Below are 112,762 nucleotides of genomic sequence, written 5' to 3' on the forward strand. Positions count from 1 at the left end.
TGTCAGCGGTGCGCACACGTCGCGCACGCCGACGTGAACGCGGCGACCAACATCCTGCGGGCAGGGCTTGCCCTTCGTCAGGCTGCGAAAGCGGCTTAGCGAGAAGCCGCTCCTTTCAGGGAGCGGAGGAGTCACGAGGTTGAGCATAGGGGGCGTGTCGACAGGCATACCGGCCGGTCGGTACCCTCACGGGAGACCGTGAGGAGGGTCCATGGATTTCGCGTTCGACGCCGAGACCGAGGAACTGCGGGGACGGCTGCTCGGCTTCATGGACGAGTGTGTGTATCCGGCGGAGGAGGCCTTCGAGGCCCAGGCCGCCGAGAGCGGGTGGGCCGTCCCGCCGCTGATGGAGGACCTCAAGGAGGAGGCGCGCAGGCGAGGCCTGTGGAACCTGTTCCTGCCGGGCGAGCACGGCGCGGGCCTGACCAACCTGCGGTACGCGCCGCTGGCCGAGATCATGGGCCGCTCGCCCAGGATCGCCCCGACCGCGACCAACTGCGCGGCCCCCGACACCGGCAACATGGAGGTCCTCTCCATGTTCGGCAGCGAGTGGCAGCGCAAGGAGTGGCTGGAGCCGCTGCTGCGCGGCGAGATCCGGTCCGCCTTCGCGATGACCGAGCCCGACACCGCGTCCTCCGACGCCACGAACATCGCGCTGTCGATCGTCAGGGACGGCTCCGAGTACGTCGTCAACGGCCGCAAGTGGTTCGCCTCCGGCGCGATGAACCCCAACTGCAGGATCTTCATCGTGATGGGCAAGACCGACCCCGAGGCGTCCTCGCACCGTCAGCAGTCGATGATCCTGATACCGCGCGACACGCCCGGCATGCACGTCAAGCGGGGCATGCACGTCTTCGGCTACTCCGACTCCGACCACGGCGGGCACGCCGAGATCGTGTTCGAGGACGTCAGGGTGCCGGTCGACAACCTGATCGGCGAGGAGGGCGGCGGCTTCGCGATCGCCCAGGCCCGCCTCGGGCCCGGCCGCATCCACCACTGCATGCGGCTGATCGGGATGGCCGAGCGGGCCGTCGAGATGATGTGCGTCCGGACCCTGTCGCGGAACGCCTTCGGCAAGCCGATCGCCCAGCAGGGCGTCGTCCAGGACTGGATCGCCGAGTCGCGGGTGAGGATCGAGCAACTCCGCCTGCTCGTGCTGAAGACCGCCTGGTTGATGGACACCGTGGGCAACCGGGGCGCCCACGCCGAGATCCAGGCCATCAAGATCGCCACACCGCGCGACGTGGAGTGGATCCTGGACAAGGCGATCCAGTCCCACGGCGCCGGAGGCGTCAGCCAGGACTTCCCGCTGGCCGGCCTCTGGGCGGGAGCGCGCTCGCTGCGGCTCGCCGACGGTCCCGACGAGGTCCACAAGCGCTCCCTGGCCTACCGGGAGCTCAAGAAGCATATGTGACCCGGCGTCGCTTCCGTCGTCCCGTACACCCGGGACGGCGAGCAGGGCGCGCGAACCGACGACGGCCGACGACGGCCGACGAGAACCGACGAGAGTTGACGGAAGTCGGCGAAGGCCGACACAGGTCGATGGAGATCGACGAAGGGAGCGTTCGTGGCGCTGGACGAGAAGGCGGTCAGGGAGCGCGCTGCCGCGTTCCTGGCCGGGCACGACCCCGCCGGGGACCGGCTGGAGTTCCTGCGGGCCAGGTTCGACGCCGGGCTGGCCTGGGTGCACTTCCCCGAGGGGCTGGGCGGGCTCGGAGCGGCGCGCGAGCTGCAGAACGTCGTGGAGCGCGAGCTGGAGGGGACGCCGCAGCTCAACATCGGGGTGCAGACGATCGGCCTGGGGATGGCGGCGCCCACGATCCTGACGTTCGGCACCGACGAGCAGCGCAAGCGGTTCCTGCGCCCGCTGTGGACGGGCGAGGAGATCTGGTGCCAGCTCTTCAGCGAGCCCGGTGCCGGTTCCGACCTGGCCACGCTCGGCACCCGCGCGGTCAGGGACGGCGACGAGTGGGTGGTGGACGGGCAGAAGGTGTGGACCTCCGGCGCCCACCACTCCCGGTGGGCGATCCTGGTCGCCAGGACCGACGTGGACGTGCCCAAGCACCGGGGGCTCACCTACTTCGTGTGCGACATGCACGCCCCCGGGGTCGAGGTCAGGCCGCTGCGGCAGATCACCGGCGAGGCCGAGTTCAACGAGGTCTTCCTCACCGGCGTACGGCTCGGCGACGACCTGCGGCTGGGAGAGGTGGGCGACGGCTGGCGGGTCGCGCAGACCACGCTCATGAACGAGCGGGTCGCCATCGGCGGCGCGCCGGTCCGGCGGGGCGGCGGCGTGGTCGGCCTGGTCGCCGACACCTGGCGCTCCCGGCCCGAGCTCCGCACCCACGACCTGCACCAGCGCCTGCTGCGCCTGTGGGTGGAGGCGGAGGTGACCCGCCTGGCCGGTACGCGCCTGCGCGAGCAGTTGTCCGCCGGGCAGCCCGGGCCCGAGGGCTCCGGCATGAAGCTCGCCTTCGCCGACCTCAACCAGGCCCTGTCGGGGCTGGACGTGGAACTGCGCGGGGAGGAGGGCCTGGTCTACGACGACTGGACCTTCCGCCGCTCCGACGGTGTCGACTTCTTCGGCCGGGGCCCCGGATACCGCTACCTCCGCGCCAAGGGCAACTCCATCGAGGGCGGCACCTCGGAGATCCTGCGCAACATCATCGCCGAGCGCGTGCTCGGCCTCCCCTCGGAACCCCGCGTCGACAAGGACGTGCCCTGGAAGGACCTTCCGCGATGACACGGAGCGAACCCGACGCAGTGAGCGGAGTGGGTCGCGAGGGACGAGCGGGCCGCGTAGCGAATGAGGAGTGGGTCGCGAGGGACGAGCGGGCCGCGTAGCGAATGAGGAGTGGTGAGCGACTGATGGCGGAGTGCGAACCCGACGCAGTGAGCGGAGTGGGTGGCGAGGGACGAGCGGGCCGCGTAGCGAATGAGGAGTGGTGAGCGACTGATGACACTGCTGTACACCGAGGTAGAAGAGGAACTGCGCGCCTCCGTGCGGGACCTTCTCGCGGACCGCTGCGGGGCCGACGCCGTTTTGAAGCGCGCCGAGTCCGACGCGCCGTACGACATGGACCTGTGGAAGACGTTGTCCCGGGACATCGGGGTGGCGGGCCTGCTGGTGCCGGAGGAGTACGGCGGGGCGGGGGCGTCGGCGCGGGAGGTCGCGGTGGTGCTGGAGGAGCTGGGGCGGGCGGTGGCGCCGGTGCCGTTCCTCACCAGCTCGGTGCTCGCCACCAAGGCCCTGCTGGGAGTCGGCGAGGAGGACCTGATCCAGGAGCTCGCCTCGGGGGAGACGACGGCGGCGCTCGCGGTGCCGCTGTCGGCCTCGCCGTACCGGCCGCTGCCGGAGACCGTCACCGTCACGGACGGGGTCCTGAACGGGGAGATCAGGGCGGTGGCGGGCGCGGACGTGGCGGACGTGCTGCTGGTGCCCGTCGGGACGGCGCTCTTCCAGGTGGAGGCGGCGAACGTCCGGATCGACGTGGTGCCGTCGCTCGACCTGACGCGGCCGGTCGCCACCGTCACGTTCTCCGACACCCCCGCCGGTGAGGCGATCGGCAGGCTCGACGTGCGGGAGGTGCTGAACTTCGGCGCCGGCCTGCTCGCCTCCGAGCAGCTCGGGGTCGCCGAGTGGTGCCTGACCACGACGCTCTCCTACATCAAGGAGCGCCACCAGTTCGCCCGGCCGGTCGGGTCCTTCCAGGCGATCAAGCACCGGATGGCCGACCTCTGGCTGGACGTGGTGCGGGCCCGTGCCGCCGCGAGGAACGCGGCCGACCTGCTGGCCGCGGACTCGGGCGTGTCCTCCGAGGAGGCGGTCCGGGACCGCGAGCTGGCGGCGGCGGTGGCCGCGTCCTGGTGCTCGGAGGTTGCGGTGCGCGTCGCCGAGGAGAGCGTCCAGCTCCACGGAGGGATCGGGATGACCTGGGAACACCCGGTGCACCTCTATCTCAAGCGCGCCAAGTCCACCGAGATCGCGCTCGGCACCCCCGGCGCCCACCGGGAGGCCGTGGCTGCCCTCGCGGACCTGCCCGCTCCCGCCTGACCGCACGCCGACGCGATGCCCCCCGGCTCCGTGCCGGGGGGCATCGCGTCGGCACATCAGGTGGCGGGGTGATCCGGTCGCAGCGAGGTGAGGAGCAGGTCGGCGAAGTGCGCCCCCAGCTCGGGGCCGGAGAGCGCGCCCTCCGCGCTGTACCAGGTGCCCAGGTGGTGGACGGAGCCGAAGAAGAAGTCGACGACGATGTCCGCGGGGACGTCGCTCCTGAAGGTGCCCTCGCGCTGCCCCTCGGTGACCAGGTCGCGGAAGCGCTCGTGATAGTTGCGCCGCTCGGCGCGGACGACCTTGCGGGTGTCGGGCGCGAGCAGGTGCATCGAGCGGAAGAAGATCTTGGAGTCGTCCAGGTTGTCCACCGTGGTCGTCACGACGTCCGCAGCGGCGGAGTGCAGGCGCGTGGCCACCGGCCCCGGGCCGTCGGCGAAGTGGGCCAGCCGCTCCATCTGCAGGCGCAGCACCCGCCCGTAGATCTCGTGGAGCAGGTCGTCCTTGGAGTCGAAGTAGTGGTACATGGCGCCCTTGGTGACGCCGGCCGCCGAGACGACCTCCTGCACTGACGTACTCTCGAAGCCCTGCTCGGCGAACAGGCGTGTGGCCTCGCTGAGCAGGCGTTGTCTCACCGGCTCCTGGTCGTGAGTCATGCGTCCCCCATGGTGTGGTGAGGGAAAGCATACCGACTGGTCGGTTGTTTCGCTGGCGGCTGGCGAATGCGTGTTACTTGCGTCACCTTCGCGATCCAGGGATAGCTGGAGCCCCCAATTGGGTATTTCATAGTCAGAGGATCTTCAGCGTGGCAGGTCCCCCCTCCCGATCCTTGCCGACCGTTCTAGCCATGGGGGTTCGCTATGCCGGGCGGATCTATCTACGTGACGCCAGTCGACCAGGTCCACGGCCTGTCGCCGCAGGTCATGTACGAGCAGTTCTGGATCAAGGAAGCCGCCCAGCGCAGGAAGATGCGCGCGGTCAAGGCGGTGGTCGGCCTGGCCGTGGGAGTCGCGCTCGCCTACCGGTTCAACCTGTCGCCGCCGATCCTCGGACTGCTGGGCGCCCTGCTCGTCGCCGCCGGGGACGCGTTCCTGACCTGGCGGGAGTACGACGCCACCGCCGTCTGGCGCGGCAGGCGCCGGGGCGAGACCATCACCGGCAAGCTGCTCCGCCGCAAGCTCCGCAGGGACGGCTACCACATCCTCGAAGGCCGGGCCATGCCGGGCAAGGCGTCGGTCGACCACCTCGTCATCGGCCCCGGCGGCGTCTGGGTGGTCGACAACGAGGCGTGGGACCCCGACACCGAGATCGCCCGGTACGGGGACCGGTTGTTCCTGGGCGAGAAGTACGGCACCAAGGTGGCCAAGGCGCTCGTCGAGGTCTCCGAGTCGCTGGCCGAGGTCCTCTCCCGCGAGTCGGGCATCCCCGTCACCATCGAGCCGCTGATCGCCGTGCACGGCGGCGAGATCAGGCGGTCGGTCACCGCGGAGGGGCTCACCCTCCTCAAGCCCCGCCTGGTCGCGCGCTGGATCAAGAAGGGGCCGCGGGCCGACTTCGACGACGCCCAGGTGGAGATCCTGGTCAGGACCGCCGCCCGGGTGCTGCGCCGCATGAGCTGAGCCCGTCCCCTACACGAGTTCCTCGATGAAGGCCGCCAGCTGCGCGGCGTTCCGGCACTCGTACATCGGCACGATCCCGCCGTACGCCGTCGCCAGCGAGTCGCCGCTGTCCCACTGGGCGGTCGGTTCCGGGTTGAGCCAGTAGGCGTGCCGGGCGCCCCCGGCCAGCCGCCTCAGCGTCTCCAGCGCCGGCGGCTGGTAGTTGGACCGGGCGTCGCCCAGGATCAGCAGGGACGTCTTCGGCCCGATGGCGTCGCCGTAGCGCTCGACGAACCTCTCCAGCGCGTGGCCGTAGTTGGTCCGGCCGAACCGCACCATGTCGGCCTCCTTCGTCAGCCGGGTCATCGCCTCCACCACGTCCGCACCCGGTACGAAGAACCTGGTGATCTCGTCCACGGTGTCCACGAACCCGAACGCGCGGACCTTGGTGAACTGCTCGCGCAGCGCGTACGTCAGCAGCAGGGTGAAGTGCGCGAAGGAGGCGACCGAGTCGCTGGTGTCGCAGAGGATGACCAGCTCGGGCTTGTGCGGGCGGCGCGGCCTGTTGAAGGTGGTGAGCGGCACCCCGCCGCTGGACAGCGAGGCCCGTACGGTCCTGCGGAAGTCGAGGCGGCCACGGTGGCCGAGCCGGTGCTTGACCGTCAGCCGGGCGGCGAGACGGCGGGCGAGCGGGTGGACCTCCCTGCGGAGCCTGGCCAGGTCGGCCTTGGTGATCCGCAGGAAGTCGAGCTGTTCGAGCGGCGGGCGTACGGCGGAGCGGGCGATCCGCTCGATCCCGGAGTCCTCGGCGATCCGGCGGCGCACGTCGCCGGACACGGCGTCCTCGAAGCGCCTGGTGTTCTCGTTGATCCGCTGCCGGGCGACCTTCTCCGCCAGCCCGCCGCGCTCCCGGCCCGCGAGGACCTCGGCGAGCAGCCGCGCCATGAGCGTCTCGGGGGAGAGCGCCCGCATCACCGGGTAGGAGAACCAGTTCTGCCTGCCGGGGCCCGCGGGCTGGCGGCCGAAGCGCTCCACCATCGCCCGCGCGAACTCGTTCATCCCCTCGGCGCCCAGCAGCAGCTCGGCCAGCCGGTCGCGCAGCTCGGAGACCTCGGCGGTCTCCAGGTCCGGCGGGCCGGGCAGGTCCGGATCGGCCGCGTCCGACGCCCGCAGGCCGGTCGTCGAGGCGGGGAACCACAGGTCGAACAGTATGTCGAAGCCCGGCCGGTGCGAGGGCCGCTTGACCAGCGTCGCGGCGTACGCGGCCCGCAGCGACTCCCGCTCGGCCAGGTCGATCACCGCCAGCGCCCTGGCCGCGTCCAGACCCTCGGCCGGCGACACGGGCAGCCCGGCCTCGCGCAGCGCGTGCACGAACCCCACGTGCCGGTCGAGCAGGCTCACCTCCGGCCTCCCGTCCCCCGGGCCGGGCCGCCCGGAACGCCGGTCGCGGCGCTCCCGGTTCCCGGGGCCGTGCGAGCGGTGCCTTCGGTGGGGCCGGTCACAGGGCCAGTTCCTTGCGGGCCCGGGTCTGGTCGGAGGCGTGCTTGAGGACGACGCCGAGGGTGGCCCCGATCGCCGCCTCGTCGAGCTCGGTCCTGCCCAGGGCCAGCAGGGTGTTGGCCCAGTCGATCGTCTCGGCGATCGAGGGCGACTTCTTCAGCTCCAGGGAGCGCAGGGTGGCGACCGTGCGGGCGAGCTGCTCGGCCAGGCTCGCCTCGATCGCGGGCACCTGCGCCAGCACGATGTCGCGCTCGCGCTCCGGCGTCGGGTACTCCAGGTGCAGGTAGAGGCAGCGCCGCTTCAACGCCTCGGAGAGCTCGCGGGTCGCGTTGGAGGTCAGCACCACGTACGGCTTCCGTACGGCGGCGATCGTGCCGAGCTCGGGGATCGTGACCTGGTAGTCGGACAGGATCTCCAGCAGCAGCCCCTCCACCTCGACGTCGGCCTTGTCGATCTCGTCGATCAGCAGGACCACCGGCGTCTCGGACCGGATCGCCGCGAGCAGCGGCCGCTCCAGCAGGAACTCCTCGGTGAAGATGTCGTCGTGCGTGGTGTCCCAGCCCTCGCCCTGTCCCGCCTGGATGCGCAGCAGCTGCTTCTTGTAGTTCCACTCGTACAGCGCCCTGGCCTCGTCCAGCCCCTCGTAGCACTGCAACCTGACCAGCCGGGCCCCGGTCGTCGCCGCCACGGCCTTGGCGAGCTGGGTCTTGCCCACCCCCGCGGGGCCCTCGGCGAGGAGTGGTTTGCCGAGCGCTCCGGCCAGGAAGACCGAGGTCGAGATGGAGTCGTCGGGGAGGTAGTCGGCGGCGTCGAGCCGCTCGCCGGCGTCGCTCGGTGAGGCGAACCACATATGCGTGCTCCCAGTACAGGACCGAATGTTGTTCTAGCTTAGCCGGTGATCGTCTCCGCCTCGCGGCCACCGTCGGCCGGCGGTCGTCGCCTGCCGTCGCCGATTTCGGGGCGCCGCCCGATGTGCGCTATTCTTCAAGGGCTTCAAGCGCCGCTAGCTCAGTTGGTTAGAGCAGCTGACTCTTAATCAGCGGGTCCGGGGTTCGAGTCCCTGGCGGCGCACCGAGTGAGACACCTCTGGGCACCCTCCATCACATGGAGGGTGCCCAGAGGTGTTTCGGGCCTTCGAATGACCGCCGTCAGGAGATCCCCGGCCCGGCTGCCGCATGACTAGGACTCGTAGAGGTCCCTCTCGTCGAGGACCGGGCTGCCGTCCTCGGAACGTCCCAGCCGGGCCGCGGAGCCGAACATGGGCCCGCGGGCGCGCCGGATCCCGGCGAACCGTCCGAAGCCGAGCGCCTTGGGCACGTCGTCGTAGACCGCCTCCATGCCCCCCTTGATCGAGTACGTCTCGTGCCAGAAACCGGTGCCGCCGGAGTCCCGCAGGAAGTCGAGCCACCACTGCCGGTGCGGCTCCGACCGGGCGAACGCGAGCAGCGAGGGCAGGTCGCGCCAGTACTGGCGCATGCCCATGTTCATCGGGAAGAGCGAGTAGTAGACGGGCTCGTGCAGCAGCAGCCCGTCCGGCTCGCCGGCGACCGACTCGCTGATCTTCCGTCCGAAGCCGAAGAAGGTCCGGACACCGTACAGCCGGTTCACCCGCATGCCGAGGTACAGGACCAGAAGGTCCGGGTAGGCGGAGAGGTCGACGGTCTGCCGGTTGACTCGGGTCGGCATCTGGGGCTCCTTCGGGCTCGGGTCACGCGTTGGTCGATGAGGGGGAAGGCCGGGTGACGGCCCGGCCGGGTCGAGGTGTGCTCCACCTCGCCGTACCCGGCGGGCCGGTGGAACCGCGCGCCGTGCGGGACCGGTCTGTCCCGCGCCGTACCGCCGTTCACGTGCTTCCTCCGCCGGGCCGGGCCGGGACGGCCGGTCGGGCGGAGCCCGGACGGGACCCGGGGCCGGGTGCCGGCCGTGCCCGGGCGACGGTCACGAGGTACAGGAGCAGGCCGGCGGAGGTGAGGACGAAGCCGGCCCAGACGGTGGACAGGGTCCCCCAGCCGGCTTCGAGGGTGACGGCGCCGCCGATCGCGCCGAGCGAGTTGGCCAGGTTGAGGGCGGCCAGGTTGAGGGCGCCCATCAGGGCCGGGGCGTCCGGCGCGAAGCCGGTCAGCCGGACCTGGATGGTGGGGATCGCGAGCATCATGGCCGCCCCGACGCCGAACAGGCAGGGCAGCAGGATCGGCAGATCGCCGCCGGCCACGCCGATCAACGCCAGGAGCGCCAGGGTGCCGCCGTACCCCCAGGTCAGGCCGCGGTGCTCGTACCGGTCGGCCACGCGTCCCCCGAGAAGGTTGCCGGCCGCCATGCCGAGGCCGAAGACGGCGAGGGCGATCGGGACGAGCGCCGCGTCCCGCAGCGCCGCGTCGGTGACGAAGGGGCCGATGAACGTGTAGACGGCGAAGATGCTGGAGATGCCGAGCGCCGCGACGGCGACCATCAGCCAGACGTTGAGCCGGCGGAGGCCGTTCAGCTCGTTCCCGACGGAACCGCCGCGTAGATCGTCGGTGCGGGGCAACCACGTCACCAGGGCGGCACCGGCGAGCAGGCCGACGGCGACCACGGTCCAGTACATGAAGCGCCAGCCGGCGTGCTGGCCGACGAAGGTGCCGAGCGGCGCTCCGGCGACGGTGGCGACGGTGAGCCCTCCCATGACCGTGGCGAACGCCTTGCCGCCCCTGTCCGGGCCGTACACGTAGGCGGCGACGACGGCCCCGGCGCCGAAGAACGCCCCCTGCACGCTGCCGGCGACGAACCGGAAGACGACGAGCAGCGCGATGTTCGGTGCCAGCGCGGAAAGCCCGTTGCCGACGAGGAAGAGCACGACCAGGCCGAGCAGCAGCGTGCGCCGGTTGACCCGGGCGGCGAGCAGAGTGATCGCCGGAGAGCCGATCACCACCCCGAAGGCGTAGGCGGTGATCGCGTACGTGGCGACCGGGATCGACACGCCCAGGTCGGAGGCGAAAAGCTGGATGATGCCGTTGCTGCCGAACTCACCGGTGCCGATCGCGAAGGTGCCCAGCGCCAGCGCGAACAGGATCGGCTTGGGATTCCCGATGGGCGACCTGGCGGAGGTGTGCCGCCTCTCCTCGGCGGCGCACTGGCTTTCGTACGCGCGAGTATGCATCGACGTCCTCTCCGGGGCGTCAGCGCGCGGCGCGTTTGATGAGGTCGGCCGTCACGGTGGGTTGCGAGATCATCGCGACGTGGGAGGCGCCGACCTCGCGGACCTGTGACCCGGCGCGCCGCGCCATGAAGCGCTGCGCCTCGGCCGGAAGCACCCTGTCGTTTTTGGCCACGAGGTAGTGGGAGGGAATGGTCTTCCAGGCCGGGGCGCCGGACGGCTCCCCCAGTGTGCGCGAGTCGGCGGGCCGCTGACCCGCCTGCATCAGGTCGGTGACCGGCTCGGGCACGTCGCCGGCGAAAACGTCGTGGAAGAATTCCTTCCTGATGTACCCGTCGACGAGGCCCCCGCCGTAGGGGCGAAATTCCAGCGCGGTCTCGTTGAGCCTGCTTCCCGGAAATCTGGTCTGCAGTTCCAGCAGCGACTCACCCTTGTCAGGGGCGAACGCGGCCACGTAGACGAGCGCCTTCACGTTCGGGTTGCCGGCCGCGGCGTTCGTGATGACGATTCCGCCGTAGGAATGCGCGGCAAGGACGATCGGGCCGTCGAGCGTGGCGAGGACGCTCGCCAGGTAGGCGGAGTCGGAGGCCACGCCGCGCAGCGGGTTCGCCGGGGCGATGACCGGATAGTCGTCGCGGACGAGCCGGGCGGCGACGTCGTTCCAGCCGGAGGCGTCGGCGAACGCTCCGTGCACGAGAACCACCGTGGGCCTGGGTTTGGCTTCTGGCCGGGGACGCGCCTGCGCCTCGGACGTCCCCAGCAGGGCACCGGTCGCGACCGCCGCGGATCCGGCCAGCACCACTCTACGAGTTGTCGTCATAATGTGAACCTTTCACCATTTGGTGTTCGCACCTCGAATGCGGATAAATGTAGGACTCCGGCAGTTGACGAACACTGAACGAGTGACTCAGTCTTCGTCAAGTGCGCCGGCGTAGTTTCCCGGGCATGAGATCGACAAAAAGCGAAAGCGGCCAAAAATGGGGCCTGCGAATTCACCTGTTCTTTTATGTCCTGGCCAATCTGGCTCAGGTCGTGGTGTGGATGCTCTACGACTCGGAACACTTCTTCTGGCCCATGTGGTCGATCGTCTTCTGGGGCCTCGGACTGGCCTTCCATGCCTGGAGCGTCTACTCGCCGCCCAGGTCGAACACCGGGCACTGAGCCGTGTCGTTCCTCCTCGGTGCGTGCGCGCTCGGACTCGGACGGGCATGACGGGGCACCGGTCCGCCACCCCGGCCGGGCTCGGATCGGACAGGCGGCACCGGTCCGCCACCCTGCACGCGCCGTGGCACGCGTAAGTGACGTCGTGCGCACCCATGGAATCGGCCTTGACCGGCTGACCCTTTTGTCATCAATCCCGGATCGGTAGAATTGGCGCACCCTGCGGTCCGACATGGGTCGTACGCGGACAAATCTGCGATGTTAAGCCGGGAGCCGACAGACGTGACTGGGCCCGCCCTTCCCGCTCGGCTCGACGGCGAAGGCCCGCCGGTCGCCGCCGGTTCGCCGCGCCTGCAGATCCTCGGCCCGTTGCGGCTGTGGCGCGACGGCGTCGAACTGGACGCCGGCCCCCGGCAGCAGGCGCAGCTGCTGGTCCTGCTCCTGGCGCGCGCGGGCCGTCCGGTCAGCACGAGAGAACTGATCGACCTGATCTGGGCCGACGACGCCCCCGCCAGCGCGCTCAACGTCATCCAGAAGTACGTCGGAGCGTTGCGGCGGGTGCTCGAACCCGCGATCCCCGCCCGGGCGGCCGGCACGTACCTGCACCTCCGCGGCAACGCGTACGTGTTCAGCGCCGGACCCGGCACGCTGGACCTCGTCATGTTCCGGGAACGCCTCGAAGCCGCCCGGGTCGCCCTCGCCCGCCAGGATCGCGAGGTGGCGCTCGACCACCACGTCGAGGCGCTTCGCCTGTGGCAGGGCCCGGCGGGGGACGGGTTCTCCCACGGGGCGGCCGCGACGGCGATCCTGGCCGCCCTCGACGACGAGTTCTACGCCGCCTGCGTGGCGGCGGCCGAACTGGCCGTGTCGTTACGCCGGCCGGAGCGGGTGATCCCGTCGTTGCAGCTGGCCGCGTCGATGGCGCCGTTCCACGAACCCGTGCACGCCGCTCTCGTCACCACCCTCGGCGCCGCCGGACGGCAGGCGGAGGCGCTGTCGGCGTTCCACACGGTCCGTGACCGCCTCGCCGAGGAACTCGGCATCGACCCCGGTACGGTGTTGCAGGCCGCGCACCTGCGAGTGCTGACGCAGAGCCCGATGTCGCCGGTGGCGACGAGCGCGAGGAGTGACCGTGCGCCGGCGAGGCGGGCGGCCGGTCTGGTCGGCCGGGACGAGGAACTCGGCGTGCTGCGGCACGCCGTCGAGGCGGCGCTCACCGGGCGGTCCGGGCTCGGTATCGTCGAGGGCGAGCCGGGCGCGGGCAAGACGCGCCTGCTGGAAGAGGTCGCCGCCGTCGCGGAGCGGCGTGGCGCGCTGGTCGTCTGGGCCTCCTGCCTGGAAGGCGACGGAACGCCGTCGATGTGGCCGTGGGAGCAGGCGCTCGCCGTCGTCCTCGGCGGCCTGCCCGCGCCGGCGCGCGAGAAGTGGCTGGCCGGCGAGCTCGGCCGCCTCCTCGAAGCCCGGGACGACGACGCCGCGCCGCCGCTTTCCGGCGGACGCGCCCAGTTCCGCCTGTTCGAGCAGGTCGTCGCCCTCATCGGCCGGGCTTCGGCGGAACGGCCGACGCTGCTCGTCATGGACGACCTCCAATGGATCGATGCCACCTCGCTCCAGCTGTTCGGCCACCTGGCGGGCCGGCTCCCCGCCGGCACCGCGATCATCGGCGCCCTTCGCGACCGCGCGCCCACACCCGGCCCCGACCTTTCTCGGGTGCTGGCCGCCGCCAGCCGGCTGCCCAGCCACCGCAGGATCCGGCTTGGCCCGCTTAGCCTGGCCGACGTGGCCGAACTCATCCGGCGCGAGACCGGCCGCGAACCCGGCGCGGACATCACCCGCAACATCCACGATCGCACCGCCGGCAACCCCTTCTTCGTCCGCGAGCTGTCGCGGCTCCTCAGCGACCGCGGCGCGCTCGGCGACGGTGACGCGTCGGCCCGGACCGGGGTGCCCTCCACCGTGCGGGACGTCGTCCGCGACCGGATGGCGGGCCTCGACGACGGCACTCGTGACCTGCTGCGGGTCGCCGCGCTGATCGGCCGCGACGTCGACCTCGGCCTGCTCGCCCGCGCCGCCGGTGCCGACGTCGCGGACTGCCTCGAACGCCTCGAACCGCTGCGCGCGCTCGGCCTGCTCGAAACGGGGCCGGGGGACCCGTTCTCGTGGCGCTTCGCGCACGACCTGGTTCGCGAGTCGGTCATGGAGACGACGGAGCAGCTGCGGGCCGTCCGGCTGCACCTGCGTGTCGCGGACGCGCTCGAAGAGAGCCGGGCGGACGACGAGTCCGTCACCGAACGCCTCGCCTTCCACCTGTGTGCCGCGGGCCCCCTCGCCGACCCGGTTCGCACCGTGGAGGCGCTGAAGCGCGCCGGTCGTCGCGCGACGGCCAAGCTCGCGTTCGCCGCCGCCGACCGGCACCTCGAAACGGCCGCCCAGATCGCGCGGACCGCAGGGCTCCCGGAGCTCGAACTCTCCTCCCTCTCGCTCCTCGCCATCGCCCCGCGCCGACAGGCCGGGTTCGGCGGCACGACGTTCGATCTGCTGGAGCGCGCGGAACACCTGGCCCGTCAGCTCGGCCGGGAGGTCGACGCCGCAGGACTCCTCTTCGCCCGCCTGTTCGGGGCCTACACCTTCCTGGAGTGGGACCGCCTGCGCCTGGTCCGCCGGCTGCACGAGCAGGGGGAGGCGTCCTCCGATCCGGTCGTCCGGGCGTACGGCAGGCAGGCCTGGGGGCTGCACCAGTGGGACATCGGCAACATCGGCGAGGCGTACCGATGCCTCATGGGGAACGACCCCGCCCTTCTCGACGGGGTCGTCTCCTCGCACAGCGAGACCCCGATCCGGCGCGACGTCTCGGGCGAGTGGCCCGGCTGGCAGGCCGTCGTGACGGCCCTGCACGGTGACGCCGCGACGGCGGGGACCATGATCGAGAAGTGGAACGGCCCCGAGGACCCGTACGGGGTCGCGACCTGGGCCTACTACACCACCATCATCGCTTCGATGGCCGGTGACGCGGGCTGGGTGATGCGCACGATCGAGCGGTGGATGACCGTGGGCACCGGCCGGGCCGCCGTCCAGCAGGAGCACTACGTACGGCTGAACTGGTACTGGGCCCGTGCCCTCACCGGCGACGACCCGGCCGGTGTCGCGGCGGAGGCCGAACAGCTCCTGGCCTCGACGCTGGTCGACCCGCCGCGGTGGGGCGTCGCGTACCACCACGCGCTGATCGCCGAGATGTGGCTGGCCGCCGGGATGCCGGAGGAGGCGGGCGTCTCCCTCGACCGGGCGGGCCAGGCCCTTGAGGCCTACGGCCAGCGCTACGCCGAAGGACTCGTCCTGCTGCTGCGGGCGCGCCTGCTTCACGCCCTCGGCGAACCCGTCGAGGTCGTGCGGGCCGCCGCCGGGGAAGCCCGCGACCGGTCCGGCGAACGCGAGTCCCACCTCTTCGCCCGCCGCGCCGAGAGATTCCTCGCCGAGCTTTGATCGCACTGCTCAGCGCCGGCTCGGCACCGCTCGACATCGGTGCACCGCTCAGGACCGCTCGGCACCGGGGACGCCGGACGCGGGCGGTCCGGCGACAGCGGCTCGGTTCCCGCGACGGGCACGAAGCGAGGAACCGCCGCGCGAGGCGACCGGATGGCCCGAACGCCGACCACGTCGCCGGGCACGCCCGCGGACGGTCACCGGGACAGGCTCGTCCGAGCTCGACGGGTTATCAACAGGCCGAATCCGGTCGCCGTGAAGAACATGATGATGCCGTAGACCGCGCCCGGGACGGCGATCTCGGCATTGTTCAGCAGCCCCGGGCTCAGCGCGATCGTGATGGCGAGCGCGGTGTTGTGGATGCCGATCTCGAACCCGGCCGCGACGGCCGCGCCGTGGTCGACACCGGCCAGGCGCGGCACGCTGTAGCCGACCAGCAGGCTCACGAGGTTGAAAGCCAGCGCGGCCAGCCCGACCGAGACGAAATAGCCGGCCAGGTTCTCCCGCTCCCCGTACAGTACGGCGAAGATGACCGCGAGCAGGACCACGATCGACAGCACCCGGACGGGGAGGTTGAGCCGCCGCGCCACCTCCGGCGCCAGCGCGCGCACGAGCATCCCGATCGCGACCGGCGCCAGCACCATCACGAACACCTGCACGATCTTGTCGAACTGCAGGCCGATGCCGGCCGCACCGGGCAGGAAGTACCCGGCCGAGAGGTTCACCACGATCGGCAGGGTGGCCGCGGACAGCACCGAGTTGACCGCGGTGAGCGTGACGTTCAGCGCGACGTTCCCGCCGAACAAGTGGCTGAACAGGTTGGCCGTGGGGCCGCCGGGTGACGCCGCGACCACCAGCATGCCGACCGCCGGCTCCGGTGGGAGCCGGAAGACGAGCATCAGGCCGAAGCAGATCGCCGGCAGCAGCACGAGCTGGCACAGCAGCGCGACCACCGCCGCCCTCGGATACCGGCCCACCCGCAGGAAGTCGTCCAAGGTCAGGCTGAGGCCCAGGCCGAGCATGACGATGCCGAGAGCGTAAGGCAGGCTCGCTAAGATCACGGGGGAGTCCATGGCGGACATTCTCGGGCACGTGCACAACGGCGTGAAACCACGGGTGGGGATCGACGAATCTCGCGGCGTTCCAGGTGAGGGCATCGTTCGAAGGCGTCGTTCACGGGACGGCCGGCGGGTGGCCGTCTCACGGTCGCGTCCTCGCGGGAACGGTCGCCGGGGGGCCGGGGCCGGGGGCCGGTGGGCTTCCGAAACGCCGACACCCCCGCGTGCCGCCGGGGCGGTGCGGGGGGTGAGCGGGCCGGTGGTGGTGCGGGGGTGAGCGGGCCGGTCACCTGTTACTCGCACAGGGCGGTGCGGGGGCGAGCGGGCCGGTCACCCGTTACTTGCACAGGGCCGTGTCGAGGGCCTTCTCCACGTTCCTGGCGCCCGCCAGGGTGACGGGCAGGGCGGTGACGGCGACGGCCGCGGCCTTGCCGTCCCTGGTCACGGCGTTGCGGGTGGTGTAGCCGGGGGCGTTCCCGCCGTGGGTCCAGGCGAAGCCGCCGCAGCTCAGCCTGAAGGTGGCCAGGCCCAGGCCGTAGCGGCCGCCGCCGACGGTGTCGGAGCCGGGAGCCGCGACGGTCTTCTTCATCTCCGCCAGCTGGGCCGGTTCGAGCAGCTCGCCGCCCAGCAGCGCGAGCAGGAAGCGGTTGAGGTCACCGGGACTGCCGATCAGCTGGCCGGCGGCCCAGCCGGACGAGGGGTCGAACCTGGTGACGTCGACCCACGGCCCGGAGGGCTTGGTCGCGAAGTAGCCGTGCGGGTGGGGGCCGCGGACGCTCCTGTCGCGGGCCTTGGGCCAGTAGGTGTCGCGCAGCCCGATGCGCTTGATGATCCGGTCGGTGATCTCGCGGCCGACCGGGCGGCCGGTGACCTTCTCCACGATCATGCCGGCCAGCACGTAGTTGGTGTTGCTGTAGCCCCAGCCCTTGCCGGGCTTGAACAGCGCCTTCCGCTTCAGGGCGAGGTCCACCATCTCCTGAGGCTTCCAGTACTTCCGCAGGAAGCGGTCGAAGTCGGTGAAGAGGGCGTCGTCGTAGTCGGGCAGGCCGCTGGTGTGCTGGAGGATCTGGCGGACCGTGATCTTACGGCCGTCGCCGGCCTTGCCGCGGACCAGCTTCGGCAGGTACCTCTCGATCGGCGCGTCCAGCTCGATCCTTCCCTCGCCGACGAGCTGCAGGACGACGGTGGCGGTGTACATCTTGGTGTTGCTGGCGATGCGGACCCGTCCGTCGGCGGGAACCCTGCTCCTGGTCTTCAGGTTGCCGACGCCCGCGGTGTAGTAGCGCGCCTCACCGTCGCTCTCGTGCACCGTCGCGAGCGCGCCGGGGAATTTGTCCTTCTTGACGAGGTCGTTCAGCGCCTTCTGCAGGGGCGGGACGTCGGCGGCGGCGGAGGCCTGGGCGGGTGTCGCGGCGCTCGCCGCCGGAGCGGTCAGGACGCCGGCGAGGGTCAGGCCGCTCAGGGCCGTCACGGCCGCCAGGGTCCTCAGGCTCTTCTGGCTCTTCTGGCTCTTCGTGCTTTTCAGGGGGGTCGGCGGGCGGCGGTGCTCGGTGAACGCGGGCATGGGAGTGCTCCTCGGTGAGAGACAGGAAAAAGGGGGAGGGGACGTTACTTGGCGCCGCAGACGGCGTCGTCGACGACCTTGATGACCTTCAGGGCCCCGGCCTCGCTGCCGGGCAGGGCGGTCACCGCGACCGCGGCCGCCCGGCCGTCGGTGGTGGCGGCGTCGCGGGTCTCGTAGCCGTCGATGTCGCCGCCGTGGCCCCACGCGGTGTCGCCGCAGCTCAGCTTCATCCTGACCAGGCCGAGCCCGTACCGCCATCCCTCGGGGAACCCGGGGGCCTTGACCGTCTTCTTCATCTCCGCCAGCTGCGCGGGCTTGAGCAGCCTGCCGTCCAGGAGGGCGAGGAAGAAGGTGTTGAGGTCGTCGGGGGTGCCGATGAGCTGGCCGGCCGCGCCGCCCCAGGACGGGTCCATCGTGGTGATGTCGACGAACTCGCCCCCGGGCTTCCTGACCGTGTAGCCGCGAGGGTGCGGGCCCTTGACGGTCTGGTCGCCGACGCCCGGCCAGTAGGTGTCGCGCAACCCGGCGCGGTCGATGACCCGCCTGGTGACCTCCTCGGCGATCGGCCGGCCGGTGACCTTCTGCACGATCAGGCCGAGCAGCAGGTAGCCGGTGTTGCTGTACTCCCAGCCCTTGCCCGGCCTGAACGACGCCCTGTGCCGCAGCGCCACGTCGATCATGTCCCTGGGCTCGACGTAGCGGTGCTGGATCTTGAAGAAGTCCTGGTGCATGTAGCGGGTGTAGTTGGGCAGGCCGCTGGTGTGCTGGAGAAGCTGGCGGACCGTGATCTCGCGCCCGTCACCGGCCTTGCCACGGACCAGGCCGGGCAGGTGCTTCTCGATCGGCTCGTCCAGCTCGACCTTTCCCTCGCCGACGAGCTGCAGCACGACGGTGGCGACGAACGTCTTGGTGTTGCTGCCGGTACGCACCCGGCCGTCGGCGGGCACCTCCTCCCGCGTCCTCAGGTCGCCGACGCCCGCGGTGTAGGCGGTGACGTGTCCGTCGATGTCGCGTACCGAGGCCAGTGCGCCGGGGAACTCCTTGCCCACCAGCCCGTCGAGCGACTTCTGCACGTCGTCGTCGAAACCGGCGGCCGTCGACGCTGAAGCCGATGACGCCGAGGCCGCGATCGGCACGGTGGCGGCACCGACGGCGATCAGCGCGGCGAGCCCGCAGGCGAGCAGGCGGGAGCGGGGAGAGGTGGGCTTGGACACCGGGACTCCTTGTTCGAGGGGCATTCGCTGACCCTTGAAGCATGTCGCGGGAGAGATCATCACTTCGATCCCACGAGCTGGAGACCCTTGGTACAGCCAGTACTACCTCGACCGGGTGCGCCGGTCAGCCGATGGGCAGGTGGTCGAGGTAGCCGCGGATGTTGCGGCGGGTCTCGGTCACCGAGTCGCCGGCGAACTTCTCCGCCACCGCGTCCGCCAGGACGAGCGCGACCATCGCCTCGGCCACGATCCCGGCCGCCGGGACCGCGCACACGTCCGACCGCTGGTGGTGGGCCCGCGCGGGGGCGCCGGTGCTGACGTCCACGGTGGCCAGGGCCCGGGGCACGGTCGCGATCGGCTTCATCGCCGCCCGCACCCGCAGCGGCTCGCCGGTGCTCAGGCCGCCCTCGGTCCCGCCGGAGCGTCCCGAGGTCCGCCTGACGCCCTCGCTCGTCGGCACGATCTCGTCGTGCGCCCTCGACCCCGGCGTACGGGCCAGCCCGAAGCCGTCCCCGACCTCGACACCCTTGATGGCCTGGATGCCCATCAGGGCGCAGGCCAGCCGCGCGTCGAGGCGCCTGTCCCAGTGCACGTGGGAGCCGAGCCCCACGGGGACACCGTAGGCGAGGACCTCGACCACGCCGCCGAGCGTGTCACCGTCGCGGTGGGCCCGGTCGATCTCGGCGACCATCGCCTTGCTCGCGTCGGCGTCCAGGCAGCGCACCGGGTCGGCGTCCAGTCTCGCGGTGTCGCCGGGCGCGGGGAGGATCCCGGCGGGGGCTCTGGCGGAGGCCAGTTCCACGACGTGCGAGACGAGCTCGATCCCGGCCGTCTCCCGCAGGTAGGAGCGGGCCACCGTGCCCAGGGCCACCCGGGCCGCGGTCTCCCGCGCGCTGGCCCGCTCAAGGATGGGCCGGGCCTCGTCGAAACCGTACTTCTGCATGCCCGCCAGGTCCGCGTGGCCGGGCCGGGGCCGGGTGAGGGGGGCGTTGCGCGCCAGCCCCTCCAGCGTCTCGGGCGCGACCGGGTCGGCCGCCATGACCTGCTCCCACCTGGCCCACTCGGTGTTGCCCACCACGATCGCGACCGGCGAGCCCAGGGTCAGCCCGTGCCGTACGCCGCCGAGGATGGTCACCTCGTCCCGCTCGAACCTCATCCGCGCGCCCCGGCCGTACCCCAGCCGCCGCCTGGCGAGCGCGTCCGCGAGCATCCCGGTGGTGACCGGCACGCCCGCGGGCAGCCCCTCCAGGGTCGCCACCAGGGCGGGTCCGTGCGACTCCCCGGCGGTCAGCCAGCGCAGCCTGCTCATCGGGCCGCTCCCGCGCTGAGGCTGAGACCGCGGCTGAAGTCGCGGTCGCCGTGCAGCCAGGCCACCCTGTCGTGCAGGTCGTCCACGCTGAAGGAGGACAGCATCTCGTTCCGCGCCCGCGCCTCGGCGCCCGCCGGGTGGTAGAGCCGCGTCCCCATCTCGCGGGACACCAGCTGGGCCCTGGCCGTGCGCTCGCCCCGCTCGGCGTTGTACTTCTCCAGGCGCTGGGGGATCGCGTCCGCGTCGCAGTCGAGCAGCCTGCCGATCACCACCGCGTCCTCGAGGGCCATGCACGCGCCCTGGGCGGCGTACTGCAGCATCGGGTGCGCGGCGTCGCCGAGCAGGGCGACCCGCCCGTCGGTCCAGCGGTCGACCGGGTCGCGGTCGCACAGCACCCAGGTCCTCCACTCCTCGCCCAGCTCCAGCAGGGCGCGGGCGGTGTCGCTCAGGCCGGGGAACTCGCCCAGCACGTGGGACCTGTCCGCGGGGTCTCCGGCCACCTCCTCGCGGGCGTCGTCGTCGCGGGTGGCGGCCAGGTTCAGGAACCTGCCGCCGCCGATCGGGTAGTGGACGAAGTGCCACTTCGGGCCCGCCCAGAGGGTGACGGTGTTCCAGCGCAGCTCCTCGGGGACGTTCTCCATGGGGATGACCGAGCGGTAGATGGTGTGCCCGGAGATCCGGGGGCCGCCGTCGCCGACGAGCTGCCGTCGGACGGCCGAGCGGATGCCGTCGGCCCCGACGAGGGCGGCGCCGGTGAACCGGTCTCCCGCGTCCGTGACGGCGGTGACACCGGCCGGGCCCTGCTCGTACCGGGTGACCGCCCGGCTGCCGAGCAGCTCGATGTCGCCGGACGCGCGGCAGGCGTCGAGCAGCGGCTGGTACAGGTCGCCCCGGTGGACGACCGCGTACGGGTTGCCGAACCGCCCCCGGTAGGCGCCGGTCAGCGGCATGCTGGCCACCCGCTCGCCCGTCGTGCCGTCCATGAGGCGCAGCTCGTCGATGAAGACCGCCAGGTCGCGCACGGCCTCGCCGACCCCGAGGCAGTCGAGCGCGTGGAAGGCGTTCGGCCCCAGCTGGATGCCGGCGCCCAGCTCGGCGAACGCGACCTGGCGTTCCAGCACGATCACCTGATGTCCCCGGCCGGCGATGCTCAGCGCGGCCGCGAGACCGCCGATGCCGCCACCGGCGATGAGAATCTTCGCCATGTCCTCGTCATCCCTCCAGGGCCAGGCCACGGCCCGCCAGTTCGGCGATGTCGAAGATGCCCTCGGTGGTGGCCTCCACCTCGAAGACGGAGCGCTGGACGGGCGGGAATCCGATCAGCTCGGCGGCCCTGGCCGGCAGCGGGACCGCCGCGGCCTCCGCCGACTCCCAGAGCAGCACGGCGCCCCAGCGCTCGCTCCTCCGATCGGATATCCAGAACTTCAGGCGCAGCCCGGGAATCGTGGAGAACCGGTCCACCGCCTCGTCGCGCAGGAACGCGCGGAGTGATTCGACGGTCTGGTCGGAATCGCGCAGATCCCACCAGACGACCGCGGCCTGCATATGCTTGACACCTCCGGCGTTCGATTGTTCGTGCCGTTGTCGCCGGTGATTTGTTTCCCGGGTTCACGGCCATTCTTCGGTTGCCGTTTATTACGTTAGGCCGCAGCTCAGGGCGGTACAACGGGCCGGTGATAAGACATTCTTCTCGTGATGTGAACGAAAAGGAGTGGTGGCCGGAAAAGGATTGTGAAAGTAAGAGGAAATGCCGAGGACCGGCTCCGGGTGTTCGCCGGGGCCGGTCCTCTTTCGGATTCGTCGCGGGGAGGCCGGGGGTCAGCCCTTTCTCGCCTCCGCGACGGTGTGGGCCATCCGCTCGATGCTGGCGTCGTCGAACAGGTCGTCGATGTCGACGTCGACGTCGAAGACCTCGCGGATCCGCTCGGTCAGCCGGGCCGCGCGCAGGGAGTCCCCGCCCAGCTCGAAGAAGTTGTCGAGGATGCCGATGCCCTCCAGTTCCAGCGTCTTCGCCCAGATCTGCTGGAGGGACCGCTCGACCTCGTCGCGCGGCTCCTGGTAGGGGCTGCCGACGTCCGGCCGGGACCGGGGCGGCTCGGGGAGCGCGGTCCGGTCGATCTTGCCGTTCGTCGTCGTGGGGAGGCCGCCGATGACGTACGCCGCCGGGACCATGAACGAGGGAAGGGTCTGCTGCAGCGCGTCCCGGACGTCCCGCACCTCGGGGACGGGCCCGGAGCCCGGCTCGATGTAGGCCACCAGCTGGACGTCTCCCTGCCCGTCCTTCCTGGCCAGGACCGCCGCCTGGCCGACACCCGGCTGGGCGGCCAGGACGGCCTCGATCTCGCCGAGGTGCACCCGGTTGCCGCGGACCTTGATCTGGTTGTCGGTACGGCCGACGATCTCGATGCTCCCGTCGGTCCAGTAGCGGGCCACGTCGCCCGTCCGGTACAGCACCGGGTGGCGGACCGGGTCGATCGGGTTGGCGAGCCACTTCTCCGCCGTGGCCTCCGGACGGCCCAGGTACCCCTCCGACAGGCTCTCCCCGGCCACGAAGATCTCGCCGACGACTCCGGGCGGGAGGACTTCGAGGTTCTCGCCGAGCACGTACGCCTTGACGTTGGGCGTGGGCCGGCCGATCGGGGGCAGGCGGTGGGCGCGCCCCTCCTCGCCGAGGTCCACGCCGAGCTGGGTGATGTCGCACGTGGCCACCACCGTCGCCTCCGCGGAGCCGTACAGGTTGAACACGTGGAAGGGAAGGTCGGCGGAGGGCCACGACTGCACGCGCTCGCCGCAGATCCTGATGTTGACCAGCTCGGTCTCGGCGGGCCAGTGCAGCGTCCACAGCCGTTCGGCCATGGCCTTCATGAGCAGGGTGTGGGTGATCCGCTCGGAGACGAGCCAGTCGCGCAGCCACTCGGGCGACGTCACGACCGACGGCTCGGGGATGTGGACCGTGGCACCGGCGGCCAGGACCGAGAAGCACTCGACCTCGACCATGCCGTAGCCGGGCGCGGCCAGCCACGTCCCCCGGGACCTCTCGGTGATGCCGCAGATCACGCGCATGCTGTAGATGAGGTTGCGGGCCGCGCCGTGCGGCACCATGACGGCCTTGGGCACGCCCGTGGAGCCCGAGGTGTAGCAGATGTGGATGAGGTCCTCGGCCTTGACCGGTTCGCTGACGGGGGTGGCGGGCTCGTCGCGCCAGTCCGTGCCGTCGAGCGAGAGCACCGGGCAGATCCCGGACACCTTGGGCTCGTGGGCCGTCATGGTCAGCACCACCACGGCCGAGGCGTCCTCGATCATGAAGCGGACACGGTCGTCGGGGAACTCGGGGTCCAGCAGGATCGCCGCCGCCGCCCTCTTGAAGCAGGCGAGCTGCGCGATCAGGCTCTCGGCGCCGCGCGGGAAGCAGACCCCGACACGGTCGCGGGGACGGACCCCCGCCGAGGCCAGCCGGTGGGCGAGCCGGTTGGCCTGGTCGTCGAGCTCGCGGAAGGTCAGCCGGCCACCGGGCCAGGCCACCGCGACCACGTCGGGCGTCCGGCGCGCGATGTCCGCGACGACCTCGTGGAAGAAGAGGTCGGGCACGGGCTCGTCGGTCCGGTTCCAGTCGACCAGGATGCGCCGCGACTCCTCCTCGGTGAGCAGGGGGACGTCCCGCAGCGCGACGGCCGGGTCGGCCGCCAGGGCGTCGAGGACGCGCCCCAGGTGCAGCGCGTACTGGGCGGCGGCCTCCGCGTCGAACTCCGCGGGGGACATCACGAGCTCGAAGCCGTCCCCGGCCCCTTCCCCGTCCCGGGTGAGGACGGTCAGCGCGGCGCGCTGACCCGGCTCCCCACCGTTCGCGGGGACGTTGCCTGCGGGAAGGTCGTCCGTCGAGACGACGGCGTGACAGGGCTCGCCGGTGGGCGGTTCCGCCCGCGCGGCGGCGATCGCGGCCACCAGGTCCGCCGAGGTCGTGTCACCCGACACCCGCAGCCGGACGGTCTCGGCCGCGCCCCCGCGCGCCCGCCGTCCGATCAGCAGGTCGCTCTCCCCCGTGTAGCGGTGCAGCAGACCGGCCAGGGCCGCCATGGCGAACGTCTCCCGCCGCGGGCGGGCCTGCTCGGGGACGGGGACGGAGTGCCGGTGCGGTTCCCCGATCCGGTCGTCACCGGCGGGACGGGCGAGGGGAAGCGACGAGTTGGTCGTTTCCATGGGAATCGTTCCTCTCGAAGTAGCGTGGGGACAGGGGCTCAGGCGAGGATCGGCAGGGCGGTCCCGGCCAGCAGGGGGGTGTCCTCGGCACCGGCCCGCCGGAGGGAACGCCCGGTCTCGGCGGCCTCGGCGAGCTCCTCGACCATGCGGGTGGTCTGCTCCCAGTCCACGCAGGCGTCGGTCACGCTCTGCCCGTACGCGAGGCGGTCCGTCCTTCCCAGGACCAGGTCCTGCCGGCCGGCGGCGAGGAAGCTCTCCAGCATGATCCCGGCGATGCCGGTCTCCCCTTCGGCGATCCGCCGCGCGATGTCCCCGGCGACGTGGGGCTGCCGCTTGTGGTCCTTGCCGCTGTTGCCGTGGCTGGCGTCGATGAAGAGGCGCTGGGGCAGCCCCGCCTTCCCCAGCAGTTCGAGGGCGTCCGCCACGTCGGAGGGTCCGTAGTTCGGGGCATCGCTGCCGCCGCGCAGGACGACGTGGCACTCGGGGTTCCCGCTGGTGGCCACGATCGAGGCGACGCCCTCGTCGTCGATGCCCGGGAAGACGTGCCCCTTGGAGGCCGCGACGATGGCGTCGACCGCGTCCTCCACGTGGCCGCTCGTGGCGTTCTTGATGCCGACGGGCATGCTGAGCCCGCTGGTGAGCTGCCGGTGCACCTGGCTCTGGACGGTGCGGGCACCGATCGATCCCCAGGACACGGCGTCGGAGAAGTAGAGGGGGGTCAGCGGGTCGAGGAACTCGCAGCCGATCGGCAGGCCGGTCTCCAGGATGTCCACCATCAGGCTTCTCGCGAGGCGCAGCCCGCTGTTGAGGTCGTGCGAGCCGTCGAGGTGGGGATCGCTGATGAGCCCCTTCCAGCCGAGGCGGGTCCGGGGCTTCTCCAGGTAGACCCGCATGACGACCACCAGCGAGTCGGACACCCGGCTCGCGAGGTCGGACAGCCTCTCGGCGTAGGCGAGGGCGGCGCCGGGGTCGTGGATGGAACACGGGCCGGCGACCACGACGAGCCGGTCGTCCTGGCCGCTCAGCACCTGGGCGACCTCGTACCGGCCGTTGAGGACGGTCTCCGCGGCGGTGCGCGACATCGGGATCTCCTCCCGCAGCGTCGCGGGCGGGAGGAGCGGCTCGACCGGGGTGACGCGGGAGTCGAGAGAGGGGGTGGGGGACACGTCCGGAATCTGGGTGGCGGTCATGACGAGGGTCCTTCCTGTGAGGTGGTCAGGCGCCGCGCGCCTCTGTGGTCAGGCGCCCGGCGCCTCGAGAACGGCCGCGGAGAAGGTGAATCCCATGCCGGTGCCGATGAGGAGCACCCGGGCCCCCGGCTCCAGAAGTTCCTCCTTCAACAGGTGGTCCAGGCCGTAGAGCTGGTCGGCGGGGCCGAGGTGGCCGATCGTCAGCCCGAGCTCGGCCAGGGTGTTGCCGGGAACGGCGTCCAGGGGCCGTACGAAGCTCTCCTTGAACAGGGCCCGCCCGACGAACGGCGTGACGAGCCAGTCGATCCCGTCCATGGACAGGCCGGCGTCGGACAGCGCCCGGGAGACGACACTCGCGGTCCCGGCCGCCGACCTGGCGCGGACGTCGCGCAGCGACAGCTCGCCGTGGGCCAGGAACTCCCGGGTCCTGCGCCTCATGTCGGGCCGCGGCTCGGGGGCCGTACGGAACGGCTCGTCGCCGCGGGAGAGCCCTTCGAGGGCCGCGTCGGTCTCCGACGCGCAGGACAGCAGCCTCAGCCGGCCGTCGCCCCGGGTGACCACGGCCGACGCGGCGCCGTCACCGAAGACCATGCCGGGGGAGAGGTACCAGCGGTCGGTGGGAGGGGCGAACCGGTCCGCGACCGTGATGAGGGCGGAGGGCAGCTCGGGGCGTCCCGACAGCATGCCCGCCGCGATCTCCAGGCAGGCCAGGGAGCCGTTCGACGCCGCCGAGACGGTCATCGGCATCCCGGCCATGTGGGTGCCCAGCAGCTCCCCGCCGATCCAGCAGGCCGCGGGCCACATGTCGATGCCCTGGAAGTGGCTGTGACTGTGCAGGTAGAGCGTGCCGGGGCCGATCTCCGTCCCGTGGGCGGCGGCCTCCTTGAGCGCCTGCCTTCCCGCGGTCACGGCCATCTCGGGGGGAGCCTCCGCCGACTGGGAGACGGAGACCATCCCGGTGCTCTCGGCGACCTCGGCCGAGTACGAGCCGTCCTCGACGGCCCGGCCTATCGGGACCAGGTCGCCGAGCGTGCCGCCCGTGCCGGAGATCCAGATGTCATCGAACCGCATGGCTGAGCGTCCTTTCCGTGCTTGAGGTGCCGGAGGTGCCGGGGCTGCCGTGGACCTCGGGGACGTCCCACAGGTACTCGCCGCCCGCGGTGACGTGGATCGGCCCGCAGATCCCGTCGAGGATCCGCCGGACGCTGCGCAGCAGCACCCGTCCGACGGCCGTGTCGATCGCGCCCGCCAGGTGCGGGACGCTCGTGGAGTAGTCCACCTGGAAGGTGATCTCGCAGCCCTCGGCGAGGTCCGCGGTCGTCCAGGAGCCCTTGAACTCGTGGAAGTCGCCGGTCACCTGCTCGAACTCGATCCTGTACGGCTGCGCGCCGATCAGGGCGCGGCTGTGCTGGACCCACTCGGCCGTGCCGCCGCGGAAGGAGAGGACCCACTGGCGGAGCCCGCCGCCGATGTCCTCGACGGAGAGGATGTCCGGGGCGCACGACGGGAACGCCCGGTCGTCGCCGAGCTGCTCGATCAGGTCCTCCGCCGAGCACCACACCTGGGCCTTGAAAGTACGAGATGTCATCGGTTTCACTCCGTATCGGTCGCCGGGCGGACGATGCTGACGCCCTGCAGGTGCGAGGCGCGCAACATGAGGTAGTTCGCCTCCCCGAAGGCGCCGCCGGTCAGGCCGGTCCCGCCGTGGGTGGGGAGGAACGGCAGGAAGCCGGCGTGCGAGTCGTTGATCTTGAGCTGGCCGCCGCCGGTGGCCCCCTCGGCGAACCGGTCGATCACCGAGGGGTCGGTGGCCCAGAAGGAGTTGCGCAGGCCGTACGCGTTGCCGTTCACGAACTCGATGAGCCGCTCCAGCAGGTCCTCGTCCGTCCCGCCGGCCTCGGGCACGATGACCGGCAGGAGGGGGAAGAACGTCTCGTCGCGTACCACCCACAGCGATCTGGAGCCGTCGAGCCCGTCGACCCGCAGGATCGTCGGCTCCAGGAAGAACCCGGTCTCCGACGGGGAGCCGTCCACCTCCAGGCGGCGCCCGCCGTGGACGAGCGTCGCGCCCTGCCCGAGCGCCTGGGCGACGCAGGCGTGGAACGCGTCGACCATCAGGACCGGGGTGAGCACGACGCCGCGCTCCTCGGGGTATCCGGGCTGGATCTTCTGCACGGCCACGGTCAGCCGCTCGATGAGCTCGTCGGCGATCGCGGGGTGGGCGACCACCTGGTTGGGCACGTTGCAGATCTGGCCCGACTGCGTGAAGAACTGGGTGAGGCTCTCCACCGCGACGTCCAGGTCCGCGTCGCGCCAGACCACGAAGCAGTCGTTGCCCGCGAGCTCCAGGATGGGCTTCTTGCCGGCCGCGACGCAGTCGCGCTCCAGTGCCAGCCCCTTCTTGCTGCCCCCGATGTAGACGATGTCGTCGACGTGCTCGCTGGCCAGCCAGGTGTCGAGCATGGGGGGTCCGCAGAGCACGTTGAGCGTGCCGGGGGGCGCGCCCGCCTCTTCGAGCACCGGCGCCACGATCTCCCGCATCGTGTACATGACCGCGAGCGGGATCCCGCGCGGCGCCCGCACCACCACGGCGTTGCCGGCCAGGAGGGCGGTGACGCCGAACAGGGCGTTGGCGACCGCGGCGTTCTGCGGCGGGTTGACGCAGACCACCCCGTCGGGGACGCGCCGCAGGATCATCTCGCGCTCGCCGTCGTGCCGGTCGAAGCGCATCTGCGCGGCACACCATCCGAGCGTCTCCCGGCTCCAGCCGGTGAGGGGGATCCCGTCGACCATGCCCTCGGCGAGGGAACGGGGCTGTCCCTCGGCGACCAGGATCTCGACCAGCTCGTCCCGGTGCTCGGCGAGGCGTTCCGCGATGCGGTAGCCGATCTCCATCCGGGTGGCGAGCGGGAAGCGGGCCCATTCGGGGGCGGCGCGGGCCGCCGATTCGAGGGCCAGCTCCACCATCTCCTCGTCGGCGACGACACAGGCTCCGGCGACGAGGTCCCCGGCCGATTCGATGTCGACGACGCCCAGGTCAAGGTCGCGCTTGAGCCTCAGGCTGGGGAAGGTGTTCTCCAGGACGGCCCGCGTGGTGACCGTGTGGACGTACTTCCCGCTGTCGCCGGTGATGTCCCTGCCGCCGATGTAGGCGGGATAGACCCTGGTCGTCACGTCGTTCCCCTTTGCGCTCCGGATCTCGTGGCCGACTTTTTCGGTTACCAGCAATTACGCTAAGCCGGTAACAGAAGCGGGACAACGGGGGTCTGATAAGACCTTCTTCTCAGGATGCGAACGCAAAATGTGAGGGATCGTAGGTGTAACGAGGGCGCGGCCGGTGCGGGAAGTCCGGTGAATCACCGGTCTCGCACTACCGACAAAGGCACTTCGGTAGTAACCTTGTCAAGGTGAAGCGACAACCGGGAGACAGAGCCGTGGCGCCGGGTCCGCTCGCGCTGGCGCAGGCGTTCGTCAACAGTGTCAATGTGGAGTTCGGCCCCGACTACTTCGCCACCGCGGAGGGCCTCGCCATCTGGCTGGATCGCAACGGCCTGGGCGACCCGCGGGTGGAGCCGGACGAGCTGGACCGCCGCGACGCCGTGCTCCTGCGGGAGGCGCTCCGCGCGCTCCTGCGGGAGAACAACGGCGGTCCCCCCGACCCTCGGGCCCGCCGCACGATCGAGCACGTCGCGCGCGCCTGCCCGCTCGTCGTGGGATTCGACGGAGAGGACGGGAGCCTCGGCCTCCGGCCCGCGCTGACCGACGTGCGCGGGGCCCTGGCCGGCGTGCTGGCGTCCGTCGCCGGCGCCGTCGCCGACGGTTCCTGGGAGCGCCTCAAGGCGTGCGGCGAGCACCGATGTGAGTGGATCTTCTACGATCGGTCGCGGAACCGGAGCAGCAGGTGGTGTTCGATGTCGGTGTGCGGTACGCGTGCCAAGATGCGCGCCTACCGCCAGTCGAAGCGGGCACACGGCGCGGCCGGGTGAGGTCTGCCGGGCGAAGCGCGGCGCGGTCGAACGAGCCGGGCCGGGCGGGCGCCAGGTAGGCGTACGGCGGAGTGGGCGTACGGCACGGTCGGGAGCGGACGCACGGCCCGGTCGGATGAGCCGGGCCGGGCGGGCGCGGGGTGGGTGCGCGGCGCGGTTGAGTGAGCCGGGCCGGGCGGACGCACGGCGCGGTCGGATGAGCCGGGCCGGGCGGGCGTGAGGTGGGTGCGGGCACGGTCGGGTGAGCCCGGCGGAGACGGCTCGTCAGTCTCCGCCCGGCTCACCCGACGGCGTCGCCGTCGGTCACGGCGCGTTCTCCCTGCCGAGGAGCTTTCTCGCGACGACGAGCTTGGTGGCCGCCGCGGTGCCGTCCGCGAGCTGGAGGCCGATGACGTCCCTCAGCCGCTGCGCGACCGGGCCGTCCTCCGACCAGCCGAGGTGGCCCATGGTCAGCAGGGACTGGTGAACGGCCTCCATCGCCGCCTTCGGCGCCCACCACTTGGCCATGTTGGAGGGGACGCGCGGGTCCATGCCGTTGTCGGCGCGCCACAGCGCCTCGTAGGACACCAGCCGGGCCGCGTGGAGCATGGTCGCGTGCTCGACCAGGGGGAAGGCCACCGCCTGGAACCTGCCGATGGGCCGGCCGAACGCCTCCCTGGCGCCCGCGTGGGCGACGGCCTCGTCGAGGGCGGCCTGGCCGACCCCGAGCGCCATCAGCGAGATGAGCGCCCGCGAGACGCCGAACCCGCGCATGACCGCGGCGAAGCCGAGTCCCGGCTGCCCGACCACGTCCCCGGGGCCGACGCGGACGTCGTCGAGGACGAGCGTGCCGCGCCCGCCGGACCGGCAGCCGAGGTCGGAGAGGACCTCGCGGCTCACCTTGGCCTCGTCGAGCCGGACGTAGAAGGCGGTGATGCCGTGCGCCCCCGCCTCTCCGGTGCGCGCGAAGACCAGGCCGTGCGTGGCGTAGGCGGCGACCATGATGGAGGTCTTCTCGCCGTTCAGCACCCACCCGTCGCCGTCGGGCTCGGCGCGCATCTCGATGCTCGCGGCGTCGGTGCCGTGGCCGGGCTCGGTGAGGCAGAGCGCGACGATCGACTCGCCGGTGGCGATCGGCGGCAGCCAGCCCGCCAGCTGTTCCGGCGTGCCGTTCGCGGCCAGGACGCCGCCGATGAGGGCGGCGTTGAGCACGGGGTAGCAGACCGACAGGTCCGCCGCCGCCAGCTCCTCCAGGGCGATGCCCGCGCTCACCGCGTCGAGCCCGCGTCCCCCGTACTCCTCGGGGACCCGCAGCGCGAACAACCCCTCCTCGCCCATCTCGGCGAGGAGGCCGGTCCGGTAACCGCGCCGCGCGTCGCTCTCCTGGCGGTACGGGGCCACCCTGTCGGCCGCGAACTCCCGCACCCTCTTGGCGAGCGCCTGCTGTTCACTGGTGAATTCGAAGTCCATGGCCTGTCCTAGGTCCGGAGCCGGTCGCGCAGGGTGAATTTCTGGATCTTCCCGGAGGGGGTTCTCGGCAGGGACGGCACGATCTCCAGCCGCTCGGGCCAGTACTGCTTGGCCATGCCGAGGCCGGAGAGGTGGCCGCGCATGTCGTCGAGGGTGAGCGGGGAGCCCTCCGCCGCGTCCGCCGTGACGAGGATCGCGCAGGCGCGCTCGCCCAGCCGCGGGTCCGGGTAGCCGACGACCGCCACGTCCTTGACGGAGCGGTGCCGCAACAGGGCCGCCTCCACCTCGACGACGGGGATGTTCTCGGCGCCCCGCATGATGACGTCCTTGACCCGGCCGGTGATGCGGATGCCACCGTAGCCGTCCTCGCGGGCCAGGTCCCCGGTGTCGAACCAGCCGTCCTCGGTCATCGACTCCGCGTACACCTCGGGGCGGCGGAAGTAGCCGAGGCACTGGGCGGCGCCGCGGACCTGGAGCAGGCCGGGCTGCCCCGCGGCCACCGGCTCGCCCTCGCGGCCGACGATCCTGACCTCCATCCCCGGTACGGGGGTGCCGTCGCTCTCGGCCGCGCGCATCGGCGGGTCGTCGGGACGGGTGATCGTCACGCAGCCGTTCTCGCTCATGCCCCACAGGGCGTACACCCGGCAGCCGAGGACCTCCCGCGCGTCCTCCACGAGGAGCGGCGCGATCGGCGCGCTGCCCGTGGCGAACGTCAGCAGCGAGGACAGGTCCCTGGGGGAGGCGCGCTGCGCCTCGATGAGGTCGGAGAGGAACGTGGGCGCGCCCATGAAGAACGTGACCTGCCGCTCCTCCAGGATCCGCAGCATCACGTCCGGGTCCCACGCGTCCACCTGCACGGCCGTCGCGCCGAGGATGAGCGGCATGACGAAGTTCCAGGTGTAGCCGGCCTGGTGGGTCGTGGGGGAACCCATCGCCGTCACTTCCCTGATGGTCAGGTGGAGCACGTCGGCCTGTGCCCTGTTCATCGCGTACAGGGTGTTGTGGCTGTGCACGACGCCCTTGGGCTCGCCGGTCGTGCCGGAGGTGAACACGATCTGGGCGGGGTCGTCCGGTCCGGCCTCAAGGGTGTCGAGGGCCTCGATCTCCTCGGGGGTGGGCTCGGGGCCGAGCAGGTCGTGGTCGAAGTCGAGTGCGCCCTCCGTGCCGCCGTGGTCACCGCCGCCGAGCAGCACCCGGTGGCGCAGGCTGGGCACGGAACGGGCGACCTCGGCGCTCATGTCCGCGTACGAGAAGCCGCGGAACCCGGCCGCCGCGATGTACACGGGGCTGGCGGTGAGCCGGGTCATGAACTCGACCTCGCGCCTGCGCATGATCGGTACCACCGGGCCCGCCACGGCGCCGGCCCGCGCGCAGGCGAGGATCGACGCGACGAGCTGCCAGGAGTTGGGCAGCTGCAGGGTCACCACGTCGCCGCGCCGCACGCCCAGCCGCACCAGGCCCGCGGCGAGGCGGTCGACGCGGTGGGCGAGCTCGCTGTACGTCACGGTCTCGGCCACGCCGTCGCGGTAGCAGACCAGCGCCGGCTTGCCGGGGTGGCTGGCGGCGGATCGCCGGAGGTCGTCGAGGATGGTCTCGTCGCGCCACAGGCCCGCGGCCCGGAAGTCGTCCTTCATCGGGGTGCCCTCCTCGTCCTGCCGAGGGCCGTCCTGGCCCGCGCGGCGACGGCCTGGGGCGTGATGCCGCCCCGCTCCAGGAGATATCTCTGGCCGCCGGAGACCGGCACGAACGCGTCCGGCATCGCCACCCGGTGCACCCTGACCGGCAGGATCTCGGCGAGGCTCTCGGCGACGGCGGCCCCGAAGCCCCCGGCGCGCCAGTGCTCCTCCACGGTGACCACGACGCCGGTCGCGCCCGCCGCGGCGGCGAGCGTGGCCGTGTCCAGCGGCTTGACCGTGTGCACGTGGATCACGGAGGCCGCGATGCCGTCGCGCTCCAGCAGCTCCGCGGCGTCGAGGGCGGCCAGCACCGGGTACGGGCCGCAGGCGGCCAGCGTGACGTCGGTGCCCTCCCTCAGGGTCCGCGCCTCCCCGAGCCGTACGGGCGGGCCGCCGGGAAGGTCGGGGGTGGCGTTGCGGCCCAGCCGGAAGTAGACGGGGCCCGGCAGGGTGAGGGCCTGGCGGAACAGCTCGTCGGTGGTGGCCGCGTCGGCCGGGACCACGACGGTCATGTTCGGCAGGTTCCGCATCACGGCCAGGTCCTCCAGCGAGTGGTGGGTGGGGCCGAGATGGCCGCCCGACACCCCGGAGTGGGTCGCGGCGATGCGGACGGGCAGGTTGTTGAGCGCGATGTCGACCTTGACGGCCTCCAGGGCCCGGGTCGAGGCGAACGCCGCCATCGTGTTCACGACGGGCACGCGTCCCTCCTTGGCGAGCCCGGCCGCGGCGCCCATGAGGGTGTGCTCGGCGATGCCCAGGTTGAGGTACCTGTCGCTCGCCTCGCCGAAGTCGACCCCGCTGAACAGGCCGGTGTCGCTGTCCAGGCAGACCAGCCGCTCGTCCGCCGGCATGAGTTCCACGAGCGCGTCCCGGTAGACCTCGCGGGACGAGCGCGTCTTCACGGTGGTGGCGGTCATCGCCGCTCTCCTTCCTGGGGGGCGCGTTCCGAGGAATCACGTTCCGAGGTGGCGCGCAGGGCGGAGAGCGCGCGGCGGTGCTGCCGGTCGCCCAGCTTGGCGTAGTGGCTGCGCGCCTGCCCCTCGATGAAGGGCAGCCCCTTGCCCTTGACGGTGTGGGCGATGACCAGGGTGGGCCGCCCCGGCTCCGGCGGCGTGGTGAACGCCGCGGCCAGCGCGGCGACGTCGTGGCCGTCGACCTCCTGGACCCGCCAGCCGAAGGCCCGCCACCGGTCGGCGAGCGGCTCCAGGTCGCCGACGTTCTCCGTCTCTCCGGTGATCTGGAGGCGGTTGCGGTCGATCACGGCGGTCAGGTTGTCCAGCCCGTGGTTCGCGGCCACGCTCGCGGCCTCCCAGACCGAGCCCTCCTGGAGCTCGCCGTCGCCCATGACCACGAAGCACCGGCGGCCCGAGCCGCCGAGCCTGGCCGCGAGCGCGACCCCGACCCCCAGCGCCAGGCCGTGGCCGAGGGAGCCGGACGGCATCTCCACGCCGGGAATCTCGGCGTGGGGGTGGGCCATGAAGGAACTTCCCGGCAGCGCGTAGTCGGCGAGCCGCTCCTCGGGGAAGAAACCGGCCTCGCAGAGGGTCGCGTAGAGGGCGATGCCCGCGTGTCCCTTGCTCAGCAGCAGCACGTCGCGGTCGGGCGAGCCCGGGTCGCGGGGGTCGACGCGCATGATCTGGAAGTACAGGGTGGCGAGGACCTCGACGAGGGACATGGAGCCCCCCAGGTGCCCGCCCTCGGGGCTCGCGCACATGTTCACGATGTGTTCCCTGATCCGGCCGGTCACCGCGGCCGGATCGGCCGTCTCACCCGCCGGGATCGTGCCCGGCAGGGTGGAGGTGCCGTTCATATTTGCTCCTTTCGCGTCGGTCGGTTCGGGGACGGGCCTCGTCCCGGCCGGTTCGGAGGCGAGCCGGTTCGGGGTGCGAGCCGGTTCGGGGTGCGAGCCGGTTCGGGGTACGGGCCGGTTCGGGGTACGGGCCGGTTCGGAGGCGAGCCGGTTCGGGTGCGAGCCGGTTCGGGGTACGGGCCGGTGAACCTGTCAGTTCGGGTGCAGGCCGGTGAAGTCGAGCCCGAGGGACTCGGGCAGGCCGAGCCGGATGTTCATGCACTGCACCGCGTTCCCGGAACCGCCCTTGACCAGGTTGTCCAGGGCCGCGATCACCGTCACGTCGTCCGTCTCCGGGTCAAGGGCGAAGCCGACGTCGCAGAAGTTGGAGCCGGACAGGATCTTCGCGTCCGGGAACCGGTGCAGGCCGCGCCGCTGGGCGACCACGCGGACGAACGGCTCGTCGGCGTACCGCTCCCGGTAGGCGGAGCGGATGTCCCGCTCCTCGGCGCCGTCGGCGAGGCGTGCCCTGCACAGCAGCTGCACCCCTCGTACGGCCTCCACCCCCGTCGCCGTCATGCGGACGGGGAGCCCGGTCGCCTGGGATATCTCCGCCTCGTGCCGGTGCCGCGTCGGAGCGAAGACCCTGAGCGCGCCGCTGCGTTCGGCGTGCAGGTTCTCCGAGCCCGCGGTCGCCCCGGCGCCGCTGGAACCGGTCCTGGCGTCGACCGTTATCTCGTCCCTGATCAGCCCCGCCTCGGCCAGCGGGGTGAGCGCCAGGATCCCGGCGTTCGCCATGCAGCCGGGCACGCTGATCCGGTCGGCCGTGCGCAGGCGGTCCCGGTGGAACTCCGGAACGCCGGGCACGAAGGTGTCGAGAAGCCCGGTGGCCTCGTGCGGGACCCCGTAGTACTCCTCGTAGGTGTCGGCGGAGCGCAGCCGGAAGTCGCCGGACAGGTCGATGACGGTGCCGGCCCTGTCGAGGAACTCCGGCATCCGGCGCATCGTCTCCTTGTGCGGTGTCGCCAGGAACAGCACGTCGTAGTGGTCGAGCTGGTCCTCCGCGCAGAAGGCCAGCCGGGTCCTCTCCCTCAGGTTCGGGTGGACCCCGTCGATCTGGCGGCCGCTCAGGCGCCGCGAGGTGGCGGCGGACAGCTCGACCTCTGGATGGGTGGTCAGGATGCGCAGGAGCTCGCCGCCGATGTAGCCGGCGGCCCCGACGACCGCAACGCGTGTCATGTCGCTCCTTTCGCGATGAGATGGGCCGCGATGGCGTCCGCCACGTCGGCTTTGGAGCCGTGGGCCTCCTGGAAGCCCCTGAACTCCACCCGGTCGTTGACTTCGAGCACGGTCAGGCGCCCGTCCGCGTCCTCGATGAGGTCGACGCCCGCGATGTCGGTGCCGACCGCCTCGGCGGCGGCGACCGCGAGCTTGACGTGGTCGGGGCCGAGCGGGCAGTACTCGCTCACCGCGCCCCTCGCCACGTTGGTGCGCCACTCCTCGCCCCGGCGGTAGGTCGCGCCGAGCGCCTCGCCGCCCACGACGAGCACGCGGATGTCCCGGTCGGCCTTGGAGACCTGTTCCTGCAGGTAGATCACGTGCGACTGCGGGGAGGGGAGGGCGGCGACGTGTTCGAGTACGGCCTCCGCCACGGCGCGGTCGGTGACCCTGGTCACCAGCCGGCCCCAGGAGCCGACCAGCGGTTTGATCACGGCCGGATAGCCGATCTCGTCCAGTGCCTCCAGCGCCGCCTCCGACGTCATCGCCAGCGCGGTCCTGGGCGTCGGCAGCCCCCTGTCCAGCAGGGCCGCCGACGTGTGCCACTTGTCGCCACTGAGGTGCGTGGCGGCGGCGCTGTTCAGCACCGTCACACCCGCCGACTCCAGGGCGCTCGCCGCGTAGAGGGCGCGGAAGTGCCCGACCTCGCGGTTGAGCACGAGGGTGGGGCCGGTCCAGGCCGAGCCGTCCGCGATGAACAGCGACCTGGGGTCCAAATGCTCGAATCCGGCGCCGCGCCGTTCGAGGGCGTTCATGATGCTCTTCTCCTCGAACCGCACTCGTGACGCGAGGACGGCGAGGTGGGGTGCTACGGAATCCATGGCACAGCTCCCTCCGCTACTCGCCCCAGTCCTCTTCGACGTCCGGTGCCAGCGTGAGGGTCGTGGGCTGGACGGAGGCGATCTCCAACTCGCTCCGGCAGTCCAGGCACTCGACGATCTCGCTCACCCTGGCGTCGCCGTCGATCGTCACCTCGGCCGCGCACTCAGGACACTCCGGGCCGTTCATAACCTTCTGCATGAGCTCGTCCCTGTTCGTAGTTGTCCGAGATTGTCTTATAAACCGTAACTCCATTTCCTATAAAAGGGCCAATAAGTGATTTTACTCGAAATGAACGATATCGCTTATGTGGCAACCTCATAATGTAGGTCTATTACCTCATAAGCATCGCTTCTTGGGTAGGGGCCGAAAAATGGTGCACTGGGTGATTAAGCTCTTCAGTGATGATTGTTTACCCGCTTGTCGTCATCGCCAGAAGTCCCCCAGAAGTCTCCAGAGGTCTCCAGAAGGAGGGGTAATGCGAGGGATCGCAGAGAGTCCGACCGTCAACGGCGACGGCATGGACCCGGCTCCGTCTGATCTTGATTTCGATTTCGGCGCCGTCGAGCGCACGCCGGGCGAGGAGTTCGCGGCGGCCGTGAGCGCGGCCGGTGAGCGCGCCGGCGAACGGGGGGATCTGGTGGTGCCCTTCGGCATGCACCTGCCCGCGGCGTTCCCGCTCTTCGCCTCCCGTCCCCGCTATCCGGTACGCCACCTGCTGAAGACCGCGCCCGTGGCCGACGGCCCGGCGCCCTACGTCCACGAGCCTCCCCGGGGGCGGCTGGGCGAGTCGGGCACCTCCTACGCCGCCACCCCCGAGGCGGCCTTCGCGCCCAGGATCGAGCGGGCCAGGCTCACCGACCTCACCGTCTCCGTGCCGATCCCCGACGGGATCCTCGGGCAGCCCGCGCTGCTGGCCCCGTACGTCGACTACCGCGTGCTCGTGCGGCTGTCGGTGGCGGAGAACGAGGCGCTGCTGCACGGCACCGGCGACGGGGCGATCACCGGGCTGCTCAGGCTGCCCGGCACCCGGAACCGGCGGACCGGTCTCGGCCTGGAGGAGGCGGCCACCGAGGCCGCCGCCGAGGTGGAGGAGACCGGCGGCTCGTGCGACGGCATCGTCGCCCACCCCGCCGTCTACTGGGAGATGGTCAGGACGGGCATGCTCGGCCGGCTGGCCGTCGCCGGGATCACGGTGTCGAGGACACGCATGATCCCGAAGGACACCCTGCTCATGGGCGACTTCCGCGCCGCCTTCACCCTGCTGCTGCCCGGCGCCTCCTCCCTCACGCTGCGCCGCGGCGCGGGGACCGACGGCGCCGACGTCGTCGAGGCGAGCACCCGCGTCGGCCTCGCCGTGCACCTGCCGCAGCACCTGATGACGCTGTCGTGGGGTGGTCGCCATGGGTGACCCGCGGATCCTCTACATCACCGGGTGGATGCGCAGCGGCAGCACCCTGCTCGGGAACGTCCTCGGCGAGCTTCCCGGCGTCCTGCACGCCGGAGAGCTGCACTACCTGTGGCGCAACGGCGTGCTCAACGCCGGCACGAACTCCACCTGCGGCTGCGGCAGGGACCTGACCGCGTGCGACGTCTGGTCCCCGGCGCTCGGAGCCGGCGGCACGGCGCGGGCCGGCGACGCGCGCCGGATGGCGATCCTGCAGCGCTTCCTGCTGCGGACCCGCCACACCAGGGCGCGCCTCGCGGAGGCCCAGGGCCGGACGCCGACGGCACCCGGCGTCGTGGAGGCGCTCGAGCGCACCACCGCCGTCTACCGGACGCTGGCGGAAAACGGCGGCGAGCGCCTGATCGTGGACGGCTCGAAGTACCCCGCCGAGGCGGCCGCGCTGCTGGGGCGTACGGACCTGGACGTCCGGGTGCTGCACATGGTGCGCGACCCCCGCGCGACGGCGTTCTCCTACAAGAACGCCAAGGAGTACATCGACCCGATGAGCCCCGCCCGCAGCAGCGGGTACTGGAGCGCTTTCAACGTCGCGTCGGAGCTCGTCGGAGCGGCCGCCCCCGACCGGTACCTGCGGGTCAGGCACGAGGACCTCTGTGACCGGCCGCGCGAGGTCGTCGAGCGGGTCATGCGCTTCGCCGGGCTGGCGGGAGAGCCGCCGGTCGACGGGGCCGGCCTGGTCTCGCTCCGGGAGAACCACACGGTGACCGGCAACCCCGACCGATTGTCCAAGGGCGAGACCGTGATCCGTTCCGACGAGCGCTGGCGCGCCGCGCTGTCCGCGCGGGAGATCGCCGCCGCGACCGCGGCGGCCCTGCCGATGCTCACCCGCTACGGGTACCCGCTCCTGCCCGCCCGGTAGGCGGGCGCGAGGGGTATCCGTTCCCGCCGACCAGGCGGACACGAGAATTAGGGAGCCATATCTCATGGACCTTCGGCTTGAAGGGCGCGTGGCACTGGTGGCGGCCTCGAGCAGCGGGCTCGGGCTGGCCGTGGCCAAGACCCTCGCGGCGGAGGGGGCGAACGTCTCGATCTGCGGCCGTGACACCGACAGGCTGGCCAGGGCCCACGTCGAGGTCAACACGATGGGAACGGGCGAGGTGCTCAGCACCCCCGTGGACCTGCGCGACGAGCGGGCCGCCGCCGAATGGGTGCGGCGGACCGCGGACGCGTTCGGCGGGCTGGACATCGTGGTGACCAACTCCGGCGGGGTCCCGTTCGGGCCCGTCGACGGCTTCGAGGTCGCCGACTACCGGGCGGCCATCGACGGGAACCTCCTGCCGCACGTGAGCGTCACCCTCGCGGCGCTGCCCTTCCTCAAGAAGGGCGGCTGGGGCCGCATGTTGATGATCGCCTCCGAGTCGGTGCGCCAGCCCCACCCGGAGAGCGGCCTGTCGTCGGTGGCCCGGCTGGGCCTGCTCGGCTACATGAAGGGGCTGGTGCACGCGCTCGGCGCGAACGGGGTCACGATCAACATCCTCGCCCCGGGTTTCCACCGCACCCCCATCCTCGACGAGCAGTTCGGCGCGGACGTGGAGACGGAGATCGCCCGCGTCGCCGAGCGGATCCCCCTCGGCAGGATCGGGGACGTGGACGATTTCGGCGCGCTGGCCGCCATGCTCGCCAGCGACCAGGCCTCATACGTCACGGGCACGGTTTTCGTGGCCGACGGAGGCAACACCCGCGGCATCGGCTGAAAGCCGAAGGGCCGGACCGTCTAGGAACGCCGAGGAACGCCGAGAAACGCTGAGGAACGCTGAGGAGGAGCGAAAGATGTCCGTACTCGGACACGTCGCCAGCACGCGAAAGGCGGCACTCTACGTAGTCAAGATAGGGAGCGCGAGCCTCGGACACGACGGGCTCTTCGACGAGGTGGCGCTGCTGCGCCGGCGCGGTGCCCGCGTGCTCCTCGTCGCGGGCGGCGCGGCCGGCATCACCCGGCACTACGCCGACATCGGCCGCCCCGTCAGGACGCTGAGCCTGCGGGGCGACAGCGAGGTGCGCTACTGCCCGCCCGAGGAGATGCCGCACATCGTGGACGCGTACGAGCGCGTGACGCTGCCGCGCGTGCGCGACGCGCTCACCTCGCGCGGGCTCACCGTGTTCACCTCGGTCGCGCGGGACGGGGCGCTGGTGAGCGCCCGGGCCAACCGGCCGCTGCGGGCGGTGCGGGACGGCAGGACGACGGTGGTCCGCGACCACCGGGCGGGCACCGTGACCGGAGTGGCCGCGGACCGCCTGCGGGTGCTGCTCGACGCGTTCGACGTGGTGTGCCTCTCGCCGCCCGTCGCCGACGGCGCCGGAGGCGGCGATGGCGCTGACGGTAGCGCGCTCAACGTCGATGCCGACGTCCTCGCCGCCGAGCTGGCCAACGCCCTCGGCGCCGACCACCTGCGCCTCGTCACCGGCACGCCGGGCCTGCTCGCCGATCCCGAGGATCCCGCGAGCCGCCTGGCCGACGTCGTACGCGGCGAGGGGGAGCGGTTCGCGCGCGGCCGGATGCGCCAGAAGGTACGCGCGGCGGAGATCGCCCTCGACGGGAGCGCCGACGTCGCGATAACCGGGCCGCACGTCCTGTCTCCCGCGTCGGGGACGCGCTTCTGGCGTGCCCCGGCACCCGAGCCCGACCTGTCGCTCCTCGCCCGCGCCGTGGAGATCTCCTCGGTGTCGGCCGACGAGCGGGAGCTCGCCGAGTACCTGGCGGGCTGGTGCACGGAGCGCGGCGTCCACGCGGAGATCGACGAGGCCGGCAACCTCGTGGCCACCCGGGGCTCCGGCGACCTGCGGCTGCTCATGCTCGGGCACCTCGACACCGTCCCGCACCGCTGGCCGGTGCGCTGGGACGGGATGACGATCACCGGCAGGGGCTGCGTCGACGCCAAGGCCAGCCTCGTCGCCTACCTGGAGACCCTCGCGGACATGGACGTGCCGAGCTGGGCGCAGGTGCGCGTCATCGGCGCGGTCGAGGAGGAGGTCACCTCCGCCGGGGCCTTCCACGCCAGGGACCACTACCGGGCGGACGCGGTGATCGTGGGCGAGCCCAGCGGGGAGAAGGCCCTCACCGTCGGCTACTACGGCCTGCTCAAGGTGCGGCTGCGCGTCAGTCACGGCGTCGGCCACACCGCCGGGCAGGGGGTCACCACCGCCGCCGACCAGCTGGTGGACGTCCTGAGCCGGCTGCGCGACGAGATCGGCGGGGCCGACTCCCAGGCGCTGGTGGCCGTGCTCGGCATCCACGCGGTGAACGGCGGGGACGTCCAGCTGGGCGAGACCGTCGTCGACGTGCGGGTTCCCCCCACCCTGGACCTGGAGCACCTCGTCGAGCTCGTCCGCCGGGTCGCCGGCCCGGTCGTCGTGGAGGTGCTCCGCGCCACGCCCGGAGTGATCACCTCCCGTACCAGCCCGTTGGTGAAGGCCTTCTCGCGTGCCTTCAGGGAGGAGGGCGTGGCCCCGAGGTTCCTCGCGAAGAAGGGGAGCAGCGACATGAACACCCTCGCCACCACCTGGCGGGGAGTGCCCATGGTCGCCTACGGCGCGGGTGACTCCGCGCTCGACCACACGCCGGACGAGCACCTCGACGCCGAGGAGTTCAGGCGATCCAGGACCGTGCTGTCCAGGGCGGTCGCGAACTGGGTGGCACAGGGCCGCCCACCGGCCACACCGCCGGGCGCGGCCGACGAGGAGGCCAGGGGCGCCGGGACCGCCGTCGCCGACCGGCCCGCCGAGACCGTCGCCGGTGCCGGGCCCGCCAGGGGCGCCGAGACCGTCAGTGCCGCCGGGACCGCCAGTGCCGCCGGGCCCGCCGGGACCGTCGGGACCGCCGTAGGAGAGAGGACACCGTGATGACAACGATCGCCGTCGACGAGACCGTCGGCCACGCCTACCAGCTGTCCCACCTGGACGTGCTGGAGGCGGAGGCCGCCCACATCATCAGGGAGACGGCCGGGGAGTTCGACCGGCCGGTGATCCTCTTCTCCGGGGGCAAGGACTCCATCGTCATGCTCCACCTGGCGCGCAAGGCGTTCGCCCCCGCGCCGGTGCCGTTCCCCCTGCTGCACGTCGACACCGGCCACAACTTCCCCGAGGTCATCGGCTACCGGGACCGCGTCGTCGCCGAGCACGGCCTGCGGCTGGAGATCGCCTCGGTCCAGGGGTACATCGACCGGGGAGAGCTGGCCGAGCGGCCCGACGGCTCGCGCAACCCGCTGCAGACGGTGCCGCTGCTCGACGCCATCGAGACGAACGGCTTCGACGCGGTCTTCGGCGGCGGGCGGCGGGACGAGGAGAAGGCCCGCGCCAAGGAGCGGGTGTTCTCCCTGCGCGACGACTTCGGCGGCTGGGACCCGCGACGGCAGCGACCGGAGCTGTGGAACCTCTACAACGGCCGCCACTCGCCCGGCGAGCACGTCCGCGTCTTCCCGCTGTCGAACTGGACCGAGCTGGACGTCTGGCAGTACATCCTCAGGGAGGGGATCGAGCTTCCGCCGATCTACTTCGCGCACGAGCGCGAGGTCTTCTCGCGCCGGGGCATGTGGCTCGCCCCCGGCGAGTGGGGCGGCCCGGCGAAGGACGAACCCCTGGAGCGGCGCCTCGTGCGCTACCGCACGGTCGGCGACATGTCGTGCACCGGCGCCGTCGACTCCGGCGCCGCGACCCTGGAGGCGGTCATCGAGGAGATCTGCTCCTCCCGGCTGACCGAGCGGGGGGCCACCCGCGCCGACGACAAGCTGAGCGAGGCCGCCATGGAGGACCGCAAACGGGAGGGCTACTTCTGATGACCACCACACTGCTGCGCTTCGCCACCGCCGGATCCGTGGACGACGGGAAGTCCACCCTCGTCGGACGGCTGCTGTACGACTCGAAGTCGATCCTCGCCGACCAGCTGGAGGCGGTGGAGTCCGCCTCGCGCAAGCAGGGGCGGGAGACCGCCGACCTCGCGCTGCTCACCGACGGCCTGCGCGCCGAGCGCGAGCAGGGGATCACGATCGACGTCGCGTACCGCTACTTCGCCACCGCGCGCAGGCGCTTCATCCTCGCCGACACGCCCGGCCACGTGCAGTACACCCGCAACATGGTCACCGGCGCCTCGACCGCCGAGCTCGTGCTCATCGTCGTCGACGCCCGCAACGGCGTCGTCTCGCAGACCAGGCGGCACGCCGCCGTCGCCGCGCTCCTCCGCGTACCCCACGTCGTGCTGGCCGTGAACAAGATGGACCTCGTCGACTGGGACGAGGGGGTGTTCGCGGCGATCGCCGAGGAGTTCACCGGGCACGCGTCCGGCCTCGGGATCGGCGAGGTGACCGCGATCCCGATCTCCGCCCTCACCGGCGACAACATCGTCACCCCCTCGCCGAACATGGACTGGCACACCGGTCCCACGATCCTGGAGCTCCTGGAGACGGTGCCGGTGGGCGTCGACCCCTCCGAGGGGCCCGCGCGGCTTCCGGTCCAGTACGTCATCCGGGCGGACGGCCACCGCTCCTACGCCGGCCAGATCTCCAGCGGCGTCCTGCGCGTCGGCGAGCGCGTCACGGTGCTCCCCGGCGGGTGGACGTCCACGGTGGCGGCGATCGACGTGCTCGGTGAGCCCGTCGACACGGCGTGGGCGCCGCAGTCGGTCGCCGTGCGCCTCTCCGACGACGTCGACGTCTCCAGGGGCTCCCTCATCGTGCCGGAGAACGCCGTGCCCGCCCTCACCCAGGAGCTGCGCACGACCACGTGCCACCTCCACGAGGATCCCCTGCGCGTCGGGGAGCGGGTCCTGGTCAAGCACACCACCAGGACGGTCCAGGCGGTCGTCGAGGACATCGTGCCCTCCGCCGCCCTGGGGGAGCTGACCTGCGCCCCGGAGGCGGACAGCCTCGCCGTCAACGAGATCGCGAGTGTCGTGCTGCGCACCACCGACCCTCTCGCGGCCGACCCCTACGCGCGGTCCCGGATGACCGGTTCCTGCCTGCTGATCGACCCGGCGGACGGGACCACCCGCGCCGCGGGGATCGTGGAGGAGAGCGTTCCGGGATGAGGTGACCGGCGCCTTCGGGTGGTTCACCCGGCATCGCCGGAACCCGGGGTGGTTCACCCGGCGTCTTCAGGGTGGGTCACCCGGCGTCCGTGCTTTCCGGGACGGGGCCGTTCTCGCCCGGCTGGTGGGTGCGGTGGAGGGGGCGTCCGCGGCCCTCGGGGTGATTCACCCGGCGTCTTCAGGGTGAGTCACCCAATGGGGAACCTTCGGGGACGGGGCGGCCGGATCGACGGGGCCGACCGGACCGACAGGGCCGACGGATCGACGGGATCGACAGATCGACGGGTCGACAGGGCGCCCGGCTCAGCCGGCGAAGGGGTAGCCGCGCAGTGACTGCTGGAAGGCCTTGCGCGCGATCGGGACGTACCCCGAGGTCGCGGCGCCGGTGGAGAGGGCCATGGTCACCGGCAGCGGGCCCGGCGGGGAGGGAAGGGTGAGCTTGGCGGCCTTGGGCAGGCCCCAGAGCTCGTCGCCGTTGGCGACGAGGCAGGCCACGCCCAGGCCGGCCTTGGCGGCCGCGCGCAGCCCGACGAGCTCGGCGCCCTCGTAGCCGACACGCCACGGGACGTCCGACTCGTCGAGCACGTGCACGATGCGGCCGCGGAGCGTGCACGGCTCGGTGAAGAGCGTCAGCGGGAGCGCGGCGTCCTCTCCGTGGGCCGGGCGCCCGAACCAGTCCATGCGCATGTGGCCGAGTTCCTGGCTCGCGGCACCGGCCCCGTTGGGCTTCGTCTGGAGGAGCAGCGCCAGGTCCAGCTGTCCGGTGTTCACCCGGCCCTCCAGGGATTCGCTCAACCCCGTCTGGACGCTGACCTGGGCGTTCGGCATGCCCTTGGTGAGCAGCCGCAGGATCTCCGGGAGCGCCTCCGCGAGCTGGTTGACGATCCCGATGGACAGCCGCACGTTCCCGGGAGGGGGGACGAAGCGGCCCACCGCCTCGTCGTTGAGTGCCACGAGGCGGCGGGCGTACCCGAGGAGTTCCTCGCCCTGCGGGCTGAGCTGCAGCTTCCGGCCGGTCGAGGTGAAGATGGGCCCCTTGACGAGACCGCTCAGCTGGCGGATCTGCTGGCTGATGGCGGGCTGGGTTATGTGCAGGGCCTCCGCGGCCCTCCGGAAACCACCGACATCGACCACGGTGACCAATGCTCTCAGCCGATTTATTTGCAGGTCGTGGTGCATTCTTCCTCTTAAGCTGACCTAGTAGGAAAGTATCGAGCCATCCGTTTGACGTGGCTTTCGAGAAAATAGGTCGCAGGCTTTTTCTGGATAATCGCGTGATTTTCTAGTAGGACAGATGAACCCCGCTGGGAGTGCGGGTGTCGAGGGCGTATCGGTCGACGGTCGCGCGCTTCTTCCTTCGCCGGGGGATCCGGATGAGCTTTTTTCGGGGCCGGTGAATGTGCTTCTGGTCCATGGTCTCCTCCAGTCTTCCGGTCCGGATGCGGTCAGCGTAGCTCCGCGGGACCGGGAGCTCCTACACACAGGGCCACGAGTGCGATGTGAAACTCTCATGCTCGCCTGATGACGCGAAAACTATTCTCGCCGCCGGTTCGGACGCACAATTTACTTATTCGAACTCGCCCAGATCGAGGAGACGGTTATGGTGACCTTGAATGCTTCACGGACCGAGCGGCTGATGGAGCATGACCGGCTCTTCGCCGAGTTCCTGGAGAGCGTCTGGACCGAGTCCGGGTCCGAGCCCGCCGGCGACCCCGTCGCCACGCTCGCGGAGTCCGGCGTCCACCTCCGTCGCTGGGAGGAGGCGCCCGAGGCGGGTGCCGGGCCCGTGAGGTGCGAGGTCCTTGAGGACCTCGTCATCGAGGACCTCGACCACCCCGCCCCCGTCGTGGCCGCTTGGACCTACTGCGGATGAACACCCCCGTCGCGAACAGGGCGACCTCACCGCTGATCGGGTTCAAACGCCACCTGCGGGCGGTGACGGTTCCGGGAGAGGCGGTCTATCTCACCTCGGCCCGGGGAACGGTCGCCCTGTCCGGTGGGCAGATCCAGGTGCTCGCGCCGCTGCTGGACGGCACCCACAGCCTCGCCGACGTACGCAGGCGCGCGGCGCCCGGCATCTCGGACGGGCAGCTCGGGCGGATCCTCGGCAGGCTGGCGGAGGCGAACCTCGTCGGATCCCGCCGTTCCCCTCGGGACGGCGCCGATGTCGCGTCCGAGGCGTACTGGGACCTCGGGCGGGTGGACGCGGACCGGGCCACGTCGGCCCTGGCGGAGTCGTCCGTCGGGCTCGTCGTCGTCGGAGGTGTCGACGCGAGGCCCGTGGCCGAGGCGTTGCGGTCGATGGGCGTCGCCGTCGAGGAGGACGGCGACCGGCCCGCGGCCCTGTCCCTCGTGCTCTGCGACGACTACCTCACCCCGGAGCTGGAGCGGGTCAACGAGCGGCGGCTGGCGGACGGGCGGCCCTGGCTGCTGGCCAAGCCGACCGGCGCCGACCTGTGGGTCGGCCCGTTCTTCCGGCCGGGAGAGGGGCCCTGCTGGTCCTGCCTGACCACGCGGTTGCGCGGGCACCGGCGTGGGGAGGCGCGGCTGTGGAACGCGGAGAGGACGAGCGTCACCAGCCCGCCCGACGCGTCGCTGCCCCTCACCCGCGCCCTCGGGGCGCAGTTCGCGGCCCTGGAGGCGGTCAAGTGGCTGGCCGGGTCGCGCGACGAGCACCAGGACACCGTGTGGACGCTCGACACCCTCTCGATGGAGGGGCTGCGGCACCGGGTGGAGAAGCGCCCGCAGTGCCCCTCGTGCGGGGACTCCGGGCTGGTGGCGGCGAGCGTCGGCAGGCCCGTCGTCATCGCGTCCAGGAGCAAGGCGACCGTGGGCGGCAACGGGCACCGCGCGCTCGCCTCCGAGCTGGTGTGGGAACGCTACCGTCACCTGGCCGACCCCCTCACCGGGATCACGGACGTGATCCGGCGCGACCCGCGCAGCCCCGCCTTCCTGCACTGCTATCTTTCCGGGCCGAACCTCGCGCTCACCGACGACAGCCTCTCCGCTATGAGGGCCGGCCTGCGCCAGCAGAGCGGCGGCAAGGGCAGCACCGACATCGAGGCCAGGGTGGGCGCGCTCTGCGAGGCGGTGGAGAGACACTGCGGCTCGCGGCACGGCGACGAGCCGACGGTGAGAGACAGCCTCCGCGGCCTGGGCGAGCGGGCCGTGCGTCCCGACGAGTGCCAGCACTTCCACCGGCGCCAGTTCGAGGACCGCAACCGCTGGAACGCCCAGAGCATGGCCTTTCAGCACGTCCCCGAGCCGTTCGACGACGAGGAGGTCGTCGACTGGACCCCGGTGTGGTCGCTCACCGCGAAGCGGCACCGTCTGCTCCCCACCGACCTGCTCTACTTCAGCAGGGGCGGCCATCCGTCGGTGCGCGCCACCTCGAACGGCAACGCCGCGGGCTCAAGCGTCGAGGACGCGATCGTCCAGGGTTTCCTGGAGCTGGTGGAGCGCGACGCGGTGGCCATCTGGTGGTACAACCGCACGCGCCAGCCCGCCGTGGACCTCGGCTCGTTCGGCGACCCGTGGATCACCGGCCTGCGGTCGCGCTACGAGGACATCGGCCGGGAGTTCTGGGTGCTCGACGTCACCTCCGACCTGGGCATCCCCGTCATGGTGGCGATCTCGCGGCGCGTCGACAAGCCGGCCGAGGACATCATGCTCGGCTTCGGCGCCCACTTCGACCCCCGGATCGCCGCGCGGCGCGCGCTGACCGAACTCGGGCAACTGCTCCCGGCCGTCGCCGGGGCACGCGCCGACGGGACGGGGTACGGCCCGACCGATCACCACATCCAGGAGTGGTGGCTCACCGCGACGGCCGAGAACCAGCCCTATCTCCGCCCCCACGAGAAGCGGGCCCCGCGGACCCTGCGCGGTTACGCCTACACCCCTCGCGGTGATCTGCGCGAGGACGTCGAGCACATCGTCACCCTGGCCGGGCGGATGGGCCTGGACGTCCTCGTCCTCGACCAGACGCGTCCCGACATCGGCATGCCGGTCGTCAAGGTCGTCGTTCCCGGACTGCGGCACTTCTGGGCGAGGTTCGGCCCCGGCCGGCTGTACGACGTCCCGGTCCTCCTCGGGCGTCTCGACAGGGCGACGGCCTACGAAGACCTCAACCCGATCCCCCTGTTCATGTAGCCGTTCCGCCTCGACAAGGGTCAGGAGTCACAGAATGGTCGGTGGCCAACGCAGCGATATCGATTTACTCCCGATATATCCTCAGTGGTCGTTCCGGGAGGACGTGTACATCGAACCGGAACCGCACCGCGGGACCGTGGTGCTCCACAGCCGCTGGGAGGACGTGATCCTGCCGTTCCCCGGATCCACCGTGCTGGAGGCGATGCGCCGGATGAGCCTGGGGCCCATCTCGCTCGACAACGTCATCCGCGAGGACACCGAACGGCGGGAGCTCGACGCGATCCTCGACGACCTCCAGCACCTCGTGGTGCGCTCCTTCGGCTTCGATCCCGAGCAGCCGCTGATGTCGGTGGTCCCGCTCGCCCAGCGGGCCCGGTTCCGGCTGCCGGCGCTCCCCCTGCTCCACCCGGTCCGCCTGTCCAGGTTCGCGCTGATCAGGACCGACGGGAACAACTACCACGTCGAGTCCCCGCTGTCGCTGCACCGGGTCATCCTGCACCGGGCCGAGGCCATGTCCGACGTCGGGCCGCTGATCCGCCCGGTCGTCCCGTCGGCGATCGAACGGGACTCCCAGCCCGTGATCGCCTACCTGATGGCGGCGGGGATGGTGGTGCAGGCCGTGGAGGGAGACCCCTTCCAGCCGATGGCGTTCGAGGAGGACACCGACCCGGCCCTCGTCGCCTGGACCCCCCTCGACCTCATGTTCCACACCCGCTCCACCCTGGGCAGGCACGACCACGACTTCGGGGCGACGTACCCGATGGGAGACCAGTGGAGCGTCGAGCCCGTCGTGAAGCCGGGGCCGGGGCCGGTGCTCGTCGATCCGGGGGCGGCCCGGGCTCCCGTCGCGTTGCCCCGGCCGAAGTGGGGCGAGCTGCTCGCGGGGGATCCTCCGCTGACCACGGTCGTCGAGGCGAGCCGGCACACCCGGCACTACGGGGAGAGACAGCTGACGGCCGACGAGCTCGGGGAGCTCCTGTACCGGACGGCCAGGGTCAGGTCCCTGGTCGGCTCCCCGGACGAGACCTCGACGACCTCGACGAGCGACCGCCCCTACCCGAGCAGCGGCAGCTCCTACGAGCTGGAGCTCTACGCCACGGTGGACAGGTGCGCCGACGTCCCCCGGGGCGTCTACCACTACGACCCCATGCGGCACCGGCTGGAGCCGATCGCGTCCGCCCCGGCGGACGTGGACGAGCTGCTGGAGACGGGCAAGGTGGCGGCGAACCTGGACGCGACGCCGCCCGTCCTGCTGACCATCACCGCGCGGTTCCGCAGGCTGTCGCGGAAGTACAACGGGCTGAGCTACTCGCTGGTGCTCAAGAACGTCGGGGCGCTGACGCAGACGCTCTCCCTGGTCAGTACGGCCATGGGGCTGGCGGCGTGCAGGCTGGACAGCGGCGACATCGAGGTGACGGGACGCGTCTTCGGCCTCGACTGGCGTGTCGAGTCGAGCGTCGGCGGATTCGTCGTCGGCCACCGTCCCGGCCCGGAGCCGAGTCGTTTCTCCGGGCGATACGCGGTGAATGACGCGGAGTGGGTTCTACGGGCGAGGGCGGCAATCTCGTAAGTCGATTCCCGTTTTTCCGGTGTTTCACGGATGCGCGGGGACGCGCGGCCGGAGCCGCGCGGACACACCGCGTACCGCCGCCGGACGCACGTGAATCACGCCCCGCGACTATGGTGCGCGGTTTTTTCGCCGCGTACACCTGTTGATTCCCTCAAAGCCACGCAGACAGGCCTATCTAAGTTTATGCGCCTGTTATAAATTGTTTCGGGGCGTCGGGCTGACGGGGAAGGACCACCGGTCGGGCTTTGAAGGAGACGGTCGATGACGGTGAACGCCGGCCCCCCGCAGCGCTGGCGCGAGTTCGCCAGGGCGCTGCACGGATCGTGCAGTGAGACCCGGCACGGAGCGGGCGGGCTGGCGGCCCCCAGAATGGCCCGCGCGATCATCGTCGCCGTTCTGTACGGCTACGTGTTCAACGCCCTGATGTTCGTATGGGGAACGGGCCTGCCGGGCCCCGCGCTCCTGGGTTTCGCCGGCTGTCTTCTCGTCGCGCTGGTCCTGCAACTCGCGCATTCGACGCGTGACACGCTGAGCTGGCCCGTGCCGCTGCGGGTCCTCACGCTGTCGACGCAGGCCGTCGCCACCTTCCTGCCCTTCGCCTGGGTCGGCCCGCAGGCGGGGTCCATCGCGGGATTCCTCGCCGGGTCCATGCTGCTGGTGGTGGCGGGGCCGGCGCGCTGGGGGTTCTTCTTCGCCGTCGCCGCCGGTGTCGGCGCCCTCCTCGCGCTCAGGGAGGAGAGCCTGGTCGCGGTGGACGTCGTCTACAGCGTGTACTTCACCCTGCTGACCGGGCTGATGGTGTACGGGGTCAGCTCGCTGGCGTCCCTGGTGAAGGCGCTCTACGCGGCGCGGGGGGAGTTCGCGCGGATGGCGGTGACGCGGGAGCGGCTGCGGGTGGCGCGGGACCTGCACGACCTGCTGGGCTACAACGTGTCGGCGATGACGCTGAAGAGCGAGCTGGCGTACCGGCTGCTGCCGGGGGCGGCCGAGCGGGCGCGGCAGGAGCTCCGGGACGTCCTGATGGTCGCCCGCCGCGCGCTGGCGGAGGTACGGGTGGTGGCGGGCGGGTACCTCCCCATGTCGCTGACGGCGGAGGCCGAGTCGGCGGAGTCGATGCTGTCGGTCGCCGAGATACGGGTGGACGTGGACGTCTCGGAGGAGGGCCTGCCCGAGGCGCTGGACACGGTGCTGGCGATCGTGCTGCGGGAGGCGGTCACCAATGTGCTGCGGCACAGCAAGGCGCAGCGCTGCGAGATCGAGGCGGGGGTGGAGGAGGGCTGGGCACGGCTGCGGGTCGGCAACGACGGGGTCGAGCCGGAGCTGGGGACACGCTCGTTCGGGACCGGTACGGGACTGGGAAACCTCACGGGACGGCTGGAGGCCGCGGGGGGACGGCTGTCGGTCGCGGTCGACGGCGAGTGGTTCCAGCTGACGGCGGAGGCCCCGCTGGGGGCCCCGGTGGTGGCACCGGCCGTGGAGGAGGGCGGGGCTCCCGCCAGGATCGGGGCGACCGGGGCGACCGGCGTGCCGGGGACGTCCGAGGAATCCGGGACGACGGGCGAGGCCCGGACCTCCGTGGCCCCCGGGCCGGCCGAGGTGTCCAGGACATCCGAGAGGTCCGGGCCGCCGGAGAAGCACGCGCGGCCGGACGCGCGGGACGACCGGGCGCCGGACGGGGCCGTGACGCGGACCTGGCATCTGCGGGTGGCGCGCTTCATCGCCGTGGTGGTGCTGTTGGGGTACGGCGTCCTCATCGTGGTCAACGTGCTGACGGAGCGGCCGCATCCGGTCGGACTGGCCGGATTCGTCGTGTGCGTCGCCGTGCTGGTCGGTGTGCAGATCGTCCACTCCCTGGGGGAGCCCCGGTCGTGGCCGGTGTGGCTCAGGAAGGTGACCCTGGCGGTGCAGGCGGTCGCCACGGTCCTGCCGCTGCTGTGGATCGGCGCGCCGTGGGGTTCGATGGGCGGCTTCCTCGCGGGGGCGGTCCTGCTGGTGGGGGGCCGCTGGCGGTGGGTGCTGTACGCGGCCGTCGGCGCCGGGGTGTTGCTGCTGTCGGTGCTCCAGGGCGACGTGGCGGAGTGGGCCGCGTACCTGGTGATCTCCACGTTCCTGACCGGGCTGGTGGTCTTCGGCATCAGCTCGCTGTCGGACCTGGTGGCGCAGGTGGACCGGACACGGGGGAAACTGGCGCGGATGGCGGTGACCCAGGAGCGGCTGCGGGTGGCGCGGGAGCTGCACGCGCTGCTGGGACACGAGCTGTCGGTGATGATCGTCAAGAGCGAGCTGGCGTACCGGCTGCTGCCGAGGTCCGCGGAGCGGGCGAAGACCGAGGTGGCGGAGGTGCTGGAGATCGCGCGGCGGGCGGTCGCGGATGTCCGGGCGGTGGCCAGCGGGTACCGGCACATGTCGTTCGGCGCGGAGGTGGACTCGTCGGTCTCCACGCTCGCCGCCGCGGGGATCGGCACCAGGGTGGCCGTCCCCCCGGACCTGACTCTGGGGAAACTGGACGCGCTGCTCGCGGTCGTGCTGCGGGAGGCGGCCACGAACGTGTTGCGGCACAGCGACGCGCGGTGGTGCTCGATCGAGGTGGTCCTGGAGTCGGGCGGGCTGTGGCTGCGCGTGACCAACGACGGGGCATCGCCGCAGGAGCTCCCGGCCGTCCGTGACGATTCCGGGCTGGGGGACCTGGCGGCACGGCTTCGCGCCGTCGGCGGCCGGCTGGCGGCCGAGGTCGTCGACGGGGAGTTCCGGCTGGTCGTCACCGCGCCCGACGCGGCCCTCGTTCCCCGCTCGCAGGTGCTGAGGGACATACCGGAAGTTATGTCTGGAGATATATCGGGAGGCGCGCGGAGAACGGACAGCCGTGGCGGGTGATTCAGCCGGATCGTTTTTCGGCTGACAAAAGCGAGTAAGTGAATGTCAGAATTTCACGGCATTGCCAAATTCAATTGACTCGGTACTATTCGGGGCAAGATCGGTTGGTCCAGTCGGCTTGATCGAACGGCGGCGAGGCGTATGCACATGGGAATCGCCTCGCGGAGTCGCTTACAAGGCCACTCGCGGGATCGGTCACGGAACCGTCCGTCAGGTCGGTCGCAGGAGTGCCCGCGAGGTCGGTCGCGGGGATGCCCGCGGGACCGGGAGGCCCTGCCGCCCCCGGTCGTCGGTTCTCGCCCTGGAGCCGACATCCGAACGGGAGCGCCGCTGTGCTGAAGATCCTCCTCGCCGAGGATGTGCCCATGGTGCGCGGGGCGCTGGCGGCCCTGCTCGACATCGAGCCCGACCTCACGGTGGTGGCCCAGGTCGGCAGCGGGGACCGGATCGTGCCCACCGCGCTCGAGACGCGCCCCGACGTCGCGATCATCGACGTCGACCTGCCCGTGCTCGACGGCCTCTCCGCGGCGGAGGAGCTGCACGCGAAACTGCCCACGTGCCGGACGCTGATCCTGACCGGCCTGGGACGGCCCGGCACGCTGCGCCGCGCGCTCTCGGTGTCGGTGTCCGGCTTCCTGCTCAAGGACACGCCCTCGGAACGCCTCGCCCAGGCGGTCCGCGAGGTGGCCGCGGGGCGTCGCATCGTCGACCCGCAGCTCGCGCTGACCGCGTGGGACGTCGGGGAGAACCCGCTTTCCGGGCGTGAGGTCCAGGTGCTGAGGCTGGCCGCGGGCGGCGCCGAGCCGCCGGAGATCGCGGCCGTCATGCACGTCTCCGTCGGGACCGTGCGCAACTACCTCACGAAGATAGTCACCAAGCTGAACGCCAGGAACCGGGTGGACGCCATCCGTATCGCCACCGAGGCCGGCTGGATCTGACCGGGCGCGCTCTCCCGTTCCCCCGGCCCCGTAGCCCCTGGTCCCGTAGCCCCCGGTCCCGTAGCCCCTGGCCGGCCGCGCGCCGGCCGGGTCCGGCATCCCTGTTCGCGCCTTTTACGTCGCGCTCTCCCCGTTCCGCCTTCGCATCCTGAGAAGAAGGTCTTATCGCGGGCCCGTTGTCGCGGTTTTGTTACCGGCATAGCGTAATCGCTGGTAACCAAAAACGTTGGTCGTGAACCGGGACCGCGAAAGGAGGCGACGTGGCGACCACGGTCCGTCCCGCGCACGGCGTTCGTCGTCACGCATCTCCCACCGCCAGGAAAGGATGCCCGCAGATGAGTTCCAACAGGTGGCTGCACTACTTCGAAACGCAGATCCCCCTCTCGGAGGAGCCGCCGCGGATCGCGGCCAGGCTCGCCGGCTCCGGTCTGCACGCGGCGTACGTCGTGTACGAGAGCGGGGGGAAGTGGTCCTACGCGGGCGGCGCCAGGGCCGAGGTCACGCTGGACCGCACCGGCGCCCGACTGCTCCAGGAGGGCGAGCCCGACGTCGTCCTGCCCTGGAGCGACCGGCCCCTGCGCCAGGTGGCCCGGCTGCTCGACACCGTGAAGGTCCCGGCCTGGCGCGCCTACGGCTGGGCGGCCTTCGAGCTCTCCTACGCCAAGGACGGGAATCTGGACCACGTCGGCGACGGCCGGCTGCTGCACCTCGTGGTGCCGAAGGCCGAGGTCCGCCTGGAGGACGGCCACGCCCACCTCCGCGCCGCCGACCAGGAGGCGCTGACCGCGCTGCTGGAGACGATCTCCAGCCCCGGGGAGACCCCCGAGGGGGCGCCGAAGCCGCTGGACGTGCGCGAGCTCGGCGAGGACGACTACCGGCTCGCGGTGAAGCTCGCGGTCGACGAGATCAACCAAGGCGACCTGAACAAGGTCATCCTGTCGCGGGTCGTCGACGTCGACGAGGACATCGACCTGATCGCCACCTACCTGGCCGGGCGCCGGGGCAACAACCCCGCGCGGTCGTTCCTGCTCAACCTCGGTGGCGTGGAGACGGCCGGGTTCAGCCCGGAGATCGTCGTCAAGGTGTCCGCGGACGGCCACGTGGTCAGCCAGCCGCTCGCCGGGACCAGGGCGCTCACCTCGGACCTGCTGGAGAACGAGAGCCTGCGCGCCGACCTCCTGGGCTCCGCCAAGGAGGTCTACGAGCACGCGATCTCGGTGAAGGTCGGCACCGACGAGCTCGTCGACGTCTGCGTGCCCGGATCGGTCGAGGTTCCGGAGTTCATGGCGATCCGCGAGCGCGGCAGCGTGCAGCACCTCGCCTCCCAGGTGTCCGGCACGCTCGCCCCCGGTTTGCGGGCGTGGGACGCCTTCGGCGCGGTCTTCCCCGCGGTGACCGCGTCCGGCGTGCCGAAGGAGGCCGCGTACACCTCGATCCGCAGGCACGAGCCCGAGTCGCGCGGCCTGTACAGCGGGGCCGTGCTCACCGTCGACCACACCGGCGAGATGGACGCGGCCCTCGTGCTGCGCAGCGCCTACCGCCAGGACGGGCGCACCTGGCTGCGCGCCGGGGCGGGCATCGTCGGGCAGTCCACTCCCGAGCGGGAGTTCGAGGAGACCTGCGAGAAGCTCGACAGCGTGGCGCGCTACCTGGTCCCCACCGGTGCCCCCGCCGACGTCCCGGCCGACGTCCCAGCCGGTGTCCCAGCCGGTGTCCCCGCCGAGGTTCCCGCCGACGGGGGGAGCGCGCGATGAGGGTCGACGACATCTACCTGGCGGGCGTCGGCACGTACCTGCCGCCCGTGGTGACCACCGAGCACGCGGTCCGGGAGTCCTGGTACGACGAGGCCGACCGCGAGGCCTCCGGCATGGAGGCCGTGATGGTGGCCGGCGAGACGCCGGCACCGGAGATGGCGGCCCGCGCGGCCCTGGTCGCGCTGCGCCGGTCGGGGCACGAGCCGGACGACTTCGGCGCGCTGCTGCACAGCGACAGCTACCACCAGGGACCGGACGGCTGGTCGGCGCCGCACTACGTGCTGCGCAGGACGCTGGGCCGGCCGATCACCGCCCTGGAGGTCAGGCAGGGCTGCCTCGGCATGATCGCGAGCCTTGAGATGGCCGCGCACCGGCTGATCGCCGACCGGGAGAAGGACGCCGTGCTGCTGACGGCCGGGGACAACTTCTCCACCCCGCTGGTGGACCGGTGGCGGGCCTCCAGGATGTTCCTGCTCGCGGACGGCGGTGCCGCCGCTGTGGTGTCGCGGCGCGGCGGCTTCGCCCGGGTGCTGGCCTTCGGGACCGTCTCCGATCCCGGGATGGAGGAGCTGCACCGGGGCGGGGAGGTGCTCTTCCCGCCCGGCATCACCGTCGGCCGCTCGCTGAACTTCGAGGAGCGCAGCGACCACTGGCGCCGGCAGTGGGCCGAGGGGAAGGCGCCTCCGATGGGGCACTTCGGCGAGTGCGTCGCCGAGGCGGCCGGCCGCACGCTGGCGGAGGCCGGGATCTCCATGGAGAAGGTCGCCCGCGTCTGCCACACCGGCTTCGCGCGGGGCTCCCTGGAGGCCATGTTCCTCGACCCGCTGGAGATCGACGCGGACCGGGGCCTGTGGGACTTCACCCGGGGGGCGGGGCACGCCGGCGCCGCCGACCCGTTCATCGGCCTGGAGCACCTGTGGACGAGCGGGCAGGTCGCCCCCGGCGATCACGTGCTGCTCATCGGCAGCGCCCCCGGCATGGAGGCCGGCTGCGCGGTCGTGGAGATCGTCGCCCCGTACGAGCTCGGGGACCACGCCCCCCAGAACGAGAACCACGAGCCGCGGAGTCACGGACCCCGGAACGAGAACCACGAGCCCGGGAACCGCGAGCCGGAGAACGGAGGCCGGTAGAGATGCTTGACGGATGCACGCCATGGCCGGAGGAGTTCGCCGCCCGTTACCGGCGCGAGGGACTCTGGCGCGGGGAGCGCCTCGGCGACCTCCCGCGCACCTGGGCCCGCGCGTTCGGAGACGGTACGGCACTCGTCGCCGGGGAGCGGCGGCTGTCCTACCGGGACCTGGAGAACCGGGTCGACCGGATGGCGGCGGGTTTCCACCGGCTCGGGGTCGAGCCCGGTGACCGGATCGTCCTGCAGCTGCCCAACGTCCCCGAGTTCGTCGTCGTGGCCTTCGCGCTCTTCAGGGTGGGCGCCAAGCCCGTGTTCTCCCTGGCGTCGCACCGGGCCAACGAGATCAGGCACCTGTGCGAGCTGTCCGGCGCCTCCGGATACGTCGTCCCCGGCGTCCATCGCGGGTTCGACCACACCGAGCTCGCCCTGCGGATGGCCGAGGAGGTGCCGAGCCTGCGCCGGATCTTCGTCCTGGACGGGGAGACCGGCACGGCCGGCGAAGCGGTGGTCCCGCTCTCACAGGTGGACGCCGACCCGGTCCCGCTCCCCGGGAGCGACCCGTCGGACGTGGCGTTCTTCCTGCTCTCCGGCGGGACCACCGCGCTGCCCAAGCTGATCCCGCGCACGCACGACGACTACGCGTACCAGACCAGGGCGGTGGCCGAGCTCTGCGAGCTCGGCGCGGACGACGTCTACCTGGCGGCGCTGCCGGTGGAGTTCAACTTCACCTGGGGCTGCCCGGGGGTCGTCGGCACGCTCGGCTCCGGAGGCACGGTCGTGCTCGCCGAGAGCCCGGTCGCGGAGGACTGCTTCGGTGCGATCGAGCGGGAGCGGGTCACCGTCACCTCGGTCGTCCCCACCGTGGCGCAGCTCTGGCTGGAGGAGGTGGCCTGGAGCGAGGCGGACCTGTCCAGCCTGCGCGTGCTGCAGATCGGCGGGGCGAGGCTCCAGCCGGAGCTGGCCGCGCGGATCGAGCCCGAGCTGGGCTGCCGCCTGCAGCAGGTGTTCGGCATGGCCGAGGGAATGCTCTCCATGTCCAGGAAGGGCGACGACCCCGAGTCCGTCGTGGAGACGCAGGGGCGGCCGATCTCACCGGCCGACGAGGTGCGGATCGTCGACGAACACGACGCCGAGGTGCCCGCGGGCGTCACCGGGGAGCTGCTCACCCGCGGCCCGTACACCCTGCGCGGCTACTACCGCGCCGAGGAGCACAACCGGCGGGCCTTCACCGAGGACGGCTTCTACCGCACCGGCGACCTGGCCAGGCTGACCCCGGAGGGGAACCTGGTCATCGAGGGGCGGCTGAAGGACGTGGTGATCCGCGGCGGAGACAAGATCTCGGCCGGAGAGGTGGAGGGCCACCTGCTCACCCACCCCTCGGTCGCCGGGGCGGCGGTCGTGCCGGTCCCCGACGAGTTCCTCGGCGAGCGGACCTACGCGTTCGTCGTCCAGCGGGGCGAGGACGAGAAGCCGGAGCCGGCCGAGCTGAAGCGGGCGCTGCACGAGCGCGGGCTGGCCGAGTTCAAGCTGCCGGACCGCGTGGAGTTCGTCGACGACTTCCCGCTGACCCCGCTCGGCAAGATCGACAAGAAGGTCCTCGCCGCCGCGGCGAAGGACCCGGCCGTGACCCGCCGCTGGACGCCCGCGGAACCCGCCCGCGAGGGCGAGGACCCGGCCCCGGCCCGTCATCGGACGCCCGAGGAACCCACCCCCGAACGTCAGGAAAGGTGAACCGGACATGGAACGCGATATCTCAGCACCGCCCACGGCCGACGAACTGCGGCAGGCCGTCGCGACGATCGTCGGCACCGAGCCCGGCGAGATCACCGGCGACGCCAACCTCGTCTTCCTCGGGCTGGGGTCCCTGGAGATGATGCGGCTCGTCACCCGGTGGCGCCGGCAGGGCGTCGCCGTCGAGTTCGGCGAGCTCGCCGCCGAACCGACCGTCGACGCCTGGCAGCGGCACCTGCACGCGGCCTGGGAGGCCCGGCGGGTGAGATCGGGGGAGGCAGTCGGATGAGCGCGCTGCTGATCCGGGGCGGCTGCCTCTACCCGGCCGACGCCGAGGCGCGGGTCGTTCCCGGCGGCTCCGTGCTCGTCGAGGGCGAGCGGATCGTCGCCGCCGGGACCACCGAGGAGGTCGAGGCCGCCCTGGAGCCCCGCCACCGGGAGGACCTGCGCACGATCGACGCCCGGGGCAAGATGATCCTGCCCGGCTTCGTCAACGCGCACTGGCACGACCTGTTCGCCATGCGGTTCCCCTTCAAGGGGGCGCTGCGGCCCGCCTCCGACCGCGACGACAAGCCCGCGTTCATGGCGCTGGGCGGCGACCTCCAGCAGATCTCGGTGGTCTTCGACTCCTTCCACGACCAGATCGACCGGCTCACCCCGGACGAGGCCGAGGCCGTCGCCCGCTACTCGATGTGGACCCAGCTGCGCTCCGGCGCGACCACCCTCGGGGACGTGGGCTCGTTCAACCGGCCGGAGGCGCTGGCCTCGGCCGCCCGCCACCTGGGCATGCGCTGCGTGGTCAGCACCTGGGCGAGCGACGCGGTCTGCGCCCCCGGCGAGTCGCGGTTCCGCAGGACCCGCGACGCCGACGTGGTGCTGCGGCGGATCGAGGACCTGCTGCGCGACTGCGCGAAGGACGCGAGCGGGCTGGTACGGGCCAGGCCGACCTCTGTCTACGGGGTCAACATGACCGACGAGCTCGGCGCCGGTTTCGCCGAGCTCGTCACCAGGTACGACGTGCCGTTCGCGACACACGTCGGCGCGCTGCGCAACGAGGCCGAGGTGACGCGGAGCTACTACGGCACGACCCCGGTGCGCAGGTTCGCCGAGCTCGGCCTGCTCTCCGACCGGTTCATGGCGGTGCACTGCGCGTTCGCCGACGACGAGGAACGGAAGATGCTCGTCGCGGCGAACGCGCACATCAGCCACTCGCCGGCGAAGTACGGCCCGGCGGGGGAGTCCTCGCTGACCGAGACCCGGGCGATGCCGGAGTTCCGGCGCGCCGGGCTGGACGTCTCGCTGTCCACCGACGGCGCCGCGCTGCCGCTCGGCGGCATGGCCGAGGCGATGCGGGTCACCTGGCAGATCTACAACGAGATGTACGCCGACCCGACCGAGGTGCTGCCGACCGACGCGCTGGCGATGGCCACCCGGCTCCCGGCCAGGGGGCTGGACTGGGCAGGAGAGATCGGCAGCATCGAAGCGGGCAAGCAGGCCGACCTGCTGCTGGTCCCCGCCGACGACTGGCGCTACCTGCTCAACCCGCGCCCGCTGGAGAGCTTCCTCGCGCTCGGCGGCTCGGCGGACGTGGACACCGTGATCGTCGCGGGCCGCACGCTGGTGGAGGGCGGCCGCGCCACCGGTCTCGACGAGGACGAGCTCGAAGCCGACTACATCGAGGCACTCGGGACCTTCTCGGTGCGCTGCCTCGGTGTCGATCCCGATCTGGTCGCCACGCTCACCCGTGCGGCACGCCGATGAGGAGGCATGACCGATGCATGACAGGACGGCCCTGGTCACCGGGGCGGCAGGCGGTATCGGCGAGGCGGTGGTGCGGGCGCTGGCCGCCGAGGGCGTCGCCGTCGCGGCGGTGGACGCGAACGCGGAGGCGCTGAACCCGCTCGTCAAGGAACTCTCCGAGGCCGGGCACCGCGTCCGGGGCCTCGTCGTGGACGTGACCTCCAGCGCCGAGGTGGACGCCGCGGTGGAGCGGGCGGAACGCGAGCTGGGGCCGATCGGCTACCTGGTCAACGCCGCCGGGGTGCTGCGCGTGGGCGCGGGGGCCTCGCTCACCGACGACGACTGGGACACCACGTTCGCGGTCAACGCGACCGGCGTGTTCCACGTCAGCAGGGCGGTGGCCAACCGGATGATCCCCCGCGGGTCGGGGGCGATCGTCACGCTGGCCTCCAACGCGGCCCGGACCCCGCGCTGGGACATGGCGGCCTACGCGGCGTCCAAGGCCGCGGCGAGCAGCTTCACCAAATGCCTGGGGCTGGAGCTCGCCCGGCACGGGATCCGGTGCAACGTGGTCGCCCCCGGCTCCACCGACACGCCGATGCTGACCTCGCTGTGGGCCGGTGGCGACGCGTCGCGGGTCTCCATCGAGGGCGCGCCGGAGACCTTCCGGGTCGGCATCCCGATGGGGCGGCTGGCACGTCCCTCCGACGTCGCCGACGCGGTGCTGTTCCTGCTCTCCGACCGCGCCGCCCACATCACCCTTCAGGACCTCACGGTCGACGGCGGCGCCGCCCTCGGCAACTGAGGACGGCCCGGCCGGGCCCCGGAGCCCTGAACTCGCGAAAGGCCCCACAGAAGAGTCCGCGAAGAGATCTCACGAGAAGACTTCACGAAAAAGGCTCCACGAAGAGCGGAGGCACACCATGGCGATCCCACCGATCGAGTCCTATCCCATGCCGACCGAGGACGAGCTTCCGGAGAACATCGCGCGCTGGACCATCGATCCCGATCGCGCGGTGCTGCTCGTCCACGACATGCAGAACTACTTCCTGAGCCCGTTCCCGCACGGGCAGGCCCCCACGACCGACCTGCTGGAGAACGTCGCGACCCTGCGGGCGCGCTTCTCCACGCTCGGCGCGCCGGTCGTCTACACCGCCCAGCCCGGCGGGATGACCGACGAGCAGCGCGGCCTGCTCAAGGACTTCTGGGGCGCGGGGATGAGCGCCGCCCCGGAGCACCGGATGATCGTCGACCGGCTGGCCCCGTTCGGCCCCGACGTCGTGTTCACCAAGTGGCGGCCCAGCGCGTTCTGCCGTACGGGCCTGCTCGACATGTTGCGCGAGAAGGGGCGCGACCAGCTGGTGATCTGCGGGGTGTACGCCCACGTCGGAATCCTGATGACCGCCCACGAGGGGTTCTCCCAGGACATCCAGACGTTCGTGGTGGCGGACGCGGTGGCCGACTTCTCGCGGGAGTACCACCGCCAGGCGCTGGACTACGCGGCGTCGAGGTGCTCGGTGACGCTGTCCACCCGGTCCGCGCTGGCGATGCTGAACGGTGCGGCCCTGGACAGGACGGCACCGGACGCACCGGCCCTGGACAGGGCGTTCCTGGCCGACACGGCCCTGGACGAAGCGGTCATGGACAAGACGATCCTGGGCAAGACGGCCCTGGCCGGCGCGGCCCTGGAAGGAGCGGAACGATGACCGCGGAGACGACCGGGACCACGGCCGGCACGACCACCGGGACCACCGGGACCACCGGGACCACCGGGACCACCGGGACCACCGGGACCACCGGGACCACGGCCGGGACGCTCCTGCTCGACCGGATCCTCGGCCCGGAGGCGCCCCCGTTCGCCCTGCTGCACCGGCCGGGCTCGACCGGCGCGGACCGGCTCGACCTGATCATCGGGGAGACCGGCGAGGTCGGCCGCATCGCGGACATCCCGCTGCCGCCCGACGACGACGCCTCCCGGGGGGCCGGTGCCCGGCACGAGGTGCTCGCGCTGCTGCCGTACCGCCAGATCGGCGAGCGCGGGTACGCGTTCCCCGACGACGAGGCCCCGCTGCTCGCGATGACCGTCGTCGACCAGGCCGTGCTGCCGATGGGCGAGGTCCTCGACCGGCTCCCCGACGGGCCGATCGAGCTGGGCGAGGGGGCCTTCGACTCCGACGACGAGGAGTACGCGGACACCGTGCGCCGGGTGCTCTCCGAGGAGATCGGCCGGGGGACGGGCGCGAACTTCGTCATCAAGCGGTCGTTCTCCGCCGAGATCACCAACTGGTCGACCCGTACGGCGCTGGCGTTCTTCCGGCGGCTGCTCGGCAGGGACCCCGGCTGCCACTGGACCTTCGTGATCCACACCGGCGGGCGCACCTTCGTCGGCGCCTCGCCCGAGCGGCACATCAGCCTCGACGCGGGCACCGTGGTGATGAACCCGATCAGCGGCACCTACCGCTATCCGGCGCAGGGGCCCGAGGTGCGCGGGGTGCTCGGCTTCCTGTCCGACGGCAAGGAGGCGAACGAGCTCTACATGGTGCTCGACGAGGAGCTGAAGATGATGGGCCGGGTGTGCGACCTCGGCGGCCGGACGGTGGGCCCGTACCTCAAGCAGATGGCGCGCCTGGCGCACACCGAGTACCTCATCGAGGGACGCAGCTCGCTGGACGTGCGGGACATCCTGCGGGAGACCATGTTCGCCCCCACGGTCACCGGCGGGCCGCTGGAGAGCGCCTGCCGGGTGATCAGCCGCTACGAGCCGGAGGGCCGAGACTACTACGCGGGCATGGCCGCGCTGATCGGCCGGGACGAGGAGGGCGGGCGGGCCCTGGACTCCGCGATCGTCATCCGTACCGCCGACATCGACGAGACGGGACGGATGCGCATCGCCGTCGGCGCCACGCTGGTCCGCGACTCCGACCCGGCCTCCGAGGCGGAGGAGACCCGGACGAAGGCCGCCGGGCTGCTGGAGGCGCTGCGCCACGCGCCGGAAGGCGACGCCGACGTCCCCGCCGAGCCGGCGGACATGGGCACCGACCCGCGGGTGCGGCGGGCGCTGATCGAGCGCAACGCGCCGCTCGCCGGGTTCTGGTTCGAGGGCCCGGACAACAGGAGGCACCTCGTGCCCAGGCTGGTGGGCCGCCGGGTGCTGGTGATCGACGCCGAGGACACCTTCACCGCGATGGCCAGGCACCAGCTCGCCGCGCTGGGGTGCGAGGTGAGCGTGCGCCGGTTCGACGAGGACTACCGGCTGGAGGAGCACGACCTGGTCATCGTCGGCCCGGGTCCGGGGGACCCGAGGGACCACGACGACTTCAAGATCGCCCATCTCAGGGACACGACGCGGCGCCTGCTGGAGCTGGGCATCCCCTTCCTGTCGGTCTGCCTCGGCCACCAGGTGCTCAGCACGCTGCTCGGGCTGGAGATCGGCCGCAACCCGTTCCCCAACCAGGGCGTGCAGCGGAGGATCGACTTCCTGGGACGGACGGAGCTGGTGGGCTTCTACAACACCTTCGCCGCCCGCAGTTCCGCCGACCGGTTCCCCTGCCGCGAGCGCGAGGGCACGGTCGAGGTGTTCAGGGAGGCGTCGAGCGGCGAGGTCCACGCGCTGCGCGGCCCCGGCTTCGTCTCGGTGCAGTTCCATCCCGCGTCGGTGCTGACCCGCAACGGCGTGGAGATCCTCGGCGAGATCCTCAACGACCTGCTGGTACAGGCCGAGCAAACCGTCTCCTCCGAGGCCGGGCACCCCGTCCCGTCCGAGGCCGGGCTCTCCTGGTGAGACTCTCCCGGCGAGGGGGACGGCGGGACGGATTCGCAGGCGCCGCCCGGCGTGCGCTCAGGGGCGGGGGAGGGCCTCGATGGTCTCCATGTGGATCTCGCCCCAGTCGCCGAGCGGGATGAGCGCGGTGTTGAGCGAGTGGCCGAACTCGGTCAGCGAGTACTCCACCTTCGGCGGGACCTGGTGATAGACCTCGCGGTGCACCAGGCCGTACGACTCCATCTCCCGGAGCTGCTGGATCAGCATCTTCTCGCTGATGCCCGACACGCTCCTGTTCAGCTCCCCGAACCTGAGGGCCCCGCCGTGCAGCGCCCACAGGATCAGCGCCTTCCACTTGCCGCCCACGACGTCCACGGCGGCGTCGAGCCCGCACGAGTAGGTCCGTTTCTTCATCCCGCTCCCCACACTTACAAAAAGGTTGGTACCTGACAAAATAGTAGGTACTTGAGGAAATTTCAGCGGCGCGCCAGCATCGTAAACGTCCCAGCCGGGGCCGTGAAAGGGCCCGGGACTGGGACCTTCGTATGCCGACACCGCATGAAATTGGGGGGACAAATGAATACCGACGACCGTCCGCCGGTGACAGTCATCGGCCTGGGGGCGATGGGCAGGGCGCTGGCCGGGGCCTTCCTGGACAACGGCCATCCCACGACGGTGTGGAACCGCACCCCGGGGAAGGGCGGGGAGCTCGTCGAGCGGGGCGCGACCGAGACGGCCACCGCCGCGGAGGCGATCGCCGCGAGCCCGATCGTCGTGATCTGCGTGCTGGACCACGACGCGGTCCGCGAGGTCCTCGGCGCACCCGGCGCACCCGGCGCTCCCGGCTTCGGGAAAGTCCCCGGCAGCCCCGAGAGTCCGGACACTCCTGAGAGCCCCGGCACCGTGAGCGGCCTTCTCGCGGGCCGGACCCTGGTGAACCTCACCAACGGCACGCCCCGCCAGGCGCGCGAGCTGGCCCGGTGGGCGTCCGCGCGGGGAGCGGACCACCTGGACGGCGGCATCATGGCGGTGCCCCCGATGATCGGCCTCCACGGATCCCTCGTCCTCTGCAGCGGATCGTCCGGGGCGTTCACCGCTCACGAGGAAACCCTGTCGGCACTGGGCGCCGTCAGCTACCTGGGCGAGGACGCGGGCCGGGCGTCGCTGTACGACATCGCGCTGCTCAGCGCCATGTACGGGATGTTCGGCGGCTTCTTCCAGGCCGTCGCCCTGACCGGTTCCGAGAAGGTCCCGGCGACGGAGTTCACGCCGCTGGTGGTCTCCTGGCTCAACGCCATGCTCACGAGCCTTCCCGAGATGGCGAAGGCGTACGACGCGAACGACCACTCCGCCACCGTCTCCAACCTGGGCATGCAGGCGGCGGGCTTCGTCAACCTGCTGGAGACCGGCAGGGACCAGGCCGTCAGCACCGAACTGCTGGAGCCCATGGGGGCTCTCCTCCACCGGGGGGTCGCCGCGAACCGGGGCAACGACGACCTCTCGGCCCTGATCGACCTGCTCAGCACGGACCCCGCGAGGGCCGCGGACCCCGAGAGAGCCGAGGGTTTCGCCGGAGCTGCGCACCCCGACAGGGCCGCGCCCCCGGCCAGGGCCGGAGATTCCGTGAGGGCCGCGAAGGCCGCCCGGTCGAACGACGTCGGATCGGAGTAGGACGACATGACCCACGACCATCCCACCCCGGTGACGGTTCTCGGCCTGGGCCCGATGGGCCGGGCGCTGGCCGGGGCGTTCCTCGGGAAAGGCCATCCCACGACCGTGTGGAACCGCACGGCGGCCAGGGCCGACGACCTCGTCGCGAGGGGCGCGACCCGCGCCGGCACGGTCGCCGACGCGGTCGCGGCGAGCCCGCTGACGATCGTCTGCGTGATCGACTACGACGCCGTGCGGGCGATCGTCGGCCCCGCCGCCGACGCGCTGAAGGGCCGTACCCTGGTCAACCTCACCGCCGACACGCCGGAACGCGCCCGCCGGACGGCGGCCTGGGCCGCCGAGCACGGCATCGGCTATCTCGACGGGGCCATCATGACCCCGACGCCGACGATCGGAGGACCGGCGGCCGTCGTCCTGTACAGCGGATCGGAGGAGGTCCACCGGGCCCACCGGCCGGCGCTGGAGAGTCTGGGCGGCACCTCCGCCTACCTGGGCGCGGACCCGGGGAGGGCGGCGGCGCACGACGTGGCCCTGCTCGACCTCTTCTGGACGTCCATGAGCGGCCTCGTCCACGCCTTCGCCCTGGCCGCCGCCGAGGGCATCGCGGCGAGGGACCTCGCCCCGCTCGCCAAGGGGATCGGCGCCCTGCTCCCCGGCATCATCGACGAGTTCGCGGAGCACCTCGACGACGGCGACCACCCGGGCGACCAGTCCACCATCCTGTCGGCCGCCGCGGGCATGGAGCACATCGTCCACGCGGCCCGGACCCGGGGCATCGACACCGGCGTGCTGAACGCGGCCCAGGCCGTCGCCCGGCGAGCGATCGACGCCGGTCAGGGCGGCGACAGCTTCTCCCGCCTGGCGGAGGTGCTCGGAAGACCCGTACTGGCACCCTGACCTCGCGGCCCGGGGGAGGATCGTGACCTTCGGGGGCAGGGGAGCCGAGCATGGATCGGGCGGGTATGGTGACCGCCCGCCGTGTCGTGTCCGCCGGTCGACGCCATCGGCGCCCACCGACGCCCACCGACGCCCACCGACGCCCATCGACGCCATCGCCGTCTCGCCGTGACGTCTTGGTGTTTCTGTGCTGAAGCGGTTCATGTACGAGTGACACTTTTTCTCATTCGTCATGATTCATCGTGATACGATAGAAATATGAGGAAGATCCCTTTTGGGCCCCGTCGTGGCAGGGGTGCCTGAAAGACGGGTGAACCATCCGGTGGGCGCCGGCTCCGGAGCCGCCGAAGGCCGTTATGGGTTCGGCGCGAAATCCCTTAAAGGGCGTGAAATAAAGGCATGCAGGGCTCCGTCGCCCCCTGCTTCGCGCAGGTCGACCTGTCGGTGCGATTCTCGTCCACCGACCCCGTGAAGCGAAATGAAAACGATCCCCGGCCCTGGCGCCCGCGTTCGGCGACCGGAAGTGCCGAGGACGGGCGTAGATGTCTTGTGATCTTATACGGATACTCCAAGGATATTTCGGTCAATGGCCTTACCAGATAAAAAGCGCAGGTCAGGGCGAGTCTTTATCCAGAACGAGAGGGCGGTTGAGGATGTGTGGCCTTCCGTCGGAGAAAAAATTAAAGAGCGCCGTTAACGGTGATCGCATATGGGGGGTAGCATCGTGCCACTGTGCATAGAATCTGGCAGCGTTTCCTGACATCGCGGCTGTGCGGCCATTGGGTTTGGCTCTCCTTGGCCGTGCTCGTGACCTTCTTTTTCTGGTTGGCCTACATCGCTTTTTTGGGGCCGTCCGATCATGCGGATACAGAACTGAAGGTCGGGTTCTTCGGTCTTTGGCTGGCGACGCTGAGCATTGTGGCGACGCTGTTCTCCGCCATGCGGGCCTCCACGAGGGGCAATGACGTGCCGTTGCAGGAGATGCTGGCCAGGCGGGTCTACCAGCAGGAGTGTGAGGCACGAACCGCTTTGCTGGGTGGTGTCATCGCGGCCGATCTGATTTTCGACGATCGCGACCCCCTTCTTCATTCTCCCCCGGGCGGACGCCGTCCGCCCGCCCATGACGGCGAGAACGGAAGGGGGGAACGCAACGGTGCGATGCGGCATCTCTCGACGTCGATGATGGGGCTGATGTTTCCAGGGGAAAACTCTTTTCCCCTGGGGCGGGGATGGCTGCTGAAGGCGTTCCAGGCCGACAGGAAGGATGGGGGGCGCCTGACCGATGTCACCGGATACTTCACCGGGCTTCCCGACAGACGCCTGGTGATCGTCGGAGATAAGGGATCGGGCAAGACGATACTGGCGATCGAGCTGGTGATCGGCCTGGCCAAGGCCGTCATCGGCGACCCCACGGTCAATGGCGGGGCGGTTCCGGTGAGGCTCAGTGCCGCCGCGTGGACCGCCGGCCGACCCTTCGCCGACTGGCTGGCCGAGCAGCTCGTGGCGACCTACGGCATCTCCCGCCGGGACGCCGACTCCCTGGTGAGGGGTCATCTCGTCATGCCGGTGCTGGACGGGCTGGACGAGATGGACGCCGGCTTCGATGACCTCCTCGGCCCTTCGGAGGCCGGGCATTCGAGTCTCGCGGTCTCATCGGGAAGCCGGGAGATCAGGGCTTCCCGCGCGATGGAGCTCGTCAAGGCACTCAACACCTACTACACCGGTGTCACCTTCGCCCCGGCTGTGGTCGTCACGCGCCCCGGCTGCCATACCGGGTTACGCGATCGTGGCCTGCTGCTGGACCATGCTCGCTACATCGAGATCCGGCCGTTGAGCACCGAGCAACTCGACACCTATCTCACCGATCGCTACCGTCACCGTCCCGACCAGATGGAAGTCTGGAGTTCCATCCTCGGCAAGCTGGATGATGCTCGTTACGAAGGGGTGCGGACGTTTTTGGCCACTCCCTGGCGGCTGATGCTCGCCACGACCGCCATCGAAAGCGACCCGGTCCAGGCCGAACAGCTGGCCCCTCGCCTCCACCCGGCCTCCGGGACACCGGGCGCATCCGAGGAGACGGCGCGTCAGACTCATGAGCGGCTGGAACGGAGCCTGCTGGCGGGTTTCGTCACCGCGGCCGTCGCCGTGGCCCCCCGGCCCCGCGCTTTCCTCACCCGCACCCCCTACAGACCTCAGCAGGTGGAGCGCTGGCTGGCCGAGCTGGCCCACCATCTGCGCCGGCAGGCCTGCCACGCCGGAGACAAGGACACCGAGGGCCGAGACGCCGAGGACGAAGAGGGCGCGGGCATGGACCGCGAGGGCGGAGACACGAGGGACGAGGACATGCCGCAGGGCATGTCGAGGGTCGACATCCTGCCTCACCTGTTGTGGCCGATCGCCGGTCACCTGCTTCCGCGCCTGCTGCACGCCACGATCACGCTGGTGCTGTTCTCCGTCGCCGGTGTCTTGCTGCTGTCACCTTCCAAGTGGGGCGAGATCTTCAAGGAGTGGCACCGGCTCATCGACGACGGGGATTGGGGGCGCGCTACGGGACAGGCCCTCGTGGTGATCGTCGTCTGGGGCTGGTTCCTGCTTCTCGCGATCGCGGCCGGCACCAAATGGCCCACACCCGGCATCACCACGCGGCGGAAGATCCCCATCCTCAATCGGGCGATCCACGCCGGGGTGGTGCTGGCGATCTGGCTCGGCCTCGGGACCGTGCTCGGGATCGTCATCAAAGCCGCTTTCCAGGGGGGATTCGGCCTCACCGCCGGGCTGGTACTCGGGGCCGTGGCCGGATCGGCGCATGGGCTCACGGGAGGCTTTCCCGACGGGTTCACCGTCGGTTTCCCGGAGTCCCTCACGGCTCGGTACCGATCGTGGAATCCGTCGGCCGATCCCATCCTCCCCCATCGGGGCGTCCACAGCGATCTCACCTTCGGGCTCATGGTCGCGCTCGCGGGAGGAGGCGCCGGAGCCCTTGTGGGGTTCATCGCGCAGTTACAGTCGGGTGAGGCCCCGATCGGACTTGTGGAAGGCTTCGCGGCCGGCATGACGGGAGGGCTCGGGAGCGGGCTCATCGCGGGGGCCGGGGGCGCGAGATACATGATCGCCATCACGCTCATGGCCCTGCGGCGACGATTGCCCTGGCGATTCGCGGCGTTCTGCCGGTGGGCGTGCCAGGCGAGACTGCTGTGCTTCGCGGGCGCGAGCTACCAGTTCCGGCACCGGGAACTCCCCGCCTGGCTTCTCGCCGGCGGGCAGGGAACCCGGGGCGGCCGGAAGACGATCGCCGGAACGGTTGTGGTGGGAGCCGGCGACCGTGAAGGCTCCTCCGGGGCGCCGGCCGGTTCATGAGACCGGTTCACCGAGTGCTAGCAGCACGGATGCCCCGTTCCGCGGGGCGGGGGATGTCAGTGGACCCCGGGGACCGCCGGCCGCGACACTCACTGTCGTCGCGGATGGCACCCGCGGGCATGCCATCCTGGGCCGCTCGATCCGACATGCAACATTCAGCCGCCAGGTAAATATATTGCGGAACTTGCTCTACCTCTTGCAAAATCGCGTCTCGAAGATCCTGTGATCTATAGCTAACACGACTGATCGTGCTGGAGAGCCGAGGTGTCCATGGCAGGCGACGACGGCGAGACACCGCTGATCCGGGCGGAGGGGCTCATGAAGACGTACCCGCCCAGAGACAGGCGGGGGACCGGGTTCCAGGCCGTGGCCGGGATCGACTTCCACGTCGACCGGGGGGAGGCCTTCGGGTTCCTCGGTCCCAACGGGGCGGGAAAGTCCTCGACGATGCGCATGCTCGGCTGCGTCTCCCCGGCGACCGCCGGGACCCTGCGGATCCTCGGCATGGACCCCGCGCGCGACGGCCGCAGGATCCGGGCGCGCCTGGGCGTGGTCCCGCAGGACGACGTGCTCGACCCCGACCTCACCGTGCGCGAGAACCTGACGATGTACGGCCTCTACTTCGGGCTGTCCCGCCGCGTGATCAGGGAGCGCGCGGAGCGCCTGCTGGAGTTCGCGCAGCTGGAGGAGAAGGCGGGCGAGAGCCTGGGGGCGCTGTCCGGCGGCATGCGGCGGCGGCTCACGATCGCCCGCTCCCTGATCAACGAGCCGGACATCCTCCTGCTCGACGAGCCGACCACCGGGCTCGACCCGCAGGCGCGGCACGTGCTGTGGGACCGGCTGTTCAGGCTGAAGCAGCAGGGGGTGACGCTGCTGCTCACCACCCACTACATGGACGAGGCCGAGCAGCTGTGCGACCGCCTGGTGGTGATGGACAAGGGGCTCATCGCGGACGAGGGGTCACCCCAGGAGCTCATCCGCCGCCACTCGACGCGCGAGGTCCTGGAGCTGAGATTCCGGATCGACGAGCACGAGCAGGCCGCGGAGAAGCTCCAGGACCTGGTCAGCCCCGGCGAGGAGGAGCGGGTGGAGGTGCTGCCCGACCGGGTGCTGGTCTACACGCACGACGGCGAGGCGACGCTGGCCGCGGTCACCGCCGCGCGGATGACCCCGATCACCGCCCTCGTCCGGAGGTCGACGCTGGAGGACGTGTTCCTGCGCCTGTCCGGCCGGACCCTGACGGACTGAGGGGACGACATGTCCATCATGCCGATGTTCCCCACCCTGACAGACCGAGGCGGACGACGCATGCCCATGTTCCTGCGCGAGTTCTCCTCGTGGATGCTCCGCTACCGCCGCTCCTGGAGGGGCACCATCGTCATCAGCGTGGCGAACCCGCTGCTCTTCCTGGTGGCCATCGGCGCCGGGCTCGGACAGCTGGTCGACCCCGCGTCGCTGGGCGGCCTGACCTACCTGCAGTTCTTCGCCCCCGGGATGCTCGCCGCCGCGGCGATGCAGAACGCCTACGTCGAGGCGGCGTTCGTGGTCCACAGCTCCCTGCGGCAGGGCAAGGGCTACCTGGTGGCCGCCGCGACCCCGCTGGAACCCCGCGACATCATGGCCGGGCACCTGCTGTTCATGGCGTTCAGGATCGGCACGAGCGCGCTGGCGTTCGCCGTGGTGATGGCGGCCTTCGGCGCCACCCGCTCCCCGTGGGCCGTGCTCACCGTGCCCGCCGCCCTGCTCACCGGCATGGCCTTCGCGGCCCCGCTGGCGGCATGGACGGTGACCGTCGACAAGTTCGGCACCCTCAACACGGTGTTCCGTTTCGTCCTGATGCCGATGTACCTGTTCTCCGGGACCTTCTTCGCCATCGAGACGCTCCCCGACTGGCTGCGCCCGCTGGCGTACGTCACGCCGCTGTGGCACGGCGTCGACCTGTGCCGCACCCTGAGCCTGGGCACCGCCACCCCGCTCACCTCCGCGATCCACGTCGGCTATCTGGCCGCGCTCACGGCCGGGGGCGTCGCGGTGGCGCTGACCACGTACCGGCGCCACATCCACGTCTGAGGAGTCGACATGCCGCAGAACCTGGAGACCAGGATGCCGGACCTGAAGAACGGGGTGACGGCCGACGTACCCCGCTGGGGTGGCGCGCACTTCCTGGTGTTCCGCAACCTTCGGGTGCACACGGGTGGCAACCCGTGGACCATGGCGATGTACTCGATCTTCGAGCCCATCCTGTACCTGCTCGCCATCGGCGTCGGCATCGGACAGCTCGTCGGGGACGTCGACGGGGTGAACGTCACCTACGCCGCGTTCGTCGCGCCCGGCCTGCTCGCCACGGCGGTGATGAACAGCGCCCTGTACGAGACGATGGAGGGCGCCTTCGTCAAGTTCACCCTTGAGCGCCACTACCGGGCGATCCTGTCCACCCCCGTGTCCCTCACCGGGATCGTCGTCGGCGAGGTGGCGTGGGCGGTGCTGCGCGGCTTCATCACCGCGATCGGGTTTCTCCTCGTGATCACCGTGTTCGGCCTGGTCTCCTGGCCGGACGCCCTGGTCGCGGCGGCCGGGACGCTGCTCGTCGCCTTCGCCTTCGGGAGCGCGGGACTGGCCGTGACGACGCGCATCAGGGGGTGGTCCGACTTCCAGTACGTGCAGCTGGTGCTGCTGCCGATGTTCCTCTTCGCGACGACGTTCTACCCGGTCACCGTCTACCCCCGGGTGATACAGGTCATCGTGGAGCTGCTCCCCCTCTACCACGCCATCCAGCTGCTGCGAGGCTGCGCCCTCGGCCAGATCGACTCCGGCCTGATCGTGAGCGTGCTCTATCTCCTGGCCATGGGTGCGCTGGGCCTCGGCGTGGCCCGGAGGCGGTGGGCACGCGTCATGCTGCACTGAAGTCACGCGGACCCGGCGCCTCCGATCCCGCTGCTGAGACGACAATCGAGGTAGAATGGGAAAACCGAGGACATCTCGTGCGTTGGCATTCAGGTCGGCGTCGCCCAAGGCGATAGGCAACTCCGGTCCCCAGGGGCCGAGACAGGCCAGACGATCATGACGTCCGAGCTTCTTTCCCAGGGCGCACCCCCCACCTCAGGCGCCGTCACCGCGAACGCCCCCTCCGAGGTACGCCTCAACCTCGATCCCACCCTCGGCCGCAGGGGCGCCGTGGACGGAGCCTGGTGGCCGCACTCGCTGGACGCCACGGTGGAGCTGCCCGGCCTCATCGCCGCCGTCGACGCGCTTCTCGACCGGCACGTCCTGCGCGTGGGCCTGCCCCTGAAGGCGTGGGACGACATCCCGCACCGCGTCGCGGCCCCCGGCCGCCAGGTGAAGGTCGGCTGGTTCCGCCACATGGACCCGCACGTGGTCACCCTGATCCCCGTGAACATGGAGCCGGTCAACCTGCTGGTGATCCCGCCGGGCACCGAGAGCGGCACCGCCGCGAACGCGCTCAGGCTGGCCGTCACGCCCGGGGCCGCCACCGGCCCGGCCGGCATCCTCACCGCCGCCGCCTCGGGCACGGCCCCGGCCACCCCGCTCGCCGAAACCGCCGGAGACACCGGAACCGCCGTGGACACCAGGGACACCGGGGACACCGGAGACGGCGGAACCGCCGGTCAGGCGTCCTGGGAGGACGAGGGCGGGCAGGCGGCCGGAGGCGAGCCCGCCTCCTGACCCCCGTCCCCTAACCGGAGGACGGATCTCACCAGAGGGTGATGGACCGGCTCAGGATCCCGGCCGCGTCGTCCTCGCCGACCGGGCGCGGGGCGGTGGCGAGCAGCCGCTGCTGCTTCATCGTCCCCTCCGCGAGCGCGGGGACGTCCGCCTCTGTGTACCCGACGCCGCCGATGCCGTTGGGCATTCCGACGTCGCGCATCAGCCTCGCCAGCACGCCGGGCAGGAACTCCGCGAGGTCGCCGGGCCTGGCGGCGGACGGGTCGAGCAGCTCGGCCGCCCGCACGTGCCGTTCCGGTTGCGCCTCGAAGGTGAACCTGAAGGCCTCGGGAGCGGTCAGCGCGACGGCCATCCCGTGCGGCACCATCGGCTCGTCCGCGGGGTACCCCTCGGGACGGAAGTCCCTGACGCGCCCGGCGATCGGGTAGGCGTTGGCGTGCGGGATGTGCACGCCCGCGTTGCCGAACCCCAGCCCGGCGAACGTCGCCGCCAGCGCCATCCGCGCCCTCGCGCCGGGGTCGTCCCCGTCGCGTACGGCGGCGCGGAAAGACCGCGCGAGCAGCTGCAGCGCCCGCTCGGACCACATGTCGGCCACCGGGTTCGACCCGCAGTACGGGACGCGCTCCTCGGGACGCTTGCGCTCGTAGGAGGTGTACGGGCGGGCGGTGTAGCTCTCCAGGGCGTGGCAGAGGATGTCCATCCCCGAGGCGGCGGTGACCTCCGGGGGCTGGGACATCGTCAGGTCCGGGTCGACGACCGCGAGGACCGGGCGGAGCCGGGCGTGGCTGATCCCCGTCTTCACCTTCAGGTCCAGCACGTCGAGCACGCAGATCGTGGTGCTCTCCGCCCCGGTACCCGTGGTCGTGGGCACCGCGACCAGCGGCTTGAGCGGCCGTGACGGCGCCAGGCCGCCGCCCACCGGCGCGTTGACGTAGTCCATCAGCTCGCCCGGGTTGGTGGTGAGCAGGTTGACCGCCTTGGCGGTGTCGATGCTCGACCCGCCCCCGACGGCGACGAAGGCGTCCCACGGGCCGGAGGCGCGGGCGTGCTCGACGGCCGCGAGCAGGCTCTCGTCCGTCGGCTCCACGCGCACGCCGTCGTACACGCGCGCCTCCATGCCGTAGCCCGCGAGCTGGTCGGCGATCCGCCGCGGCGCGCCGGTCGCGGCCACCCCCGGGTCGGTGACGACGAGGACGCGGCGCGCACCGTACTGCCCGAGATCGAAGCCGATCTCGGCGGAGGCGCCGGGCCCGAACTTCAGGGCGGGGGCGCCGTAGGTGAAGACGGACTCGGGATCGCTCGGAGCGGTGAACACGTCCCGTTCCCCTCTCTCGCTGGTCGTACCGGTGACGGGGCGGCAGCCATCCGCGTCAGCGAGCATACCCAGCGGTATGTCGCTCCGGTCCACCCGCCCGCCGGTTCTCCGGACGCAAGGAACCTGCAAATCAACCGCAAGCCCGGATCAATAGCATCGCCGCCATGATGAAGAGAACGATCACGCTGGCCGCCGTCGCCGGAGCCGTCGTGCTGGCGGCCCAGCTCCCCGCGTCCGCCACCTCGTCCACGTTGTTGCGCCTGCGCGGCGGGCTGACCCTGGAGATCCCGAGCTCCTGGAAGGTGTACGGGACCGCGGACCGGGTCCAGGTGGTGACCGGTGCCTGCGCGCGGCCCGACCGCGGCTACTTCCAGCCCAGGTGCGACAGCTTCTGGATCATGGGGCCCAAGGCGCTCAAGACCGGGGGAGAGGGCTTCCGGCGCTACGACCCCACCCAGGGCCCGTACTACCCGGCCTCCGACGTGCAGCGCTGCCCGACCGACCCCAGGTACGGCCACGTCATCGGCAAGGCGATCGTGGTCGGCTACCGGAACATCGGGGTGGCGCACAAGGCGCACTACCGGGTGTGGCCCGTCCGGTGCGTGTCGTACAGCGACGGCGGGCAGAAGTCGACGTTCAACCAGCGCGAGTGGTATCTGCCGAAGACGAAGGTCCTGGTCATCGACAAGTGGGCCACCCCGGGCCTGTCCACGATCCTGAAGAACGCGACCTGGGACAACTGACCGCCTGATCGGACCGCCCCTTCGGGACCCCTGGAACCGGGGGCTGTCCGTCCGAGCGTGGAAGGTCACGGAGATCACCCGAGTGATCTCATGCCGGGGCTACTCCGAACCTAGACAGACCAGACAGGGGGCGCCGGTAAGCGGATGGCAGGTTCAGGAGGCGAAACAGCGTTTCAGCGAGGTCGTGCGGCGTGCGCTGAGTGAGGGTCCTCAGGTGGTCACCCGGCACGGGGAGGAGGTGGCCGTCATCATCGACATCGCCGAATACCGCCGCCTCAAGGGCGACGCTCCGGACTTCGGGCGGTTTCTTCTCGCCGACCCCGACTGGGACGACGATGTGGAGTTCCCGCGAAACCGGGACCTTCCCCGGGAAGTCGATTTCGACTGATGGGCATCGGTTATCTTCTCGACACGAACGTGGTCTCCGAAGCGCGCAAGCGGAACGGCGGCCTCCAGGTCAAGGAATGGATCGCCGCGGCGCACGGACCCACCTCTACCTCAGTAGCCTGACGGTCGGTGAGATCCGCTGCGGGGTCGAGCTCCGCAGACTCCGGGACCCCGACCAGGCGACGGTGCTGGAACGATGGCTGCACGGTCTTCAGCGGCAGTTCGGTGATCGTTCCTAACCGGCGCCCAGAGGGACTCGCCGCGCGAGCACCCTGCGATGGCTGATTCGCCAGCCTCGGTCGCCGCGCGCGACCGTGTCCTCGTAGGTCACACTTCCGCACGTGCCGTCCGCCATGATGCCGATGCCCTTGGACAGAACGCGTACGTGATCGTCGGCCACCTCGGTGACGACGATGTTCGTCACGTGGTGGCCGACCGGATTGCGCTCGCCCATCGCCAGCGCCGCGTCGCGAAGCGCGGCCGGCCCCTCGATGGTCCCTCCACCCAGATCGCTGACGTCGTAGACGGCGTCGGCGGTGAACAACTCGTGCAACCGGTCGAGTTTCCCGGCGTCGATCAGGTGGCCGTGCATCGAGATCAGCTCTGTGATGGCCACGCGATCCTCGGCGCTGAGCGCCATGGCAGTCCTCCTGTAAGGGTTCCGATGTGACCCGTCGGCCAATCCGTGCAGACGATATGGGGACTTCCCCGTTTACTGGCAATACCATAAGTGGGGAGTTCCCCATTAACAAGTCTGGAGCAGGAAGATGGCGCGTACGGGCGACAGGCCGACCACCACCCCCGGGCGGGGGCGCAGGGCCGACGCCACACGGAACGCCGGGCTGCTGCTGGCGGCGGCGAGAGAACTCTTCGACGAACACGGTCCCGAGGTCGCGCTGGACGACATAGCGCGTAGAGCGGGGGTGGGCAATGCGACCCTCTATCGGCACTTCCCCACCCGTGGCGACCTGCTCGTCGCCGTGTACGCGGAGGAGGTGGCCGCACTCCGCGATCGAGGCGCGGCACTGCTTCGGGAGCCGTCGGCGATCGAGGCGCTCTTCGACTGGCTGGACGACTTCGCCGTCCACGTCGCGACCAAGCGCACCCTCGCCCTCGCGGGCACCGAAAGCAGGAACGAGCGGCGCACCGAACTGTTCGACCGCTGGCACGAGTCGATGAGATCGACCGCAGAGGCTCTGCTCCTCAGGGCGCAGGAGGACGGCACCGTCCGATCCGACCTCGCGGTGGGCGACCTGCTCGCCCTGACAGGCGCCGCCGCCGCCGTCGGCACCGACGCGAGCCACGCGCGACGGCTGTTACGGATCCTGCGCCACGGCATGGCCGTGTAAGCCCCCCAGCGCCCCCGCCGTAATGACGGGGAGGTCCGTACGCTCTCCACCACCTTCGAGCGGTCGGGCGCGCGGGCCTACCCCGACACCCGGAACCAGACCGACCCGCCCGCGTCGTCGCGACGCGAACCCCACCGGGCCGCGACCATCTCCACCAGCCACAGCCCCCGCCCGCCGTCGTCGTCCGCCTCCGGCACGCGCACGGCGGGCGCGCTCGCGGCGGACCCGTCGTCGGTGACCTCCACGTGGACCATCGCGCCGGTACGCGCCACGTAGACGGTCACCCGTCCATCTGCCGTACGCCCGGAGTCGGAGTGGGCCACCGCGTTCGTGGTCAGCTCGCTCAGCAACAGCAGCACGTCGTCGAGCACCGAGGCCCCGACTCGCCCGGCGAGCAGATCGCGCACCCAGCCCCGAGCCTCCGGCACGGATTCCACCCGCCCGGGAAACACCTTCCGCCATGCGCCACCCGCTCCGGCGCACTCGCGAAGCCCGCCCTCCTCTCCCGGCTTCTCCTTCTCCGATCTCACGCGGTCACCGCCGACACGATCATGTCGGCCGCGTTGTCGGCCTCCGCCCAGACCCATTCCCCGCGCTGCCACAGCCGCGCCCACCAGGGCCGCCAGACGAACGCCCATCCACAGTGGCGCCGGACGACCGTGATCCTGACCAGTGCGGCGCCCGTCGACGTACGGATCTCCAGAATCGGCTGCCCCGCCACCGGAAGGACGAGCGAGGTGCACACCCCGAGGCGGTGCAGATCCCAGCCGAGCCGGGTCAGACGGACGAATCGCTCGTGCCGCTCGACCATCGTCACGCTCCTGTCCTCCAAGTGCCTCCGGCGAACGCGATCGAGGCGTGAAAGGTCGCCGTTCTGGTCATTCATCACTCGTCTCGTCTCCGGTTTAAAGGCGATGGGATGCTTTCTTTTCCGTCCTGTCGAATCGATAGGGCGTGTGATTAGATTGCCCTCGTGAGAGGTGAGGGCATAACCGGATCGGCAACCCGAGAGATAGCTGAAAATGCCGACGTCAGGCCTGTCGATACCAAGAGCTGACATCGCCCATTAACCCAAAAGGCCGTTTTTCTCTATTTCAGGAGGAATGCGATGAGCGTCGAGACCTCCCCGGAGCCCGGATCCCCGCACGCGCGGTTCGGGTCCGAGATGCGCCGCCTGCGCGAGGCCGCGCAGCTGTCCCAGAGCGCCGTCGCCTCACGCCTGGGATGCACGCAGACACAGGTGAGCCGCCTGGAGTCCGCCACCCGCACGCCGTCGAGATCCGACGCCGAGCGGCTCGACCTGCTCTTCGGCTCCAACGGCAGCACGCACTTCACGGACCTGCGCCGGCACATCGTCGCCCGCCCCAGCGGCCCGGCCTGGTTCATCGGCTGGGCCGAGGAAATAGAACCCGCCGCCCGCGTCCTCCGCTCCTGGGACCCTCTCCTCGTCCCCGGCCTCCTCCAGACCGAGTCCTACGCCCGGCACCTCTTCGCCAAGGAGCCTCGGATGACTCCTGAAGAGGTGGAAGAGCGTGTCCAGGCGCGCATGCGGCGTCAGCGAATTCTCGACAAAAACGACCCTCCCTTGCTTCTGGTCCTCATCGACGCGGGCGTGCTACGCCGTCGGGTAGGTGGTGCAGAAGTGATGCGCGAGCAGCTCGATCACCTGCTGAAGGTCACCGGGAAGCCTGCCATTTCCATTCAGATCGTCGACCCGGAATGTCTTCCGGGTTTGGCGGGAGCTTTCATGATCGCCGAGCTTCCGGGCGGGCAGCCGGACACCATCCATGCGGATTCCCCGGCCCAAGGACATGTCACGACTGACTGTGATCTCGTGACTTCCATCAGAAACCGATATGAAGCAATACGACTGTGGGCCTATCCTGAGCATGTATCCCTCAAAATGATCGAGGAAGTGAAACGGGAATGGACCTGAGTACCGCTGTGTGGCGGAAGTCATCGCGTTCCTCGGGCAACGGCGGCCAGTGTGTCGAGGTGGCCGCGAATCTGCCGGGTGTGGTCGCGGTTCGCGACAGCAAGGACCCCCAGGGCCCGAAGCTCCTCTTCACCCCCGCTCAGTGGCGGGCTTTCGTCGGTGGCGTCAAATCCGGTGAGTTCGGCTGATGGAGTGAGGCGGAAATGGACCTGAGTGTCGCGGTGTGGCGGAAGTCGTCGCGCTCCTCCGACAACGGCGGCCAGTGTGTCGAGGTGGCCGCCAACCTGCCTGACGTGGTCGCGGTTCGCGACAGCAAGGACCCGCAGGGCCCCAAGCTCCTCTTCACCCCCGCCGGGTGGCGGACCTTCGTCGATGGCGTCAAGATCGGTGAGTTCGACCGACTGGCCTGATGGGAGAGTACGCATCCTTGGCGAAACTGCTCGATGACGAGGCGTTGGAGCGCTCGTCGGTGGTGGCGAACCGGGTGATGAACCGGGAGCGGGGGCTGACCGGTTCCAACGGGTACGGCCGGGAGCTGGGCATCGACGTGCTGGAGGTCCTGCGCGAGCGGACGCGGGCCGGGAGACGGGTGCGCTGGCTCGACCTGTGCTGCGGTTCGGCCCGTGCTCTCTTCGAGGCCTCCCGGCAGTTGGGAGACGAGGTGGAGATCGTCGGTGTCGACCTGGTCGACTTCTTCGCCGGGCCGTCACGCCCGCCGAGGCTCCGGCTGGTCACCGCCTCGATCACCGGCTGGGAGCCCGAGGAGCCGTTCGACCTGATCACCTGCGTCCACGGCCTGCACTACGTGGGCGACAAGCTCGGTGTCCTGTCCCGGGCCGCCGGTTGGCTCGCCGAGGACGGCCTGTTCGTCGGCAACCTCGACACCCGGAGCGTCCTCGTGGACGACGGCGTACCGGCGGGGCGCCGGTTGGCCTCGGCGCTGCGGGAGGCCGGGCTGGACTACGACCCCCGGCGTCGCCGGATCACCTGCCGGGGCCGCCGCGTCGTCGACCTGCCCTACCGCTATCTCGGCTCCGACGACCGCGCCGGACCCAACTACACCGGCCAGCCCGCGGTCGACTCCTACTACGCCCACGGTTCGTGAAACCGGGCTCGGGCGTCACGGTCCGAACGGGTAGCGTCTGATCTTCAGGCGGGCGCCGGTCCGCGGATGGGACTCACCGTGAAGAAGCTGATCGTCCGGCTCTGGAGGCTGGCCAGTGGCTCACTCCAGTGGCGCGTCAACTGGCTTCGGCACGCCACGTTCATGGTCGGGGTGACCGGCGTGGTGCGCGACCAGGACGGCAACGTCCTCCTGCTGAAGCACCGCTTCTGGCCGGAGGGCAGGCAGTGGGGCCTCCCGACCGGCTACGCGAACAGGTCGGAGACCTTCGAGGACACCGTCTGCCGCGAGGTGCGGGAGGAGACCGGGCTGAAGGTCCACGTCGGAGAGCTGGTCCGCCTGAGGAGCGGCTACCGGCTGCGCCTGGAGGTGGCCTACGAGGCCGAGTTCGTCGGCGGCACGCTCAAGCTCGACGATTTCGAGATCCTGGAGGCGAGATGGTGCGCCCCGGACGACCTGCCGGCAGAGCTCCAGGAGTCACACCGCCGTCTCATCCAGCGAGAGTACGCCTGAAGCCTGTTTCGGAAGTCGGCACTTCCGAGTCAAAGACCCGTACATGACAGTGGTCACATCATGCAGGGCCTTCGACGTACTCATCCGGCCCATGTAGGAGAGAACATCTCGTTCAAGGTGGCCTCCGAGATAGTGCAGGCGAAAGAGAGCAGAGGCTGCTGAACCTCGACGAAGGGTCGAAGACTCAGAAGAGACGTGAGCGGTCGCCGGTCCTGTCAGTGGGGGCTGAGATCGTGTTTCCGTGAGTGAACTGGTTGAGCGTGTCGACGAGCACGACCGTGTGCTGGGAGTCGTCGAGCGGGACGAGGCGGTGCGTGAGAACTGGCCGCATCGCATCGCGGTGACGATCTGCCGGGATCACGAGGGGCGGATCCTGGTGCTGCGACGGGCCCGGACCTTGTCCCGGTTCCCGGGCTACTACGACATGTTGGTCGGTGGTGCCGTGGAGGTGGGCGAGTCGTACGAAGAGGCGGCGGCCCGTGAGCTGGCCGAAGAGCTGGGCGTTCGAGTGCCGGTGCGCTTCCTGTTCAAGTTCCTGTGCCGGGATGGAATCGGCCCCATCTGGCTTGGAGTGCATGAGGCGATCGTGCCGGAGCCTCTGGTCCCCGACCCGGAGGAGATCGACTGGCAGACCTGGCTGACAGTGGGCGAACTGCGCGGAGCCTTTGATCAATGGCGCTTCGTTCCAGGAGGGCGGGAAGCTCTGCGTCGATATCTGGAGTCCGGATTCGGCGACGGCGCGGGCGAACTCGCAGCTGGGTGATCGGCAATGCGTGGCGTCTCGGTTTCGGGACGGGCATTCGGCTGTGGGACCCGATGACGGTGACCTCCCCTCGTCGGCGCCCTGGCACTTGCTCCTCGCCCGGCAACGAGGTTGTCCACCGAGAGCGATGAAGGTCCGCCACCGATGCGGCCGGGAGGGCCGTGTCGGTGGTCGGCGAAGATCGCGGCGCGGTAGCCGAGATTTCCTTGATCTTGCAGCGGTCGTCGGTGAAGAGCGTCCATGATTGCAGCGTTGATCATCTATTGAGCGTCACCTCAGGAGTTTTCGCGATGAAGCATGTCTTGTGCTCCTGGTGGAGTAATCGTCTGTCGACCCCCGGAAAGGGAGACGAGTTATGAGAATCGGTATCAAGTTGGTTGTCGGGCTGGTGGGACCGCTGGTCATGGCCATGGGGCTCTGGCCGGTGGCCGGTGGCAACGGGAGCATGGGCCTTGGGGTCGGCGCCGATGTCGGCGGTTATGGAAACAGTGGCGGGGACAAGGAGGCGAGCGACCTCAAGGGCCTGAGGATGATGTCCGCTTCCGCACCGGTCATGGCCGTGCCGACCGGCCCCGGCGCGGTGCGCTGCCCGCGGCCGACCAGGACCGTCGGCAGCGCCGATGAGCTCCAGCGGGCGGTCAGGTCGGCCAGGGCGGGCGACGTCATCCGGCTGCGTCCGGGCACCTACGAGGGCAGGTTCGTCGCCCAGAGGTCGGGGACACGGGGCAAGCCGATCTTTCTGTGCGGCGACGCCCGATCGGTCCTGGACGGCGGCGGCGTCAAGAAGGGTTACGCCTTCCATCTCGACAGGGCGAGTTTCTGGCGGCTGGTGGGCTTCACCGTGAAAAACGCCCAGAAGGGCGTGATGGCGGACAGGACCAAGGGCTCGATCATCCAGGGTCTCACCGTGCACGACATCGGCGACGAGGCTGTCCATCTGCGCAATTTCAGCATCGGCAACACGGTGCAGTACAGCAAGATCTACAACACCGGCCTGCGCCGCGCGAAGTTCGGTGAAGGCGTCTACCTCGGATCGGCGGAGTCGAACTGGAAGCGATACTCCGGCGGGCAGATGGACAGGAGCGACAACAACCTGGTACGCGGAAATGTGATCCGGGCCACGGCTGAGGCCGTGGACATCAAGGAGGGCACCAGCGGGGGCCGCGTCGTCGGCAACACCTTCGACGGGTCGGCACTCGGCGGGGACAAGCTCAACGACTCCTGGGTCGACGTCAAGGGCAACAACTATGTGATCGAGGGCAACATCGGGAAGCAGACGCCGCAGGACGGCTTCCAGACCCACGAGATCGTCGATGGCTGGGGCACCGGCAACGTCTTCAGCAAGAACACCATCGATCTCGCCGGCGGCAGGGGCGTCGGCGTCAACGACACCGTGGGCGGCAACACGATCGCCTGCGACAACAAGGTCACCGGCGGCCGGCTCACCAAGAAGGGCAGCTGTTCCTGAGGCTGCGGCGGCATCGGGTCGAGGTGACGCACCGGTTCCGCGAACCTCGCCCGCCCGCGCGGCCCCGGCCGATATCCGACAGGAGGCGATGCGCGAGGATCCGGAGATCCTCGCGCGGATGCGTGCCCCCCGCCCTCCTCACCCGGTGCTCGTCGGCCGGCCGGAGCGCAGCCTCCACGGTGGCGAAGGCCGGCGTGGTCAGTTGTCCCGCCGCTCCACCAGCAGCAGCGCCGGGAGCAGCGCGAGGGCGGCGTACGCGGCCATGACCAGGCCCTCCTTCGGGTCCTGCTCTCGGCCTCCTGAACACGGAACCGGGCATGCGGGTCGTAGGGGCCGCGGAGAACGGCACCGAGGCGATGGACCTGGCCGTGGCCGGAGAGGCTCTGTCGGCCCCGGCGGTGACCCGCCGCCTGATCGAACGCTTCACCGCCACACCTCCGTCCGTGACGCCCGGAAGTTCTTGAGAGCCGCCGTCGCGGCCGTTCCCGGTGCGCCCGCGTCAGAGTTCGAGTTCGTCCAGTTCCTTCCGCAGCGCGGTTCTCGGATTCCGAGGTGAAGGGTCCGGGACCGATCGTGTGCGGTTCCGCTCGCGGAACAGCCAGCCGCCCAGCAGACCGGCGAGGAAGCCGAACAGGTGGGCCTGCCAGCCGATGCCCTCCTTGGGCAGCAGTCCGGTGAACTGGTAGGAGAAGCAGAGGGCGATGACCAGGCCTACCACGATGTCGATCAGGTGCCGGTCGAAGGCGCCCCGTACCAGGACGTAACCGAAGTAGCCGAAGACGACACCGCTCGCGCCCGCGCCCACGCTCTGCGGGTCGGAGGTGAACCAGGCCCCGAGGCCGCTGACCAGGATGATCAGTCCTGTCACGCCGAGGAACTTGACGACGCCCCGGTAGGCCGACAGGAAGCCGAAGACGAACAGCGGTCCGGAGTTGGCCTGGATGTGTTCCCAGCTCCAGTGCAGGAATGGCGCCGACGCGATGTCGGGCAGGCTCGCGGGGTCCCACGGCCGCACGCCGTGCTCCTGGCCCAGCTCGTAGCCCGACGTCCAGTTGACGATCTGCATCACCCAGATGAAGGCCAGGAACCCGACCATCACCCAGAACGCCTTGCGGGCCTCGGTGATCATGATCTCGGCCGTACCGCCCTTGGCGCCCATCGTTTTCTCCCCAGCTCTCCGGATCTCGTCCGCAGCCCAGTATCGGGACGAAAGATCACAGATGAGACAGCAGGACGTGGCCGCCTTCGGCCTTCCCGCTGCGGCGCTCTCCGGACGTGGACCGATCAGTTCCGGCACGGCTGGTCGGAGATGCGCGAAAGGTCCAGCACCGTGTATCGGCTGCTCCGTTCCCTCCAGAACAGGATCGGCGCTTCCGGGCCTGAGACTCCCCGGCCGATCGTGTTGGAGCCCTCGGTCTCGTGCCTGACGCCGACCCATGCCGATCTGGCCGTGCATCGGTCGTACAGCAGCGCGGACGAGCCCGGATCCTTGACGGAGTGGTTCACCTCGATCCCGTGCACGTACGGCAGGCCGAAGAGGCCGAACCTGTCATGGATCAGAGGACCTTCCCCCGCCGCGGGGAGCGTGGTGCGACCCGAGCCGTTCCTGTGCTGGATCACCACCGTGGACAGTTCGTAGAAGTCCGGCGTCACCTCACCCGCGCACCATTCGGCTCCGCAGCCCATGGAGTGCACATCCGGATCGGGCCGTTCCGCGGACGGGCTCGGGGCCGGGGCGATCCGCTGCGGTTTCCCGCCGGAGAGAGAAATCCGGTAGGCGTCGCGGCCGGCCTGCCAGGTGACCTGGTCACCGTCGATCGACAGGGCGTCTCGGGGCGGAAAGTAGTCGTAGTGGCCGGTCAGCCAGGTCACCAGTCTCATCTGCCCGCCCGACCTCGGCATGGTCCACAGCTCGACGTGCCGCTTGCCGGGATTCCAGCGCTCGGAACGGTAGACCCCGGCGGTCCAGACGATCTGTTTCTCGCCCACGGCCACGCTCTTGATCTCGAAGCACATGCCGCATTCACTCCACTTCGGAGCCGTGGCCAGCACCCGGTGCCGCCGCGTCCGGCGGTCGTACGACACGAACCGGGGGCGCATCTCGAGGGTGACCATGAGGGCCTCGGTCTCGCTCAGCATGGCGAGCGGCTGGACGTCGGGCTCCTTCCCGAACCTGGCGGGCAGGGTGAACATCGCCTCGGGCCACACCTCGGAGGCGGGGTCCAGCTCGGGCGGCTTCGGAAGCTCCGGAAGCTTCGTGGGCCGGGGCGACGGTGGTGGCGGATGACGGTCGGCGAAGGGGACCGTACACGCCGAGACCGCGCCGACCGCGACGACGGACATCACGATGACCGCGAACAGCCGGAAAAGCCGCGAGTGATCCACGAGGTTTCAGACGCGTAAGGCGCCGTCCGGGTTCCTGGCGCCCGCGTCCGGCCGACGGTCGGGCACATCGCCGAGGCCGGGCAGGCTCGCACCGGTATGAGCGCTCCGGGTCGACGGCCTCGGACAGTGAGCAGCCACGGCAATTTATATCGACATATACATACAAGCCAACCTTGTTGGGATATTGCTATCTCTGGCCTCGATAATCGTGTTCGCATTGCCGTTTCGTCTCCCAGGGTTACCATGCGCCATTTACATTCGAACACGACGCATCGAATAGCCGGGATGAATGCCCGCCAAAAGAGTACAACTACTGGGAAATCGGGCATACGGGGAAAATGTGAGCCTGTGGTGGATGACTGGATGGTCCACATCGAGCCGGACGGCGGCGCGAACCGGCATCCGGGAAACACGGGAAGCGTGAACCAAGGGTGAGCGGACGAGATTTCTCGGGCGTCGGAAATCCCCGGCAAGAATTCCGGCAGCGTGACATGAATTCGAGAGATCGAGCATCAAGGAGATGGAAATGCGCCAGGAAACCGGAACCGAACCACGTCGGGGAGCCAAGCGTGACACCGTACGGCGGCTGAGCCTTCTCGCGGCGGGGTTCGGCACGGCACTGCCTCTGATCGCCTTCGCGCCGGCGCCGGTCGGGGCCACCGCGACCCCCGGGGATCCGGCCCCCACACCCGCCAACAACTGTGTCGTCGACGTGATCGGAGGATCGGGCAAACAGGGGACGGAGCGCTGTTTTCCCACGTTCACCGAGGCGATCCGATTCGCCACCGACGGCGCCATCACCGACGCCCCGGCCACCGCCGTCGAGGGCGTGGAGGACCCCGCCCTCGACGCCCTGCTCGGCAGCAGTGAGAAGTCCGCCGACGCCGGAGCGGCCCCCGCTCCCGCCGGGGCCTTGATGGTGATCGGGATCGAATATCAGAACATAAATTACGGCGGTGCCTCGTACACCTTCCGCGGCTCCCGGAGATGCACCACACCGACCACGGACATCGACTACTCGCTCAATCTCCCGCGGACCTGGTGGGACCGCATCTCCTCTTTCAAGAATTACTCCAACTGCTACACCAACCACTACGCCTACACGGGTTTCCTGCCCCCGTCGACCGGCTACCTGAACGACCGGGCGGTCATGCCGGTCATCAACGGCCGTAACTTCAACGACGACGCGCGATCGATCAGGTGGAGCTGACCGGCGGCCCCTGACCGGCCCGGGCGGCGGCCCGCGCAGGCCGCCGCCCGGACCGTTCGTACCCCCGGGAAAGGTTCTCGCGCAGAAAGCACCGGAAGCATCAAGAGCGCCGGTAATACCGTGAAAAGTGCCCCAGGTGGCTACTCGATGACGATGGAGCCGACTCGGTCGGGATAGAAGGCGACGTGGTCCTTGATCTCGGCGAAGGGTGGGTACGGCTTCCTGTCGGGATCGCGCCTGATGTACACCCTACTTGGGGAAGGGCGCCGAACACGAAAATTCAACGACCGGGCAACCTGGCAGGTACGCGGGGTGACATGAGCTTCGACGCTCGCAGTCTGGTTCGAGGTCGGGTCGATCGCCGCGTGCGAAACCCCTCGGCGGTGTCCCGCGTAGAGCGAGAGGGGGGCCGTACCTGGTGAATCGTGACGGGAAACACGGCATTTGTGCAGCGGTCGATCAGTGGAACAGCTGAAGTTCCTTGGAGAGAACCTGGTTGCTGATCAGGTCGAAATGATCAAGTGCGGTGAGGTGGAATGACACGCTCGGCGCGCCATGGAAGACAACGGATTTTTCCATCTCGGGGAGATGCTGCTCGTACGCGGCCGACAGCACTATTCGCACGCTTCCCGCGATCTCGGCGACGGTTGCCAGCCTCTCGCCGATCTGGGAATAGCCGTCCGGCTTCCAATATTCGATCATGTCTCGCGACAGTCTCCATAGCTGGGTAAAGTCTTTTTTGGCAATCTTGGCCATGTAGAGACATAGTGCCTGGAACAAATCGCGATCCTGGGCAAGGTTGACGAGCTCTTTGAAGGTGGGCAGCGGATTGGCGGGATCTGATCTGGCGAACAGCTTCGAGATGCTCATCGTCGACTGGTTCACGTTGGGATCCAGCAAGAGCACGCCGGCCAATCTTGGAGTGGGTGACCTGGAATTCTTCCAGTGTTCCGCCAATAGCAATATCATGTCGGCCCCTAGCGAGAACCCCACGAGCAAAAGCTCCTTCGTCGGATTCTTCTCGGACACCTCGATGATGAAGTCGGACACGACTTCGATGTGCGTTGACAGAGGTATGGGCGGACCCGAAACTTTTTCGGTCCGACTGAATCCTGGCAACGTGATCGCGAAGCCGTGCTCGTCCTTGTGCTCCGCGAGGTAGTCGCTGTAGTCGTTGGCATCCAGGCCGAGTCCGTGGAGGAAAACGGTCACTGTGGGTGAATCGCTGAACATTTCATCATATGTCAGGTTTGGGGTGGGTTGAAGCTCTGTGTGGTTGTTGGTAGTTGTCATGGTTCGTGCCTCACGGTCGGTGGCAGGGGCTACGTGGGCGTTCGTTGCATCCCTTGACCGAGGAAGGCCTGATTCGGGCATCGCGTGCTGATGAGCTTCGCGGTCACCATGTTTCTAGATCGGTCTGGACACGGAGAACACCTAACTGTCTTAATAGAGTACACGGATGTGCTCCATTTATCTTGCACTTGGAGAAGTCCTGGTGTTGTCGTTGAAGGTGCCAGGAAGGAGTAGTGCGTGGACGAGGTGCTCACGGAACGCACCGCAACAAAATGGATCTACGACAATGCCTTCTCTCGAGACCGAGTGGGGCGCATCGGTATCGAACTTGAATGGCTTGTGGTCCGCGACAAATCCCCTGGCCAACGGGTTGGAATAGCGGATGTCAGATCGTGCCTCAGCCTTGCCGACGGCCCCCTGCCCGAGGGAGGGATGATCTCCTTTGAGCCCGGTGGCCAACTCGAACTGAGCACCGCACCGGCTGAAACGCTAGCAGGATGTCTCGATGCCGCCGCGGGCGATCTCGCACTCCTCCGAAACAGGGCGGCCCGCCATGACCTGAGCCTGGTCGGTAAGGGGCTGGACGATCGGCCGGCTGTTCGAATTCTTGACCTGCCGCGCTATGCGGCACTCGAGCATGACTACGACCAGTTTGGCCCGAACGGTAGAATTCTGATGTGCAATGCCGCGTCGGTTCAGGTCAACATCGACGCCGGTGACGCCTCTCCGGGGTGGCGCGGTTGGCGGCGTAGATGGTGGGTGGTCAACAATCTTGGCCCGATCTTCATGGCGATGTTCGCGAATTCTCCTATATTGATCGATGGTCTGGCCCAGTCGGGGCGACAGATTCTCCGGTTCCAGACCGACCCGACCCGCACTGATCCCCTTCCTCTTTCCGGCGACCCGAGAGACGCATGGGTGAGATATGTGCTGGACGCGCGAGTGGTTGGAGTTTCCCAAGCCGATTCATATGCTTTTCAGCGTCCGACCGCCGACCTGACCATGAGGCGGTGGCTGCGCGGCGCTGGACCGCGGGCGGTCTTCTTGGACGATCTCCGTTGTCATCTGCGGTCGGTCATTCCTCCTGTGCGTCCACGTGGATACCTGGAGTTGAGGATGATCGATGCCCAGAACGACGACAACTGGGTGGTTCCGGTCGTCGTCATCAGCACACTTCTCGATGATCCGCATGCCTCGGCCGAGGCTGTGCGGGTCGTCGAGTCGCTACCTGGAACGATGAGCCGAGAGGACTGGGTGAGGGCCGCCCACGAGGCGATGGGCGACCGCCGTTTCGCGGAGGCGGCCAAAAGATGCATGTCGACGGCCATCGAGGCGCTCGATCGGAACGCGATACCCGGTTGGGCCCACCAGCTTGTTCTCCGCTTCGCGGACACCTATACCTTCCGCTCCCGTTGCCCCGCCGACGACCAAGCCATAGAGGAGGCGGCGTAGTGCCCTCGCTGTCTCGGAGAAGCTCGGGACCCAGGACAGACCTGAGGGCATCCGGTCAGGCGGTCGTACGCGGCCCTGGCGGCCACCGAGTCACTGCGGAGGCATTGTGACGTTTGCCGATTCGAGAGAACGGTTCGCGCGCACGCTCGCGGCGATCCGGCAGCACCAGCAGAGCCATCACGGATGGGGGGTTCTGCACCACGCTCTTGGTGACCTGCTCGCCAGTGGACATCCGACTTTCGACCGCATGCTGGACGAGGTGTGGACCGCTAGGCCACATATCAGCGACGCCCACCTCGTAACCTTGATCGGCGCCGCAGTTCGTCAGATCGTGCTGTGTGACTACAAGATGATGTCCCTCTTCAAGAGCCATGTGAGTCCGGCGACGCGCCTGAGGTTACTCCGCGAGCTCGTCGAGAGTAACGAAGCGGATTTGACCGAGGCGATTCGCAGCCATTCGAACTCGTTCACCGGTGCTCGCCGGTTCCTGGTCCCCCAGTTGATCATCGGCGGGTTCGCTTCGGCGCACCGGTTGCCGGAAGTGCGTTTCCTTGACGTCGGTACCGGTCTAGGGATCCTGCCCAGGCAACTCAATAACAAGGTCGTGTACGACAGGTTCGCGCGTAATCTGGAATGGTTGCCCGCGGCGCCTGCCTACAAGGAAATACCCCTGGTCTCCCGGCATGGAATCGACGCACCGCCGCTGCCCGGCCTCGACTGGGTTCAAACGTGCCATGGTCCGTCTCGGTACTATGAGGAGCGATTCGAGGAATTGGCGTGGTCGCTCCGCGAGACCGAGGCCACGAAGAAAGAGGTCGCCCTCCACGAGCTGGACATGCTGAACATCGCGGAGCTCGCGGACTTTATCTCCGAAAGAGAATTCAACATCATCACATGTAACTTTGTTCTTTTCCAATACGATGCGAAAATCCAAGACATGGTGAAGAAGTGTGTTCTGGCCAGTATGGCCTCTCCCGGTCTGTTCCTGGTGATGAACCCCAGCCATGGTCTTTTGCGGCAGGGATGTCGGGTCGAGGGTTATCTGCCCGGTGACCCGACCGCGCTCCACTTGGCGGACGTCAGTGATGCGCATTTCATCGGGACTGCCACCTGGGGGGCCGATCTCCACACCGTCATCTGCCGTGAAGGGGAGGACGGTGGTTGACAACCCGAACGGGCGGGAGCGACTGGACGAGGTCGTGCGCCGTTACCGCACGCCCGCCGGCCTGGTCGCCGGCGTCTGTGGTGTTCTCGTCGGAATCTATAGTGACGACGCTCGCGATGTCATCGGCTTGGCTTGGGGATACCTTTCCGAGCCCGCACCGCTCCTCGCCGGTGCCGGCCTGGGAATCAGCGTGCTTACCTGGAAGGCGCGAGGTGTGATCGAACGGCGCAGGGAGGCACGTCGGCGCATCGTCAACGAGTCCATGGACATCCGCACCATCGACTTCGACGAGGACCTGCCGAACGACCAAGCGGTGATCGGACGTGAGCTCCACTATCTGGAGCGTGTGACCGAATCCGGCACGCTTGTGATCCTCCTGCACGGGCTGGGGCTGGACGCGAACGATTTCCGACCGTACATGAACATCGCCCACGAGCACACGGCTGCGATCACCCTTTTCGGGTTCAACACCAAGGAGGCCCGCGACGAGAGATACCGACCTATCGGCCTGACGACCCACGCCGAGCTCGTAAACGGTGCCATAAACAGTCTGCAGAGGAGATATCCACAGAAAAAACTGGTCTTGGTTGGGTTTTCGGTGGGGGCCGATATGATTCTCCGGCTAGGTGAGCTGTGGCAGGACCATCCCGCCCGCAAGCCAAAGGTCACGGCCCTGCTTCTCCTGGATCCCAACATCAATCATTCATCGATGGTTGTGTCGAGTGGCTTCGCTCAAATGGACCCGGAGCAACCTCTGGCAGAGCTCAAACGCATCTCCCAGATACCCAACGATTTGATCGAGTTCCAGAACATCTCGGAATACCTTCACAAGATCAGCAAGAAGAACCTGGCGCAGATTCAAAGACATGCGAAGGACTGGTGGGAATACTGGGAGGAGTCGGGAAAGTATGACCTGTTCCTTCAACGGTTGGACAGGCTGCGCTCCCAGTGCCCGCATATCAAGATATTCTTTTCCGCTCACTATGATCAGTACTTCAACGAGATCGTGACCAGGGCCAGGCAGAAAGACATGGTTCGGATCTTCGACCTCTTCCGAGAGGATCACTTCGAGTTGTTGAATGAGAAGTTCATAGAGAAGAACGTGTCGTCCCTGGTCGCTGGCAGTCGGCGTCCGCAGTCTTCATAAAAGACCGGGTGTGGGTTGGCCGCTGATCGCGTCGGCCGGGCTCAGCAGGTCCAGGTCGGCGCGGAGAGGGGAGCTCCTCGTTGACCGGGCGGTCATGCCGGTCATCAACGGCCGTAACTTCAACGACGACGCGCGATCGATCAGGTGGAGCTGACCGGCGGCCCCTGACCGGCCCGGGCGGCGGCCCGCGCAGGCCGCCGCCCGGCTCGGCCGTGTTCCCTGGGAAGGTCCTCGAATCAAGGACACAGGGAAAGCGCCCCCGGGTTCAGGCGGGCGGTTGCTCGACGGTGATCGAGTCGACCCGGTCGGGGTAGAAGGCGACGTGGTCCTTGATCTCGGCGACGGCCGGGTGCGGCGACTCGTAGAACCACACCGCGTCCACCGCCTGCTTCCCGTCCACCGTGACGGTGTAGTAACTCGCGTCGCCCTTGAAGGGGCAGTAGGTGGCGGTGTCGGTCCGCTCCAGCAGCGAGCGGTCGACATCGGCGATCGGGACGTACTGCACCGGCGGGTACGACGCCTCCTGCAGCGTCAGCGCGCGCTGCGAGTCGGCGACCACCTTGCCCCCCACCGAGACGACGACCCGGGCCGGGTTCGCCGTGATCGTGATCGGATGGCTGGGTCCGGGCTGCAGGATGGGCTTGTCGGTCATGATGGGACCCCTTTCTGTCCTTTCCAGTCTGCCGGACCGGTGTGCCTCCGAACCCGCCGAGGTCAACGCCGGAGGGGATGAGCGGCTACTTCATGGCGGCGATCTGGATCAGGTTGCCGCAGGTGTCGTCGAGGACGGCGGTGACGACCGGGCCGAGGTCGGTCGCGTCCTGGGTGAACTCGACGCCCAGCCCCTTGAGCCGCTCGACCTCGGCGTACACGTCGTCGACGGCGAACTGGGTGAAGGGGATGCCGTCGGTGACCAGGGCCTTCTTGAACGGGCCCGCCGCCGGGTGGCCGTCCGGCTCCAGCAGCAGCTCGACACCGTCGGTGGCGGCGGGGGAGACCACGGTGAGCCATCGGGCCTCACCGGCGGGCACGTCGGTCTTCTTGATGAACCCCAGCTTCTCGGTGTAGAAGGCCAGGGCCTTGGCCTGGTCGTCGACGAGCACGCTGGTGATGTTGATGCGGATCACGGGTTCGGTTCCTCTCGGTTGATGGGCCACCGCTCGACGATCGAGCGCAGCGGGCTCGTGTCGAGGTGGTGGAACTTGTACCGGCCCTGCCGCCGGGTGTGCACCAGGCCGGCCTGTTCGAGCACCGCGAGGTGCTGCGAGATGGCCTGGCGTGAGGAGCCCAGGCCGTGCTTCATGGTCAGCCGGCTGCAGATCTCGAACAGCGTCTGGCCGTCCTTTTCGCTCAGCTCGTCCAGGATGATGCGTCGTGTCGCGTCGCCGATGGCCTTGAACAGGTCTGGGTCTGCGTCCACGGGCTCAGTTATAGGCAAGTCACCACTTGCCTGTCAAGGGAAGGAGGAGGGGGCGGAGCCGGTGGCGAGGATGCCGCCGCTGACCGTGCGCGCCGGTACGTCCGGCCGGCCCGCGCCTGGAAGTGCTACCTGCCGTGGTCCGCCGGGCGGCGGAAGACGCCGTGCCACCAGGTCAGCGCCATCTCGCGGGCGAACGCGGCGTCGGCGGCGGGATCCCCGGCGGTGACGTGGTCGACGATGGCCCGCTCGCCGCCCGTGACGATCACCCGGGTGGCGCTCACCGGGTCGAGGCCGGCGGGGGTGCGGCCCGCGTCCTGCTCGGCACGGAGCACCGCGATCGTCCAGTTCGTGAACTGGCCGACCTCCTTGCCCCAGAAGTCGCGCATCGTCGCGTCGTAGGCGGCGACCTCGGCGATCGCCCGCCGTACGGCGGCGTGTTCCCGGTAGACCCGCACCACCCGCAGGAAGGCGTCCGCGAGGCGGTCGACGCCGTCCGACGGGTCCCAGGCCGAGGTGACGTCGAAGGAGGAGGCCATGAGTTCGGTGGCCAGGCGTGTGAGCAGGTCGGTCTTGTCGCGGAAGTGGCTGTAGAAGGTCGAGCGGGCGACCCCGGCCTCGGTGGAGATCTGCCGCACGCCGAGCTCGGTGAAGTTCGCGCCGTCGACCAGGAGACGCTGCGTCGCGGCCAGGATCTCCGCCTCGGCGGAGGTGGGACGGCCGACGTTCGCGGTGCGTCGCCGGGTAATCGAAGGCATACCCGGATCCTAGGCGTCACCTGGCGGCGAACAGCGAGCTACACCTTGTCCGGACATCGTGTAGCTTAATTTCCGGACATGGTGTCCGGACGCAGTGACCGGGCATGCGCGAGACGCCTGGCCGCCCGTCGGCGGGCCGGACGTACACACGAAGGAGTAGCTGGTGAAATATCGTCTGCTGGGACGTACGGGAGTCTGGGTCTCCGAGATCTCCCTGGGCGCGATGACGTTCGGCGGCAAGGGTCACCCGGTGTTCGACACCCTCGGGGCACTCGGGCAGGAGGAGGCGGATCGGATCGTCGGCACGGCACTCGACGCCGGGATCAACTTCATCGACACCGCCGACGTCTACGCCGACGGCGAGAGCGAGGAACTGCTCGGCCGGGCGATCGGGCGGCGCCGGCGGGACGTGGTGCTCGCCACCAAGCTGTTCGCTCCGGTCGGGCCGGGGCCCAACGACCAGGGGCTTTCCCGTCTGCACGTGATGCGGGCCCTGGAGGACAGCCTGCGCCGGCTGGGGACCGATCACATCGACCTCTACCAGATCCACAACTACGACCGCCTGACGCCGCTCGAGGAGACGCTGAGCGCGCTCGACGACGCGGTACGGCAGGGCAAGGTCCGCTACATCGGCTGTTCCAACCTCGCCGCCTGGCAGGTCGGCAAGGCGCTGGGCATCTCCGCGCTGCACGACCAGGCGAGGTTCGTCGCCAATCAGATTCAGTACTCACTGGCGACGCGCGACGTCGAGCGTGAGCTGGTGCCGTTGGCGGAGGACGCGGGGCTGAGCCTGACGGTGTGGCAACCGCTTCTCGGCGGATTCCTCACGGGCAAGTTCGACCGTGGCGGGGTGACCACCGAACAGGACTCCCGCCGGGCCCGGAACGGTTTCGACTTCGTGCCGTTCGAGGAGGAGAGGGGCTTCAAGGTGCTCGACGTGCTGCGGACCGTCGCCGCGCGGCACGAGGTGAGCCCCGCCCGGGTCGCGATCGCCTGGCTGCTCGCCCAGCGCGCCGTCACCAGCGTCATCGTCGGCGCGCGCAAGCTGGAACAGCTCACGGACAACATCGCCGCCGTCGACCTGACGCTCACCGAGCAGGACCTCGCCGAACTCGACGAGGTCGGCCGGCCGCCGGTCGCCTACCCGAACTGGATCCAGGAGTGGTCCGCTCCGGGTCGGATCCCGGCGGGAAACCTGGCCTGACGCCGCGCCTCGGGTGACAGGCACGGCGACGGCCCGGCCTGCCACTCGACGCGGGCGGCGCTCTCGCGTCGCCCGGCGACGGGGAGAGCGGTCAGGCGGGTCGCACGGGGAGAGCGGTCAGGCCGGGTCGTACGAGGAGAGCGGTCAGGCCGGTCAGGCCGGTCAGGCCGGTTGTGCCGGGGCGGGAACACGGGGGGTTCGCATCAGATGGACGGCGAGGAGGCTCGACCAGCAGAAGCCGACCGTGATCGAGATCCGCTGGAACAGGCCGCCGAGCTCGACGAATCCCTCGGTCTGCGAAAAACCCAGACCGGCCAGCACGAACGCGACGATGAACACCAGGCCGCTGATCCCCGAGTAGACCGCCCAGCCGCGCTCGCCCCAGCCGGCGAAGCGCCGCGCGAACACGAAGCACGCGGCGGGCAGCCCGACGAAGACGAGCAACGAGAACGGCAGGTCGTGGAGCCGGCCCTGCCAGGTGTGCTCGCCCAGCGAGGACGAGCCGGGCGGATAACCGCTGACCGGGTCGGTCGGGAAGACGCCGGCGCCGATCAGCCCGATCGCGTACAGCCCGATCAGCAGTGGCCCCCAGGTCGAGTGCCGTCCGGAGGCGGGCAGGTCCCGGCGCAGGCCGGCGGCGAAGACGAGCGTCAGCAGGCCGGTGACGACGAAGTTGGCGACCTGCATCCATCCGGACGGGCCGAGGGCCAGCGAGCTGATCGGATGGCGCGTCGGGTCGTAGCCGTCGCGGGTGGCCCCCTGGATCAGGAAGGCGACGACGAACAGCGGTCCGCCCACCGCCCCGCACAGGTAGGGGAGGCTGAGTCGCGGCGCCTTCGGGGCGTTCTTCGCCGGGGTACGCATCGATCCTTTTTAGCAGGGGATTTCCGGCGTGTCCGGACGATGGGCGCCCGGCTTCCCGCGAGACGGTGACGCTGGGCGTCCGTACGGGACGCTGACGCCGGCCTCCCGCCACCGGGCCCCGCCCGATCAGACGTCCCCCGTCCCGTTCCCGTCGCGGTTCGTGTCGTCGGCCGCGCATACCGGGCGTCCACCGGGCACGTAGGATTCGACGGCCGGGCAGGCGAGGCGAGAACGAGGACGACGAGGACGACGAGGACGTGGTGTGAGCTTTGATCTCGGAGTCTGGTTCGGGGCCGAACCGATCACCGCGCGGGAGGCCCTTCGCCGGTATCTCGTCTGGGACGAGAGCGGAGCCGCGCCCGGTGAGCCGCGTCCTGAGGTGGCGGCCTTCTACGAGGAGCTGACGGCGCTCTTCCCTGACCTGACCGCCGAGAACTACGACGTCTCACCATGGTCGGAGCCGCTGACCGTGGGCGAGAACTTCGTGCTGATGAACGCGGTCTTCCCCCGGGCCGGAGAGGTGTGCCGCGTGGTGCTGGAAATGGCGCCACGGCACCGGCTCGTGCTCTTCGAGCCGTAGCGGGCCGTGGCGGGTCGTGGCGGTAATGTGAGCCGCAGGTAGCGGCCGTGGAGAGCAGCGGCGGATCACGGTAGGTCGCGCGCGGCACGGTGAGTGCGGCACCACCGACCTTCGGGGCTCACGCCCGGTGCCACGGACCTTCGGGGCTTGCGTCCGATGCCGCGGATTCTCAGGGCCTGCGCCGGTGCCGCGGATCTTCAGGCCCTGCGCCCATTGCCGCGGTTCCTCAGGGCTTACGGCCGATGCCGCAGATCGCGTCCACCCCCGCGGGAGTCCCCTCGATCGAGGTGGCGTCGAGCCGCCACCTCGACGTCGTGACCACGCCGGGCTCCACCAGTTCCAGGCCGTCGAAGAAGCCGGCGATCCGCTCGGGGCTGCGGAGATGGTACGAGCTGGCCGAGTTCTCGTTGTAGACCCGGATGGCCTCGCTGAGCGCCGGGTTGGTGTCGGTGCCGTCGCTGAGCGCCAGGTGGCTGCCGGACGGCAGGGCGTCCAGCAGCCGGTTCACGATCGACCACGGATCGTCGTGGTCGGGGATCTGGCCCGCGATGCCCAGCATCATGAGCCCGACGGGCCGGGTGAGGTCCAGCGTCCTGGCGGCGTGCTTCAGGATCCCCTCCGGGTCGCGCACGTCGGCCTCGACGTAGTCGGTCATGCCGGCCGGGGTGCTGGTGAGCAGGGCCTGGGCGTGCACCAGCACGAGAGGGTCGTTGTCGACGTAGACGATCCGCGACTCCGGGGCCAGCCGCTGGGCGACCTCGTGGGTGTTGTCGGCGGTCGGCAGGCCGGTGCCGATGTCCAGGAACTGCCGGATGCCCGCCTCACCCACCAGGTACTGGACGGCGCGGGTGAGGAACCGCCGCTGCACGCGGGCGACGCGGGCGATGTCAGGGAACGTCCGCAGGATGAAGTCGCCGGCCGCGCGGTCGGCGGGGTAGTTGTCCTTGCCCTGCAGCAGGTAGTTCCAGACTCGGGCCGAGTGCGAGACGCTGGTGTCGAGCGCGGGCTGTCCCGGGGTGGGCGTGGACGAGTTGTCGGTCACTGGTGACATCTCCGGTCTGGACTACGTTTTCGTCGAATGCGGCAATCGTAGCCATTCGCGGCAGCCAAGATCCGCGCCCCCGCGCCAACGGCCGGCGAAGTCCCTCGTCCCGGGATTCAACAGTTTCGCCGCCGAGTCCGTCTGAGTTGTGACGGACTCGACAAGTCGCGATCGACTCGTAAAGGCGAAGGCAATTGGATGACGAATCCCGTTTCGCGGACTTCGTCGCTGAGCGGGCGGATGCGCTGCTGCGGTACGGCTACGTGCTCAGCGGCGACCCTCATGACGCGGCCGATCTCACCCAGGAGGCGCTGATCCGGCTGCACAGGGCGTGGTCCCGGGTGCGCCGCAAGCACGACCCGGAGAGCTACACCAGGATGATCATGGCTCGGCTGCACGTCAGCACCTGGCGGCTGCGCCGTCGCGAGCGCCTCAGCTGGGACCTTCCGGAAAGGGCGCATCTGGACGTGCTGCCCTCCGACGTGGAGCAGGGGCTCTGGCGGGCGCTCGAAGTCCTGCCCCGCAAGCAGCGGGCCGTACTCGTCCTGCGTTACTACGAGCAGCTGACCGACACGGAGATCGCCGGTGTTCTCGGCATCTCCCGGGGGACCGTCCGCAGCCACGCGTCGCTCGGCCTGAACAGGCTCCGCTCCGCCATACCCCATCCCGCAGCGACCAACGGGAGCACCCGATGAACGGCGACCTGGAAGACGACCTCCGCAGTGCCCTCGGCCACGCCTCCGAGCGCGCGCCGCACGCGCCGAGCGGCCTGTCGGCGCACATCGTGACCCGCTCCCGGCGTCGCGCGACGCGTGCGCGGGCCGCGGTCGCGGCCGTCGCCGTGGCGGTGGTGGCGGTCGGGGCCGGGGTGGTGGTACGCGGCGTCGCGAACCACCCGGACCCGACGGCGGCGGATCCGACGGCCGTGTCGAGCGCCGGACCCGTGGAGCCGTCCCTTCCGGGTGAGGTGTCCGAGATTCCGGACCCTGTCGAGAAGGTCTGGCCGCAGGCGGTCAGGAAGATTCCCGCCCTGCTGCCCGACGGGCGCGAGCTCCGGCCGCAGGCCCTCATCGACGACCGCACGCTGCTCGTCGAGACCTGGTCGAGTTTCGAGAAGTCCGACGCTCTCTACGCCTACGACATGGACAGCGCCGAGACCCGGAAGATCACCGACGTTCCCACACCGAAGCGGACGGTGCTGTTCGCCTCCGACTTCACCGTCGGCGCCGGACAGGTGGCCTGGTGGACGGCTCGCAAGAGCGGCGACGGGGAGATCACGGATTTGTGGGCGGCCCCGCTCGCCGGCGGTGATGCCCGGCGCGTGACCTCGTACCGGAACGGCGGGGGGAACGGGAGCGGGGCGCTCGACCCGCCGGCCGTGACCGGCGACGGCAGGATCGCCTTCTCCTTCAGGGGAAGCGACGGCGTCTTCACCGTTCCCCTCGGGGGCGGGACGGTGGAGCCCGTGGCGGGCGCGGAGGGATATCACATCATGAGCTGGCCGTGGGTCGGCGCGAGCGGGAGGTACGACCACTCCGGAGCGGCGATCTTCGCCGAACTGCTCAACGTGGAGACCGGGGAGAAACGCACGGCCCTGGTGAATCCCGGTGAGCGTGCCGTGCACTGCGAGTTGACCGCGTGTGTCGGCAGGAAGGCCGACGGCAGGTCCTTCTATCGGCTGCGCGACGGTTCCCGCGAGATGGAACCGCCGTTCAGGCTGAGCCTGATGCCCGGCCGGGCCGTGGATCGCTTCCACACCTCGCCCTACCTCAAGGATGGAAGGCCGGGCGGCGCCGCTCTGCACGATCTGGTCACCGGCAGGTCCGGCGAGCTCGGGGTCCGTCCGGGTAAGGACAACGGCATCCAGGTGCCGTACCCCCAGACAGGCGGCGGGCGGCTGATCAGCTACCGCCTCGGAGACCAGCTCGTGGTCATCGACCTCAGCAAGATCGACTAAGGCGCCTTCGCCGCCGGCCCGGCGTCTCACCGCGGACCGCGAGCCGCGAGCCGCGGACCGCCGCTCCCGGGACGGGGGACCGCGAACCGCCGCTCCCGGGACGGGCACAGGCACGAGCACGGGTCAGCGGCTGACCGTGTCGACCGTGTCGGCCGTGTCGGACGTGTTGTTCGTGCCGGCCGGGCGCAGCAGGTCCAGGTCGGCGCGGCGGGGCAGGCTCTCCCAGTCGCCGTCGGCGGTGACCGCGAAGGCCCCCGCGGCGCAGGCCGTGGCCAGCCGCCGCTCGGGGGTCGCCCCGGCGACGGTCTCGGCGATCCAGCCCGCGGCGAAGGCGTCCCCGGCGCCCACCGGGTCGAGCTCGACGACCCGGTAGGGCTCCGCGTGCCGTACGGCGCCGTCGGAGAGCTCGATCGCGCCGAGTGCGCCGCGTTTGATGAGGACGTGGCGCGGGCCGAGGTCCGACAGGGCTCCGGCCAGGGTGAGCGGGTCGTCGCCCTCGACGACCAGCCGGGCCTCGGCCTCGGTCGCGAACAGGACGTCCACGGAGGCCACGGTCTCGCGCAGCGCGGCGGACGCCTCGGCGGGCGTCCACAGGGCGCGCCGGTAGTTGACGTCCATCGACACGATCGCGCCCGCGTCGCGCGCCTCGGCGATCGCGGCCCGCACCGCCTCGGCGGCGGAGGCCGACAGCGCGAGCGTGATGCCCGTGACGTGCAGCACGCGTGCCGAGCGGATCAGCGAGACGTCCAGGTCGGAGGGGCGCAGCCGGGATCCGGCGCTCGCCGAGCGGTAGTAGCGAACGTCGACCATCTCGGCCGTGCGCCTACTCTTGATCATCAGGCCGGTGGGCGCGCCGGGATCGACCCGCATCCCCCGCACGTCGACGCCCTCACCGGACAGCGTCGAGCGCAGCAGCTCGCCGAACTCGTCGGCGCCCACCCTGCCGATCCAGGCCGCGCCCCCGCCGAGGCGGGCGACGCCGATGGCCACGTTCGACTCCGCGCCGCCCACGCCGAGCCCGAAGTCGCGGGCGTGCCTGAGCGGGCCGGTGCGCCGCGCGGTGAACAGCGCCATGCTCTCACCGAGCGTTACCAGATCAGTCATGGGAAACGGGTCCTTAGGGAGTCGGCGGGCGGGCTTCGTCGATCATCGGGTCGACCCGAGCTTTCTGGAGATGCGCAGGGCCGCCTCGGCCACCAGGGGACCGAGGTCTCGCACCCGCGCGGCGGTGATCCGGGAGGTGAGGCCCGAGATGGAGATGGCCGAGGTGGCGACGTCGTTGTGGTTGAAGATCGGCGCCGCGACGCAGCGCACCTCGGGCTCGTTCTCGCGGTCGTCGACCGAGTAGCCCCGCTGCCGGATCCGGCCCAGCTCGGCGCGCAGGTGCGCGGCGTCGGTGATGGTGTACCGGGTGACGTGCGGCATCCCGGCGGCCACGATCTCCTCGACGGCCTCCTCCGGCTGCCAGGCGAGGATCGCCTTGCCCACGGCGGTGCGGTAGACGGGGTTGCGGCTGCCGATGCGCGAGGCCATGCGCACGTTGGTCTCGTTCTCGACCTTGTCGATGTAGACCACGTCGGGCGGGTCGTAGACCACGAGGTGGACGGTCTCCCTGGCCTCCGCCATCAGGCGGTGCGACTCCTCGGCGGCCACCGTCCGCAGGTCGAGGGTGGACAGGTAGGCCTGCCCGAGGTGCAGGGCGCCGCTGCCCAGCCGGTAGGCGCCGCTCCTGCGGTCGCGTTCCAGGAGCCTGGCCTCGATGAGCGGTGCGGTCAGCCGGAGCACCGTGCTCTTGGACAGGCCGAGCGCCTCGGCGAGCCGGGTGAGCGACAGGCCGTGGCCCGCGCCCGCGTGGTCGCGTACGTGCGAGAGGACGGAGAGGGCGCGCCGGAGCGAGGCCGACTGGTTGCGGTCGGGAGCGGGCTCACTCATCGCGGCCTCCCAGTGTGCTCCGGCAATCGAATACCTGGTCAAGGTAGGCGAGTACACCGCCCCGCGGCCACTTTGCAGCACAACGTTTTGCAGTGCACAACCGATCAGTGATCCACTTCCGGCGGCGGGGGCGCTCGCGAAGGCCCTGGGCGGGGGCGGGAGGGGCGTCGCTCCGCCGCTCCTCACCGGGAGGCGTGCCTCGGTGAGGGGCGACGGCAGGCGGGAGAGGGACGGTGGGGGAGGGCACCCGCCCGGCCCCGTTTCTCTCCTCTACCGATAATTTTTGCCTGGACCAGGGCAGAACTGTCCCTCGGGATGGTTGACAGGCCAAAATTGGTCCGTGGTCAGGATCGGATCGGTAGATATGGGCGATTGCGAGAGTGAGCGACTTCCGCCAGTTCTGGGCCAGCTGTTCGCCGATGGGGCCGATGGGGTCGACGGGAGCGAGGGTGGTGACGGGATCGGCGCGGGTGGAGGCAGAAGGCTCTCGGTGGAGCTGCCGCCGGGAGACGTGGTGTGGCCCGACCCCGGTTACGCTCAGCTCGCAGTCCGTCGCCGTCCGGCGTTCTGGCTCAGCGAGGTGGCGGTCTCCGGCGAGTACTGGGCCCGGCTGAGGGCCCAGCACGAGCGGTCGGGCCTGTGGCCGGTGCTGCTGGAGGACTCCGTCCAGCCCTGGTCGGCCGGCCAGATCGCCCCGGACACGGCCGGTCAGATCGACAACTACCACGCCGCCGCGTTCATGGCCGAGGTGTGGTCCGACTGGATCGCCAAGGCCACCGTGGACCAGCTCGAACTCCTCGACCCCTTCGGTCCCGAGTGTCCCGGCCCGGCCCCCGCGGGAAGGCTCGCCGCCGACCCCGGCGTGGTCGCCGACTGGTACGCCGGGCTGGTGGCCGAGCGCAGGACCCCGCTCGGGCTCGTCGCGGTCGAGCGGGGGGCCGACGCCCTGGCCGTCATGGGCTGGCAGGGCGCCCTGAACCACAACGAGTGGATGGTCCCGCTCGCGGCCGTCGTGCGGAGCTGGGAGGACAGGTTCGGCGTGCGGGTGGTCGGCATGGGTTTCAACACCCTCGACCTCAGCGTCGCCGCGCCTCCGACGACCTCCGAGCACGCCCTGCACATCGCCGCGGAGCACTGGACGTTCTGCCCCGACAGCATCATCCAGGGGGCGGGGAACCTCATCGACTACGCCGAGCAGATCAAGGGCAGGAACGCCTGGTCGTTCTGGTGGGACTGATCGACCCCGGGGCTTTACCTTTCGCGGACCTCGGGGCGCGAACCCCCGGGTTGGGACGGGCCGTTCCGGGGCGGATCCGCGAGGGGCGGGTTCGCCGGGCTGACCCCCGTACGCAGGCGCTCTGGGCAGGGGCTCCCGAGGTGAATTCCGGGATGGTCGAGACATCCGTGCTGGTAGGACGGGTGTTGGTCTGGCGGGGCGATCGATGAGGCTTCCTTGAAGCTTGCAGGTAGATCTTCTGGGGTTTTCATGGTGTTTGCTTTGCTTTGTCCGGTTTTGGTAGGTAGTGTCCACTGTTATCGGTTGGCGACCTGCCCTTCACAAGAGGGAGCGGCCGGCCGACGTCGAATCCCGAGAGCCCTACAGAGGCTTCGGGGCCGGGGAACCACTCTTTCGGGGTGAATCCGCCGCGATCATGCGGCGGTAGGGCAACTCCACCGCCCGAACCCGTCAGCTAACCCGGTAGACGAGATGGAGAGGAGATCCCCTCATGGATCACCGCGTTACCACGTCGGTGCACACCTTGTCCGCGCCGACCACCTGAACTTCTCCCCCTTTGACCCGACACAGCTCGCCATCCCCCGTCCCCCCGACCCTCTCGCCGCACCTGACAGCGGCACCTTCCAGATCGTGCTCCGCGTAGCGATTGCCTGAGATTCCGGCTACGCCCCCTTTTCCGACGAGCGCGTCCCCGCCAGTGCACCCCTTCGGTGTGTCGCACCTGGCCGCCCCGTTCCCTCGCGAAAGAGCCTCTTCTCCATGCGCCTCTTCTTTGGTATGCACAAGAACGGCCCGAGCAAGTCCGTCTGGCACAACAGCAAGTCCCGCGGGAACCGCCTCGCCGCCGCCACCCTGGTCGGCGCGAGCGTCCTCGCCTCCGCCGGTGTCGCCCTGGCGCTGCCCGCCTCCACCTGCTTCGCCGCCACCGCCGACCCCGAGGTCGGCGTGGCGAAGGCGAGCGCCGAGTCCGTCCTCCTCCAGGGCGCGACCACGGCCTCCTACTTCTGGGACGACTCCTCCGGCCGGGCCGGTGACACCGGTCTTCCCGCGAGCGGCAAGCCCATGCAGAAGGGCATGATCGCCAGCCCGAGCTGGCCCCTGCTCACCGAGGGCTACCTCATCTACAAGGGCAAGAAGGCCAAGTTCTTCGTCGGCGACCGCGGCCCCGGCTCGCCCTCGAACCAGGGCATCATGATCGACATCGATGCCAAGACCTTCGCCGACCTGACCGGTGGAACGTTCAACGCCGGCACGCTCGGCGTGGACGGCAACGGCGGCATGGGCCACATCGACGTCAAGTACGTGGTCACCAAGTGGGGCGGCGGCACGGGGATCAAGAACCACCCCGTCGCGTTCTCCACCGGCGCCTGGAGCCGCAGGGACACCACCCCGGCCAAGCCCCCGACGGTCGTCTTCGCCAAGGCCCTGGAACTGGGGATCGGCGTGAAGACCCAGCCGGTGAGCACCGCGGTGCGGCCGTGGGCCGGCAAGCCCAAGGTCATGGTCGAGTCCGCCTCCATGCGCGTCCCGGCCGACGTGGTCGCCGCCGGTGTCCGCGCCGCCGAGATCGGTGCGGGAAAGGGCTGAGCCGAGAGGGCTGAGCCGGAGCCCGGCCCCGCGGGAGTTCCTCGCGGGAGCCTCCGCCGGGCTCTCGCCCCGCTGAGGTCTCCGTCCCACCGGGCCCCCTCCCGCCGGAGTCCTCGCCGGGTCTCCCTTCCGTCGAAGTCCTCGCCGGGCCTCCCTCCCGCCGTAGTCCTCGCTGGAGTCCTCGTGGAGCCCCACCCCGCCGGTGCCGCGCTTTCCCCCGAATGGCATTCTGTCCCGCGGAACCAGCGCGGACGGTAGGAGTGCCATGACCCTGCGGGCCCCGGCGAACGGCATCGAGATCGCCTACGACACCTTCGGCTCCCCGGAGGGCCGCCCCCTCCTGCTGATCACGGGCCTCGGCTGCCAGATGATCCAGTGGGACGATAGGTTCTGCGCCCTGCTCGCGGACCGGGGACACCACGTGGTGCGTTTCGACAACCGCGACAGCGGCGAGAGCACCCACCTGGACGAGGCGGGTACGCCCGCCCTCGACGGGAGCGGGGAGGTCCCCTACCTGCTGGGCGACATGGCCGACGACGCCGCCGGACTGCTCGACGCGCTCGGCCGGGACACGGCCCACGTGGTCGGCCTCTCGATGGGCGGGATGATCGCGCAGTCGCTCGCGATCCGCCACCCGCACCGGGTGCGCAGCCTCACCTCGATCATGTCCACCCCGAGCCCGCGGGCGGCCCTGCTGACCGACCCGGACGTGCTCCTGCCGGCCTTCACGCCCGACCGCGAGAGCGCGATCAGGCGGGCGCTGGACAACTGCGCGGCCGTCGGCTCACCCGGCTACCCGTTCGACCGGGGGTGGAACGCCGAGATCGCCGGGCTGGGCTACGACCGGTCGTACGACCCGGCGGGCACGGCCAGGCAGGTGGCCGCGATCATGGCCTCCGGCGACCGCGCGCCCCGGCTCAAGGAACTCGCGGTTCCGGCTCTCGTGCTGCACGGGGAGGACGACCCGCTGGTCCCCCTGCCCGCCGGGATCGCCACGGCCGGCGCGATCCCCGGTGCCCGGCTGATCACCTACCCCGGCATGGGCCACGACCTGCCCGCCGAGCTCTGGCCCTCCTTCGTCGACGCGATCGACGAGCTCACCACCTCGGCGGACTCCGGGAGGTGACCTTCGCCCGCCACCCTCCCCGCCGGGGGGAGGGCGGGCTCCGGTGCGGTCCGTGCCTCCCGGGGCGCGGACCGCACCGGAAGATCAGACCTCGAGCTTCTCCTCGATGCCGCGCAGGACGTGCCGCGCGAGCGCGAGGTTGGCCCGGTTCCGGTCGAGGGCCAGGTAGAGGAACAGGCCTTTGCCGCTCCGGCCCGAGATCGGGCGGATTATGTGGTACTGCGTACCGAGCGTGATGAGGATGTCCTCGATGCCGTCCTTGAGGCCGAGCGACTCCATGGTCCGCAACTTGGCCTTGACGACCTCGGTGTTACCCGCGGCGGCCACCTGGAGGTCGAGATCCTTGGACCCGCCGAGCGCGCCCAGCGCCATCCCGCTGTTGTAGTCGACGACGACCGAGCCGATGGCGCCGTCGATCGTCATCATCTCCTTGAGCGAGACGTCCATGTTGCCCATTGCTGTCTCCGATCACTGGGGTATCGATATGCGTGAGCTGACGGCGGCCAGCCTGGCCGCCGTCTTGCGGCCCTCCAGCCTGAGCAGCCCGAGGTTGGTCCCCGGACGTGCCAGGACCGTGAGGACGATCTTGGGTCCGGCGGCGTAGAAGGCCGCGTAGCCGTTGGTGCCGGAGATCAACGTCTCCTCGAAGGTGCCCTTGCCGGCCATGCTCGTCATCCGGCGGCTGAGGGCCAGCACCGCGGAGGAGAGCGCGCCGGTCTGCTCGCTGTCCCTCTCCAGGTCGCTCGCTATCGTCAGACCGTCGACGCTGCACGCGATGCTCCCGTTCACGTCGGGTATGCGCTCTCGCAGCGCCGCCATCTCGCGCCGTATCTCCTCGCGCAGTTCCACCGGCATCCTCCTTCCGATCAGCTTCAGCGTCCGCAGCCTTATCGGCATGTGACCGGGCTCAAGTCGCTCAAGTCGCTCAAGTCATGGCCTCCAATGCGTTCCTGAGCCGGATGAGCAGGTTGACGTCGGCCGGGTTCCCGTTCGCCCTGGGAAGCCACTCCGACGTCTCCGGAGAGCCCGTTCCGGTCGCCGGGATCTCCGTGGCGCCCCTCGTCCGCCTGGGCAGCGGCTCCGGCTCCGGCTCCGGCGCGGGGGAAGCCGGAGGAGCCTCGGACGGGCCGGGCCCCGGCACGCGGAGCAGCCCGGACGAGGCGAGCTGCCGTACGGCGAGCAGCACCGAGTACGCGGGACGGCCGAGCTTGCGCGCCAGGTCGGCCGGGGTCGCCGTGGAGTCGGCGCCGACCAGCACCTCCCACTGGAGCGAGCTCAGCACCACCCGCTGGGCGCTGATGCGCCTCAACGGGACGACCGGGAGCGTGTCCAGCTCCGCGGACGGCCAGATCTGTTCCAACTGCGCCCTCCTCCGCTCGCACTCCCGGAGCAGGCCGGTCGCGTCGAAGTACCACTGCGGTCCGAGCCAGTGCCTTTCCCCTCGTCGGAACCTGGGCCGGTGACCGGTGGCCCGCAGCAGGAAGTACGCGGCGTCGAGCACCGTGCTCAGCACGCAGAACTCCAGCTCCCCCCTGGTGAGCAGGCCCTGCGCGACCAGCTGCTCGCCCCCCGCCGGCCCGGGGGCCCGCGGGTCCGGCGGGCGGCGGACGGCGGCCTGCCTGGCCTGCCGTACGGCGTGGGCGGATATCCCGCGGCAGGCGCCCAGCAGGTCCTCCAGGCGGGGGGCGGCCGCGCTCTCGGCGTAGGTCACGCGGCCGTCGGTGAGGTAGAAGGCTCCCGCCCTGCCGAGTCGCAGGGAGCCGGTGGCGTGGTCGCCGGCGAGCCCGCTGAGGATGTTCTCGACGCTCGGCATGGTCTCACGTCGATATCAGGCGGCCGGAAAGGGCCTGGAGGCGGTGGCGGGCCAGTGCCAGGTTCGAGCGTTCCAGATCGAGCCTGACATAAATGACCAGGGGGCCGTCGAAAAGCGTTTCCAGCGGCCGCAGTAAATGGTGGCCGCCGTCCGTGGTGATGATCATGTCGTTGATCCGGACCGTACCGCCGGGGGAGGCGAAGGCGAGCCCGTCGAGCGTCGCGCGCAGGGTCTCGCTCAGTCCCGCGGCCGATCTCTCCACGTCGGCGTGGCGGCTCGCACCGCCGGTGGCCACCGCGGTCCCGCTGGTCTGATCGATGAGGATCGCGTCCAGGGCGCCGGGGATGGCCATTACCTCGGTGAGGCAGTCTTCGATTCCGAGCACGTGCTCTCCCTCGCCAGCGACTTCAAGCGTCGCCCGGTCAGCGTAGGGAAACCGCTCGGGGACCGACCTTCCTGACTAGGGCTTTGATAGGAGAAGGCATACGATTCACCAACCGAGTGGGAAGTTATACACCCCGGGTGGAAATCAACCCGTTGGTTCCTCGGAGATGAGTGCCTTTTCGTCCGGCTTGAAAACAAGAATGTTCTTCACATAGGAATTCACCGCGGCGGGCAGCCCGACGTCGTTCCCGGCCGCCTCCGACATGTACCAGCGGTGGTCGAGCACCTCGTGGAAGAACTGGGCGGGCTCCAGCTTGCCCCGCAGCTCCTGGGGCACGGCCAGCACCGTGGGCTGGAAGACCTCGGCCAGCCAGCGGTGGGCCACGATCGCCTCGTCCTCGTGGCGCAGGCCGTGCGACACGCGGAAGGAGTCGAGGTCGTTGAGGAGGCGCCTGGCCTGGTTCTCCTCCACGTCCAGGCCGGTCAGCCGCAGCAGCCTGCGCTGGTGGTGCCCGGCGTCCACGACCTTGGGACGGACGATCAGCCGCCCGGTGCCCGCCTTGCGGCGGACCATCATCTCCGCGACGTCGAACCCCAGGGAGTTCAGCCGGCGGATCCGCTGGTCGATCATGTGCCAGTCGACCTCGTCGATGATGTCGTCGGAGGTGAGCTCGCCCCAGAGGCGGTGGTAGCGGCGGACGACCGAGTCGGCGACCTGCTCGGGGTCGATGGAGGGATGCAGCAGCTCGCCCGCCTCCAGGTCGAGCATCTCGCCGAAGATGTTGGTGTGGGCCACGTCGATGTCGTACAGCCGCTGGCCCTCGCTGAGCATGGGGTGCAGCTCGCCGGTCTCGGCGTCGACCAGGTAGGCGGCGAAGGAGCCCGCGTCCCGGCGGAACAGGACGTTCGACAGCGAGCAGTCGCCCCAGTAGAAGCCGCTGATGTGCAGCCGCACGAACAGCACGGCCAGGGCGTCGAGCAGCCGGTTGAGCGTCTCCGGCCGGACGGTCCCCGACATGACCGCGCGGTAGGGCAGGGAGAACTGCAGGTGCTGGGTGATCAGCGCCGAGTCGAGCGGCTCGCCGTCCGCGTCGGTGCGCCCGGTGACCACGGCCACCGGCTCGACGGACGGGGTGTCCATCCGGCTCAGATCCCACAGCAGGCGGTACTCGCGCTTGGCGTAGTACTCGCTGATCTCCTTGATCGCGTAGACCTTGCCCGACAGGCGGGCGAAGCGCACCACGTGCCGGGAGATGCCGCGCGGCAGGGAGACCAGCCGGTGCTCGGGCCACTGCTCCAGGGGGACGTCCCAGGGCAGGCGGATGAGGTCCGGATCGCTCGGGGCGCCGGTGAGCTGCAGGGGCATGCGGTCAGTCCTCACGGCGGGGAAAGGTGGGCGGGTCGGGCGGGTGGTCGTGAGTGGTCGGTTCTCAGGGCGAGGAACGGCCTTCCGGGGCTCGGGGCCCGGTCAGTCCCCGCGGCGGGGGAAGGCGGGCGGGTCGAAGGCGCGCCGGACCACCGCGGCGAGCTGCTCCTCGGTGAGCACGCGGGGCTCGCCGACGCCCCTGGCCCGTACGTAGACCTCGCAGAGCCACTCCAGCAGCCGGGTCGCCTCGAAGGCCCCGTCCAGGTCGTCGCCGATCGTGACCCCGCCGTGGTTGGCCAGCAGCGCGGCGCGCCTGTCCTTGAGGGCGTCCCTGACGGAGGCGGCGAGCTCGGGGGTGCCGTAGGTGGCGTACTCGGCGACCCTGACGGTCCCGCCGAGCAGCAGGACGTTGTAGTGGATCGGCGGCAGCTCGGTCATGGTCGTGGCGACCACGGTGCCGAAGACGGAGTGGGTGTGCACGACGGCGCCCGCGCCGGTGGCCGTATAGACCGCCAGGTGCATGGGGGTCTCCGAGGACGGCCGCAGGTCGCCCTCGACGAGGTGACCCTCGATGTCGACGACCGGGCAGGCCTCGGGCTCCAGCCGGTCCAGGGAGACCCCGCTGGGCGTCACGGCGACCAGGTCACCCGCGCGCACGCTGAGATTTCCCGCCGTCCCGACGACCAGTCCGGTCGTGGCGGCCCGGTGGCCGTACTCACACAGCAGTCGGCGCTGCTCGGCCAGCAACATGTTCCCAAAAGTAGGGGGTTGCGGTACCAGGCGGCAAACCCCCATTATCTGGTCTAGACCGGTTGTTGCCCCTCGATGACCGGGAGGCATGGTTCCTTTACCTTCCCATCGACCGCACGTCAACGGTTTGCCGGGAAATATCGGCTACTGTGTGCCGTTCTGTCATTGGATTGCACTTCCCTGGCGTTTGGTTTCTACCGGATATGTCGCGAGGACATCACGGCTCGGTCTAGACCGGATACGAGCTCTTGACGGTGGACTCCGGGGGTACGTACCTTCGGGCAAACGTTTAGGAAACTTTCCTAATTGATCCCCCGTTCATGGAGGGTTACATGTCCAACCTGGCCGGCACGCCCGGAGACATCACCCGGCGGCAGATGCTCCGCCGGATCGGCATGACCGCTCTGGTCGCCGGGCCCGGCGCCGGGCTGCTCAGCGCCTGCGCCACCGGCGGCGGCGCGGCCCCCGCGGCCCCGGCCTCCGCGGCCCCCTCCGCGGGCGGCGCGGTCTCCGCGGCGAACCCGTTCGGCGTCGCCGCCGACGCGCCCCTCGAGGTCGTCATCTTCAAGGGCGGCCTGGGCGACAGCTACGCGACCGAGGTCCACGAGCCGCTGTACCAGAAGGCGTTCCCGAAGGCCCAGGTCAAGCACGTCGCGACCCAGCAGATCGCGCAGACCCTGCAGCCGCGGTTCGCCGGCGGCGACGTCCCCGACATGATCGCCAACTCCGGCACCGACCTGATGGACAACGGCGCCCTGCAGCAGGAGGGCCAGCTCCTGGAGCTCACCGAGCTGTGGGACGCCCCCTCGATCGACGACCCGAGCAAGAAGGTGCGCGACATGGTCGCGCCGGGCACCGTCGAGTCGGGCCTCATCAGCGGCAAGCCCTACCTGATGAACTACGTCTTCTCCGCGTACGGCCTCTGGTACGACTCCGCGCTGTTCGAGAAGAACGGCTGGACCCCGCCGAAGACCTTCGAGGAGTTCAAGGCCTTCGCCGAGAAGGCCAAGGCCGCCGGGATCACCCCCTTCGCGTACGCGGGCAAGAACGCCGCCTACTACGCGTACTGGATGATCCTCATCTCCGCCGCGAAGATCGAGGGCAACCAGATCCTGGTCGACGTCGACAACCTCGTCGACGGCGTCTGGCAGCGCGACGCCATGAAGCAGTCCGCCGCCGCCTGGGCCGAGATCGCCAAGTACATGGACAAGTCCTTCGAGGGCCTGATCCACACCGAGGTGCAGCTCCGCCAGAACCAGGGCAAGGTCGCGCTCTACCCCTCGGGCTCCTGGCTGGAGAACGAGCAGAAGGCCCAGACCCCGGAGACCTTCAAGTACGCGCTGTCGCCCACCCCGAGCGTCACCGCCGCCGACAAGATGCCGTTCGAGGCCATCCGCGCCGCCGCCGGCGAGGCCTACATCGTCCCCGCCAAGGCCAAGAACCCCAAGGGCGGCCTGGAGTACCTGCGCATCATGCTCTCCAAGGCGGGCGCGCGCGGCTTCACCGAGAAGTCCGGCAACATCACCGTCGTGACCGGTGCCGCCGACGGCCTGGAGCTGTCGCCCGGCAACGCGAGCCTCAGCGCCGCGCAGACCGCCGCCGGCCAGAACATCGTCACCTTCAGCAGCTTCGAGAACTGGTACAAGGAGTTCGAGACCGAGCTGCGCAAGCAGACCAACGCGCTCATGTTCGGCCGCATCTCCGCCGACGAGTTCTGCGAGAAGATGCAGAAGGCCGCCGACAAGACCAAGTCCGACTCGTCCATCACCAAGCAGAACCGGACGGTGTAGCTCCCGATGCGGCAGGGCAAGTATCCGTTCATCGTCGGCTTTCTGGCCGCGCCGGTCCTTCTCTACGTGGTCTTCGTGATCAGCCCGTACATACAGGCTTTCTACATCTCGATGACCAACTGGAAGGGCATCTCGGCGAACCCCCAGTTCATCGGCCTGGAGAACTTCACCAGGCTCTTTGACGACGAGGTCTTCTGGGCCGCGGTGCGCCACCACGGTGTTCTGCTACTTGTCATGCCGCTGGTCACGATCGTGATCGCCCTGTTCTTCGCCTTCCTGCTCAACCTGAGCGGCGGGCAGCGGGGCGGCCAGATGACCGGGATCTGGGGCTCGAAGGTCTATCGTGTGATCTTCTTCCTGCCCCAGGTCCTGGCCGTGGCCATCGTCGGCGTGCTCTTCCAGGCGATCTACCGCCCGGACGGCACCGGCGTGATCAACGGCCTGCTCGGCAAGGCCGGCATCGAGCCGGTCGGCTGGCTCATCGACCCGGACATCGCGCTGCTGTCGATCATCGCGGTGATGGTCTGGCAGGCCGTCGGCTTCTACGTGGTCCTGTTCTCGGCCGGCATGTCCTCCATCCCCAAGGACGTGTTCGAGGCCGCCGCGCTGGACGGCGCGGGCCGGTTCACCCTGTTCTTCAGGATCACGATCCCGCTGCTGTGGGACACCATGCAGGTCGCCTGGGTCTATCTCGGCATCGCCGCCTTCGACGCCTTCGCCCTGGTCCAGGTCCTCTCGGTCGACCGGGGCGGGCCCGACAACTCCACGACGGTGCTGCCGATGGAGATCTGGCGCACGGCGTTCAACTTCTCCAAGTTCGGTTACGCGTCGGCGATGGGCGTGGCGCTGTTCTTCATGACCATCACGTTCGCCGCCCTCACCCTGCGCGTGACCCGGCGCGAGAGGATCGAGTTCTGATGGCCACGGACACGGCGCGCAAGCCCGCCTCCCGCTCCTCCGCCTCCGCACCCGCCGGGCGCCGCGCGAAGAACCCGCTCGGGATCTTCGGCGCGCTGTCCCACGTCGCGCTGCTGGTCTGGGCGATCCTGATCATCGGCCCGATCGTCTGGACGTTCCTGTCGTCCTTCAAGACCAACACCGAGATCTTCGGGGACGCCATCACCCTCCCGGCCACCTTCGGCTGGGACGCCTGGGGCCGGGCCTGGGAGAAGGCCCACATCGGCCAGTACATGCTGAACACCGTCTTCGTGGTGGCGTGCAGCACGGCCGGCACCATGCTCCTGGGCTCGATGGCCGCGTACGTGCTGGCGCGCTACACCTTCCCCGGCAACAGGGCGATCTACTTCCTGTTCGTGTCGGGCATGACCTTCCCGGTCTTCCTCGCGCTGGTCCCGCTGTTCTTCGTGGTGAAGAACCTCGGCCTGATCGACACCCACCTCGGCCTGATCCTGGTCTACATCGCCTACTCGCTGCCGTTCACCGTCTTCTTCCTGTCGGCGTTCTTCAAGACGCTGCCCACCTCGGTGGCCGAGGCGGCGATGATGGACGGCTGCTC

The 112,762-nt window shown here is 70.2% G+C and carries 106 protein-coding genes, 1 tRNA gene and 1 riboswitch (1 of these 108 cut by a window edge); of the genes, 60 read left to right on the top strand and 47 right to left on the bottom strand.

Annotated features, from left to right (window positions below):
- Positions 1-211: 211 nt before the first annotated feature.
- From AC5L38_RS13535 to AC5L38_RS13545, 3 genes are all read left to right on the top strand, one after another.
- Complete coding sequence (locus AC5L38_RS13535) at positions 212-1,414, top strand: acyl-CoA dehydrogenase family protein (RefSeq protein ID WP_389915932.1); 1,203 nt, start codon at positions 212-214, stop codon at positions 1,412-1,414.
- 153 nt (positions 1,415-1,567) lie between these two features.
- Positions 1,568-2,743 (top strand): acyl-CoA dehydrogenase family protein, encoded by a 1,176-nt coding sequence (locus tag AC5L38_RS13540; RefSeq protein WP_495243123.1) that lies wholly within the window; start codon positions 1,568-1,570, stop codon positions 2,741-2,743.
- A gap of 213 nt (positions 2,744-2,956) precedes the next feature.
- Complete coding sequence (locus AC5L38_RS13545; RefSeq protein ID WP_495243124.1) at positions 2,957-4,054, top strand: acyl-CoA dehydrogenase family protein; 1,098 nt, start codon at positions 2,957-2,959, stop codon at positions 4,052-4,054.
- Positions 4,055-4,110: 56 nt separating this feature from the next.
- Here AC5L38_RS13545 and AC5L38_RS13550 read toward each other — a convergent pair whose 3' ends face one another.
- On the bottom strand, positions 4,111-4,707 hold the full coding sequence (locus tag AC5L38_RS13550; RefSeq protein ID WP_495243125.1) for a TetR/AcrR family transcriptional regulator: 597 nt from the start codon (positions 4,705-4,707) through the stop codon (positions 4,111-4,113).
- Between the two features lie 225 nt (positions 4,708-4,932).
- On the opposite strand from AC5L38_RS13550, the gene AC5L38_RS13555 reads away from it, so the two are divergent.
- Positions 4,933-5,670: a nuclease-related domain-containing protein gene (locus AC5L38_RS13555; protein WP_495243126.1), complete on the top strand. Its 738-nt coding sequence runs from the start codon at positions 4,933-4,935 to the stop codon at positions 5,668-5,670.
- Positions 5,671-5,679: 9 nt separating this feature from the next.
- On the opposite strand, the gene AC5L38_RS13560 is transcribed toward AC5L38_RS13555, so the two are convergent.
- Both AC5L38_RS13560 and AC5L38_RS13565 read right to left on the bottom strand, forming a co-directional pair.
- Positions 5,680-7,050, bottom strand: coding sequence for a vWA domain-containing protein (locus AC5L38_RS13560; protein ID WP_495243127.1), 1,371 nt, complete (start codon positions 7,048-7,050; stop codon positions 5,680-5,682).
- A gap of 97 nt (positions 7,051-7,147) precedes the next feature.
- Positions 7,148-7,999 (bottom strand): AAA family ATPase, encoded by an 852-nt coding sequence (locus AC5L38_RS13565; protein WP_495243128.1) that lies wholly within the window; start codon positions 7,997-7,999, stop codon positions 7,148-7,150.
- Between the two features lie 147 nt (positions 8,000-8,146).
- Here AC5L38_RS13565 and AC5L38_RS13570 point away from each other — a divergent pair.
- Positions 8,147-8,220, top strand: a tRNA-Lys gene (locus tag AC5L38_RS13570).
- A 108-nt stretch (positions 8,221-8,328) separates the two neighbouring features.
- Here the strand turns inward: AC5L38_RS13570 and AC5L38_RS13575 are convergent.
- From AC5L38_RS13575 to AC5L38_RS13585, 3 genes are all read right to left on the bottom strand, one after another.
- The gene (locus AC5L38_RS13575; protein ID WP_495243129.1) at positions 8,329-8,835 is read right to left on the bottom strand and encodes a monooxygenase family protein; all 507 of its coding nucleotides are present in this window, start codon (positions 8,833-8,835) and stop codon (positions 8,329-8,331) included.
- Positions 8,836-8,992: 157 nt separating this feature from the next.
- Positions 8,993-10,285, bottom strand: coding sequence for an MFS transporter (locus AC5L38_RS13580; RefSeq protein WP_495243130.1), 1,293 nt, complete (start codon positions 10,283-10,285; stop codon positions 8,993-8,995).
- A gap of 19 nt (positions 10,286-10,304) precedes the next feature.
- Entirely contained in the window at positions 10,305-11,102 is a 798-nt protein-coding gene (locus tag AC5L38_RS13585) for an alpha/beta fold hydrolase (RefSeq protein WP_495243131.1), read from the bottom strand.
- Positions 11,103-11,227: 125 nt separating this feature from the next.
- Between AC5L38_RS13585 and AC5L38_RS13590 the strand changes: the two genes are divergently transcribed.
- Together AC5L38_RS13590 and AC5L38_RS13595 are read left to right on the top strand one after the other, a co-directional pair.
- On the top strand, positions 11,228-11,443 hold the full coding sequence (locus AC5L38_RS13590) for a 2TM domain-containing protein (protein WP_495243132.1): 216 nt from the start codon (positions 11,228-11,230) through the stop codon (positions 11,441-11,443).
- Between the two features lie 282 nt (positions 11,444-11,725).
- Positions 11,726-14,923: an ATP-binding protein gene (locus AC5L38_RS13595; protein WP_495243133.1), complete on the top strand. Its 3,198-nt coding sequence runs from the start codon at positions 11,726-11,728 to the stop codon at positions 14,921-14,923.
- Between the two features lie 197 nt (positions 14,924-15,120).
- Here AC5L38_RS13595 and AC5L38_RS13600 read toward each other — a convergent pair whose 3' ends face one another.
- The 11 genes from AC5L38_RS13600 to AC5L38_RS13650 all read right to left on the bottom strand — a co-directional run bounded on the left by AC5L38_RS13600 (position 15,121) and on the right by AC5L38_RS13650 (position 28,629).
- Positions 15,121-15,984, bottom strand: coding sequence for a bile acid:sodium symporter family protein (locus AC5L38_RS13600; protein ID WP_495243134.1), 864 nt, complete (start codon positions 15,982-15,984; stop codon positions 15,121-15,123).
- A 334-nt stretch (positions 15,985-16,318) separates the two neighbouring features.
- A complete protein-coding gene (locus AC5L38_RS13605) occupies positions 16,319-17,545 on the bottom strand; it encodes a serine hydrolase domain-containing protein (RefSeq protein WP_495243135.1) in 1,227 nt (408 codons plus the stop codon).
- Positions 17,546-17,589: 44 nt separating this feature from the next.
- Positions 17,590-18,759 carry a serine hydrolase domain-containing protein gene (locus tag AC5L38_RS13610; RefSeq protein WP_495243136.1) on the bottom strand — a complete coding sequence of 390 codons (1,170 nt, stop codon included), beginning with the start codon at positions 18,757-18,759 and terminating at the stop codon, positions 17,590-17,592.
- A gap of 124 nt (positions 18,760-18,883) precedes the next feature.
- Positions 18,884-20,068, bottom strand: a complete 1,185-nt coding sequence (gene aroC, locus AC5L38_RS13615; RefSeq protein WP_495243137.1) for a chorismate synthase — start codon at positions 20,066-20,068, stop codon at positions 18,884-18,886.
- Positions 20,065-21,273 carry a 3-hydroxybenzoate 6-monooxygenase gene (locus tag AC5L38_RS13620; RefSeq protein WP_495243138.1) on the bottom strand — a complete coding sequence of 403 codons (1,209 nt, stop codon included), beginning with the start codon at positions 21,271-21,273 and terminating at the stop codon, positions 20,065-20,067. The genes aroC and AC5L38_RS13620 overlap by 4 nt, the downstream gene beginning before the upstream one ends.
- Before the next feature lie 7 nt (positions 21,274-21,280).
- Complete coding sequence (locus tag AC5L38_RS13625) at positions 21,281-21,613, bottom strand: hypothetical protein (protein WP_495243139.1); 333 nt, start codon at positions 21,611-21,613, stop codon at positions 21,281-21,283.
- A gap of 273 nt (positions 21,614-21,886) precedes the next feature.
- Entirely contained in the window at positions 21,887-24,265 is a 2,379-nt protein-coding gene (locus AC5L38_RS13630) for a non-ribosomal peptide synthetase (RefSeq protein ID WP_495243140.1), read from the bottom strand.
- A 38-nt stretch (positions 24,266-24,303) separates the two neighbouring features.
- Complete coding sequence (locus tag AC5L38_RS13635; RefSeq protein ID WP_495243141.1) at positions 24,304-25,455, bottom strand: 3-deoxy-7-phosphoheptulonate synthase; 1,152 nt, start codon at positions 25,453-25,455, stop codon at positions 24,304-24,306.
- Between the two features lie 48 nt (positions 25,456-25,503).
- On the bottom strand, positions 25,504-26,526 hold the full coding sequence (locus AC5L38_RS13640; protein ID WP_495243142.1) for a ketoacyl-ACP synthase III family protein: 1,023 nt from the start codon (positions 26,524-26,526) through the stop codon (positions 25,504-25,506).
- Entirely contained in the window at positions 26,513-27,043 is a 531-nt protein-coding gene (locus AC5L38_RS13645; RefSeq protein WP_495243143.1) for a type II toxin-antitoxin system RatA family toxin, read from the bottom strand. The genes AC5L38_RS13640 and AC5L38_RS13645 overlap by 14 nt, the downstream gene beginning before the upstream one ends.
- Positions 27,044-27,048: 5 nt before the next feature.
- Positions 27,049-28,629, bottom strand: coding sequence for an aldehyde dehydrogenase family protein (locus AC5L38_RS13650; RefSeq protein ID WP_495243144.1), 1,581 nt, complete (start codon positions 28,627-28,629; stop codon positions 27,049-27,051).
- Positions 28,630-28,862: 233 nt separating this feature from the next.
- Between AC5L38_RS13650 and AC5L38_RS13655 the strand changes: the two genes are divergently transcribed.
- A complete protein-coding gene (locus AC5L38_RS13655; RefSeq protein WP_495243145.1) occupies positions 28,863-29,441 on the top strand; it encodes a CGNR zinc finger domain-containing protein in 579 nt (192 codons plus the stop codon).
- Positions 29,442-29,744: 303 nt separating this feature from the next.
- Here the strand turns inward: AC5L38_RS13655 and AC5L38_RS13660 are convergent, their stop codons facing one another.
- From AC5L38_RS13660 to AC5L38_RS13690, 7 genes are all read right to left on the bottom strand, one after another.
- A complete protein-coding gene (locus AC5L38_RS13660; protein ID WP_495243146.1) occupies positions 29,745-30,890 on the bottom strand; it encodes an acyl-CoA dehydrogenase family protein in 1,146 nt (381 codons plus the stop codon).
- Positions 30,891-30,898: 8 nt separating this feature from the next.
- Entirely contained in the window at positions 30,899-32,524 is a 1,626-nt protein-coding gene (locus tag AC5L38_RS13665; RefSeq protein ID WP_495243147.1) for an AMP-binding protein, read from the bottom strand.
- On the bottom strand, positions 32,521-33,483 hold the full coding sequence (locus AC5L38_RS13670; RefSeq protein WP_495243148.1) for a transketolase family protein: 963 nt from the start codon (positions 33,481-33,483) through the stop codon (positions 32,521-32,523). The genes AC5L38_RS13665 and AC5L38_RS13670 overlap by 4 nt, the downstream gene beginning before the upstream one ends.
- On the bottom strand, positions 33,480-34,376 hold the full coding sequence (locus tag AC5L38_RS13675; RefSeq protein ID WP_495243149.1) for a transketolase: 897 nt from the start codon (positions 34,374-34,376) through the stop codon (positions 33,480-33,482). The genes AC5L38_RS13670 and AC5L38_RS13675 overlap by 4 nt, the downstream gene beginning before the upstream one ends.
- Positions 34,377-34,568: 192 nt before the next feature.
- Positions 34,569-35,594 (bottom strand): N-acetyl-gamma-glutamyl-phosphate reductase, encoded by a 1,026-nt coding sequence (gene argC, locus AC5L38_RS13680; protein WP_495243150.1) that lies wholly within the window; start codon positions 35,592-35,594, stop codon positions 34,569-34,571.
- Entirely contained in the window at positions 35,591-36,454 is an 864-nt protein-coding gene (locus AC5L38_RS13685; RefSeq protein WP_495243151.1) for a RimK family alpha-L-glutamate ligase, read from the bottom strand. The genes argC and AC5L38_RS13685 overlap by 4 nt, the downstream gene beginning before the upstream one ends.
- Before the next feature lie 16 nt (positions 36,455-36,470).
- The gene (locus AC5L38_RS13690) at positions 36,471-36,653 is read right to left on the bottom strand and encodes a lysine biosynthesis protein LysW (protein ID WP_472746755.1); all 183 of its coding nucleotides are present in this window, start codon (positions 36,651-36,653) and stop codon (positions 36,471-36,473) included.
- A 277-nt stretch (positions 36,654-36,930) separates the two neighbouring features.
- On the opposite strand from AC5L38_RS13690, the gene AC5L38_RS13695 reads away from it, so the two are divergent.
- From AC5L38_RS13695 to AC5L38_RS13720, 6 genes are all read left to right on the top strand, one after another.
- Positions 36,931-37,863 (top strand): family 3 encapsulin nanocompartment shell protein, encoded by a 933-nt coding sequence (locus tag AC5L38_RS13695; RefSeq protein ID WP_495243152.1) that lies wholly within the window; start codon positions 36,931-36,933, stop codon positions 37,861-37,863.
- Positions 37,856-38,776, top strand: coding sequence for a sulfotransferase (locus tag AC5L38_RS13700; protein ID WP_495243153.1), 921 nt, complete (start codon positions 37,856-37,858; stop codon positions 38,774-38,776). The genes AC5L38_RS13695 and AC5L38_RS13700 overlap by 8 nt, the downstream gene beginning before the upstream one ends.
- Before the next feature lie 64 nt (positions 38,777-38,840).
- A complete protein-coding gene (locus AC5L38_RS13705) occupies positions 38,841-39,611 on the top strand; it encodes an SDR family NAD(P)-dependent oxidoreductase (protein WP_495243154.1) in 771 nt (256 codons plus the stop codon).
- A gap of 76 nt (positions 39,612-39,687) precedes the next feature.
- Complete coding sequence (locus AC5L38_RS13710) at positions 39,688-41,757, top strand: M20/M25/M40 family metallo-hydrolase (RefSeq protein ID WP_495243155.1); 2,070 nt, start codon at positions 39,688-39,690, stop codon at positions 41,755-41,757.
- Positions 41,757-42,689: a sulfate adenylyltransferase subunit CysD gene (gene cysD, locus AC5L38_RS13715; RefSeq protein ID WP_495243156.1), complete on the top strand. Its 933-nt coding sequence runs from the start codon at positions 41,757-41,759 to the stop codon at positions 42,687-42,689. Before AC5L38_RS13710 ends, cysD begins: the two co-directional genes overlap by 1 nt.
- Entirely contained in the window at positions 42,689-43,936 is a 1,248-nt protein-coding gene (locus AC5L38_RS13720) for a sulfate adenylyltransferase subunit 1 (protein WP_495243157.1), read from the top strand. The genes cysD and AC5L38_RS13720 overlap by 1 nt, the downstream gene beginning before the upstream one ends.
- 303 nt (positions 43,937-44,239) lie before the next feature.
- Here AC5L38_RS13720 and AC5L38_RS13725 read toward each other — a convergent pair whose 3' ends face one another.
- Complete coding sequence (locus AC5L38_RS13725) at positions 44,240-45,115, bottom strand: LysR substrate-binding domain-containing protein (RefSeq protein ID WP_495243158.1); 876 nt, start codon at positions 45,113-45,115, stop codon at positions 44,240-44,242.
- 421 nt (positions 45,116-45,536) lie between these two features.
- Between AC5L38_RS13725 and AC5L38_RS13730 the strand changes: the two genes are divergently transcribed.
- The 13 genes from AC5L38_RS13730 (at position 45,537) to AC5L38_RS13790 (ending at position 63,602) form a co-directional block, all read left to right on the top strand.
- A complete protein-coding gene (locus AC5L38_RS13730; RefSeq protein WP_495243159.1) occupies positions 45,537-45,809 on the top strand; it encodes a hypothetical protein in 273 nt (90 codons plus the stop codon).
- Positions 45,806-48,085, top strand: a complete 2,280-nt coding sequence (locus tag AC5L38_RS13735) for a TOMM precursor leader peptide-binding protein (protein WP_495243160.1) — start codon at positions 45,806-45,808, stop codon at positions 48,083-48,085. The genes AC5L38_RS13730 and AC5L38_RS13735 overlap by 4 nt, the downstream gene beginning before the upstream one ends.
- A gap of 103 nt (positions 48,086-48,188) precedes the next feature.
- Positions 48,189-49,655, top strand: a complete 1,467-nt coding sequence (locus AC5L38_RS13740) for a SagB/ThcOx family dehydrogenase (protein ID WP_495243161.1) — start codon at positions 48,189-48,191, stop codon at positions 49,653-49,655.
- A gap of 261 nt (positions 49,656-49,916) precedes the next feature.
- Positions 49,917-52,529, top strand: coding sequence for a sensor histidine kinase (locus tag AC5L38_RS13745; RefSeq protein ID WP_495243162.1), 2,613 nt, complete (start codon positions 49,917-49,919; stop codon positions 52,527-52,529).
- Positions 52,530-52,861: 332 nt separating this feature from the next.
- Positions 52,862-53,467, top strand: coding sequence for a response regulator transcription factor (locus tag AC5L38_RS13750; protein WP_495243163.1), 606 nt, complete (start codon positions 52,862-52,864; stop codon positions 53,465-53,467).
- A gap of 335 nt (positions 53,468-53,802) precedes the next feature.
- Positions 53,803-55,221, top strand: a complete 1,419-nt coding sequence (locus AC5L38_RS13755; protein ID WP_495243164.1) for a salicylate synthase — start codon at positions 53,803-53,805, stop codon at positions 55,219-55,221.
- Positions 55,218-56,351: a ketoacyl-ACP synthase III family protein gene (locus AC5L38_RS13760; RefSeq protein ID WP_495243165.1), complete on the top strand. Its 1,134-nt coding sequence runs from the start codon at positions 55,218-55,220 to the stop codon at positions 56,349-56,351. The genes AC5L38_RS13755 and AC5L38_RS13760 overlap by 4 nt, the downstream gene beginning before the upstream one ends.
- A gap of 2 nt (positions 56,352-56,353) precedes the next feature.
- Complete coding sequence (locus AC5L38_RS13765; protein WP_495243166.1) at positions 56,354-58,081, top strand: (2,3-dihydroxybenzoyl)adenylate synthase; 1,728 nt, start codon at positions 56,354-56,356, stop codon at positions 58,079-58,081.
- 7 nt (positions 58,082-58,088) lie between these two features.
- Positions 58,089-58,370, top strand: coding sequence for a phosphopantetheine-binding protein (locus AC5L38_RS13770; protein WP_495243167.1), 282 nt, complete (start codon positions 58,089-58,091; stop codon positions 58,368-58,370).
- On the top strand, positions 58,367-59,842 hold the full coding sequence (locus AC5L38_RS13775) for an amidohydrolase family protein (protein WP_495243168.1): 1,476 nt from the start codon (positions 58,367-58,369) through the stop codon (positions 59,840-59,842). Before AC5L38_RS13770 ends, AC5L38_RS13775 begins: the two co-directional genes overlap by 4 nt.
- Positions 59,843-59,855: 13 nt before the next feature.
- On the top strand, positions 59,856-60,626 hold the full coding sequence (locus AC5L38_RS13780; protein ID WP_495243169.1) for a 2,3-dihydro-2,3-dihydroxybenzoate dehydrogenase: 771 nt from the start codon (positions 59,856-59,858) through the stop codon (positions 60,624-60,626).
- A gap of 118 nt (positions 60,627-60,744) precedes the next feature.
- A complete protein-coding gene (locus AC5L38_RS13785) occupies positions 60,745-61,527 on the top strand; it encodes an isochorismatase family protein (protein ID WP_495243170.1) in 783 nt (260 codons plus the stop codon).
- The gene (locus tag AC5L38_RS13790; RefSeq protein WP_495243171.1) at positions 61,524-63,602 is read left to right on the top strand and encodes an anthranilate synthase family protein; all 2,079 of its coding nucleotides are present in this window, start codon (positions 61,524-61,526) and stop codon (positions 63,600-63,602) included. The genes AC5L38_RS13785 and AC5L38_RS13790 overlap by 4 nt, the downstream gene beginning before the upstream one ends.
- Before the next feature lie 57 nt (positions 63,603-63,659).
- Here the strand turns inward: AC5L38_RS13790 and AC5L38_RS13795 are convergent, their stop codons facing one another.
- Positions 63,660-63,995: a winged helix-turn-helix transcriptional regulator gene (locus AC5L38_RS13795; RefSeq protein WP_495243172.1), complete on the bottom strand. Its 336-nt coding sequence runs from the start codon at positions 63,993-63,995 to the stop codon at positions 63,660-63,662.
- 186 nt (positions 63,996-64,181) lie between these two features.
- Between AC5L38_RS13795 and AC5L38_RS13800 the strand changes: the two genes are divergently transcribed.
- From AC5L38_RS13800 to AC5L38_RS13830, 7 genes are all read left to right on the top strand, one after another.
- The gene (locus tag AC5L38_RS13800) at positions 64,182-65,252 is read left to right on the top strand and encodes an NAD(P)-dependent oxidoreductase (RefSeq protein ID WP_495243173.1); all 1,071 of its coding nucleotides are present in this window, start codon (positions 64,182-64,184) and stop codon (positions 65,250-65,252) included.
- 6 nt (positions 65,253-65,258) lie between these two features.
- Positions 65,259-66,149: an NAD(P)-dependent oxidoreductase gene (locus AC5L38_RS13805; protein WP_495243174.1), complete on the top strand. Its 891-nt coding sequence runs from the start codon at positions 65,259-65,261 to the stop codon at positions 66,147-66,149.
- A 732-nt stretch (positions 66,150-66,881) separates the two neighbouring features.
- The gene (locus AC5L38_RS13810; protein WP_495243175.1) at positions 66,882-69,506 is read left to right on the top strand and encodes an NACHT domain-containing protein; all 2,625 of its coding nucleotides are present in this window, start codon (positions 66,882-66,884) and stop codon (positions 69,504-69,506) included.
- A gap of 270 nt (positions 69,507-69,776) precedes the next feature.
- The gene (locus AC5L38_RS13815; RefSeq protein WP_495243176.1) at positions 69,777-70,754 is read left to right on the top strand and encodes an ABC transporter ATP-binding protein; all 978 of its coding nucleotides are present in this window, start codon (positions 69,777-69,779) and stop codon (positions 70,752-70,754) included.
- Positions 70,755-70,814: 60 nt separating this feature from the next.
- Positions 70,815-71,576 carry an ABC transporter permease gene (locus tag AC5L38_RS13820; RefSeq protein WP_495243177.1) on the top strand — a complete coding sequence of 254 codons (762 nt, stop codon included), beginning with the start codon at positions 70,815-70,817 and terminating at the stop codon, positions 71,574-71,576.
- A 9-nt stretch (positions 71,577-71,585) separates the two neighbouring features.
- The gene (locus AC5L38_RS13825) at positions 71,586-72,410 is read left to right on the top strand and encodes an ABC transporter permease (protein ID WP_495243178.1); all 825 of its coding nucleotides are present in this window, start codon (positions 71,586-71,588) and stop codon (positions 72,408-72,410) included.
- A 156-nt stretch (positions 72,411-72,566) separates the two neighbouring features.
- A complete protein-coding gene (locus AC5L38_RS13830) occupies positions 72,567-73,190 on the top strand; it encodes a DUF5994 family protein (RefSeq protein ID WP_495243179.1) in 624 nt (207 codons plus the stop codon).
- A gap of 28 nt (positions 73,191-73,218) precedes the next feature.
- Here the strand turns inward: AC5L38_RS13830 and AC5L38_RS13835 are convergent, their stop codons facing one another.
- On the bottom strand, positions 73,219-74,571 hold the full coding sequence (locus AC5L38_RS13835; protein ID WP_495243180.1) for a hydroxyacid-oxoacid transhydrogenase: 1,353 nt from the start codon (positions 74,569-74,571) through the stop codon (positions 73,219-73,221).
- Between the two features lie 98 nt (positions 74,572-74,669).
- Between AC5L38_RS13835 and AC5L38_RS13840 the strand changes: the two genes are divergently transcribed.
- Complete coding sequence (locus tag AC5L38_RS13840; protein WP_495243181.1) at positions 74,670-75,248, top strand: hypothetical protein; 579 nt, start codon at positions 74,670-74,672, stop codon at positions 75,246-75,248.
- A gap of 82 nt (positions 75,249-75,330) precedes the next feature.
- On the top strand, positions 75,331-75,636 hold the full coding sequence (locus AC5L38_RS13845; RefSeq protein WP_495243182.1) for a type II toxin-antitoxin system Phd/YefM family antitoxin: 306 nt from the start codon (positions 75,331-75,333) through the stop codon (positions 75,634-75,636).
- Between the two features lie 234 nt (positions 75,637-75,870).
- Here AC5L38_RS13845 and AC5L38_RS13850 read toward each other — a convergent pair whose 3' ends face one another.
- The gene (locus AC5L38_RS13850; protein ID WP_495243183.1) at positions 75,871-76,275 is read right to left on the bottom strand and encodes a nuclear transport factor 2 family protein; all 405 of its coding nucleotides are present in this window, start codon (positions 76,273-76,275) and stop codon (positions 75,871-75,873) included.
- Between the two features lie 127 nt (positions 76,276-76,402).
- On the opposite strand from AC5L38_RS13850, the gene AC5L38_RS13855 reads away from it, so the two are divergent.
- Positions 76,403-76,984: a TetR/AcrR family transcriptional regulator gene (locus AC5L38_RS13855; RefSeq protein ID WP_495243184.1), complete on the top strand. Its 582-nt coding sequence runs from the start codon at positions 76,403-76,405 to the stop codon at positions 76,982-76,984.
- A gap of 77 nt (positions 76,985-77,061) precedes the next feature.
- On the opposite strand, the gene AC5L38_RS13860 is transcribed toward AC5L38_RS13855, so the two are convergent.
- Entirely contained in the window at positions 77,062-77,622 is a 561-nt protein-coding gene (locus tag AC5L38_RS13860) for an ATP-binding protein (protein WP_495243185.1), read from the bottom strand.
- Positions 77,511-77,795 (bottom strand): hypothetical protein, encoded by a 285-nt coding sequence (locus AC5L38_RS13865; RefSeq protein WP_495243434.1) that lies wholly within the window; start codon positions 77,793-77,795, stop codon positions 77,511-77,513. The genes AC5L38_RS13860 and AC5L38_RS13865 overlap by 112 nt, the downstream gene beginning before the upstream one ends.
- 297 nt (positions 77,796-78,092) lie before the next feature.
- Between AC5L38_RS13865 and AC5L38_RS13870 the strand changes: the two genes are divergently transcribed.
- The 8 genes from AC5L38_RS13870 (at position 78,093) to AC5L38_RS13905 (ending at position 83,251) form a co-directional block, all read left to right on the top strand.
- The gene (locus tag AC5L38_RS13870; RefSeq protein WP_495243186.1) at positions 78,093-78,920 is read left to right on the top strand and encodes a helix-turn-helix domain-containing protein; all 828 of its coding nucleotides are present in this window, start codon (positions 78,093-78,095) and stop codon (positions 78,918-78,920) included.
- Complete coding sequence (locus AC5L38_RS13875) at positions 78,911-79,108, top strand: DUF397 domain-containing protein (RefSeq protein ID WP_495243187.1); 198 nt, start codon at positions 78,911-78,913, stop codon at positions 79,106-79,108. Before AC5L38_RS13870 ends, AC5L38_RS13875 begins: the two co-directional genes overlap by 10 nt.
- 15 nt (positions 79,109-79,123) lie before the next feature.
- Positions 79,124-79,330 (top strand): DUF397 domain-containing protein, encoded by a 207-nt coding sequence (locus AC5L38_RS13880; RefSeq protein ID WP_495243188.1) that lies wholly within the window; start codon positions 79,124-79,126, stop codon positions 79,328-79,330.
- On the top strand, positions 79,330-80,025 hold the full coding sequence (locus tag AC5L38_RS13885; RefSeq protein ID WP_495243189.1) for a class I SAM-dependent methyltransferase: 696 nt from the start codon (positions 79,330-79,332) through the stop codon (positions 80,023-80,025). The genes AC5L38_RS13880 and AC5L38_RS13885 overlap by 1 nt, the downstream gene beginning before the upstream one ends.
- Before the next feature lie 66 nt (positions 80,026-80,091).
- Positions 80,092-80,556 carry an NUDIX domain-containing protein gene (locus tag AC5L38_RS13890; RefSeq protein WP_495243190.1) on the top strand — a complete coding sequence of 155 codons (465 nt, stop codon included), beginning with the start codon at positions 80,092-80,094 and terminating at the stop codon, positions 80,554-80,556.
- A 241-nt stretch (positions 80,557-80,797) separates the two neighbouring features.
- Entirely contained in the window at positions 80,798-81,319 is a 522-nt protein-coding gene (locus AC5L38_RS13895; RefSeq protein ID WP_495243191.1) for an NUDIX hydrolase, read from the top strand.
- 355 nt (positions 81,320-81,674) lie between these two features.
- Positions 81,675-82,787, top strand: coding sequence for a right-handed parallel beta-helix repeat-containing protein (locus AC5L38_RS13900; protein ID WP_495243192.1), 1,113 nt, complete (start codon positions 81,675-81,677; stop codon positions 82,785-82,787).
- A 317-nt stretch (positions 82,788-83,104) separates the two neighbouring features.
- On the top strand, positions 83,105-83,251 hold the full coding sequence (locus tag AC5L38_RS13905) for a hypothetical protein (protein ID WP_495243193.1): 147 nt from the start codon (positions 83,105-83,107) through the stop codon (positions 83,249-83,251).
- A 35-nt stretch (positions 83,252-83,286) separates the two neighbouring features.
- Here the strand turns inward: AC5L38_RS13905 and AC5L38_RS13910 are convergent, their stop codons facing one another.
- Both AC5L38_RS13910 and AC5L38_RS13915 read right to left on the bottom strand, forming a co-directional pair.
- Positions 83,287-83,946 (bottom strand): rhomboid family intramembrane serine protease, encoded by a 660-nt coding sequence (locus AC5L38_RS13910; protein WP_495243194.1) that lies wholly within the window; start codon positions 83,944-83,946, stop codon positions 83,287-83,289.
- A 125-nt stretch (positions 83,947-84,071) separates the two neighbouring features.
- On the bottom strand, positions 84,072-85,172 hold the full coding sequence (locus tag AC5L38_RS13915; RefSeq protein ID WP_495243195.1) for a TolB family protein: 1,101 nt from the start codon (positions 85,170-85,172) through the stop codon (positions 84,072-84,074).
- A 526-nt stretch (positions 85,173-85,698) separates the two neighbouring features.
- On the opposite strand from AC5L38_RS13915, the gene AC5L38_RS13920 reads away from it, so the two are divergent.
- Positions 85,699-86,382: a hypothetical protein gene (locus tag AC5L38_RS13920; protein ID WP_495243196.1), complete on the top strand. Its 684-nt coding sequence runs from the start codon at positions 85,699-85,701 to the stop codon at positions 86,380-86,382.
- Positions 86,383-86,841: 459 nt separating this feature from the next.
- Here the strand turns inward: AC5L38_RS13920 and AC5L38_RS13925 are convergent, their stop codons facing one another.
- Positions 86,842-87,675, bottom strand: a complete 834-nt coding sequence (locus tag AC5L38_RS13925; protein ID WP_495243197.1) for an alpha/beta fold hydrolase — start codon at positions 87,673-87,675, stop codon at positions 86,842-86,844.
- Between the two features lie 237 nt (positions 87,676-87,912).
- On the opposite strand from AC5L38_RS13925, the gene AC5L38_RS13930 reads away from it, so the two are divergent.
- The 4 genes from AC5L38_RS13930 (at position 87,913) to AC5L38_RS13945 (ending at position 91,593) form a co-directional block, all read left to right on the top strand.
- Positions 87,913-89,127 carry a glutamate-cysteine ligase family protein gene (locus tag AC5L38_RS13930; RefSeq protein ID WP_495243198.1) on the top strand — a complete coding sequence of 405 codons (1,215 nt, stop codon included), beginning with the start codon at positions 87,913-87,915 and terminating at the stop codon, positions 89,125-89,127.
- Positions 89,128-89,233: 106 nt separating this feature from the next.
- Entirely contained in the window at positions 89,234-90,292 is a 1,059-nt protein-coding gene (locus AC5L38_RS13935) for a hypothetical protein (RefSeq protein ID WP_495243199.1), read from the top strand.
- A complete protein-coding gene (locus AC5L38_RS13940; protein ID WP_495243200.1) occupies positions 90,285-91,439 on the top strand; it encodes an alpha/beta fold hydrolase in 1,155 nt (384 codons plus the stop codon). The genes AC5L38_RS13935 and AC5L38_RS13940 overlap by 8 nt, the downstream gene beginning before the upstream one ends.
- Before the next feature lie 10 nt (positions 91,440-91,449).
- Positions 91,450-91,593 carry a hypothetical protein gene (locus AC5L38_RS13945; RefSeq protein WP_495243201.1) on the top strand — a complete coding sequence of 48 codons (144 nt, stop codon included), beginning with the start codon at positions 91,450-91,452 and terminating at the stop codon, positions 91,591-91,593.
- Positions 91,594-91,704: 111 nt separating this feature from the next.
- Here AC5L38_RS13945 and AC5L38_RS13950 read toward each other — a convergent pair whose 3' ends face one another.
- From AC5L38_RS13950 to AC5L38_RS13965, 4 genes are all read right to left on the bottom strand, one after another.
- Positions 91,705-92,091 (bottom strand): DUF427 domain-containing protein, encoded by a 387-nt coding sequence (locus tag AC5L38_RS13950; RefSeq protein ID WP_495243202.1) that lies wholly within the window; start codon positions 92,089-92,091, stop codon positions 91,705-91,707.
- Positions 92,092-92,176: 85 nt separating this feature from the next.
- A complete protein-coding gene (locus AC5L38_RS13955) occupies positions 92,177-92,563 on the bottom strand; it encodes a VOC family protein (protein ID WP_495243435.1) in 387 nt (128 codons plus the stop codon).
- Positions 92,563-92,859: an ArsR/SmtB family transcription factor gene (locus AC5L38_RS13960; protein ID WP_495243203.1), complete on the bottom strand. Its 297-nt coding sequence runs from the start codon at positions 92,857-92,859 to the stop codon at positions 92,563-92,565. The genes AC5L38_RS13955 and AC5L38_RS13960 overlap by 1 nt, the downstream gene beginning before the upstream one ends.
- A 125-nt stretch (positions 92,860-92,984) precedes the next feature.
- On the bottom strand, positions 92,985-93,614 hold the full coding sequence (locus tag AC5L38_RS13965; protein WP_495243204.1) for a TetR/AcrR family transcriptional regulator: 630 nt from the start codon (positions 93,612-93,614) through the stop codon (positions 92,985-92,987).
- Positions 93,615-93,777: 163 nt separating this feature from the next.
- On the opposite strand from AC5L38_RS13965, the gene AC5L38_RS13970 reads away from it, so the two are divergent.
- Entirely contained in the window at positions 93,778-94,818 is a 1,041-nt protein-coding gene (locus AC5L38_RS13970; protein WP_495243205.1) for an aldo/keto reductase, read from the top strand.
- Between the two features lie 162 nt (positions 94,819-94,980).
- Here AC5L38_RS13970 and AC5L38_RS13975 read toward each other — a convergent pair whose 3' ends face one another.
- Positions 94,981-95,682 (bottom strand): DUF998 domain-containing protein, encoded by a 702-nt coding sequence (locus tag AC5L38_RS13975; RefSeq protein ID WP_495243206.1) that lies wholly within the window; start codon positions 95,680-95,682, stop codon positions 94,981-94,983.
- Between the two features lie 262 nt (positions 95,683-95,944).
- On the opposite strand from AC5L38_RS13975, the gene AC5L38_RS13980 reads away from it, so the two are divergent.
- Complete coding sequence (locus tag AC5L38_RS13980) at positions 95,945-96,262, top strand: hypothetical protein (RefSeq protein WP_495243207.1); 318 nt, start codon at positions 95,945-95,947, stop codon at positions 96,260-96,262.
- A 226-nt stretch (positions 96,263-96,488) separates the two neighbouring features.
- Here AC5L38_RS13980 and AC5L38_RS13985 read toward each other — a convergent pair whose 3' ends face one another.
- Positions 96,489-97,304 carry an SAM-dependent methyltransferase gene (locus AC5L38_RS13985; protein ID WP_495243208.1) on the bottom strand — a complete coding sequence of 272 codons (816 nt, stop codon included), beginning with the start codon at positions 97,302-97,304 and terminating at the stop codon, positions 96,489-96,491.
- 194 nt (positions 97,305-97,498) lie between these two features.
- Between AC5L38_RS13985 and AC5L38_RS13990 the strand changes: the two genes are divergently transcribed.
- A complete protein-coding gene (locus AC5L38_RS13990) occupies positions 97,499-97,999 on the top strand; it encodes a SigE family RNA polymerase sigma factor (protein WP_495243209.1) in 501 nt (166 codons plus the stop codon).
- Positions 97,996-99,261: a TolB family protein gene (locus AC5L38_RS13995; protein ID WP_495243210.1), complete on the top strand. Its 1,266-nt coding sequence runs from the start codon at positions 97,996-97,998 to the stop codon at positions 99,259-99,261. The genes AC5L38_RS13990 and AC5L38_RS13995 overlap by 4 nt, the downstream gene beginning before the upstream one ends.
- Positions 99,262-99,384: 123 nt before the next feature.
- On the opposite strand, the gene AC5L38_RS14000 is transcribed toward AC5L38_RS13995, so the two are convergent.
- Complete coding sequence (locus AC5L38_RS14000; protein ID WP_495243211.1) at positions 99,385-100,365, bottom strand: sugar kinase; 981 nt, start codon at positions 100,363-100,365, stop codon at positions 99,385-99,387.
- Between the two features lie 42 nt (positions 100,366-100,407).
- The gene (locus tag AC5L38_RS14005) at positions 100,408-101,193 is read right to left on the bottom strand and encodes an IclR family transcriptional regulator (protein WP_495243212.1); all 786 of its coding nucleotides are present in this window, start codon (positions 101,191-101,193) and stop codon (positions 100,408-100,410) included.
- A gap of 490 nt (positions 101,194-101,683) precedes the next feature.
- On the opposite strand from AC5L38_RS14005, the gene AC5L38_RS14010 reads away from it, so the two are divergent.
- The 3 genes from AC5L38_RS14010 to AC5L38_RS14020 all read left to right on the top strand — a co-directional run bounded on the left by AC5L38_RS14010 (position 101,684) and on the right by AC5L38_RS14020 (position 105,143).
- Positions 101,684-102,430, top strand: a complete 747-nt coding sequence (locus AC5L38_RS14010; RefSeq protein WP_495243213.1) for a DUF4253 domain-containing protein — start codon at positions 101,684-101,686, stop codon at positions 102,428-102,430.
- A 333-nt stretch (positions 102,431-102,763) separates the two neighbouring features.
- Positions 102,764-102,914, top strand: a riboswitch (cyclic di-AMP (ydaO/yuaA leader).
- A gap of 275 nt (positions 102,915-103,189) precedes the next feature.
- A complete protein-coding gene (locus AC5L38_RS14015; RefSeq protein WP_495243214.1) occupies positions 103,190-104,017 on the top strand; it encodes a hypothetical protein in 828 nt (275 codons plus the stop codon).
- Positions 104,018-104,282: 265 nt separating this feature from the next.
- Positions 104,283-105,143: an alpha/beta fold hydrolase gene (locus tag AC5L38_RS14020; protein WP_495243215.1), complete on the top strand. Its 861-nt coding sequence runs from the start codon at positions 104,283-104,285 to the stop codon at positions 105,141-105,143.
- Between the two features lie 84 nt (positions 105,144-105,227).
- Here AC5L38_RS14020 and AC5L38_RS14025 read toward each other — a convergent pair whose 3' ends face one another.
- The 6 genes from AC5L38_RS14025 to AC5L38_RS14050 form a co-directional block, all read right to left on the bottom strand.
- Complete coding sequence (locus AC5L38_RS14025) at positions 105,228-105,599, bottom strand: hypothetical protein (RefSeq protein ID WP_495243216.1); 372 nt, start codon at positions 105,597-105,599, stop codon at positions 105,228-105,230.
- 12 nt (positions 105,600-105,611) lie between these two features.
- The gene (locus AC5L38_RS14030) at positions 105,612-105,992 is read right to left on the bottom strand and encodes a roadblock/LC7 domain-containing protein (protein ID WP_495243217.1); all 381 of its coding nucleotides are present in this window, start codon (positions 105,990-105,992) and stop codon (positions 105,612-105,614) included.
- A 76-nt stretch (positions 105,993-106,068) separates the two neighbouring features.
- Positions 106,069-106,956, bottom strand: a complete 888-nt coding sequence (locus AC5L38_RS14035) for a hypothetical protein (RefSeq protein ID WP_495243218.1) — start codon at positions 106,954-106,956, stop codon at positions 106,069-106,071.
- Positions 106,957-106,960: 4 nt separating this feature from the next.
- Positions 106,961-107,341, bottom strand: a complete 381-nt coding sequence (locus tag AC5L38_RS14040) for a roadblock/LC7 domain-containing protein (RefSeq protein WP_495243219.1) — start codon at positions 107,339-107,341, stop codon at positions 106,961-106,963.
- 144 nt (positions 107,342-107,485) lie between these two features.
- Positions 107,486-108,706: a DUF4032 domain-containing protein gene (locus tag AC5L38_RS14045; protein WP_495243220.1), complete on the bottom strand. Its 1,221-nt coding sequence runs from the start codon at positions 108,704-108,706 to the stop codon at positions 107,486-107,488.
- A 102-nt stretch (positions 108,707-108,808) separates the two neighbouring features.
- On the bottom strand, positions 108,809-109,456 hold the full coding sequence (locus tag AC5L38_RS14050; RefSeq protein WP_495243221.1) for a class II aldolase/adducin family protein: 648 nt from the start codon (positions 109,454-109,456) through the stop codon (positions 108,809-108,811).
- A gap of 332 nt (positions 109,457-109,788) precedes the next feature.
- Here AC5L38_RS14050 and ngcE point away from each other — a divergent pair, with 332 nt between their 5' ends.
- The 3 genes in view from ngcE to AC5L38_RS14065 are tightly spaced (at most 6 nt apart) and all read left to right on the top strand, a layout consistent with a single transcriptional unit that may run on beyond the window.
- Positions 109,789-111,246 (top strand): N-acetylglucosamine/diacetylchitobiose ABC transporter substrate-binding protein, encoded by a 1,458-nt coding sequence (ngcE, locus tag AC5L38_RS14055; protein WP_495243222.1) that lies wholly within the window; start codon positions 109,789-109,791, stop codon positions 111,244-111,246.
- A gap of 6 nt (positions 111,247-111,252) precedes the next feature.
- Positions 111,253-112,164 carry a carbohydrate ABC transporter permease gene (locus AC5L38_RS14060; RefSeq protein WP_495243223.1) on the top strand — a complete coding sequence of 304 codons (912 nt, stop codon included), beginning with the start codon at positions 111,253-111,255 and terminating at the stop codon, positions 112,162-112,164.
- Positions 112,164-112,762: the 5' portion of a carbohydrate ABC transporter permease gene (locus AC5L38_RS14065; protein WP_495243224.1), read on the top strand. 307 nt of this gene lie beyond the right edge of the window; 599 of the gene's 906 nt are visible here — the first part of the coding sequence; it begins with the start codon at positions 112,164-112,166; its stop codon lies beyond the right edge, outside the window. Before AC5L38_RS14060 ends, AC5L38_RS14065 begins: the two co-directional genes overlap by 1 nt.

The organism is Streptosporangium nanhuense (assembly GCF_059358815.1).

What these genes read in the sequence shown, in the direction of transcription:
- argC (WP_495243150.1), bottom strand. Translation starts at nt 35,594, where the DNA reads ATGACACGCGTTGCGGTCGTCGGGGCCGCCGGCTACATCGGCGGCGAG.
- AC5L38_RS13890 (WP_495243190.1), top strand. Translation starts at nt 80,092, where the DNA reads ATGGGACTCACCGTGAAGAAGCTGATCGTCCGGCTCTGGAGGCTGGCC.
- AC5L38_RS13720 (WP_495243157.1), top strand. Translation starts at nt 42,689, where the DNA reads ATGACCACCACACTGCTGCGCTTCGCCACCGCCGGATCCGTGGACGAC.
- AC5L38_RS13775 (WP_495243168.1), top strand. Translation starts at nt 58,367, where the DNA reads ATGAGCGCGCTGCTGATCCGGGGCGGCTGCCTCTACCCGGCCGACGCC.
- AC5L38_RS13795 (WP_495243172.1), bottom strand. Translation starts at nt 63,995, where the DNA reads ATGAAGAAACGGACCTACTCGTGCGGGCTCGACGCCGCCGTGGACGTC.
- AC5L38_RS13710 (WP_495243155.1), top strand. Translation starts at nt 39,688, where the DNA reads ATGTCCGTACTCGGACACGTCGCCAGCACGCGAAAGGCGGCACTCTAC.
- AC5L38_RS14045 (WP_495243220.1), bottom strand. Translation starts at nt 108,706, where the DNA reads ATGCCCCTGCAGCTCACCGGCGCCCCGAGCGATCCGGACCTCATCCGC.
- AC5L38_RS13660 (WP_495243146.1), bottom strand. Translation starts at nt 30,890, where the DNA reads ATGGACTTCGAATTCACCAGTGAACAGCAGGCGCTCGCCAAGAGGGTG.
- AC5L38_RS13620 (WP_495243138.1), bottom strand. Translation starts at nt 21,273, where the DNA reads ATGGCGAAGATTCTCATCGCCGGTGGCGGCATCGGCGGTCTCGCGGCC.
- AC5L38_RS14035 (WP_495243218.1), bottom strand. Translation starts at nt 106,956, where the DNA reads ATGCCGAGCGTCGAGAACATCCTCAGCGGGCTCGCCGGCGACCACGCC.
- AC5L38_RS13975 (WP_495243206.1), bottom strand. Translation starts at nt 95,682, where the DNA reads ATGCGTACCCCGGCGAAGAACGCCCCGAAGGCGCCGCGACTCAGCCTC.
- AC5L38_RS13965 (WP_495243204.1), bottom strand. Translation starts at nt 93,614, where the DNA reads ATGCCTTCGATTACCCGGCGACGCACCGCGAACGTCGGCCGTCCCACC.
- AC5L38_RS13830 (WP_495243179.1), top strand. Translation starts at nt 72,567, where the DNA reads ATGACGTCCGAGCTTCTTTCCCAGGGCGCACCCCCCACCTCAGGCGCC.
- AC5L38_RS13745 (WP_495243162.1), top strand. Translation starts at nt 49,917, where the DNA reads ATGACGGTGAACGCCGGCCCCCCGCAGCGCTGGCGCGAGTTCGCCAGG.
- AC5L38_RS13875 (WP_495243187.1), top strand. Translation starts at nt 78,911, where the DNA reads ATGGACCTGAGTACCGCTGTGTGGCGGAAGTCATCGCGTTCCTCGGGC.
- AC5L38_RS13575 (WP_495243129.1), bottom strand. Translation starts at nt 8,835, where the DNA reads ATGCCGACCCGAGTCAACCGGCAGACCGTCGACCTCTCCGCCTACCCG.
- AC5L38_RS13755 (WP_495243164.1), top strand. Translation starts at nt 53,803, where the DNA reads ATGAGTTCCAACAGGTGGCTGCACTACTTCGAAACGCAGATCCCCCTC.
- AC5L38_RS13900 (WP_495243192.1), top strand. Translation starts at nt 81,675, where the DNA reads ATGAGAATCGGTATCAAGTTGGTTGTCGGGCTGGTGGGACCGCTGGTC.
- AC5L38_RS13825 (WP_495243178.1), top strand. Translation starts at nt 71,586, where the DNA reads ATGCCGCAGAACCTGGAGACCAGGATGCCGGACCTGAAGAACGGGGTG.
- AC5L38_RS13640 (WP_495243142.1), bottom strand. Translation starts at nt 26,526, where the DNA reads ATGCGGTTCGATGACATCTGGATCTCCGGCACGGGCGGCACGCTCGGC.
- AC5L38_RS13760 (WP_495243165.1), top strand. Translation starts at nt 55,218, where the DNA reads ATGAGGGTCGACGACATCTACCTGGCGGGCGTCGGCACGTACCTGCCG.
- AC5L38_RS13910 (WP_495243194.1), bottom strand. Translation starts at nt 83,946, where the DNA reads ATGGGCGCCAAGGGCGGTACGGCCGAGATCATGATCACCGAGGCCCGC.
- AC5L38_RS14000 (WP_495243211.1), bottom strand. Translation starts at nt 100,365, where the DNA reads ATGACTGATCTGGTAACGCTCGGTGAGAGCATGGCGCTGTTCACCGCG.
- AC5L38_RS13630 (WP_495243140.1), bottom strand. Translation starts at nt 24,265, where the DNA reads ATGGAAACGACCAACTCGTCGCTTCCCCTCGCCCGTCCCGCCGGTGAC.
- AC5L38_RS13725 (WP_495243158.1), bottom strand. Translation starts at nt 45,115, where the DNA reads ATGCACCACGACCTGCAAATAAATCGGCTGAGAGCATTGGTCACCGTG.
- AC5L38_RS13625 (WP_495243139.1), bottom strand. Translation starts at nt 21,613, where the DNA reads ATGCAGGCCGCGGTCGTCTGGTGGGATCTGCGCGATTCCGACCAGACC.
- AC5L38_RS13865 (WP_495243434.1), bottom strand. Translation starts at nt 77,795, where the DNA reads ATGGTCGAGCGGCACGAGCGATTCGTCCGTCTGACCCGGCTCGGCTGG.
- AC5L38_RS13535 (WP_389915932.1), top strand. Translation starts at nt 212, where the DNA reads ATGGATTTCGCGTTCGACGCCGAGACCGAGGAACTGCGGGGACGGCTG.
- aroC (WP_495243137.1), bottom strand. Translation starts at nt 20,068, where the DNA reads ATGAGCAGGCTGCGCTGGCTGACCGCCGGGGAGTCGCACGGACCCGCC.
- AC5L38_RS13685 (WP_495243151.1), bottom strand. Translation starts at nt 36,454, where the DNA reads ATGGATTCCGTAGCACCCCACCTCGCCGTCCTCGCGTCACGAGTGCGG.
- AC5L38_RS13550 (WP_495243125.1), bottom strand. Translation starts at nt 4,707, where the DNA reads ATGACTCACGACCAGGAGCCGGTGAGACAACGCCTGCTCAGCGAGGCC.
- AC5L38_RS14005 (WP_495243212.1), bottom strand. Translation starts at nt 101,193, where the DNA reads ATGAGTGAGCCCGCTCCCGACCGCAACCAGTCGGCCTCGCTCCGGCGC.
- AC5L38_RS13785 (WP_495243170.1), top strand. Translation starts at nt 60,745, where the DNA reads ATGGCGATCCCACCGATCGAGTCCTATCCCATGCCGACCGAGGACGAG.
- AC5L38_RS14020 (WP_495243215.1), top strand. Translation starts at nt 104,283, where the DNA reads ATGACCCTGCGGGCCCCGGCGAACGGCATCGAGATCGCCTACGACACC.
- AC5L38_RS14025 (WP_495243216.1), bottom strand. Translation starts at nt 105,599, where the DNA reads ATGGGCAACATGGACGTCTCGCTCAAGGAGATGATGACGATCGACGGC.
- AC5L38_RS13605 (WP_495243135.1), bottom strand. Translation starts at nt 17,545, where the DNA reads ATGCCCGCGTTCACCGAGCACCGCCGCCCGCCGACCCCCCTGAAAAGC.
- AC5L38_RS13735 (WP_495243160.1), top strand. Translation starts at nt 45,806, where the DNA reads ATGAACACCCCCGTCGCGAACAGGGCGACCTCACCGCTGATCGGGTTC.
- AC5L38_RS13695 (WP_495243152.1), top strand. Translation starts at nt 36,931, where the DNA reads ATGCGAGGGATCGCAGAGAGTCCGACCGTCAACGGCGACGGCATGGAC.
- AC5L38_RS13675 (WP_495243149.1), bottom strand. Translation starts at nt 34,376, where the DNA reads ATGAACGGCACCTCCACCCTGCCGGGCACGATCCCGGCGGGTGAGACG.
- AC5L38_RS13860 (WP_495243185.1), bottom strand. Translation starts at nt 77,622, where the DNA reads ATGGGCGTTCGTCTGGCGGCCCTGGTGGGCGCGGCTGTGGCAGCGCGG.
- AC5L38_RS13665 (WP_495243147.1), bottom strand. Translation starts at nt 32,524, where the DNA reads ATGAAGGACGACTTCCGGGCCGCGGGCCTGTGGCGCGACGAGACCATC.
- AC5L38_RS13885 (WP_495243189.1), top strand. Translation starts at nt 79,330, where the DNA reads ATGGGAGAGTACGCATCCTTGGCGAAACTGCTCGATGACGAGGCGTTG.
- AC5L38_RS13565 (WP_495243128.1), bottom strand. Translation starts at nt 7,999, where the DNA reads ATGTGGTTCGCCTCACCGAGCGACGCCGGCGAGCGGCTCGACGCCGCC.
- AC5L38_RS13905 (WP_495243193.1), top strand. Translation starts at nt 83,105, where the DNA reads ATGCGGGTCGTAGGGGCCGCGGAGAACGGCACCGAGGCGATGGACCTG.
- AC5L38_RS13850 (WP_495243183.1), bottom strand. Translation starts at nt 76,275, where the DNA reads ATGGCGCTCAGCGCCGAGGATCGCGTGGCCATCACAGAGCTGATCTCG.
- AC5L38_RS14015 (WP_495243214.1), top strand. Translation starts at nt 103,190, where the DNA reads ATGCGCCTCTTCTTTGGTATGCACAAGAACGGCCCGAGCAAGTCCGTC.
- AC5L38_RS13700 (WP_495243153.1), top strand. Translation starts at nt 37,856, where the DNA reads ATGGGTGACCCGCGGATCCTCTACATCACCGGGTGGATGCGCAGCGGC.
- AC5L38_RS13765 (WP_495243166.1), top strand. Translation starts at nt 56,354, where the DNA reads ATGCTTGACGGATGCACGCCATGGCCGGAGGAGTTCGCCGCCCGTTAC.
- AC5L38_RS13920 (WP_495243196.1), top strand. Translation starts at nt 85,699, where the DNA reads ATGCGCCAGGAAACCGGAACCGAACCACGTCGGGGAGCCAAGCGTGAC.
- AC5L38_RS13770 (WP_495243167.1), top strand. Translation starts at nt 58,089, where the DNA reads ATGGAACGCGATATCTCAGCACCGCCCACGGCCGACGAACTGCGGCAG.
- AC5L38_RS13870 (WP_495243186.1), top strand. Translation starts at nt 78,093, where the DNA reads ATGAGCGTCGAGACCTCCCCGGAGCCCGGATCCCCGCACGCGCGGTTC.
- AC5L38_RS13730 (WP_495243159.1), top strand. Translation starts at nt 45,537, where the DNA reads ATGGTGACCTTGAATGCTTCACGGACCGAGCGGCTGATGGAGCATGAC.
- AC5L38_RS13855 (WP_495243184.1), top strand. Translation starts at nt 76,403, where the DNA reads ATGGCGCGTACGGGCGACAGGCCGACCACCACCCCCGGGCGGGGGCGC.
- AC5L38_RS13840 (WP_495243181.1), top strand. Translation starts at nt 74,670, where the DNA reads ATGATGAAGAGAACGATCACGCTGGCCGCCGTCGCCGGAGCCGTCGTG.
- ngcE (WP_495243222.1), top strand. Translation starts at nt 109,789, where the DNA reads ATGTCCAACCTGGCCGGCACGCCCGGAGACATCACCCGGCGGCAGATG.
- AC5L38_RS13590 (WP_495243132.1), top strand. Translation starts at nt 11,228, where the DNA reads ATGAGATCGACAAAAAGCGAAAGCGGCCAAAAATGGGGCCTGCGAATT.
- AC5L38_RS13545 (WP_495243124.1), top strand. Translation starts at nt 2,957, where the DNA reads ATGACACTGCTGTACACCGAGGTAGAAGAGGAACTGCGCGCCTCCGTG.
- AC5L38_RS13705 (WP_495243154.1), top strand. Translation starts at nt 38,841, where the DNA reads ATGGACCTTCGGCTTGAAGGGCGCGTGGCACTGGTGGCGGCCTCGAGC.
- AC5L38_RS13805 (WP_495243174.1), top strand. Translation starts at nt 65,259, where the DNA reads ATGACCCACGACCATCCCACCCCGGTGACGGTTCTCGGCCTGGGCCCG.
- AC5L38_RS14050 (WP_495243221.1), bottom strand. Translation starts at nt 109,456, where the DNA reads ATGTTGCTGGCCGAGCAGCGCCGACTGCTGTGTGAGTACGGCCACCGG.
- AC5L38_RS13780 (WP_495243169.1), top strand. Translation starts at nt 59,856, where the DNA reads ATGCATGACAGGACGGCCCTGGTCACCGGGGCGGCAGGCGGTATCGGC.
- AC5L38_RS13670 (WP_495243148.1), bottom strand. Translation starts at nt 33,483, where the DNA reads ATGACCGCCACCACCGTGAAGACGCGCTCGTCCCGCGAGGTCTACCGG.
- AC5L38_RS13635 (WP_495243141.1), bottom strand. Translation starts at nt 25,455, where the DNA reads ATGACCGCCACCCAGATTCCGGACGTGTCCCCCACCCCCTCTCTCGAC.
- AC5L38_RS13790 (WP_495243171.1), top strand. Translation starts at nt 61,524, where the DNA reads ATGACCGCGGAGACGACCGGGACCACGGCCGGCACGACCACCGGGACC.
- AC5L38_RS13995 (WP_495243210.1), top strand. Translation starts at nt 97,996, where the DNA reads ATGAACGGCGACCTGGAAGACGACCTCCGCAGTGCCCTCGGCCACGCC.
- AC5L38_RS14060 (WP_495243223.1), top strand. Translation starts at nt 111,253, where the DNA reads ATGCGGCAGGGCAAGTATCCGTTCATCGTCGGCTTTCTGGCCGCGCCG.
- AC5L38_RS13585 (WP_495243131.1), bottom strand. Translation starts at nt 11,102, where the DNA reads ATGACGACAACTCGTAGAGTGGTGCTGGCCGGATCCGCGGCGGTCGCG.
- AC5L38_RS13880 (WP_495243188.1), top strand. Translation starts at nt 79,124, where the DNA reads ATGGACCTGAGTGTCGCGGTGTGGCGGAAGTCGTCGCGCTCCTCCGAC.
- AC5L38_RS13950 (WP_495243202.1), bottom strand. Translation starts at nt 92,091, where the DNA reads ATGACCGACAAGCCCATCCTGCAGCCCGGACCCAGCCATCCGATCACG.
- AC5L38_RS13820 (WP_495243177.1), top strand. Translation starts at nt 70,815, where the DNA reads ATGCCCATGTTCCTGCGCGAGTTCTCCTCGTGGATGCTCCGCTACCGC.
- cysD (WP_495243156.1), top strand. Translation starts at nt 41,757, where the DNA reads ATGACAACGATCGCCGTCGACGAGACCGTCGGCCACGCCTACCAGCTG.
- AC5L38_RS13580 (WP_495243130.1), bottom strand. Translation starts at nt 10,285, where the DNA reads ATGCATACTCGCGCGTACGAAAGCCAGTGCGCCGCCGAGGAGAGGCGG.
- AC5L38_RS13645 (WP_495243143.1), bottom strand. Translation starts at nt 27,043, where the DNA reads ATGACATCTCGTACTTTCAAGGCCCAGGTGTGGTGCTCGGCGGAGGAC.
- AC5L38_RS13925 (WP_495243197.1), bottom strand. Translation starts at nt 87,675, where the DNA reads ATGACAACTACCAACAACCACACAGAGCTTCAACCCACCCCAAACCTG.
- AC5L38_RS13815 (WP_495243176.1), top strand. Translation starts at nt 69,777, where the DNA reads ATGGCAGGCGACGACGGCGAGACACCGCTGATCCGGGCGGAGGGGCTC.
- AC5L38_RS13690 (WP_472746755.1), bottom strand. Translation starts at nt 36,653, where the DNA reads ATGCAGAAGGTTATGAACGGCCCGGAGTGTCCTGAGTGCGCGGCCGAG.
- AC5L38_RS13835 (WP_495243180.1), bottom strand. Translation starts at nt 74,571, where the DNA reads ATGCTCGCTGACGCGGATGGCTGCCGCCCCGTCACCGGTACGACCAGC.